The organism is Microcoleus sp. FACHB-1515 (assembly GCF_014696105.1).
GTDB lineage: Bacteria > Cyanobacteriota > Cyanobacteriia > Elainellales > Elainellaceae > JAAUTJ01.
In genome coordinates, this window is the sequence record NZ_JACJPO010000041.1 from 1 (window position 1) to 115,343 (window position 115,343).

The 115,343-nt window shown below is 53.6% G+C and carries 106 protein-coding genes, 3 tRNA genes and 1 pseudogene (1 of these 110 running past the window's edge); 69 read left to right on the forward strand and 41 right to left on the reverse strand.

Annotated elements, in window-relative coordinates:
• Positions 1-111 (reverse strand): annotated as a pseudogene (locus tag H6F67_RS14150) (photosystem II D2 protein (photosystem q(a) protein)); the annotation flags it as partial.
• Positions 112-355: 244 nt separating this feature from the next.
• On the opposite strand from H6F67_RS14150, the gene H6F67_RS14155 reads away from it, so the two are divergent.
• The 5 genes from H6F67_RS14155 (at position 356) to H6F67_RS14175 (ending at position 2,910) form a co-directional block, all read left to right on the forward strand.
• Positions 356-625, forward strand: coding sequence for a hypothetical protein (locus H6F67_RS14155; RefSeq protein WP_190767270.1), 270 nt, complete (start codon positions 356-358; stop codon positions 623-625).
• Positions 626-629: 4 nt separating this feature from the next.
• Positions 630-1,301, forward strand: a complete 672-nt coding sequence (locus H6F67_RS14160) for an energy-coupling factor ABC transporter ATP-binding protein (RefSeq protein WP_190767271.1) — start codon at positions 630-632, stop codon at positions 1,299-1,301.
• 74 nt (positions 1,302-1,375) lie between these two features.
• Positions 1,376-1,939, forward strand: coding sequence for an NYN domain-containing protein (locus H6F67_RS14165; protein ID WP_190767272.1), 564 nt, complete (start codon positions 1,376-1,378; stop codon positions 1,937-1,939).
• Positions 1,940-2,005: 66 nt separating this feature from the next.
• Positions 2,006-2,077 (forward strand) — tRNA-Asn (locus tag H6F67_RS14170).
• A gap of 68 nt (positions 2,078-2,145) precedes the next feature.
• Complete coding sequence (locus H6F67_RS14175) at positions 2,146-2,910, forward strand: proteasome-type protease (protein ID WP_190767273.1); 765 nt, start codon at positions 2,146-2,148, stop codon at positions 2,908-2,910.
• Between the two features lie 12 nt (positions 2,911-2,922).
• Here H6F67_RS14175 and H6F67_RS14180 read toward each other — a convergent pair whose 3' ends face one another.
• Positions 2,923-5,199: a glycosyltransferase gene (locus H6F67_RS14180; protein WP_199304422.1), complete on the reverse strand. Its 2,277-nt coding sequence runs from the start codon at positions 5,197-5,199 to the stop codon at positions 2,923-2,925.
• A gap of 304 nt (positions 5,200-5,503) precedes the next feature.
• Here H6F67_RS14180 and H6F67_RS14185 point away from each other — a divergent pair, with 304 nt between their 5' ends.
• From H6F67_RS14185 to H6F67_RS14195, 3 genes are all read left to right on the forward strand, one after another.
• Positions 5,504-6,205: a DUF4079 domain-containing protein gene (locus H6F67_RS14185; protein WP_190767274.1), complete on the forward strand. Its 702-nt coding sequence runs from the start codon at positions 5,504-5,506 to the stop codon at positions 6,203-6,205.
• The gene (locus H6F67_RS14190; RefSeq protein ID WP_190767275.1) at positions 6,202-7,803 is read left to right on the forward strand and encodes a glycosyltransferase family 39 protein; all 1,602 of its coding nucleotides are present in this window, start codon (positions 6,202-6,204) and stop codon (positions 7,801-7,803) included. The genes H6F67_RS14185 and H6F67_RS14190 overlap by 4 nt, the downstream gene beginning before the upstream one ends.
• 589 nt (positions 7,804-8,392) lie before the next feature.
• Positions 8,393-12,223 (forward strand): Ig-like domain-containing protein, encoded by a 3,831-nt coding sequence (locus H6F67_RS14195; RefSeq protein ID WP_190767276.1) that lies wholly within the window; start codon positions 8,393-8,395, stop codon positions 12,221-12,223.
• A gap of 135 nt (positions 12,224-12,358) precedes the next feature.
• On the opposite strand, the gene argF is transcribed toward H6F67_RS14195, so the two are convergent.
• The 3 genes from argF to H6F67_RS14210 form a co-directional block, all read right to left on the reverse strand.
• Entirely contained in the window at positions 12,359-13,285 is a 927-nt protein-coding gene (gene argF, locus H6F67_RS14200; protein WP_190767376.1) for an ornithine carbamoyltransferase, read from the reverse strand.
• A gap of 58 nt (positions 13,286-13,343) precedes the next feature.
• Entirely contained in the window at positions 13,344-14,381 is a 1,038-nt protein-coding gene (locus tag H6F67_RS14205) for an ABC transporter substrate-binding protein (RefSeq protein ID WP_190767277.1), read from the reverse strand.
• Between the two features lie 144 nt (positions 14,382-14,525).
• Entirely contained in the window at positions 14,526-14,912 is a 387-nt protein-coding gene (locus H6F67_RS14210; RefSeq protein ID WP_190767278.1) for a YkvA family protein, read from the reverse strand.
• Here H6F67_RS14210 and H6F67_RS14215 point away from each other — a divergent pair.
• Positions 14,911-15,060 (forward strand): hypothetical protein, encoded by a 150-nt coding sequence (locus tag H6F67_RS14215; protein ID WP_190767279.1) that lies wholly within the window; start codon positions 14,911-14,913, stop codon positions 15,058-15,060. The genes H6F67_RS14210 and H6F67_RS14215 overlap by 2 nt on opposite strands.
• Here H6F67_RS14215 and H6F67_RS14220 read toward each other — a convergent pair.
• Both H6F67_RS14220 and H6F67_RS14225 read right to left on the reverse strand, forming a co-directional pair.
• Entirely contained in the window at positions 15,047-16,201 is a 1,155-nt protein-coding gene (locus tag H6F67_RS14220) for a PotD/PotF family extracellular solute-binding protein (RefSeq protein WP_199304424.1), read from the reverse strand. The two genes, H6F67_RS14215 and H6F67_RS14220, sit on opposite strands and share 14 nt — an antisense overlap.
• A gap of 49 nt (positions 16,202-16,250) precedes the next feature.
• On the reverse strand, positions 16,251-17,372 hold the full coding sequence (locus H6F67_RS14225; protein WP_190767280.1) for an ABC transporter ATP-binding protein: 1,122 nt from the start codon (positions 17,370-17,372) through the stop codon (positions 16,251-16,253).
• A gap of 372 nt (positions 17,373-17,744) precedes the next feature.
• On the opposite strand from H6F67_RS14225, the gene mrdA reads away from it, so the two are divergent.
• Positions 17,745-19,559, forward strand: a complete 1,815-nt coding sequence (gene mrdA / locus H6F67_RS14230) for a penicillin-binding protein 2 (RefSeq protein ID WP_190767281.1) — start codon at positions 17,745-17,747, stop codon at positions 19,557-19,559.
• Here mrdA and H6F67_RS14235 read toward each other — a convergent pair.
• Positions 19,556-20,386, reverse strand: a complete 831-nt coding sequence (locus tag H6F67_RS14235) for a DNA adenine methylase (RefSeq protein ID WP_190767282.1) — start codon at positions 20,384-20,386, stop codon at positions 19,556-19,558. The two genes, mrdA and H6F67_RS14235, sit on opposite strands and share 4 nt — an antisense overlap.
• A gap of 114 nt (positions 20,387-20,500) precedes the next feature.
• On the opposite strand from H6F67_RS14235, the gene H6F67_RS14240 reads away from it, so the two are divergent.
• The 7 genes from H6F67_RS14240 to H6F67_RS14270 all read left to right on the forward strand — a co-directional run bounded on the left by H6F67_RS14240 (position 20,501) and on the right by H6F67_RS14270 (position 26,175).
• On the forward strand, positions 20,501-20,701 hold the full coding sequence (locus tag H6F67_RS14240) for a DUF751 family protein (protein ID WP_190767283.1): 201 nt from the start codon (positions 20,501-20,503) through the stop codon (positions 20,699-20,701).
• 30 nt (positions 20,702-20,731) lie between these two features.
• Positions 20,732-21,133 carry a 30S ribosome-binding factor RbfA gene (gene rbfA, locus H6F67_RS14245; RefSeq protein WP_190767284.1) on the forward strand — a complete coding sequence of 134 codons (402 nt, stop codon included), beginning with the start codon at positions 20,732-20,734 and terminating at the stop codon, positions 21,131-21,133.
• Positions 21,134-21,136: 3 nt separating this feature from the next.
• Positions 21,137-22,744 (forward strand): glycoside hydrolase family 3 N-terminal domain-containing protein, encoded by a 1,608-nt coding sequence (locus H6F67_RS14250; protein ID WP_277874594.1) that lies wholly within the window; start codon positions 21,137-21,139, stop codon positions 22,742-22,744.
• A 66-nt stretch (positions 22,745-22,810) separates the two neighbouring features.
• Positions 22,811-23,023: a hypothetical protein gene (locus H6F67_RS14255; protein ID WP_190767285.1), complete on the forward strand. Its 213-nt coding sequence runs from the start codon at positions 22,811-22,813 to the stop codon at positions 23,021-23,023.
• A gap of 237 nt (positions 23,024-23,260) precedes the next feature.
• Positions 23,261-24,001: a Uma2 family endonuclease gene (locus H6F67_RS14260; protein WP_396797968.1), complete on the forward strand. Its 741-nt coding sequence runs from the start codon at positions 23,261-23,263 to the stop codon at positions 23,999-24,001.
• Between the two features lie 125 nt (positions 24,002-24,126).
• Positions 24,127-25,575, forward strand: coding sequence for a glutamate--tRNA ligase (gene gltX / locus H6F67_RS14265; protein ID WP_190767286.1), 1,449 nt, complete (start codon positions 24,127-24,129; stop codon positions 25,573-25,575).
• Between the two features lie 81 nt (positions 25,576-25,656).
• Positions 25,657-26,175, forward strand: a complete 519-nt coding sequence (locus H6F67_RS14270) for a hypothetical protein (RefSeq protein ID WP_190767287.1) — start codon at positions 25,657-25,659, stop codon at positions 26,173-26,175.
• A 40-nt stretch (positions 26,176-26,215) separates the two neighbouring features.
• Here the strand turns inward: H6F67_RS14270 and H6F67_RS14275 are convergent, their stop codons facing one another.
• Positions 26,216-27,334 carry a hypothetical protein gene (locus H6F67_RS14275; RefSeq protein WP_190767288.1) on the reverse strand — a complete coding sequence of 373 codons (1,119 nt, stop codon included), beginning with the start codon at positions 27,332-27,334 and terminating at the stop codon, positions 26,216-26,218.
• Positions 27,335-27,453: 119 nt separating this feature from the next.
• Between H6F67_RS14275 and H6F67_RS14280 the strand changes: the two genes are divergently transcribed.
• Positions 27,454-28,137, forward strand: coding sequence for a CPBP family intramembrane glutamic endopeptidase (locus H6F67_RS14280; protein WP_190767289.1), 684 nt, complete (start codon positions 27,454-27,456; stop codon positions 28,135-28,137).
• 66 nt (positions 28,138-28,203) lie between these two features.
• On the opposite strand, the gene H6F67_RS14285 is transcribed toward H6F67_RS14280, so the two are convergent.
• Positions 28,204-28,785: a glyoxalase-like domain protein gene (locus H6F67_RS14285; protein ID WP_190767290.1), complete on the reverse strand. Its 582-nt coding sequence runs from the start codon at positions 28,783-28,785 to the stop codon at positions 28,204-28,206.
• 219 nt (positions 28,786-29,004) lie between these two features.
• On the opposite strand from H6F67_RS14285, the gene H6F67_RS14290 reads away from it, so the two are divergent.
• The 3 genes from H6F67_RS14290 to H6F67_RS14300 all read left to right on the forward strand — a co-directional run bounded on the left by H6F67_RS14290 (position 29,005) and on the right by H6F67_RS14300 (position 31,318).
• Positions 29,005-29,700, forward strand: coding sequence for a response regulator transcription factor (locus H6F67_RS14290; protein ID WP_190767291.1), 696 nt, complete (start codon positions 29,005-29,007; stop codon positions 29,698-29,700).
• 107 nt (positions 29,701-29,807) lie between these two features.
• Positions 29,808-30,329, forward strand: coding sequence for a hypothetical protein (locus H6F67_RS14295; RefSeq protein ID WP_190767292.1), 522 nt, complete (start codon positions 29,808-29,810; stop codon positions 30,327-30,329).
• Between the two features lie 233 nt (positions 30,330-30,562).
• Positions 30,563-31,318, forward strand: coding sequence for a DUF3153 domain-containing protein (locus H6F67_RS14300; RefSeq protein ID WP_190767293.1), 756 nt, complete (start codon positions 30,563-30,565; stop codon positions 31,316-31,318).
• Between the two features lie 176 nt (positions 31,319-31,494).
• Here the strand turns inward: H6F67_RS14300 and H6F67_RS14305 are convergent, their stop codons facing one another.
• Positions 31,495-31,809, reverse strand: coding sequence for a hypothetical protein (locus H6F67_RS14305; RefSeq protein ID WP_190767294.1), 315 nt, complete (start codon positions 31,807-31,809; stop codon positions 31,495-31,497).
• Between the two features lie 395 nt (positions 31,810-32,204).
• On the opposite strand from H6F67_RS14305, the gene H6F67_RS14310 reads away from it, so the two are divergent.
• From H6F67_RS14310 to wecB, 4 genes are all read left to right on the forward strand, one after another.
• A complete protein-coding gene (locus H6F67_RS14310; RefSeq protein WP_190767295.1) occupies positions 32,205-33,785 on the forward strand; it encodes a Gldg family protein in 1,581 nt (526 codons plus the stop codon).
• Positions 33,786-33,796: 11 nt separating this feature from the next.
• On the forward strand, positions 33,797-34,576 hold the full coding sequence (locus tag H6F67_RS14315) for a DUF4340 domain-containing protein (RefSeq protein ID WP_190767296.1): 780 nt from the start codon (positions 33,797-33,799) through the stop codon (positions 34,574-34,576).
• On the forward strand, positions 34,573-35,451 hold the full coding sequence (gene purU, locus H6F67_RS14320; protein WP_190767297.1) for a formyltetrahydrofolate deformylase: 879 nt from the start codon (positions 34,573-34,575) through the stop codon (positions 35,449-35,451). The genes H6F67_RS14315 and purU overlap by 4 nt, the downstream gene beginning before the upstream one ends.
• Before the next feature lie 76 nt (positions 35,452-35,527).
• Positions 35,528-36,640: a non-hydrolyzing UDP-N-acetylglucosamine 2-epimerase gene (gene wecB, locus H6F67_RS14325; RefSeq protein ID WP_190767298.1), complete on the forward strand. Its 1,113-nt coding sequence runs from the start codon at positions 35,528-35,530 to the stop codon at positions 36,638-36,640.
• A 3-nt stretch (positions 36,641-36,643) separates the two neighbouring features.
• Here the strand turns inward: wecB and H6F67_RS14330 are convergent, their stop codons facing one another.
• Positions 36,644-36,928: a hypothetical protein gene (locus tag H6F67_RS14330; RefSeq protein ID WP_313926829.1), complete on the reverse strand. Its 285-nt coding sequence runs from the start codon at positions 36,926-36,928 to the stop codon at positions 36,644-36,646.
• A gap of 216 nt (positions 36,929-37,144) precedes the next feature.
• Here H6F67_RS14330 and H6F67_RS14335 point away from each other — a divergent pair, with 216 nt between their 5' ends.
• From H6F67_RS14335 to H6F67_RS14345, 3 genes are all read left to right on the forward strand, one after another.
• On the forward strand, positions 37,145-38,410 hold the full coding sequence (locus H6F67_RS14335) for a pentapeptide repeat-containing protein (protein ID WP_190767299.1): 1,266 nt from the start codon (positions 37,145-37,147) through the stop codon (positions 38,408-38,410).
• 128 nt (positions 38,411-38,538) lie between these two features.
• Positions 38,539-39,501, forward strand: coding sequence for a glycosyltransferase family 2 protein (locus H6F67_RS14340; RefSeq protein ID WP_190767300.1), 963 nt, complete (start codon positions 38,539-38,541; stop codon positions 39,499-39,501).
• Between the two features lie 36 nt (positions 39,502-39,537).
• A complete protein-coding gene (locus tag H6F67_RS14345; RefSeq protein WP_190767301.1) occupies positions 39,538-40,173 on the forward strand; it encodes a hypothetical protein in 636 nt (211 codons plus the stop codon).
• Here H6F67_RS14345 and H6F67_RS14350 read toward each other — a convergent pair.
• Complete coding sequence (locus H6F67_RS14350) at positions 40,079-41,068, reverse strand: Gfo/Idh/MocA family protein (protein WP_242020642.1); 990 nt, start codon at positions 41,066-41,068, stop codon at positions 40,079-40,081. The two genes, H6F67_RS14345 and H6F67_RS14350, sit on opposite strands and share 95 nt — an antisense overlap.
• A 240-nt stretch (positions 41,069-41,308) precedes the next feature.
• Between H6F67_RS14350 and H6F67_RS14355 the strand changes: the two genes are divergently transcribed.
• The 6 genes from H6F67_RS14355 (at position 41,309) to corA (ending at position 44,927) form a co-directional block, all read left to right on the forward strand.
• Positions 41,309-41,608, forward strand: coding sequence for a ferredoxin (locus tag H6F67_RS14355; RefSeq protein WP_190767302.1), 300 nt, complete (start codon positions 41,309-41,311; stop codon positions 41,606-41,608).
• 296 nt (positions 41,609-41,904) lie between these two features.
• Entirely contained in the window at positions 41,905-42,837 is a 933-nt protein-coding gene (locus H6F67_RS14360) for an ion channel (RefSeq protein WP_190767303.1), read from the forward strand.
• Between the two features lie 202 nt (positions 42,838-43,039).
• Positions 43,040-43,249 carry a hypothetical protein gene (locus H6F67_RS14365; protein ID WP_190767304.1) on the forward strand — a complete coding sequence of 70 codons (210 nt, stop codon included), beginning with the start codon at positions 43,040-43,042 and terminating at the stop codon, positions 43,247-43,249.
• A gap of 133 nt (positions 43,250-43,382) precedes the next feature.
• A tRNA-Ser gene (locus H6F67_RS14370) sits at positions 43,383-43,467 on the forward strand.
• A 97-nt stretch (positions 43,468-43,564) separates the two neighbouring features.
• Positions 43,565-43,649 (forward strand) — tRNA-Ser (locus tag H6F67_RS14375).
• A gap of 63 nt (positions 43,650-43,712) precedes the next feature.
• Complete coding sequence (gene corA, locus H6F67_RS14380) at positions 43,713-44,927, forward strand: magnesium/cobalt transporter CorA (RefSeq protein ID WP_190767305.1); 1,215 nt, start codon at positions 43,713-43,715, stop codon at positions 44,925-44,927.
• Positions 44,928-44,985: 58 nt separating this feature from the next.
• Here the strand turns inward: corA and H6F67_RS14385 are convergent, their stop codons facing one another.
• The 4 genes from H6F67_RS14385 to H6F67_RS28360 all read right to left on the reverse strand — a co-directional run bounded on the left by H6F67_RS14385 (position 44,986) and on the right by H6F67_RS28360 (position 48,892).
• Complete coding sequence (locus H6F67_RS14385) at positions 44,986-45,810, reverse strand: AIM24 family protein (RefSeq protein ID WP_190767306.1); 825 nt, start codon at positions 45,808-45,810, stop codon at positions 44,986-44,988.
• A 79-nt stretch (positions 45,811-45,889) separates the two neighbouring features.
• Positions 45,890-46,438: a universal stress protein gene (locus tag H6F67_RS14390; RefSeq protein ID WP_190767307.1), complete on the reverse strand. Its 549-nt coding sequence runs from the start codon at positions 46,436-46,438 to the stop codon at positions 45,890-45,892.
• A 127-nt stretch (positions 46,439-46,565) separates the two neighbouring features.
• A complete protein-coding gene (locus H6F67_RS14395; protein ID WP_190767308.1) occupies positions 46,566-47,267 on the reverse strand; it encodes a Crp/Fnr family transcriptional regulator in 702 nt (233 codons plus the stop codon).
• Positions 47,268-47,935: 668 nt separating this feature from the next.
• Positions 47,936-48,892: a RodZ family helix-turn-helix domain-containing protein gene (locus H6F67_RS28360; protein WP_190767309.1), complete on the reverse strand. Its 957-nt coding sequence runs from the start codon at positions 48,890-48,892 to the stop codon at positions 47,936-47,938.
• On the opposite strand from H6F67_RS28360, the gene H6F67_RS14405 reads away from it, so the two are divergent.
• Positions 48,875-49,021, forward strand: a complete 147-nt coding sequence (locus tag H6F67_RS14405; protein WP_190767310.1) for a hypothetical protein — start codon at positions 48,875-48,877, stop codon at positions 49,019-49,021. The genes H6F67_RS28360 and H6F67_RS14405 overlap by 18 nt on opposite strands.
• Positions 49,022-49,077: 56 nt before the next feature.
• Here the strand turns inward: H6F67_RS14405 and H6F67_RS14410 are convergent, their stop codons facing one another.
• From H6F67_RS14410 to H6F67_RS14425, 4 genes are all read right to left on the reverse strand, one after another.
• Positions 49,078-49,425 (reverse strand): DOPA 4,5-dioxygenase family protein, encoded by a 348-nt coding sequence (locus H6F67_RS14410; RefSeq protein ID WP_190767311.1) that lies wholly within the window; start codon positions 49,423-49,425, stop codon positions 49,078-49,080.
• Positions 49,426-49,442: 17 nt separating this feature from the next.
• On the reverse strand, positions 49,443-50,168 hold the full coding sequence (locus H6F67_RS14415; protein WP_313926830.1) for a SprT family zinc-dependent metalloprotease: 726 nt from the start codon (positions 50,166-50,168) through the stop codon (positions 49,443-49,445).
• Between the two features lie 81 nt (positions 50,169-50,249).
• Positions 50,250-52,670, reverse strand: a complete 2,421-nt coding sequence (locus H6F67_RS14420) for a sucrose synthase (RefSeq protein WP_190767312.1) — start codon at positions 52,668-52,670, stop codon at positions 50,250-50,252.
• 169 nt (positions 52,671-52,839) lie between these two features.
• Positions 52,840-53,094: a hypothetical protein gene (locus H6F67_RS14425; RefSeq protein WP_190767313.1), complete on the reverse strand. Its 255-nt coding sequence runs from the start codon at positions 53,092-53,094 to the stop codon at positions 52,840-52,842.
• A gap of 99 nt (positions 53,095-53,193) precedes the next feature.
• Here H6F67_RS14425 and H6F67_RS14430 point away from each other — a divergent pair, with 99 nt between their 5' ends.
• From H6F67_RS14430 to H6F67_RS14440, 3 genes are all read left to right on the forward strand, one after another.
• Positions 53,194-53,934 (forward strand): hypothetical protein, encoded by a 741-nt coding sequence (locus tag H6F67_RS14430; protein WP_190767314.1) that lies wholly within the window; start codon positions 53,194-53,196, stop codon positions 53,932-53,934.
• A gap of 75 nt (positions 53,935-54,009) precedes the next feature.
• Complete coding sequence (thyX, locus tag H6F67_RS14435; protein ID WP_190767315.1) at positions 54,010-54,732, forward strand: FAD-dependent thymidylate synthase; 723 nt, start codon at positions 54,010-54,012, stop codon at positions 54,730-54,732.
• A 171-nt stretch (positions 54,733-54,903) separates the two neighbouring features.
• Entirely contained in the window at positions 54,904-55,767 is an 864-nt protein-coding gene (locus H6F67_RS14440) for a hypothetical protein (RefSeq protein WP_190767316.1), read from the forward strand.
• Here H6F67_RS14440 and glp read toward each other — a convergent pair.
• Positions 55,764-56,999: a gephyrin-like molybdotransferase Glp gene (gene glp, locus H6F67_RS14445; protein ID WP_190767317.1), complete on the reverse strand. Its 1,236-nt coding sequence runs from the start codon at positions 56,997-56,999 to the stop codon at positions 55,764-55,766. The two genes, H6F67_RS14440 and glp, sit on opposite strands and share 4 nt — an antisense overlap.
• 160 nt (positions 57,000-57,159) lie before the next feature.
• Here glp and H6F67_RS14450 point away from each other — a divergent pair, with 160 nt between their 5' ends.
• The 11 genes from H6F67_RS14450 (at position 57,160) to urtE (ending at position 66,943) form a co-directional block, all read left to right on the forward strand.
• Complete coding sequence (locus H6F67_RS14450; protein ID WP_190767318.1) at positions 57,160-57,474, forward strand: hypothetical protein; 315 nt, start codon at positions 57,160-57,162, stop codon at positions 57,472-57,474.
• 48 nt (positions 57,475-57,522) lie between these two features.
• Positions 57,523-58,068 (forward strand): RDD family protein, encoded by a 546-nt coding sequence (locus H6F67_RS14455; protein ID WP_190767319.1) that lies wholly within the window; start codon positions 57,523-57,525, stop codon positions 58,066-58,068.
• Between the two features lie 36 nt (positions 58,069-58,104).
• Positions 58,105-58,293 (forward strand): 50S ribosomal protein L33, encoded by a 189-nt coding sequence (gene rpmG / locus H6F67_RS14460; RefSeq protein ID WP_190767320.1) that lies wholly within the window; start codon positions 58,105-58,107, stop codon positions 58,291-58,293.
• A gap of 23 nt (positions 58,294-58,316) precedes the next feature.
• On the forward strand, positions 58,317-58,532 hold the full coding sequence (rpsR, locus tag H6F67_RS14465) for a 30S ribosomal protein S18 (protein WP_190767321.1): 216 nt from the start codon (positions 58,317-58,319) through the stop codon (positions 58,530-58,532).
• 86 nt (positions 58,533-58,618) lie between these two features.
• Entirely contained in the window at positions 58,619-60,673 is a 2,055-nt protein-coding gene (locus H6F67_RS14470; RefSeq protein WP_190767322.1) for a ribonuclease catalytic domain-containing protein, read from the forward strand.
• A 198-nt stretch (positions 60,674-60,871) separates the two neighbouring features.
• Positions 60,872-61,495, forward strand: a complete 624-nt coding sequence (gene ureG / locus H6F67_RS14475) for an urease accessory protein UreG (protein ID WP_190767323.1) — start codon at positions 60,872-60,874, stop codon at positions 61,493-61,495.
• Between the two features lie 128 nt (positions 61,496-61,623).
• The gene (gene urtA, locus H6F67_RS14480) at positions 61,624-62,949 is read left to right on the forward strand and encodes an urea ABC transporter substrate-binding protein (protein ID WP_190767324.1); all 1,326 of its coding nucleotides are present in this window, start codon (positions 61,624-61,626) and stop codon (positions 62,947-62,949) included.
• A 119-nt stretch (positions 62,950-63,068) separates the two neighbouring features.
• Positions 63,069-64,223 carry an urea ABC transporter permease subunit UrtB gene (urtB, locus tag H6F67_RS14485; protein WP_396798017.1) on the forward strand — a complete coding sequence of 385 codons (1,155 nt, stop codon included), beginning with the start codon at positions 63,069-63,071 and terminating at the stop codon, positions 64,221-64,223.
• Positions 64,224-64,226: 3 nt separating this feature from the next.
• Entirely contained in the window at positions 64,227-65,393 is a 1,167-nt protein-coding gene (gene urtC / locus H6F67_RS14490; RefSeq protein WP_190767325.1) for an urea ABC transporter permease subunit UrtC, read from the forward strand.
• Complete coding sequence (gene urtD, locus H6F67_RS14495) at positions 65,371-66,156, forward strand: urea ABC transporter ATP-binding protein UrtD (RefSeq protein ID WP_190767326.1); 786 nt, start codon at positions 65,371-65,373, stop codon at positions 66,154-66,156. Before urtC ends, urtD begins: the two co-directional genes overlap by 23 nt.
• Before the next feature lie 88 nt (positions 66,157-66,244).
• Positions 66,245-66,943, forward strand: a complete 699-nt coding sequence (gene urtE, locus H6F67_RS14500; RefSeq protein ID WP_190767384.1) for an urea ABC transporter ATP-binding subunit UrtE — start codon at positions 66,245-66,247, stop codon at positions 66,941-66,943.
• Here the strand turns inward: urtE and H6F67_RS14505 are convergent.
• Positions 66,940-68,112, reverse strand: coding sequence for a bifunctional sterol desaturase/short chain dehydrogenase (locus tag H6F67_RS14505; protein WP_190767327.1), 1,173 nt, complete (start codon positions 68,110-68,112; stop codon positions 66,940-66,942). The two genes, urtE and H6F67_RS14505, sit on opposite strands and share 4 nt — an antisense overlap.
• Before the next feature lie 199 nt (positions 68,113-68,311).
• Between H6F67_RS14505 and H6F67_RS14510 the strand changes: the two genes are divergently transcribed.
• The 4 genes from H6F67_RS14510 to pth all read left to right on the forward strand — a co-directional run bounded on the left by H6F67_RS14510 (position 68,312) and on the right by pth (position 71,801).
• The gene (locus tag H6F67_RS14510; RefSeq protein ID WP_190767328.1) at positions 68,312-69,799 is read left to right on the forward strand and encodes a S10 family peptidase; all 1,488 of its coding nucleotides are present in this window, start codon (positions 68,312-68,314) and stop codon (positions 69,797-69,799) included.
• A gap of 35 nt (positions 69,800-69,834) precedes the next feature.
• Positions 69,835-70,755, forward strand: coding sequence for a hypothetical protein (locus H6F67_RS14515; protein ID WP_190767329.1), 921 nt, complete (start codon positions 69,835-69,837; stop codon positions 70,753-70,755).
• A 117-nt stretch (positions 70,756-70,872) separates the two neighbouring features.
• A complete protein-coding gene (locus tag H6F67_RS14520; protein ID WP_190767330.1) occupies positions 70,873-71,184 on the forward strand; it encodes a TatA/E family twin arginine-targeting protein translocase in 312 nt (103 codons plus the stop codon).
• A gap of 2 nt (positions 71,185-71,186) precedes the next feature.
• The gene (pth, locus tag H6F67_RS14525) at positions 71,187-71,801 is read left to right on the forward strand and encodes an aminoacyl-tRNA hydrolase (RefSeq protein ID WP_190767331.1); all 615 of its coding nucleotides are present in this window, start codon (positions 71,187-71,189) and stop codon (positions 71,799-71,801) included.
• A 223-nt stretch (positions 71,802-72,024) separates the two neighbouring features.
• Here pth and H6F67_RS14530 read toward each other — a convergent pair whose 3' ends face one another.
• Positions 72,025-73,959 carry a primary-amine oxidase gene (locus tag H6F67_RS14530; RefSeq protein WP_190767332.1) on the reverse strand — a complete coding sequence of 645 codons (1,935 nt, stop codon included), beginning with the start codon at positions 73,957-73,959 and terminating at the stop codon, positions 72,025-72,027.
• Between the two features lie 216 nt (positions 73,960-74,175).
• Here H6F67_RS14530 and H6F67_RS14535 point away from each other — a divergent pair, with 216 nt between their 5' ends.
• Positions 74,176-75,357, forward strand: coding sequence for a low temperature requirement protein A (locus H6F67_RS14535; protein WP_190767333.1), 1,182 nt, complete (start codon positions 74,176-74,178; stop codon positions 75,355-75,357).
• A 95-nt stretch (positions 75,358-75,452) separates the two neighbouring features.
• Here H6F67_RS14535 and H6F67_RS14540 read toward each other — a convergent pair whose 3' ends face one another.
• Positions 75,453-75,761, reverse strand: coding sequence for a hypothetical protein (locus tag H6F67_RS14540; RefSeq protein WP_190767334.1), 309 nt, complete (start codon positions 75,759-75,761; stop codon positions 75,453-75,455).
• Between the two features lie 536 nt (positions 75,762-76,297).
• Here H6F67_RS14540 and H6F67_RS14545 point away from each other — a divergent pair.
• A complete protein-coding gene (locus tag H6F67_RS14545; RefSeq protein WP_190767335.1) occupies positions 76,298-77,188 on the forward strand; it encodes a hypothetical protein in 891 nt (296 codons plus the stop codon).
• Positions 77,189-77,464: 276 nt separating this feature from the next.
• On the opposite strand, the gene sir is transcribed toward H6F67_RS14545, so the two are convergent.
• Positions 77,465-79,381: a sulfite reductase, ferredoxin dependent gene (gene sir, locus H6F67_RS14550; RefSeq protein WP_190767336.1), complete on the reverse strand. Its 1,917-nt coding sequence runs from the start codon at positions 79,379-79,381 to the stop codon at positions 77,465-77,467.
• A 240-nt stretch (positions 79,382-79,621) separates the two neighbouring features.
• Between sir and H6F67_RS14555 the strand changes: the two genes are divergently transcribed.
• The 5 genes from H6F67_RS14555 to H6F67_RS14575 all read left to right on the forward strand — a co-directional run bounded on the left by H6F67_RS14555 (position 79,622) and on the right by H6F67_RS14575 (position 84,375).
• A complete protein-coding gene (locus H6F67_RS14555) occupies positions 79,622-80,188 on the forward strand; it encodes a L,D-transpeptidase (RefSeq protein WP_190767337.1) in 567 nt (188 codons plus the stop codon).
• A 205-nt stretch (positions 80,189-80,393) separates the two neighbouring features.
• Positions 80,394-81,506: a hypothetical protein gene (locus H6F67_RS14560; protein WP_190767338.1), complete on the forward strand. Its 1,113-nt coding sequence runs from the start codon at positions 80,394-80,396 to the stop codon at positions 81,504-81,506.
• A 130-nt stretch (positions 81,507-81,636) separates the two neighbouring features.
• Positions 81,637-82,362 (forward strand): triose-phosphate isomerase, encoded by a 726-nt coding sequence (gene tpiA / locus H6F67_RS14565; RefSeq protein ID WP_190767339.1) that lies wholly within the window; start codon positions 81,637-81,639, stop codon positions 82,360-82,362.
• Positions 82,363-82,487: 125 nt separating this feature from the next.
• Positions 82,488-83,795: an aminopeptidase P N-terminal domain-containing protein gene (locus H6F67_RS14570; protein WP_190767340.1), complete on the forward strand. Its 1,308-nt coding sequence runs from the start codon at positions 82,488-82,490 to the stop codon at positions 83,793-83,795.
• Positions 83,796-83,817: 22 nt separating this feature from the next.
• Positions 83,818-84,375 (forward strand): Uma2 family endonuclease, encoded by a 558-nt coding sequence (locus tag H6F67_RS14575; protein ID WP_190767341.1) that lies wholly within the window; start codon positions 83,818-83,820, stop codon positions 84,373-84,375.
• Positions 84,376-84,399: 24 nt separating this feature from the next.
• Here H6F67_RS14575 and H6F67_RS14580 read toward each other — a convergent pair whose 3' ends face one another.
• Positions 84,400-86,232: an ABC transporter ATP-binding protein gene (locus H6F67_RS14580; protein ID WP_190767342.1), complete on the reverse strand. Its 1,833-nt coding sequence runs from the start codon at positions 86,230-86,232 to the stop codon at positions 84,400-84,402.
• 263 nt (positions 86,233-86,495) lie between these two features.
• On the opposite strand from H6F67_RS14580, the gene H6F67_RS14585 reads away from it, so the two are divergent.
• Positions 86,496-87,380 carry a YsnF/AvaK domain-containing protein gene (locus H6F67_RS14585; protein ID WP_190767343.1) on the forward strand — a complete coding sequence of 295 codons (885 nt, stop codon included), beginning with the start codon at positions 86,496-86,498 and terminating at the stop codon, positions 87,378-87,380.
• Between the two features lie 182 nt (positions 87,381-87,562).
• Positions 87,563-91,480 (forward strand): PAS domain S-box protein, encoded by a 3,918-nt coding sequence (locus H6F67_RS14590; RefSeq protein WP_190767344.1) that lies wholly within the window; start codon positions 87,563-87,565, stop codon positions 91,478-91,480.
• 39 nt (positions 91,481-91,519) lie between these two features.
• Here the strand turns inward: H6F67_RS14590 and H6F67_RS14595 are convergent, their stop codons facing one another.
• Both H6F67_RS14595 and H6F67_RS14600 read right to left on the reverse strand, forming a co-directional pair.
• Positions 91,520-91,801: a hypothetical protein gene (locus tag H6F67_RS14595; protein ID WP_190767345.1), complete on the reverse strand. Its 282-nt coding sequence runs from the start codon at positions 91,799-91,801 to the stop codon at positions 91,520-91,522.
• A gap of 272 nt (positions 91,802-92,073) precedes the next feature.
• A complete protein-coding gene (locus H6F67_RS14600; RefSeq protein ID WP_190767346.1) occupies positions 92,074-92,844 on the reverse strand; it encodes a DUF1028 domain-containing protein in 771 nt (256 codons plus the stop codon).
• 186 nt (positions 92,845-93,030) lie between these two features.
• On the opposite strand from H6F67_RS14600, the gene asnB reads away from it, so the two are divergent.
• Positions 93,031-95,061, forward strand: a complete 2,031-nt coding sequence (gene asnB, locus H6F67_RS14605; RefSeq protein ID WP_190767347.1) for an asparagine synthase (glutamine-hydrolyzing) — start codon at positions 93,031-93,033, stop codon at positions 95,059-95,061.
• Between the two features lie 69 nt (positions 95,062-95,130).
• On the opposite strand, the gene H6F67_RS14610 is transcribed toward asnB, so the two are convergent.
• Both H6F67_RS14610 and H6F67_RS14615 read right to left on the reverse strand, forming a co-directional pair.
• Positions 95,131-96,042 carry a M14 family zinc carboxypeptidase gene (locus H6F67_RS14610; protein ID WP_190767348.1) on the reverse strand — a complete coding sequence of 304 codons (912 nt, stop codon included), beginning with the start codon at positions 96,040-96,042 and terminating at the stop codon, positions 95,131-95,133.
• Positions 96,043-96,149: 107 nt separating this feature from the next.
• Complete coding sequence (locus H6F67_RS14615) at positions 96,150-96,317, reverse strand: hypothetical protein (RefSeq protein WP_190767349.1); 168 nt, start codon at positions 96,315-96,317, stop codon at positions 96,150-96,152.
• 83 nt (positions 96,318-96,400) lie between these two features.
• On the opposite strand from H6F67_RS14615, the gene H6F67_RS14620 reads away from it, so the two are divergent.
• The gene (locus tag H6F67_RS14620) at positions 96,401-97,798 is read left to right on the forward strand and encodes a hypothetical protein (RefSeq protein ID WP_313926831.1); all 1,398 of its coding nucleotides are present in this window, start codon (positions 96,401-96,403) and stop codon (positions 97,796-97,798) included.
• 14 nt (positions 97,799-97,812) lie between these two features.
• Here H6F67_RS14620 and H6F67_RS14625 read toward each other — a convergent pair whose 3' ends face one another.
• Positions 97,813-98,478 carry a DUF305 domain-containing protein gene (locus H6F67_RS14625; protein ID WP_190767350.1) on the reverse strand — a complete coding sequence of 222 codons (666 nt, stop codon included), beginning with the start codon at positions 98,476-98,478 and terminating at the stop codon, positions 97,813-97,815.
• A 173-nt stretch (positions 98,479-98,651) separates the two neighbouring features.
• On the opposite strand from H6F67_RS14625, the gene H6F67_RS14630 reads away from it, so the two are divergent.
• Entirely contained in the window at positions 98,652-99,233 is a 582-nt protein-coding gene (locus H6F67_RS14630) for a transglutaminase family protein (RefSeq protein WP_190767351.1), read from the forward strand.
• Here the strand turns inward: H6F67_RS14630 and dcd are convergent.
• The 5 genes from dcd to H6F67_RS14655 all read right to left on the reverse strand — a co-directional run bounded on the left by dcd (position 99,230) and on the right by H6F67_RS14655 (position 102,766).
• Positions 99,230-99,814 (reverse strand): dCTP deaminase, encoded by a 585-nt coding sequence (gene dcd / locus H6F67_RS14635; RefSeq protein WP_190767352.1) that lies wholly within the window; start codon positions 99,812-99,814, stop codon positions 99,230-99,232. The two genes, H6F67_RS14630 and dcd, sit on opposite strands and share 4 nt — an antisense overlap.
• 121 nt (positions 99,815-99,935) lie before the next feature.
• The gene (locus H6F67_RS14640) at positions 99,936-101,045 is read right to left on the reverse strand and encodes a 5-(carboxyamino)imidazole ribonucleotide synthase (protein ID WP_199304429.1); all 1,110 of its coding nucleotides are present in this window, start codon (positions 101,043-101,045) and stop codon (positions 99,936-99,938) included.
• On the reverse strand, positions 101,045-101,530 hold the full coding sequence (locus tag H6F67_RS14645) for a pentapeptide repeat-containing protein (protein WP_190767353.1): 486 nt from the start codon (positions 101,528-101,530) through the stop codon (positions 101,045-101,047). Before H6F67_RS14645 ends, H6F67_RS14640 begins: the two co-directional genes overlap by 1 nt.
• 122 nt (positions 101,531-101,652) lie before the next feature.
• Positions 101,653-102,270 (reverse strand): hypothetical protein, encoded by a 618-nt coding sequence (locus tag H6F67_RS14650; RefSeq protein WP_190767354.1) that lies wholly within the window; start codon positions 102,268-102,270, stop codon positions 101,653-101,655.
• A gap of 169 nt (positions 102,271-102,439) precedes the next feature.
• A complete protein-coding gene (locus tag H6F67_RS14655) occupies positions 102,440-102,766 on the reverse strand; it encodes a hypothetical protein (RefSeq protein ID WP_190767355.1) in 327 nt (108 codons plus the stop codon).
• 204 nt (positions 102,767-102,970) lie between these two features.
• Here H6F67_RS14655 and H6F67_RS14660 point away from each other — a divergent pair, with 204 nt between their 5' ends.
• Positions 102,971-103,897 (forward strand): LysR family transcriptional regulator, encoded by a 927-nt coding sequence (locus H6F67_RS14660; protein WP_313926832.1) that lies wholly within the window; start codon positions 102,971-102,973, stop codon positions 103,895-103,897.
• A 10-nt stretch (positions 103,898-103,907) separates the two neighbouring features.
• Here H6F67_RS14660 and guaD read toward each other — a convergent pair whose 3' ends face one another.
• The 3 genes from guaD to H6F67_RS14675 all read right to left on the reverse strand — a co-directional run bounded on the left by guaD (position 103,908) and on the right by H6F67_RS14675 (position 108,277).
• Positions 103,908-105,236: a guanine deaminase gene (gene guaD, locus H6F67_RS14665; protein ID WP_190767356.1), complete on the reverse strand. Its 1,329-nt coding sequence runs from the start codon at positions 105,234-105,236 to the stop codon at positions 103,908-103,910.
• A gap of 64 nt (positions 105,237-105,300) precedes the next feature.
• On the reverse strand, positions 105,301-105,627 hold the full coding sequence (locus H6F67_RS14670) for a carbon dioxide-concentrating mechanism protein CcmK (RefSeq protein WP_190767357.1): 327 nt from the start codon (positions 105,625-105,627) through the stop codon (positions 105,301-105,303).
• Positions 105,628-105,859: 232 nt separating this feature from the next.
• The gene (locus H6F67_RS14675) at positions 105,860-108,277 is read right to left on the reverse strand and encodes a GH116 family glycosyl hydrolase (protein WP_190767358.1); all 2,418 of its coding nucleotides are present in this window, start codon (positions 108,275-108,277) and stop codon (positions 105,860-105,862) included.
• A gap of 405 nt (positions 108,278-108,682) precedes the next feature.
• Here H6F67_RS14675 and H6F67_RS14680 point away from each other — a divergent pair, with 405 nt between their 5' ends.
• The 3 genes from H6F67_RS14680 (at position 108,683) to purF (ending at position 115,115) form a co-directional block, all read left to right on the forward strand.
• Positions 108,683-111,085, forward strand: a complete 2,403-nt coding sequence (locus H6F67_RS14680) for a DUF4347 domain-containing protein (RefSeq protein WP_190767359.1) — start codon at positions 108,683-108,685, stop codon at positions 111,083-111,085.
• 87 nt (positions 111,086-111,172) lie between these two features.
• Positions 111,173-113,476 (forward strand): phosphoribosylformylglycinamidine synthase subunit PurL, encoded by a 2,304-nt coding sequence (purL, locus tag H6F67_RS14685; protein WP_190767360.1) that lies wholly within the window; start codon positions 111,173-111,175, stop codon positions 113,474-113,476.
• A gap of 136 nt (positions 113,477-113,612) precedes the next feature.
• Positions 113,613-115,115, forward strand: coding sequence for an amidophosphoribosyltransferase (gene purF, locus H6F67_RS14690; protein ID WP_190767361.1), 1,503 nt, complete (start codon positions 113,613-113,615; stop codon positions 115,113-115,115).
• A gap of 52 nt (positions 115,116-115,167) precedes the next feature.
• On the opposite strand, the gene H6F67_RS14695 is transcribed toward purF, so the two are convergent.
• A protein-coding gene (locus H6F67_RS14695; protein WP_190767362.1) for a S1C family serine protease crosses the window boundary here: on the reverse strand, positions 115,168-115,343 show its final stretch. The gene runs 865 nt beyond the window's last position; only the last 176 of its 1,041 coding nucleotides appear in the window; its start codon lies off the right edge, out of view — the gene reads right to left on this strand; it ends in the stop codon at positions 115,168-115,170.

A 115,343-nucleotide genomic window follows, 5' to 3' on the forward strand; every position in this document is an offset into this window, starting at 1 on the left:
CAGCAAAAGGCCGCTCCAGCCGATGAAGACGAATCTGTCGCGCTTGAGCCAGTCGTCGAGGGCGTCGAACCACCCGCGACCCGCTGCCGCGCGTCCCATTGCTATGGTCATTTTTGATTCTCCAAAAGAGATAGGGATGGGATAAGGACAACGCTTAGCGATCGACCACAAAACGGTGCAACCGCAAGCGAGGTTTACGTTTCTTTACTTCGTCTCATTATAGACAAACCTTTTCTAATTTTTCCAGCCTCAAAAATTAAAGGAAACGTTAAATTCGATCGCTCAGCCGCCTGATCCCACGCTTCGGCTGACATCTGAGATACTGGAAGGGTGGAATTCGGTCTCGATAAGTTTTATGTTCATCATTGATCTGGCGCTCAAAAACACGCCTTCTTCGCTCTCCGTCCAGCGCAAAACGCTTGAAGACGCCAAAGCCGTGTATCAGCAAGTCTTAGACGCGATTCGCGACGGCAATCCGACTGTGCTGGAAATCACCTGCGAACAGCAGCCGGAAAAAACGATCGGCATTTTGGTCAGCGAAATTTCCGCCGTGCAGATGTCCGAAAAGTCATCGACTGGAGCCGCATCCGGCAGACCTCCAGGTTTCTTTGCGATCGCTCAGTAGCCGCATGACGAATGCGATCGCCGTCGAAGATCTAACGTTTCAGTGGGCAAACGGTTCGACCGTGCTGGAATCTTGCTCGCTGAGTGTTCCGCGCGGCGAATTTTGGATGCTCTTGGGCAGCAACGGCAGCGGCAAATCCACGCTGCTGCGGCTGCTCACGGGCATTTTGCAGCCGCACTCTGGGCGGATTGGCGTGTTGCCTCCGGTTGGCTTTGTGTTTCAAAATCCGGATCACCAGCTTGTCATGCCGACTGTCGGCGCGGACGTAGCGTTTGGACTGGTCGAGGAAAATTTGCCGTTTCCCGAAGTGCGATCGCGTGTCCACGAAGCACTTGCAGCCGTCAACCTGTCTCATCTCCAGCGGCGTCCGATTTATGCGCTCAGCGGTGGTCAAAAGCAGCGAATCGCGATCGCGGGCGCGATCGCGCGTCACTGTGAGGTGCTGCTGCTCGATGAGCCGACTGCCCTGCTTGATCCGGACAGTCAGCGCGAACTGGTAACGCAGGTGCAGCGCTTGGTGAAAAGTCGCGGTCTGACGGCTTTGTGGGTGACGCACCGTTTGAATGAACTGGATTATTGTGATGGCGCATTTTTGCTGGAGCACGGGCGGGTGGTCGATCGCGGCGACCCCGATCGCCTGAAGCGACGATTGATGCAGCAAGACAGAGCCGAATAATTTAACAAATATTCAAGATTTGTTGGCATCATAGAAATAGTCTTGATGCAAATTTCTGATGCCAACCTGAAGCCATGCCATCTGCCCACCCGCAAGCTCTGTTTCTCGTTGACGGCTATAACGTGATTGGCGCGTGGCCGGATTTGCAGCGGTTGCGCGACACAGAAGGCTTGGAATCAGCGCGGCGCGGTTTAGTTGAAGCTTTAGTGGGCTACAGCGCGTTTCACGACTACGACACCCGCATTGTGTTTGACGCGCAGTTTCAGGGCAATCCAGGATGCCGTGAAATCGTGACGCAAAATCTGTCGGTTTGCTACACCGACTATCGCCAAACTGCCGATACTTACATTGAGCGATCATGCGCCCTCTTCCGGCAAGATCTCCGCAAATTTGAGCAGCGCTTAATCGTTGCCACCTCCGATCGCGCCCAGCAGCTTACGGTCGTCGGCTACGGAGCAGAGTGGATTTCTGCTCAGCAGTTGCGGCATGAAGTGGAAACTTCTGTCCACCGCGTCCGCAGCAAGCAGAAACAAAAGCGCAAATCGCAGTCTCGGTTTTTGGCCAATGCGATCGACCCGATCGCCCAGCAGCGCCTCGCTCAAATGCGTTTCGGCATCCGCAGCGACGAATCTCGCTAATTTTCAAAAAGATCGATCGAACCGCTTGTCAAATCGAGTTGATTTTGGTTATTATTGGATTCGCGTTCCTCAGTAGCTCAGTGGTAGAGCGGTCGGCTGTTAACCGATTGGTCGCAAGTTCGAATCTTGCCTGGGGAGTTCAATTAAACCGATAAAAGGCGGCACGGCATCCTCTAAGATTTGAGAGGAGTTTTGGCGCGATCGACATGACCTACTGCCTCGGCATCATCACCCGCGACGGCTTAGTGATGGCCGCTGACTCGCGCACGAATGCAGGCGTAGACAACATCTCGACCTATCAAAAGCTGTTTGACTTTTCGCGGTCAGGCGATCGCGTCCTGCTGCTCTGCACGGCAGGAAATTTGTCAGTGACGCAGGCGGTTCTCAACCTGCTCGATCGCGATTTGCACGTTGCCCAGGAAAACTTACACAGCCTTCCTTCGCTCAACGAAGTTGCCCGCTACATCGGCAGCAAAATTCGGCAGGTGCAAGAGCAAGACCGATCGTGGCTAGAGCGCGATCGCATCGACTTCAAGTGCAGCTTGCTGTTGGGCGGACAGATTCAAGGCGAACCGCCGCAACTGTATTTGATCTACAGTCAGGGCAATTTCATTCAGGCGACGCCGGAAACGCCGTTTTTGCAAATTGGCGAAACCAAATACGGCAAGCCGATTCTCGATCGCACCATTCGCCCGGATACGCCCTTGGGCGATGCTGCCAAATGCGCTTTGATGTCGATCGACTCCACGATGAAGTCTAATATCTCCGTTGGCCCTCCAATTAATCTGGTGGCCTACAAAGCCAACAGCTTTATCATTCAGCATCAGTTGCGGCTCCGGATGGGCGATCCCTATCTGATGAAAATTCGTCAGCACTGGGAAATTTCGCTGCGTCAAGCGTTTGAATCAATGCCGGATATTGCTTGGGATGCACCTGCGGTTGAAGCAGTAGCGATCGATGCTGATTTGTGAATCGATTGAGGATCAAACTTTTGCAACCGTCATGGCGCTGACATCGGCCTGGCGATCGAACAGCACTTTTGGCTTGAGCAACGCGCGAAACAGCAACAGCAGCGATTGCAGTTCGCCCGGAGTGTGGCGACGCTTCCATTGTCCCGGACGGCAAAACAGCATTTCGACCAGTTGGCGCTGTTCGGCAAGTGAAAGCGGCTCGAAAAAGATGCGGACGGTAGGGAATTCGTCGCGGTATCCGGTGCGGATGGCTTGCCCGTGCAAAATCAAGTTAGATTCGAGGATTTCGAGCGTCAGCGGCAGTCGAGCACTTTCCGCCAAATCAGGAAAGCCTGCTTGCGTCAAAGCAACTTCAAGGCCGACTTCTGAAATCATCGTGGTTACGCCCCAGAATGAGCGATCGCCCTCGATCGTCAGGCGTACCGTTCGCCGCAGATCAAACCATTCGTGCGGATGCGGGCGCGGCACATCCAGCAAAATCAGCAGCGCAATTCCGATCATCAGCAGGTTGTAAGCGCTCCAGATCCAGCCCAAACCGATGCCTTTGACTTGCAGCGCGACTTCGGGAGCGACGGTTTGCTGCCATGCGCCTTTGATCATGCACATCCCCAAGTTCACCCAGAGGCTAACGGCAGTCGCAACGAACAGAATCAGCAGCGGCCAAGCCAAACTCCAGTTAAAGGAAAATCGATCGCTCGCCGTGCCTTTCGGCGTAACGCTGAAGCCTTTTGAGAAGGGATTGAGCATCACCTGCACGACCGTTAGCGCGAGGGGAAAGCAGAGAACGAGGGTGTAAATACCGCTAAGGAGGGCAGAGCGCGATCGATAGTTCAGCCAGGAAAATACGGTCAACTGAACCAGGTAGTAAGGCAAAAAGTAGTAAAGCAGTTCGTGGCTGGTCGATCGGAGGGGAATCACGCCCAAAAACGAATAGGCCAGCGGCATCAGCAAAAAGCCGACCTGTGAAATGCTCGTAAACCAGTGCAGCAAGCCCTCGAAGTGCGCCAAACGCTGAAGCGGCTTTAGTCCGGGAATCGTGAGCGGATTGGACTTGATGAAAAAGGCTTGCAGCGTTCCTCTTGCCCAGCGGAGTCGCTGAAGCGCATGAGCGGCAATGTTTTCTGCTGCAAGTCCGGCACTCAGTTTTTCATCGAGATACAGCAAACGATAGCCCTGCGCGGAAAGCCGAATTCCCGTGAAATAATCTTCGCTGAGCGAATCGGTGACAAATCCGCCTGTGGCTTCGAGGGCACTGCGCCGAACAACAAACGAAGTTCCTGAACAGATGACGCTTCCGGCTCCGTCGCGAATTGGCTGAATTTGTCGATAGAACACTTCTTCTTCCGGCGTCAAAACGTCTTCTAAGCCTAAATTGCGAGCGATCGGATCAGAATTATAAAAACTCTGTGGTGTTTGCACCAAGGCAACCGTCGAGTCTTGAAAAAATCCGATCGTGCGCGTCAAAAAATTTTTTGTTGGCACGAAATCAGCATCAAAAACAACAATCAGTTCACCATTGGTTCGCTCGATCGCATAGTTCAAATTGCCCGCTTTTGCATGGCGGTTATCCGGTCTTGTGCGATATTCACAGCCTAATTCTTGCGCTAATGCTTCGACTTCTGGGCGGCGCGTGTCATCCAGCAAATAAACGGTTTTGTGGTTATATTCGATCGCCTGACAGCCGATGATCGTTCGCCGCAAAATAAATGTCGGTTCGTTATAAGTCGGAATAAAAATATCAACGCTTGGCGCATATTTTTGGCAGATGACATCTTCAGATAAAACATCAGCTTGCTCGCGTCGATCGCGGACTCGCAACATCAAAAATAGCTGAAGCGTTCCGCTGACCAGCATCAGCATTTCCAGTCCAAATAAACCCAAGCTGAATACACCATTTAGCGGCGTACTCGTGTTCAGCGTCGCGATCGATCGCCACAAAACATAGCGAACGGTGAGAATCAGCAAAATGCCAATTACGATCGTGCGCGACCACACTTTCGGCTGCGGAGACACTTTTGTAATCGCAAGTACTACGACCATTAGTGCGACTGCCCAAAAAAGCAGATAGCCACCTGTTACCATTGGCACTTCTAACCACAAGGGCGGGTCTTGTTGAATTGCGTTAAGCTGCTGAAAAATCTTGGTAATTGTGCCCTGTCCCGTAAACCAAGCCGTCACGATCGCGCCTGCTCCCAGCACGACGCTCAGCATAATCAAAGTGGTCAGTTGCAGCCGAAACAGCGGCTTGAGTGGTGGAGCGGTAGACTTAAGCTTTTTTGTCGTTGACATAGTTCACCTGGCAAAGGGCACTGACAAAAGGGTGCAGCAAAATTGGCGATCGACTCAAATTTTGAAAGAATTATTACAGGAGTCGGAGTTAGCGATCGTCTTAGCAGAAAATTCTAAACATTCAATCTAAAGACGAATTTCACTACAATTTGTCTGATAGGAAACAAATTTGTCCGATAGGAAACACTCTGCAACAATCCGAAACCGATACAGTATTCTTGCCTTTCAAACTGGAACAGGACGTTTACCCAAGTTCTAATTAACCTTGTTCGTAAAATATTGCTGACTCGAAAAGGTCTCAAAAATGGAAGCGAAAGATCTAGTGACGATTTTGCATCCGGCGATCGCGGTTGTGTTCGTCTTTCCGCTGCTGGGAATCGTCACGCACTACGCTTGGCAAACGCGCCAGCGACGCCTGAGCGACAAGAGCAAAATTCCGGCTGTGGTTGGCAAAGAACACTTGCAGTTTGGCAGATGGCTGACCGGAGCAGTGGTGGGACTCGCCCTGCTCGGTTTGGCACAGGCGATCGGCAAAAAAATGGTAACGGCTCAAACCTGGAACCAAGATTCGATGCGCGTTGGCTTTGTGGTGACGATGTTTGCCTTGTCGATCGCTTCCCTCGTGATGCTCTATCTGGCTCGCACCAAGCTGTGGCGAGCGGTTTTTGCCACGCTGACGAGCATGGGCTTGATTTTGCTGGGCTGCCAGCCGGAAGTATTTCGGCGCGGCTTTGAGTGGCAAGTGTCGCACTACTACTACGGCATCACGGCCTCCGTGCTGATGATTGTGGCCTTGGCGATCGTGCCAGAGATTTATCGATCGAAAACTTGGCGACGCATTCACATTGCTTTGAACGTTGCCGCCCTGCTGCTGTTTGTGGGACAAGGCTTCACAGGCGCACGCGATCTGCTTGAAATCCCGCTAAGCTGGCAAGAGCAACACCTCTACCAGTGCGATTTCACAAATCTCACCTGTCCCCCTCCTGCCCCGCCACCCCAATCATGAAGCGGCTTAGCTGGGCACTAGCGATCGTCATTTTGTTCGGGGCAATTCTGCGTCTGACCAATCTGGACGGCAAACTCTACTGGCACGACGAAGCCTACACCTCGCTGAGAATTTCTGGCTACACGCAAGCTGAGGTCTACCAGCAGATTTTCACAGGCGAAGTGTTGCCGATCGCCGCGCTCGATCGCTACCAGCATCCGAATTCTGAAAAAACCTGGATCGACACCTTCAAAACCTTGGCGATCGACGATCCCCAGCATCCGCCGCTCTACTACGTGATGGTGCGCGGGTGGGTGGATCTGTGGGGGCGCAGCACCTCGTCGATTGTCCGCAGTTTCTCGGCGCTAACAAGTCTACTTGTTCTGCCTGCGATGTACTGGCTGGCGCACGAACTATTTGTTCAAATTGAAGCGGGACGGCAGTATTTAGGATCGGCCAAGCGATCGCACGCTGATCCCAAAGTTCGCCAAACGGCCTGCTGGTTTACAGTCGCCCTCGTTGCCGTTTCACCTTATCACCTGCTCTATGCCCAAGAAGCTCGCGAATATGCGCTTTGGGCGCTGCTGACTGCCATATCAAGCGCCTTACTGCTGCGATCGCTCCGCCTGCGATCTCGTTCAAGCTGGATTGCCTACAGCATTTCGCTGATTTTGGGACTCTACACCTACCTGCTGATGATTCTGGTGGCGATCGGTCACGGCATTTATGTCTTACTGCGCGAACGTCGGCTTAGCCGCAGCCTGATTGCCTTTGGAAGCGCGATCGTCCTCTCAGTGCTGGCCTTTGCGCCCTGGCTGTGGCTTGTTGTTTCCACCTGGTCAAGCACGGGCGCAACCTGGACGGCAACAGGAAGCGATCGCCTGATTCTGCTGAAGCTTTGGGGCTTGAGTCTCGATCGCGCCTTTGTCTTGACGCCGAGCGATTTTGGCTTTGACAGTGCGACCGTCTATTTCAGCTTGCCAGTCGTGCTGCTGCTGAGTGCGATCGCGCTGTATGTCGTCTGCCGCCAAACTGCCTTCGCCACTTGGGGCTTCATTGTCACATTGTTTGCTGCAACCTTTTTGCCGCTGGCGCTGCCCGATTTTCTAATAGGTGGACAGCGATCGGCAGCCAGTCGCTATCTTGTGCCGTGCTATCTTGCCTTGCAGCTTGCGATCGCCTTCCTGCTTGCCCGCTGGTCGCGCCACAACTGGGGACGAGCGATCGCCGCGCTCGTTTTATCCGTGAGTGCGATCGCCTGCGTTCAAGCGACCTTTGCGGACACTGCTTGGAACAAGGTGATCAGCTACAACAATCGCCCTTTAGCGGCCATCATCAGTCAGGAGCCGCGCCCCTTGCTGGTCACAAGTTCCTTTGCAGTCAATTTTGGCAATCTCTTTGCGCTCAGTGATTTGCTCGATCGCGACGTGCATCTGCAACTGATTTTCGACCTCACCAACAGCAAATCTGCTCCGATTCCGACGATCGATCGCAATTTCGATTCAGTATTTTTGCTCAATCTCAATGAGCAACAGCGACAGGCAATTGAACAGCAGCGTCAAACCAGCAGTCAGCAACGATTTCAGGATTTTCACTTATCTTTGTGGCAGTTGCGCTAATGTTGCTGGAACTTTTGCGATCGCCACACGTCTTCCGAACAGAGGTACTTGTTACCTCACAGTGAGGGGCTTGGGGGGCTAAGCCCCTCGACTGCTTTCTGGGAATATCGCTGCATTCCATCTGGCAGTTCGATGAGAAGATATCATCGGCGGAATTTTTGAGTTGACGCTTCACACCGTTGCAATCTAGCGTCTCAAAAAGGCGTTTAACGCTTTGTCCCACCCGCGTCTTTTTGATCAAGTTGAGCGATCGTAGGCACACTGAAAACAGACAGATAAAGTTTGTGTAAAGCTCGGTGGATTTGCTGAGAAAACCTGCATCTTTAGACAAACTGTTATTGGGTAGTTGCGATCGGGAATAGTGATCATAGCGTTCCTGAATTTGGCTTGGGCAACTGTCTCGGTGATTCCAGTGAAGTTGCCTGCTTCAGTTTCATTCAGGTCAGCTAGAGTGGCGGGCAATTTTGCTCTGCATCACTCTTAGGCTGGGTGTATCAACCGAAACCTGCATCTGCCTGAGCAGGTGAGTTTTTGCTGTAATCCTGATTGCAAAAAGCCATCTACGTCATCGATAAGGATAGGAACTTTTATGACTGTCGCTGTTGCGGACATCACCAGCCTGAAACATTGCTCGGCTGATAATTTTCGATCGAACGGCTATCAAGACGACTTCCATCCGTCGCCAGTTTGCCAGTCGCGCTTGCTAGTCGTGATTGATGCGAAGATTGACCAGTTTGAAATGCTGGCAGCGGGAACAATTCACGATGCAGAAGTTCTCATTTTGCGCTCCGATCGCGACGGCATCGAACAAATTACCGAAACGCTCCAGCGATACCCAGAAATTTCAAGCTTGCACTTGGTCGCACATGGCGCTCCGGGCTGTGTCGATCTTGGCAATATGCAACTGAGTCTAGCAACGATCGATGCCTATGCTGCTCAACTGCAAGCTTGGTTCGCTAGCACCTTGCCGCTTGCCCCACGATCGATCCAGATTTATGCCTGCAATGTTGCGGCCAATGATGCCGGAGCCGCCTTCATGCAGCGTCTTCACGAGTTGACCGGAGCCACGATCGCTGCTTCTACTCAAACCGTTGGGCAGGCCGAAAAAGGCGGAACCTGGCGGCTCAATGCGTTTACGCCGATTAATCGCGCCAATGCTTGGAATTCCCCATTCCGGGCAGAGACACTGGCGGCTTATTCGGCAACGCTGGGTTTGCGATCGATCGGCAGTGTCGATACTTGGGTAGCGCTGGGGATCACGGTCGTCGATGGCTATGCATACCTAACGGATGAGGCTGAAGGGATCAAGGTCTTCAACATCAGCAATCCCGCTAGCCCACAGTTGACTGATACCGAGACGCTGCCAAGTGGACAGGAGAATGACGATAACGGCGCTTTTGGCATCGTCGTGGTAGGGAACTTGGCGTATGTTGCACATGGCTTAGAAGGCTTGCGGATTTTTGAAATTACCGAAGTCAATTCTGGAAAGCAGCTTACGCCGATCGGCAACAGCAGCACCGCTGTTGAAACAACAGCGCTCAGTCAAGCATACAGCGTGGCGGTTGCAGGCAATTATGCTTATGTGGCCGCTCATCAGTCTGGCCTGCAAGTTTTTGACATCCGCGATCCGACCAATCCTCAACGGGTCACTACTTTAGACACAACTAGCGCGTTTGGCGTGGCGGTTGCAGGCAACTATGCTTACATTGCCGATGGCACAAACGGCCTGCAAATTGTGAACATCAGCAATCCGCTCGCCCCCACGATCGCAGGCCGCCTCGCTGATCCTGGGTTTGCAACTGGCGTAGCGATCGCAGGCGGTTTTGCCTATGTAACCTCACGCGATCTGCCTCCCGAAGGCGACGGAACAGCAGATGGACTGTACATCATCAACATCAGCAATCCGGAAAGTCCATCGCTGGTAAGCAGATTCAACACAGCGGGTGCATCGATTGGCGTTGCGGTGCAAGGGGACTATGCGTATATTGCCGATGGCAATGCGGGCGTCGAAGTTGTAAACATTCGCGATCGACAAAATCCTCAATCGATCGGCAACTTCAACACACCTGGTATTGCCTATAGCATTGCCGTTCAGGGCAATCAAGTTTTTGTTGCCGATGCCCGTGAAGGAATTCGGATTCTCGGCACCGACGTAACCAACATCAGCGCGACGACTCCAGATGGTGCGTACAACGCTGGAGACACGATCGACATTACCGTCACCTTTGATCAAGCTGTTCGTGTAACAGGTCAACCACAGCTCCGACTGGAAACGGGTACAGTCGATCGCGTTGCCACCTATCTCAGCGGCAACAACAGCAGCACGCTGACCTTCCGCTACACCGTTCAAGTAGGCGACAACAGCCTTGACCTTGACATCGCTTCGAGTGCTGCCCTCGAACTGAATGGCGGCGCGATCGAATACACAACGAGCGGCAATGCGATCGTGGCACTGCCACTTCCGGGCGCACTCGGTTCACTCGCTGCGAACCGAGCGATCGTGGTTGACACGATTGCACCCGATGCGCCGATTGATGAGCCGCTTTTAGCGGCTGAAAGCGACACGGGTGCGTTCAATACGGATCGCCTCACGAATGACCGGACTTTAACCTTTACGGGCACAGGAACAGTTGGCGATCGCGTTGAACTCTATTCCGACACGGACAGCAATTTAGTTGGGGCAGCAACCATTGATGCAAGCGGCAACTGGTCGGTAACAACTTCTGCACTAACTGAAGGCGTTCGCCGCATCTGGTCAACCTTTCGCGACCGGGCAGGCAATCAAAGCACTCGATCGCCCGAAGTCGAAGTGACACTCGACCTGACCACCCCGACTCCTCCTGCTGCCCCAGATTTGATTGCCGACAGCGACACAGGGCGATCGTCAACCGACAACATCACAAACGATGCGACGCCGACGTTTACGGGCACGGGCGGCGCGATCGGCGACACGGTCAAGCTTTACACTGCCGACAGCAGCGGCAATCGTATCGAAATTGGCAGCAGCACAGTAAGCAGCAGTGGCTGGACAGTCACCGCTTCATCGACGCTGACTGAGCGAATCCATCCTATTACGGCCACTTTCATCGATCGAGCGGGTAACGAAAGCAATCTGTCGAACGTCTTCAACTTGGATCTTCGTACAACTGCGCCTGTTGCACCCAGCGTTGCACCGAGCCTGTCAGTGCTCAGCGATCGCGGTATTTCCGATGTGGATGGCATCACCACCGACACCACGCCCACCTTCAGCGGCACGGGTACAGCTAGCAGCACGGTTCAAGTGCTGGCAGATGCTACGGTTCTAGGGCAGGCGATCGTCAACAGTCAAGGCCGCTGGATCTTTACGCCCACAGCGCCTTTGGCTGACGGCAGCTACAGCATTTCTTTTCAGACGCTCGATGTTGCGGGAAATGCCAGTGCCGCTTCGCCCGCAACAGCAATTGTGATTGACACACAAGCGGCGATCGGCACATTCGCCCGTGTCACGCCGAAACTGCGAGACAGCGCTGTAAACGCGATCGAGCTGGAGTTTGACGAAGCGGTCAGCGACTTTGATCTATCCGATCTGGTGCTGACGCGCGATGGTCAAGCTTTGTCTCTAGATGGTGCGAGCCTCAGCACCACAAATCGCAAAACCTGGACGATCGATAATCTGTCTGACGTTACACAGGCGCAAGGCAGCTATCGGCTGAGTCTCAAGCTGGAGCAAAGCAGCGATGTGGCCGGAAATCTGCTGGCTGCAACGCCGATCGAAACTTGGACAACCGCCTACCTCAGCAGAGCGCTTCCTCCAATCAAGTTTGGCAGCGGCAAACCTGGCAAGCAAATTGATGGGCGCGGCTTGGTGGTTGGAGGCCGCGATCGAGATGTGCTGCGCGGGTTTGGTGGGCGCAACGCGCTTTGGGGACGAAACGGCAGCGATGTTCTCATTGGTAGCAGCGGCACCGATATTCTGCGGGGCGGTCGCCGCAACGATCGCCTGCTTGGTCGAGGTGACAACGACACCTTGCGCGGCAATCAAGCCAACGATCTGCTGCTTGGCGGCGACGGCAATGACTTCCTGATTGGCGGACGCGGCAACGATGTCTTAGTCGGTGGTCTTGGTCGAGACACTTTGGTCGGCAATGCAGGTCGAGATACGTTTGTTTACACCAGTTTGCAAGAAGCGGGCGATCGCATTCTCGACTTAAACAGCGAAGACTTAATCGACCTGCGCGGCATCTTCAAGGCAACCGAGTTTGGGGGCAGAACTGATCTCAGCCGCTTCTCAGAGTTTGTTGAACTCAAGCAGGTCGGCACAAAGGTCGAAGTCCGCATCGATCGCGACGGCAACGGCAGCGGCACAGCCTTCACCACGCTGGTGACGATCGACAATGCCACCCTCAGTTCGATCACGACAGGCAACTTCGTCATCGGCTAGACATCGATCGCCCTCTAGCCGTGTAATATCCATTGAATTGACGGTTAGGCAGATCCTTGGATAGGGGCGGTTTGCGAACCGCCCTCACAGCCCATTCATCTCACCAATCTTCCGTTTCGATCAGTATAAGGTGCGCTAGGCTGAGTCCGCTCCAAGAATGCAGGCGAGCAGCGCTTTTTGCGCGTGCAAACGGTTTTCGGCTTCGTCCCAAACGCGAGACTGTGAGCCTTCGAGGACGGCTTCGGTAATTTCTTCACCGCGATGGGCAGGCAAACAGTGCAGCACGATCGCATCAGGATCAGCGATCGTCAACAGTTCGTCGTTAATTTGATAGGGCTGGAAAATCGGAATGCGCGTGGCAGCCAACTCTTCTTGACCCATGCTTGCCCACACATCGGTGTAGAGGACGTGGGCGTTTTTGGCGGCGGCTTGCGGATCAGTGGTGATGACGACTTCTGACTGGTCAGCCGCGATTTGGCGGGCGCGATCGACCACTTCGGCATTCGGCTGATATTCGCTCGGGGAGGCAATCCGGACATTCATGCCGACCAGCGCACAGCCCAGCAGCAGCGAATGCGCCATGTTATTGCCATCTCCCACATAGGTCAACGTCAATCCCGCTAGGTTGCCGAACTGCTCTTGGATGGTCATCAGGTCGGCCAGCACTTGACAGGGATGCTCCAAATCCGTGAGGGCGTTGATGACCGGAATTTTGGCGTAGTGGGCAAAGGTTTCTAGCTCTTGCTGCTCAAAGGTGCGGATCGCCACGATGTCAAGATAGCGATCGAGGACGCGAGCGGTATCGATCGTCGGCTCGCCCCGTCCCACCTGGGTAATGCTGGCGTTGAGATCGAGCACTTGGCCGCCAAGCTGATACATCGCGACCGAGAAGCTAACTCTGGTGCGGGTGGAAGCTTTTTGAAACAGCAAGCCCAGCACTTTTGCACAGCGCAAATTAACGCGCCTTGCTTTCATTTCGCGAGCGAGATGCAGCAAACCTAGCACTTCGTCGCGGTTGAGATCGGCCATGCTCAGCAAATCTCGATCTTTTAACGATGCAATACTCATCGGCAGTGATTCACCCGCAAAACGTTTTTAACCCTAGCAGATCGATCGCACCTTAGCTGGCGATCGCCTTGACAAATTTCGGCTCTAGCAGGCGATCCAGATCCGGTGCTTGTTGAATTTTGCCTTGCGACTGCAAGAACTGCGTCAGGTCGGCCATCGGCTTGAGCAAATAAAGGTCGCTATTGGGATCGCTGAGCATTTCTACATTTTCAGCCAAGTTCGGCAGCTTGATGCTTTTGAGCTGTTCATCAAGTTCGCTGGCGGTTAAGCCTAGCTGTTTTGCGGCGATTTCTAGCCCTTCAGCCCGATTGGAGTTGAGAAATTCCAGCGCTTTGAGATTGCCGCGAATAAAAGCTTCGATCGCTTGAGGATTTTGCTCGATAAATGCTTCATCAAACAAAATCAAATCGCTCAGCGCGGTTGGATATTTCAGCTTGGAACTGTCGTAGATAATTCGCCCGTCTTTTTGTTCGCTGTTGGCCGTAAATAAAAACGGTGCATAGGAAACGGCGATGTCTACCTGTCCAGCTTGGTAGGCAGAAGCGGCAGCATCCGGTGCAAGATTTACCAGCGTCACATCTTGTTCGGTTAAGCCTGCTTCTGTCATTGCTTGCAGCAAGAAAAAGTGGCTAACTGCGCCTTGTTCAACGGCGATTTTTTGGCCTTTGAAAGCGGCAATATCGGTAATTTTGTTGCGAGCTAAAATGCCATCCCCGCCACTGGAGAGATCGACGACATAAACGACACGAAAAGCTTTATCCGTTGCGGCTAACGTCAGCGTTTCCGAAGGAACAAGCGTAATTGCATCGGTGCGCCCAGCTCGAAAAGCAGCGTTCGCCTCGACGTTCGAGCCAAACACCTGCATTTTCAGATCCAAGCCTGCTTCTTTGTAGAAACCTTTTTCCTGCGCGATGTAGAGCGGCGTGTAGCCAATCCAGGTGACGATCGCGAGCGACGCTTCTGTACTAGTTGGCTCCGACGCACCATTGCTGCTGGAGGTCGAGGAATTGCACGAATGCAGGGCAAGGCTGCCGATCGCCCCGGACAGCAAGAAAAGAATTTGTCGTCGCTGCCACTGCTTCCCGTTCATGCGTTATCCTTTCAACCTTGGGTAATTTGATGATGACACCAAGCAAGATAGGTTTTGTATTGAATTGAACAAGAATTTGTAAAAAAAAGGAAAGCCGCGATCGCAACTTCCCCAATCGATTTGCGAAATCGAAATCTGACCCATTTACTCGATCGGAATTTCCCCGACTGGTTCGGCGGATTTAGTCACCTCCTCAGCCTCTTTGCCAAACCAAACTTCGAGCTGTTGCTTGGCGTTGCGCTTGACTTCTGGCGTGATGCACATCGCCACCGTCGTCAGGGCAGCAGCGAGTGCGCCTAAATCATCTGCATATCCGGCGATCGGCGTCAGATCCGGAATTGCGTCAGTCGGCAAAACAAAATAGGCCAAAGCGGAATAAATCACCGTCTTTGCCCAAAGCGGCGTTTCTGGTCGCTGAGCAGCGTAGTAAAGCATCAGCGCTTTTTCTACGACTTCGCGGCCTGCTTGCGCGGCGAACCGACGCAGCTTTTCCCAAAAATTTTGATCGGTGTAATTGTCTGGACTTGCCATGCTTGCTTGTACCCATGCACATTACGGCCAATCTAGCGCGTGGATTGGGCGATCGGGTGTACCTTGTGACGAATTAAATCTAGGGAAGGTAAAAGGCGATCGACTGCACGGTCGATCGCTTCACAAACCAGAAATTAAGCGCTGGTGAGCTGTGTCCAGTACTTGTCAAGCGTCTCGGAGACTTCTGGCGGCACAGGTGCAATGCCTTCGCACTTCGCTAGCAGTTCTTCGGGTGGAAACAAGCTGGGATTGTTGCGTAAATCCGCATCGATCTTGTCAAAGGCGGCACGGATTGGCGTAGCGATCTTAAGCTGGTTGACGACGCGAGCGGCGCTTTCGGGCGAATACATAAAGTTCATCCAGGCATAAGCGGCTTCGGGGTTGGGTGCGCCTTTGGGAATCACCATTGTGTCTGTCCACAGCGAGGAACCGCTGGCCGGAATGACATACTTGACGTCGGGATTCGCGGTCATCACGTCGATCGCATCAACCGAATAGCCCATCGACAAAATCAAATCTCCGGTCACAAGCTGATCGCGCCAGCCGTCAGAGGTGAACGAGGCGATCGCAGGCTTTAGCTCCATCAGTTTGTCGTAAGCCGCTCGAATTTGCGCGGAATCGGTCGAATTGTAAGAGTGTCCGAGCGACTTGAGAACCGCGCCCATGACTTCGCGCACGTCATTGAGCAGCGTCAGGCGCTGGTTGAGCGTGTCCTTGTTGTCCCACAGGTAATCCCAGTCAGTCGGGGCTTCCGTGAGCTTGGTGGAATTGTAAACTAAACCTGTGGTGCCCCAGGCAAACGGCAAGCTGTGCGTATTGTTGGGGTCGTAAACGGGATTTTGCCACTTGTCGAGCAGATTGTTTTCAACGCCCTCGATTCTCGATTTATCTAGTTCATTCAGCAAGTCGAGTTCGACCATTTGCTGCACCATGTAGTCCGACGGGTAAATGATGCTGTAGGCTTTGCCGCCTCCCGCTTGCAGCTTGGCGAGCATCGTCTCATTTGAGTCGTAGATGTCAGCAACCACCTGAATGCCCGTTGCCTTGGTGAACTCATCAATCACCTGGTCGTCAATGTAGGTTGACCAGGAATAAACATGCAGCGTGCTGCCATCGGCTGCCTCTCCGGTTGGAGACGACTGGGCAGCATTGGGATCGCTGATGCCGCGAGCGCAGTTCGACAGCATTGCGCCAGACACGGCAGCGGCAGATGCCTGCAAAAAGCGGCGACGAGTCAGGGCAACTCGTCGAGCAGACGATCGAGCAGTGCGAAAATTCATCGGAGGCATAGTGTTTCTCCAGCGACAGCAAAAAGGAGTGACGGGGGTTGGCAAAGGGCTAGGTGGCGATCGCCAAACAGTCGATCGGATTCCAGTGAATGAAAATCGGTGTGTTCGTTTCCGGCACGGTTTCAAGCTTGGGCTGCATCACGGTGACGCTTTCGCCCGAATCGAGATTCACCACATAGTGGACATGCGTGCCCATGTACATGACGTGCTTGAGGCGGCCTGCAAAACAGTTGGTGGTCAAGTCCGGCGCATTCAGGCTGACGTGAATTTTTTCCGGGCGAACGCTGACAACGACCTGCTGGCCGGGTGAAGCATTGGCACCGAGCGGCTTGGCAAAAATGCCCAATCCGGTTTCGGTCGTGACCTGAAGCAGCGATCGATCGATCGAATCGACCTGCCCCTGAAACAAATTCGTGTCGCCAATGAAGTCCGCCACAAATGCCGTTTGCGGATATTCATAAATCTGGTTGGGTGAGCCGATCTGCTCGATGTTGCCATCGTGCATCACGGCAATGCGATCGCTCAAGCTGAGGGCTTCTTCTTGATCGTGCGTCACCATCACAAACGTCACGCCAAGTTCGCGATGCAGATTGGATAGCTCGACCTGCATTTCTTTTCGCAGCTTCAAGTCCAAAGCGCCCAGCGGCTCGTCGAGCAAAACGACGGTCGGGCGATTGACCAAGGCTCGCGCCAACGCGACGCGCTGCTGCTGGCCGCCGGATAGCTGAGCCGGATAGCGCTTGGCAAAATTTTCCATCTTCACCAGCCGCAAAGCGTCGCGCACTCGATCTTGCACTTGCGCTTTGGTTTGGCCTTTGATGCGTAGCCCGAATGCGATGTTGTCCCAAACGGTCATGTGGCCGAACAGCGCGTAGCTTTGAAAGACCGTGTTGACCGGACGGCGATAGGCGGGAACATGCGTCATCGATCGCCCCCGAATAATTACTTCGCCTGCGGTTGGCTCATCAAATCCGGCAATCAAGCGCAACGTTGTGGTTTTACCGCAGCCGGATGGTCCCAAAATGCTGAAAAATTCGCCCTGACCGATGTTGAGATCGATGCCTCGAACTGCGGGTTCACCATTGAAAACCTTAAAAACCTTGCACAGTTCAACATCAAAGTGGGTGTCGGTTTCAGTCGCGAGGCGGGGTTGTGTCACAGTTTGGGACATGTTGGCGTCCTATCGGTTCCCATGTAATGAAAGTGCAAGTGCGCGAAGACGAACCTCGATCAAGCCAGCGGCTTTACTTTATTCTTCCTTAATCTTTGGCGAGTTGGACAAAACCAACGGTTGCCTTGGATACGAAACGCAGTCAATTTTTGTTCCACAGCATAGCGTATGGTGGCGATCGATTCTGTAAGTGAGTATAGGGATTTTTCGCAGAACTCGGCTGAATCGCAGTTGAAGGCGCACAAATTTAGCTGGCGTTGACAACTCGCGATAAACTAGGGAGATTGACAAACTGCGTGCGATCGCGCAAACTCACCTCGCATCTTGTTTTTTGTTTAGGCTTGGCAAACCGCCGATCGATCGCGTACCTCTATGACGATCACTCAACCCACCCCGACCACTCAAGAACCGCCCGCCCGCACAGTCGGACGGCAGTTGCAGTCGCTCACGGTGATGGTCACGATTACCGCCATCTTGCTCGGTGGCATTGGCAGCAGGCTGGCTTATCTGCAACTCGCACAGGGCGATCGCAATCGCCAACTGGCCGACACCAACCGCATTCGTTTGATTCCCCAGCAGCCAGAGCGCGGCAGAATTCTCGATCGCCAAGGCCGGGTTTTAGCCGGAAGCCGCTTGTCGTATGCCGTTTTCTTGTGGCCGATCGCCAACTCGCAAACCGAGTGGAATCCAATCGTCGATCGAATCGCCGAGATTCTCAAAGTGCCACCCGCAGATATTCACGCTCGGCTCGATCGATCGGGCTACACTTCACCCTACTTGGTGCGGATCGCACGTGGCATTAGTCCGGCTGAAGCAACGGCACTCGCGGAACTCAGCGATGAACTGAGCGGCGTGCAGGTTCAAGCCGAAGCCGTGCGTAACTATCCCTATGGCGATTTGGCCGCGCATGTTTTGGGCTACACAGGCGAAGTCACCGCAGCAGACCTGCAACAGCGCAGCGCAGACGGCTACCGCTTTGGGGATGTGATCGGGCAAATGGGCATTGAAGCGGCATTTGAGCCACAGTTGCGGGGAGTGTGGGGCGGGCAACAGGTGGAAGTCGATGGCGGCGGGCGCGTGCTGCAAGTGCTGGGCGAACGACCCGCGCAAGCTGGACAAGATGTGCGTCTAACGCTGGATTTGGACGTGCAGCGATCGGCAGAAGTCGCGCTGGGCAATCGTCGGGGCGCGATCGTGGCGATCGATCCGCGCAACGGTGCGGTGTTGGCAATGGTCAGCCGTCCCACCTTTGACCCCAACTTCTTCTCGACGCACCTCACCGATACGCAGCGGCAGCAGCTTCAAAATCAATCGCTGCCGTTTGTCAATCGCGCCCTACAAGCCTATTCGCCTGCTAGCCCGTTCAAAATTGTGACCACGACGGCGGCGATCGAGTCCGGCAGTTTCGCACCCGACTCCGTCTTAGCAACACGGCCTTATGTCGCAGTCGGCGGCAATCAGTTTTGGGATTGGAATCGCAAGGGATTTGGCTCGCTCGGATTTGTCAGCGCACTGGCGTTGAACAGCGACACCTTTTTCTATCAAGCGGCGATGCAAATGGGCGATCGCCCATTGATCCAATGGTCGCGCCGCTTCGGATTCGGTCAAAAAACCGGAATCGAACTGGCACAGGAAGAATCACCCGGACTCGTTCCCGATCCGGACTGGAAGCGATCGCAACTGCGCCAAGATTGGCAGATAGGCGACACGCTGAATTTGTCGATCGGGCAGGGCAGCCTAAAAGCGAGTCCGCTTCAGGTGGCCGTCATGTTTTCAGCCGTTGCGAACGGCGGCGATCGCGTTCAGCCGCATCTGCTGATGGACAACGAAGCGGCCAATCAGTGGCGCGAACCGCTCAACATCAGCTCCAGCACAATTGAGGTGTTGCAGCAGGGCTTGCAGCAGGTCGCAACCAGCGACACCGATCCGGCGATCGCAACCGACAATCTACCGGAGATTGCAGCGCAAGGCGGCACAGCGATCGATTCGCCTCACGAAAATCACACCTGGTATGGTGCGTATGCTCCGGCTGAAAATCCAGAAATTGTCGTTGTGGCGGTTGGCGAAAATTCCGGTGGCGAAAGCGACTCGATCGCAGCTCCAATGGTGAAACAAGTCCTCGAAAGCTATTTCAACACCGAACCTGCTGCCGGAGAAGCGATCGAAGTGGTGCAGCCGACTAACTAATAAGAAGTAATTAGCACTTCGGTAATTTTTCCACGCCGCTGAGCGTTAGAGTTGATGGCTCTGGAGGCGGCGATCGTGTGAATTTGAAATCCAGCGTATAGATCGCGAATAAATTCGCAGTCAGAGTTAGAAAGCATCACCTTCACACCGCGATTTGCGAGAGCAGCAAACGTGTCCCGAAGCTGAATTTGCGATTGTTCGGTAAAGGCAAAACGACTATAAGCGGTGAACCGACTGGTTTGACTGATCGGATAGTAAGGCGGGTCAAAATAAACAAAATCTTGGGCGGTGGCGCTATTCAAAACGGCTTCAAACGATTCCACCTGCAACTGTGCAGATTGCAACGCCACTGAAGCCGATCGCAGCACGTCTGGATAGCAGATGCGGGGATTTTTGTAGCGACCGATCGGCACATTAAATTCGCCTTTAGAATTTTCGCGATATAGCCCGTTAAAACAGGTGCGATTTAGATAGATGAAACGAGCAGCTTGCTCGATCGCAGTGTTGCCCGCTGTCGATCGAATTTGATAGTAATGCTCTTTGCTGTGTTGCTGCTGATAGTGCGTCAGCAAATCGATGACGGCTTCGACATCTGACTGAATGCAGCGATAAACATTCACCAAAGCCGGATTGACATCGGTTAAAACAGCGCGGCTCGGTTTGAGGGCAAAAAAGACGGCTCCGCCGCCTAAAAATGCTTCGTAATATGTCGAAAATTCAGTCGGAAAATGCTGCTGATACTGCGCGAGAAGCTGACCTTTGCCGCCTGCCCACTTGAGAAACGGACGTGGCGAATCGATCGATGCAGTCGTGGCAGAAATTGGCATAAGAGGCGATCGCAACTCGTACAGTAACAACTCGTACAATAAGAATGAAAGCTCGCTTCGTACTACTGTACTGCTTTGCGAGCAAATCCGTTCAGATTCATATTTTCACTCGCCATGCAAGACTTTTTGGAGAATGTTTCGCGCTATCCGCGCTATTTGGTGAGCATCACTTTAGGCGTTTTGCTAACCGCATTGAGTCCGCTGGTTCCGCTGTTTCGCCGTCCTTCGACTGCGATCGCCACAATCTGCCTTTTGATTGCCGGATTGATGGCGATCGGCTTTACGCTCCGCGCTATGCTGGGATTTAGTGCCTGATGGCGCGATCGTTTTGGAGGTTGAACGGAGATGGCGACCAGTCGAAGAGTTGAGCGCGTCGCAGAACTGATTAAGCGCGAAGTCAGTCAGCTTTTGCTTTCTGGCATCAAGGACGATCGCGTCGGCGTCGGCATGGTCAGCGTCACGGATGTCGATGTGTCCGGCGACCTTCAGCACGCCAAAATCTTTGTCAGCGTTTATGGCGACGATGAAGCGCGAACCGCAGCAATGGCCGGATTGAAATCGGCTACCGGATTTGTCCGCAGCGAAATCGGCCAGCGCGTCCGCCTGCGTCGCACTCCAGAAATTGTGTTTGTCGAAGATCGATCGATCGAGCGCGGAACGCAGGTGCTTTCGCTCCTCAACCGCCTCAGCCAAGAGCGCGAAGCATCCGGCAAAGATGACTTCGATTCGATCGCCGCAGAGGAATAGATCTTGGTCGCAACTCGAACCGTTTCGCTGCTCGATCCTGCTAGCCTGACGCTGGCTGAACAAATCGCGCAGATGCTGATCGTCCGCGCTTCCGGTCACCTGTTCGACCAGCAAATTCGCTATCCGATCTGGGAACCGCCCGCCTCCAAACTTCAGCACTGGGTTCAAGATTTGAACGTCGGTGGCGTGATTTTGCTCGGTGGCAGTGCGGCAGAAATTGCGCTGCGATCGCAACAGCTTCAAGACTGGGCAACCATCCCGCTCTTAATCTGCGCGGACATTGAAGAAGGCGTCGGCCAGCGATTTTCAGGCGCAACTTGGTTCCCGCCACCGCTGAGTTTGGCGGCGATCGACGATCGCACCCAAGCCCTCAAACTCGCTCAGCAAATGGGCGCAATTACGGCACAAGAAGCTTTGGCGATCGGGCTGAACTGGATTCTCGCCCCGGTCGTCGATGTCAACAACAATCCCGACAATCCGGTAATCAATGTGCGGGCGTTCGGTGAAACAGTCGATGCGGTGAGCGAACTGGCGATCGCCTTCCTGCAAGGAATGCAGCAGCATCCGGTTCTCACCTGCGCCAAACATTTTCCTGGTCACGGCGATACCGCTGTAGATTCACATCTGACCTTGCCGACTTTACCGCACACGATCGATCGGCTTGAGCAAATCGAACTGCCGCCGTTCGTCGCCGCAATTCGATCGAACGTGGATGCCGTGATGAGCGCTCACCTGCAAATCCCCGCGATCGATCCTCAGTATCCGGCTACGTTGTCGCGATCGATTCTCACCGATTTACTGCGGCGACAGCTTGGCTTTGACGGGTTGATTGTTACGGATGCCTTGGTGATGGGCGCGATCGCCAACGAATACGGAGCCAATGAAGTGCCCGTTTTGGCGATCGAAGCGGGAGCCGACATCTTAATGATGCCGCTCGATCCGGAAGGCGCAATTCAAGCAGTTTGTGCAGCAGTTGAATCCGGTCGAATTTCACCAGAGCGAATTGCCGAATCGATCGATCGGATTTGGCAGGCCAAACAAAAAGTTTGTGCGCCTCAACTTTCCGACACTTCTCCCCACGCTTGGGAAACTCTGCCGCCTCCACCAATTCAGCTTGAGCAGTTGGCAACGCCGGACGCGATCGCCACCGCTGCCACAATTTTGCAAGCTTCACAGCGCGTTCATCGTCCTGATGCAATCACACCGGGCGGACGCAATTTAATCGTTGTGGATGACGCGATCGAGTGCGATTTTTTGGGAAGTCACACGCCTGCGATCGCCCTTCCCGCCCAGCACGGCTACACCTATCAGCTTGTCGATTCGCACACTCTGGCGCGACCATCCGACGACGAACCGCCCACACTTTTGCAACTGTTTATTCGCGGCAATCCGTTTCGCGGCAGTGCAGGCTTAACGCAAACCGCTCAAAGTTGGGTTGAGGCGCTGCTGGCGATCGATCGCCTCCAAGCCCTCGTCATCTACGGCAGTCCCTACCTGCTAGAGCATTTGCCCCGCCTGCCCGATCGTGTCCCTTATGTGTTCACGTATGGACAAATGCCGCAGGCGCAGGCGATCGCGCTTGAGGCTTTGTTTGAAGCGAAGAACAGCTAGAAATGCCAATACCGACGATCGATCGCTGATACGATCGACCCTGTGTATGGCAGAGGGCAGTAATTGATGTCTGGTGAAGTTCGGAGAACAATTCGATTTGATGCTGATGTCTATGCGCTGATTGAAGCAGAAATGGCATCAAATGGAGTATCCATGACTGGCTTAGTGAACAAAGCTGTTCGCAACTACTTCAACACCGCTCAAGAGACCGACGAACGATTACGGGCACTTGAAGAGAGACTCAGGGTAGTCGAACAACAATTAGGTATATCGACTTAAAACATTTTTCAAGTCGCTCACGAGATCAAGCAAGCGACGTAAATCCTCTTCCATCACCTCAGGGCGATTCGGATCTAGGGAAATGGCAGTCTCTAGAACGAGCGAAACATCGATTAAAATTCTGGGCTGCATGACTTCATATGGCCTCGCGGGATGTCATTCAGAATAGCGCAACCCTCAAGCGATCGCAAGCGGTTCGCCAAAATTCAGGTAATCACCAGACGGCGATCGCTCCCTATGATCGAAAGAAAGATTTTGAACTTGGAGCCAGCGTTTACGATGCAGCAGCTTCCTTCCTCGCTTTTGGCAACTCCCCCGCTAGGGAATGGCGATCGCCTCGATCGACACGAATTCGAGCGGCGGTATGACAAAATGCCGCATCTCAAAAAAGCTGAATTGATCGAGGGAGTTGTTTTTCTTTCAACCGCTTTGCGCTTCAAACGTCACGGTCAGCCACACGGCTTCATCATGGGATGGCTAGGAACTTATCAAGCATTTACGATGGGTGTTGAAGTGGGCAATAATTCAACCGTGCGTTTGGATTTGAAGAATGAACCTCAGCCCGATGCCGTGTTGAGAATTCGCGAAGAATCAGGTGGTCAATCAGTTTTAAGTGACGATGATTACATTGAAGGTGCGCCCGAATTAATTGTCGAGGTTGCTGCTAGCAGCGTGGCGATCGATCTGCACGACAAAAAGCGAGCCTATCTCCGTAACGGAGTGAAAGAATATCTGGTTTGGCGCGTTTTAGATCAACAGTTTGACTGGTTTTATTTGCAAGATTGCAAATATGTTTTATTGACGGCTGAAGCCGATCGAATCATTCGCAGTCGATCGTTTCCGGGCTTATGGCTAGCTGTTGATGATTTGCTCGCGGGAAAGATGCAGCAGGTTCTCGCTGTTCTTCAACAGGGACTCGCAACGGCTGAACATAATGAATTTGTTCAGCCGTTGGCGATCGAGCCAGAAAAAATCTAAGCTCGATCGGGAATACCGAGACGAGTTTGCGATCGCCCATTCTGTGCAGCCCGTCCAACTTCGGTAAGATGAAAAGAGCTTGCGTTTGGCAGGTGGTTTTGTTGTTTTTGTAAGGAAGAATTTCTGTGACCGTTCGCGTTCGCATCGCCCCCAGCCCGACTGGAAAGCTGCATATTGGCACGGCTCGGACTGCCGTTTTCAACTGGCTGTATGCTCGTCACAAAGGCGGCCAGTTCATTTTGCGCGTGGAAGATACGGATCTGGAGCGATCGCGCCCCGAATTTACGCAAAACATTCTCGACGGCTTGCAGTGGCTCGGCTTGCAGTGGGACGAAGGACCTGTTTTTCAGACCGATCGCATGGATCTGTATCGGCAAAAAATCCAGGAATTGCTCGACAAAGGCTTAGCCTACCGCGCCTACGACACGCCCGCAGAACTTGACGCGATGCGCGAAGCGCAAAAAGCCCGCAACGAAGCGCCCCGCTACGACAATCGCCACCGCGACCTGACGCCCGAACAGCAAGCCCAGTTTGAAGCAGAAGGCCGCAAGCCCGTGATTCGCTTCAAAATCGAGAACGATCGCGAAATCTCCTGGAATGACCTCGTGCGCGGCACGGTGACGTGGAAAGGTCGCGATTTGGGCGGCGACATGGTGATCGCTCGTGCCGCTGAGGGCGAAGCGTTCGGCCAGCCGCTCTATAATTTTGTCGTCGTCGTGGACGATATCGACATGCAAATCAGCCACGTGATTCGCGGCGAAGACCACATCGGCAACACACCCAAGCAGATTTTGCTCTATGAAGCCTTGGGCGCAACCGTGCCGACGTTCGGACACACGCCGCTGATCTTGAATCAGGCGGGTGCAAAGCTGTCGAAGCGCGATGGCGTCACCTCGATCTCGGATTTTCAGCAGATGGGCTACACGGCAGAAGCGATCGCCAACTACATGACGCTGCTCGGCTGGTCACCGCCCGAAGGCATGAACGAAATTTTCTCGCTGGATGAAGCCGCGCAGAAATTTGACTTCGATCGCGTCAACAAAGCCGGAGCCAAATTCGACTGGGACAAACTCAACTGGATCAACAGCCAGTATTTGCACCACATGCCGATCGATCGCTTGACCGATCTGCTGATTCCCGATTGGCAAGAGGCCGGATATGAATTTGATCCGAGCGATCGCGCTTGGCTAGAGCAGTTGACGGCTGTGCTGGCTCCGAGCTTGACGCGCCTGAATGATGCGGTCGAAATGAGCCGCTATCTGTTCGTTCAAGAGGTCGGCTTGACCGAGGCGGCAGTCGCTCAGCTTCAGCAGCCCGGAGCAGTGGCCGCGATGCAGGGCATTCTTGCCGCCATTCCTGCCGATGCGACGTTGAGCGAAGCGGACGCGCAAGGCATTATTCAAACGGTGACGAAAGCTGAGAATCTGAAGAAGGGCGTCGTGATGCGATCGCTCCGTGCCGCTTTGACAGGCGACGTGAACGGTCCCGACCTGATGCAGTCCTGGCTATTGCTCAATCAGCATCGCTGGGATCGATCGCGCCTAGAGCAAGCCTTGCAGCAAATTTCTGTTTGAGCGATCGCTGTTGGAACCGGATCGGCTGATGCTCAGTCATCAGTCGATAGAATTTGCATGATGTTGTGAGATAGATGCGCGATGGCAACTCGGAGTCAGACTGTTTTAAAGCGCGGGCTTGGTGCGATCCCGTTCCGCAAGCTCGCGATCGCGCTGTTGTCGATCGCGTTCACGAGCGCACCCGCCGCCGCCCAAACCACCAAGCAGTTTTCCATTTTTGAAAATCTAACGCTCAGCCCGAATTTCTCACCCAATCCGGCTACGGTGCGCGGCATCAGCGGCGGAGCGCGTCCCGCTGCGGAAATTGCCGGACGTGCAGATACTGCGACGGGACCCTGCGTCGGCTTCGTGGACGAGCAGCCCGACCACACAATGCAGCTAACGCAGTTTTTCAACTACCTCAGCCTGCAAGTCCAAAGCCCTGAAGATACCACGCTGGTGATTCGCGGTCCTGGCGGAAGCTGGTGCAACGATGACTACGAAAACGCCAATCCGGGCATCGCCGGACAGTGGCTTTCCGGCACGTATCAAATCTGGATTGGGTCGTATGAGCGCGATCGCTACACGCCCTACGTGATTCGCGTCACCGATCGGCGCTAGTCGATCGCGCCTAAAAAATTTCGCTGAAGGGACGCTTGCTTCAAGAGAGCCAGCCTGATTTTTTCAGCCAAGTTTCGATTAGTTTTTGGACGATCGCGATCGCCACTGGCAGCAGCGAAGCCGGAACTGCGATCGAAAAACGGCGGAAGTTTTTCGCGTCATACGGCCAAACTGGAAACTCATTCGTCAGTTCATAAAAAGTCCGCAGTTCTTTAATTTTGTCGGCTCCTTGCTTGAGAACTTCTGCATCTCCAGCCAGATTCTCGTGAATTTGTGAATAGTCGGCCTGAAACTGTCGTGCAATTTGATTTAAAAGCTCCTCTTTCGCTTTTTGCATTCCGCTATGTGCCGCCCAAAGCGGACCAAAAAAGCAGATTCCCGCCAGCAAAATTTGCAGCGGAATCACGAGAGAAACATACCAATATTGCTGCCAATTTCCCCGAATAATAAACTGATATTGAATCAGGCCGACGAGTAGACCAAGAACTCCAGCAAGATAAGCGGTTTTTAACGCATAGTTACTCAGCGATCGCAAACCACCACAGCGATCGGGATGCAGCGGATTCACGTTTAATTCTTTGGTCTCAAAGACGCGATGCAAAATCCAAATGTTGGCGATTAGATTTAGAACCAATAAGCTTCCTAAATAGACCACAACAAACGTTGCTACCGTTGCAGCCAAAGTCGGCAAAATGCCAGAACCCGTCCAGCTTTCTTTCAGCCCAAAGCGCGTTTTGAACACAAAAATGCTGAAGAAAATTGCGCTGGCGATCGCCGCAAGTCTCCGCCACTTTTGCCGATAGGCCACTTGTGAAATGCGATTGATTTCTGAAATTTCAATTTCGATCGCGTCAGATTTTTCTAGGTCGATAATCACTTTATCGATCGCCTGAAAGCTCCACAAATAATATCCAATCACAACCGGATTAATAAATAGAATCAGCACCCAAGGAACGGGATCTTCAAATAAACCCGTAAACTCTGTTGGTGGAGACGGCAAGGTGCGACTAATCCAAGCGATGAAAATCGCTGAACTCGCTGTGATTGCGATCGACAGCAGGGCAAGCGATACGGGAGAAATACGAACTTTTTCGAGCAAAAAGCGAGCCACCGGATCAGCGCGATAGAAGCGGTGCGGCTCTAGCGAGGGATGGGTCATTGTCCTGATTCAAATCAATGCTGAAGCTGCCGCAGATGGACAGCGATCGTCACGAAATCTACGAGAGCCAATGTTAGGTTGAAGTATAACTTGCATCAGAAGCCGCCACAATATTCCGTATGAAAGCGCAATCTTTTGGGTTTGGTTTGCTAGCAGTGAGTTTGATTACGGGTGCGGCGAGCCTTGGAATCGTTGCGAAACTGTTTATTCCCGGTGTAGCTGGACAAATTCTGCTGGCTTTTACGCGGATTGGAATGCTGGTTTTGCCGCTGATTTGGGTGCGGTGGATCGATCGCAACGAATACAAAGTTTCACCTCCAACGCGATCGGAACTGCAAACGGGAATCGGATTAGGATTGCTGATGTTTGCTGTGATTCTGATTGCTTACGGATCGATCGGACAACATTTGATTGAAGCCAATCAAATTCGCAGTAAAGCGGAACAAATTGGCATTCGCACACCCAGCATTTATCTGATTGGGGCGTTTTATTTTACCGTTATCAATTCTTTAATTGAAGAATATGTTTGGCGCTGGTTTGTCTATCAAAAATGTGAAATTTTGAATCGCGAGCGGGCTGTTTGGATCGCGGCATTTTGCTTCACGCTGCATCACAGCATTGCACTAATGGCCTACACGCAAAGCGGGCTGGTGACGCTGCTTGGCTCGATCGCAGTGTTTGCCGCTGGTGCAATTTGGTCAAAGTGCTATTTGGCTTATCGATCGCTTTGGTCGGGCTACCTCAGTCATCTGCTGGCAGATTTGGCGATTGCGATCGTTGGCTGGCATCTTTTGTTTGCTTAAAGCGACAAAAATAGCGAGGCTGCAAACCAATTGCCCTCGCTATTTTTGCAAATGTTTCGATCGCGTTTAGTTAGCGACTTCGGACATTTCGATCGTGCGTCCGTCGTAGTCTTTCACCAAAAAGTTCAGCGGTTTCTCGCGGCGGATTTTGTAGCGAACCCCGTAGCTTTGTGCCCGCAGTAAGACAAGTTCAAGGCAGTCATGATCAAAGCAAACATGACGCTGGCGGTTTTTTTCGCCTAGGCTTGCCCCGGAAATAACGTGAAGCTGGGTATTTTTCTTGAGTTGATACCAGAGGCCATCGGGACTGTTCATCGTGGTTGTGGCCGATCGCCCCATGCTGGCCGTCGAAGCATAAAACGGATCGATGCCTGCCGTCCCCAAGGTTTGCTCGTAGTTGTAGTAATAGTGCAAGGGCACATCCGCGACGGGCAAATTCAGCATTCCCTCGTAGAAGTCTCGCGCCACTTCCAAGTCAGACACCATCATCGTGTGAACTTTCGGGGCACTGGTGAGAAACATCCACATGGCTCCGGCATAAGCAGCCAGCAGCATGACCATAATGCCCTGCGTGGACAGGAGGCCATCGAGCGGCAGACCCCACAGCGCCCCAAGCGGAATTGCGATCGACGGATGAACTAGAACCATGAAAGCAGCGATAGATTGGGTGAATATGTGCCTAAAATCTCGCACGATTCGATCGAACCGCGCAGAATGCTTCTAGTGTAGCAAGACCGCCCTGGGGAGAACGGAGGCGGGGGCAATCGCACTGAAAGATTTGATGAAGAATTGAGGGAGCGATCGAATTTGTGAAGTTACGGCTACAATTCGCTAGATTGAGAAAAAACGACACCGTTCAAAACCAGCATGACATCTCAGCTATTGCTCGTTGATGACGAACCCGGACTGCGACAGGCCGTGCAAGCCTACCTCGAAGACAGCGGCTTTGCGGTCGAAACGGCCAGCAACGCCAAAGAAGGCTGGGATCGCTTGCAGCAAATTTCGCCGGATCTGGTAATTTCGGACATTATGATGCCGCAGGTAGACGGCTATCAGTTTCTCAAGCAGATGCGCGAAGATCCGCGCTTTGAGACGATGCCCGTTGTTTTCCTGACGGCCAGAGGAATGACGAGCGATCGCATCCAGGGCTACACAGCCGGAGTCGATGCCTACATCTCCAAGCCGTTTGACCCGGATGAACTCGTCGCCGTTGTCACCAACATTCTTGCTCGTCGTGCCGCCGCCAACAAAGCCGCCAGCGACAGCGAAGCACCGGACATTACCGAGATGGCGCGGCAGATTGCCGAAATTCGAGCGATGCTGTCTCAGCGTGGGGGCGGCATTGTCCAAACGCCTGCACCCGTCAAGCTGGACTTTACGCCCCGCGAACAAAGCGTCTTGGAACTGGTGGCGGAAGGCTTGATGAACAAGGAAATCGCTCGCCGTCTTGAAACGAGTGTGCGGAACGTCGAGAAATACGTGAGCCGTCTGTTTTCCAAAACGGGAACCAATAGCCGCACGGAACTAGTGCGCTATGCGCTAGAGCATGGCTTGACGAAGTAAAGCCCCCTAAATCCCCCATGAATGGGGAACTTTGAGGATGGTTGGTGGGGCGATCGAATCCCAAACTGCCTCGATAAAATTTGAACACTTCATTTTGATCATTTGGCGTGAATACTGAGAATTTGGAAGCGGCGCGATCGCACTATCAAATTGGAAAAAAAGCGTTTGAGCGCGGCGATTATCGTCAGTCCGTTCAGGCGTTAGAGAAGGCTGTGAGTCTGACAGAGCGCAACACGCGATCGGGCGGCGAAATGCAAATCTGGCTGATTACGGCCTACCAAGCTGCCGACCAGCAGCAAGAGGCGATCGCCCTGTGCGAACAGCTAAAGCGCCATCCCGATCTGCAAACGCGCCAGCAGGCCAAGCGACTGCTTTACATTCTGCAAGCGCCGCGCCTGAAAACGCGCCCCGAATGGCTCACGGAAATTCCCGATTTGGGCGCGATCGACGAAGCCGCCCAAGACAACAAAGGCGCATTTCAAGCCACGTCCAAACCGAAGCGATCGCGCCCCCAACCCGAACCGGAACCGATCGATCTCAGCCAGGTCAACACCAAAGACAATCAGTTTATTTGGGTGGCGCTGATTGCGATCGCGCTGACGATCAGCGGCTTGTTTTGGTTCGGTTGATTGAGATCTCGCGCCTGTAGCATGACCCGCCCAGAAATCAATTTCGAGCTAACAGCGCAAGTCAGTTTCAACTGACTGGGAAATCGATCGCGCCAGGGTTGTAACCCGTTTGAATGGGTTTTCGCTTTAAGACCGGAAATTGATTTCAGGGCAGTGGTGCGACGGGTGCAAGATCTCAGTTAAAAAAGCCGACACCCCGCTAAGATCAAATCGATCGATCGCAGGTGCAAGCAATGGGATCACGATTGCGAATTGCAGTTCTCGCGCTGATTGCGAGCTTTTTCCTTTCGGGCTGCGTCAACTACGACGTGGGCGTGAATTTTTCCAGTCAAACAAGCGGCGAAATTGTGCAGCAAATTCGGCTGGGTGAGCAGTTGACCAGCTTTAGCGATGCGGTTGCTCAGGCTTGGCTGCAAAGCATTCAGAAGCGATCGCGCTCACTCGGAGGTCGCACCCGCCGCATCAATCCGCAAGAACTGCTCGTCAAAATTCCGTTCAGCAACGGAGCCGAACTTGCCGAGAAGTTTAATGCTTTCTTTCAGCCCGTGCCGCAGTCTGACGAAGACAAAACGGGAATTCCCGAACTGCGATCGCAACTTCACCTATCGCAAAATAACTTTCTGCTGATCGAGCGCGATCGCCTCCGCCTCGACGTAGATCTGCGCCCCTTAAGCGTGATTTCTGCCAATGGCAACGTTTTAATTAGTCCGGGCGAACTGCTGACCTTGCAGTTTCGGCTGAATACCCCTTGGGGCGCGAAACAGGTAGAGGCGATTGGTGCGGAAGCGCAGCAGCAAGGGAAACAGCTTGTCTGGAAGCTGAAGTCCGGCGCGGAAAATCATCTGGAAGCGGTGTTTTGGGTTCCAAGTTCGCTGGGAATCGGGACGGTGGCGATCGCCTTGCTTGTCCTTGCTGGCTTTTTGCTTCACGCCCAACTGTTTCCTTCAGTCGGGCTGGAGGATTCCGATCGATCGAGTTCGACGGTCTAGGCCGTGTTTTAACACCACACGATCCTCCCCAACCCTCCTTGCTAAGGAGGGAGTCATCCTCAAAGTCCGGGTTCTCAAGGGGACAGGGGGATCTCAGTCGAGCAATCTAACCACCAGGAGGTTTTCAAACACACCCTAGGAGGCAGAAAGCAGCGCTTCACCTTCTGCGTTGCGCTTTACTTCAGCGAATTGCCCACCTGACTGAGCAGATTGCCAAGCTCCAGGATTTTGGGCGAAACATCATCAGCGGTGCGGCTGGCAGCTTCTCGCGATGCGTCACCGCCTGCGGCAAGGAGAATGTCCGCAATCGCACCTCGATCGCCCATGCTGATCGCATGCTTAAGCTGTTCGAGATCACCGACGAGGCGATGGCCTTGAAAGTGCTGTTGCCACTTTTCGATGATGCCAAGCGCGTCGTTGGCTGAAACGGTGGTTAGATCTTGCTCCAACGTTGAAATGGTGAGGTCAAGATCGCTCTGTAAGTCGGGCATGGTTTTCTAAATGAGAATGAGATCGAATGTTCCACTCTTGATCGTGCGAAATTCGATCGCCGCGATCGTCTACCTCAAGAAAGACCGCTCGATCGTCGCCAACTCACTCAGCTAAAAGACCCTAGATCGCAGAGCAGTTTGGAGAATGTGAGAGGCGATCGCGTGAACACTTTGGCCTGAAGGTCTGTCAAAATCGCTATCTTAGTTGGGCAGTTGCATCGCAAAATCTAACATTGACTGACTGATTCGTGCGGCGCATGATTAGAAGCGGAAAATGAAAGGCATCCGGTAATCTGGTATTTCGTGAGCCAATGACCTTATGACCCGCTCAGCTTGCAGCTAAAATTCGCTTCGCCTGCGCCAACCTCCCCCTCAACCCCAACCCCTTCGCTCCTATGAAACTCGTCGCAACTCACTGGAAATACCTCAAATACCTCATTTGGTTTGGGCTGGCGCTGATTGTAGCGGGCATTACGGCGGGCTTGGTGTCCGGAAGTTGGGGCATCGCACCGATCGCTCTGATGATTGCGGGCGGCGTCATCGTCTTGGCGTGGCTGGCAATGTCAGGACAGGCGATCGGCAGCTTTTTGGGACAGCGATCGACGCAGGCTGGAACGAACGCATTCATCGCCACGATCGCGATGCTGGTGATTCTGGGACTGGTGAATTTCCTGGGCGTCCGCTATGACAAGCGGGTGGACTTCACCGAGAATCAGCTTTTTACGCTGTCGCCGCAGTCGATCGAAATTGTCGATCGGCTTCAGCAGCCCGTGAAGCTGTGGATTTTTGAAGCGGGAACGCCAAACGCGCAAGACCGCGAACTGCTGGAAAATTTTCGCCGTCAAAACGAGCAGTTTTCCTACGAATATGTTGACCCGCAGGCACAGCCCGGACTGGCGCAGCGCTTTGGGGTGCAGTCGTTTGGCGAGGTGTATCTGGAATCGGGCGATCGCCGCAAATTTGTCACCACCGTCAATCCGCAGCAGCGACTTTCTGAGCGCAGCTTGACGACCGCTTTGGCACAGTTAAATCTCGATCGCCAGCCGAAAGTCTACTTCCTGCAAGGACACGGCGAAAAAACGCTCGACGGGTCAGGGCAGGAAAGCGCGTCTCAGGCGATCGCGCAACTGGGTGACGAAAACTTTGTGGCAGAACCGCTGAACCTGGCAACCAGCCCGAAAGTTCCCGATGATGCCAACGTCCTCGTGATTGCGGGACCCAAGCGTGAACTGCTGGCTGCTGAAGTTCGCGCCCTGCAAGACTATTTGAAGCGCAAAAGCGGGCTGATGCTGATGCTCGATCCGCTGACCGAAACGGGACTGAACGATTTGCTGGAAAGTTGGGGTGTCGAGTTAAGCAATCTCGTCGTGCTTGATCCAAATGGCGCGGTGGTGGCGGGCAGTCCGACGGTGGCGATCGTCACGCAGTACGGCGATCACCCGATTACGCGCGAGTTTGGCAACGGCATTTCGCTGTTTCCGATCGCCCAACCGCTGCAAATTACCGACACCGAAAACGAAGCAGAAGCGCCGCTGCTGTTCACGAGCGAACAAACGCAGGCGCAAGCGGTTGAAGAAGGCGGTCAAATTCAGTTTGACCCGAACGCGCCGCCCCAAGGCCCAATGGTAATCGGTGCGGCTTTGAGTCGGCCAATTTCTGATAATTCAACAGCCGATGAGAATTCCGCCGATGCCGATCGGCCACCTGCTGAAGCTCGCGTTGTCGTGATCGGCAACTCCAGCTTTATGGCCGATGGCCTGTCTGACCAGCAGCTAAATGGCGATCTATTTCTCAACAGCGTCAACTGGCTCAGTCAAGAAGGCGATCTCACCTTGTCGATTCGTCCCCGAACCGCGATCGATCGCCGGATCACGCTCAACGCTCAGCAGCAGGCGGTTCTCGGCATCGGTTCGGTTTTGGTGCTGCCGCTGATCGGCTTTGGGCTGGCGGCGATCGCGTGGCTGCGGCGGCGTTAGGAGGCGATCGAATGAAACTACACCCGATGACTTGGACTTTAGTTGCAGTCGCCGCACTGCTGGGCGGATTCGTCTATTTCAGCGAAGTCCGCAACGCAGACCAACCGGAGGCCAGCGAAACGCAAGCCGCCTCGCTGTTTGGCTTTGAGGAAAAACAGGTGCAGCGCTTCCGCGTCCAAACGCGCCTGCACAATTTGCTGTTCGAGCGCGATTCCACTGGCAAATGGCAAATGCGCGAGCCAGACCAAACGCCCGCCAGCGATGCCTCCGTTGCCTATCTGCTAAATCTGCTGGCAACGCAAGAGCGCGATCGCGTCCTCACCATCAACCGTGCCAACCAAAAGGACTACGGACTCGACCAGCCGATCGCCACAATTTTTGTCACGCTCGACAACGGCCAAGCTCACAAGCTGGTGATCGGCGGCTACGACTTCAACCGCAGCAACCTTTACGCGCTGGCCGATCCAGCGACCGGAAATCCAAGCGAGTTGCAGGTGGTGACGGTTTCGCCGGATTTTGACAGCGCGGTGAATCGATCGATCCCTGAATGGAAGCAATCGTCACCCTCCCCAACGCCTTCTCCCACCGACCCTCCGACTGAATCTCCGTCTCCAGCAACTTCTCCAACGGCATCACCCTCTCCGACAACTTCTCCAACCCGATCGCCTGCCGCTTCTCCGATGGCTAGCCCTTCTCCGACGAGTTCGCCTTCGCCTACCGCTTCTCCAACTCGATCGCCCGATCGATCGCCTGCGCCGACTGCCTCGCCGTCTCCCACTGCCACGCCATGACCAGCCCGACTGCCACGCTGCTGATTTCCTGTCCCGATCAAAAAGGACTGGTCGCCAAGCTTGCCAACTTCATCTACTCAAACGGCGGCAACATCATCCACGCCGACCAGCACACCGACTTTACGGCGGGCTTGTTTTTGTCCCGAATCGAGTGGCAGCTTGACGGCTTCAATTTGCCGCAAGACGTGATCGCGCCTGCGTTCAACGCGATCGCCCAACCGCTGGGAGCTAGCTGGCAAATTCACTTTAGCGGCCCGCAAAGCGGATCCGGAACGGATCGCCTGCCGCGAATTGCGATTTGGGTCAGCCGTCAGGATCACTGTTTGTTTGATTTGCTATGGCGAGCGCGATCGGGTGAATTTCAAGCGGAAATTGGCGTGATCATGAGCAATCATCCGCAGATGGAAGCGATCGCCCAGCAGTTCGGCATCGACTATCACCACATTCCGATCGCGCCTGAAACCAAAGCCGAACAAGAAGCCAAACAGCTTGAACTGCTGCAAAAATACCGCATCGATCTCGTCGTTTTGGCGAAATACATGCAGATTCTCAGCCCCAGTTTCATCGAGCAGTTTCCCAGCGTCATCAACATTCACCATTCATTTTTGCCCGCCTTTGCCGGAGCAAATCCCTATCAGCGGGCGCACGATCGCGGCGTGAAAATCATCGGCGCAACCGCCCACTACGTCACCCAAGACCTCGACGAAGGCCCAATTATCGAACAGGACGTGGTGCGCGTCAGCCATCGCGATGCCGTAGCCGACCTGATTCGCAAAGGCAAAGACCTAGAGCGCATCGTCCTCGCCAGAGCCGTCCGCCTGCACCTGCAACATCGCGTCTTGGTCTACGGCAATCGCACCGTCGTTTTCGCGTAGGCTGTTTTCACGTAGTATGAGTGTCGGGTGTTGGTCAACTCCTAACCCGTAACCCCTAACCCTTAATCTGTGATCAATGCCTGACCCGATTCGCGTCTGCATCATCCTTGGCACTCGACCGGAAGCGATCAAACTCGCTCCGGTGATTCGGCAATTTCGGCAGTCGCCCCAGTTTGAAACGCAAGTCGTTTTGACCGGACAGCATCGCGAAATGGTGACGCAGGTGATGCAGCTATTTGAACTGGAAAGCGATCGCGACCTCGCCATCATGCAGCCGCGCCAAACGCTCACCGACATTACCTGTCGCAGCCTTCAGGGACTCGAAGCGCTATTTGCCGAACTTCAGCCGCAAATGGTTCTCGTGCAGGGCGACACGACAACCGCTTTTGCTGCCGCGCTTGCCGCCTTTTACCAAAAAATTCCGGTTGGTCATGTGGAGGCGGGACTGCGAACTGATGACCTGTACAATCCCTATCCCGAAGAAGCCAATCGCCGCTTGATTTCGCAGATCACGCAGCTTCACTTTGCGCCGACTCCGGTTGCGGTTGAGCATCTAAAGCGATCGAGCGTCGTCGGCCAAATTCACCAAACCGGAAATACGGTCATCGATGCGCTGTTGACTGTGGCCGCACAAAATCCGCAGTGTGAGATTCCCGGACTGAATTGGGATCAGCATCGCGTCTTGCTGGCAACCGTGCATCGTCGCGAAAACTGGGGCGAACCCTTGGACGAGATTGCCGCTGGATTTCTGCAAGTGCTGGAGCAATTCCCCGATACCGCTTTGCTGTTGCCGCTGCACCGCAATCCGATCGTCCGCGACCCGTTGCAGGCCAAATTGGGCGATCATCCCCGCGTTTTTCTCACCGAACCGCTCGACTACAGCGAACTGGTCGGCGCAATTCAGCGGAGCTACCTGCTGCTGACGGATTCCGGCGGTTTGCAGGAAGAAGCACCCAGCTTGGGTAAGCCCGTTTTGGTGCTGCGCGAAACGACCGAGCGCCCGGAAGCCGTGACAGCGGGAACCGCCAAGCTGATTGGCACACAGGCGAAAGAGATTTTTGCCAATGCCAGCGAACTGCTGAGCGATCGCACTGCTTACGACCAGATGGCAACCGCAATCAATCCGTTTGGTGACGGCAAGGCGGCAGAGCGAATCGTGGCGATCGTGCAGGACTACTTCAATTTGTAAGCGCTATTCGGGCGGCAGTTCCGGCGGTTCCGGCGGGTCGCGATCGAGCAGATTATGCTTAGCATCTCGCAGTTGATGCCACAGATCTTTAATTTGGTTGTAAGCTTCCTGCGGCGAAATTTTTCCGCCCGATTCCAGCCCGCACAGCAGCGCCACGCGGCTGGCAAACTCTTGGAGATTGGCATCAAACACCAAATTTTCCGGTGTGAATTCTCCCCGGTAGCGGCTGCGAGGAGTCAAAAATTCAGACTTGAGAATTTCGTTGCGGTCAGCCTGTGAATCTGGCACGGCGTTAGCACCTGTTGCGATCGCGACTGAAATGACACGCAAGTAGCCGCCTATAACTTCAGTAAGCTAGCTTATTTTGCACCATCCAGTACCCATCTAATGATTGAAATTGCAGCAGGATGAAGCACGGTGCGATCGAAATGCGTGTAGTCTTTCGCATTTCGATCGAACAAATGCCGCTATTGTGGATAGAGCAATGCCGATCGCCTGCTGCCGATGACTCCAGATTCTCAGCCGCCCACGCCCGACTCAACGCAGCCCAAAATTCTCAGCAGCCTGAATGGAGAAGTCGCCTCCGAAGCGGCTCGCTCGAATCCGGCTACCTGGCAAGCGGCTGAAAGCGCGATCGCCCCTCGCACTCCCGCTCCCCTCGCCAAACGGCAGCAACCGCCCCAATCGCTGCTCGTGCTGTTGACGATCGCAATCATGCTGGCGGGCTGGTGGCTAAATCTAAGCTGGGTGGCTTTGGCGGGGGCGATCGTTGCCCTGCTGATTGCGGGTCGAATTGTCTGGACAGCGCTGCGGCCTGTGCTGGCGGAAATTGTTTCAGACCAGCAAGTCACCGTTACGGTCAGCATCGTTGGCGTAATCGTCGCGATCTACAGCGTGCTTCGCTTCACCGGAATTACCCGACGCATCGCAGACTGGTACGGCAGCTTCAACTGGGACGCTTTGGGCGCTTCGGCGGAACTGTTGGGCGCGGTCGGCCAGATTGCGATCGCCGTGCTTGCCGTTTACGTGGCGTGGCGGCAGTACATCATTTCTCGCGATCTCACCATTCAGCAAAACCTGATCACCCAGCAGCAAACGATCGACTCCTACTTCCAGGGCATTTCGGAACTGGTGCTGGACGAAGAAGGCTTGCTCGAAGATGTGCCGCAGGAGCGAGCGATCGCGGAAGGCCGCACAGCCGCGATTTTGAGCAGCGTCGATGGCACAGGCAAAGCAAAGATTCTGCGATTCCTGTCGCGATCGCGCCTCTTGACTCCGCTCAGACGCGATCGCCGCTTGGGACGCGCCATCCTCGACGGGACGGGCGGCTATGCGGAAGACCGCGAATATGGAGTGCGCGTGATCGATTTGGGCGTGATGCTGGCCGTTTCCAACCTGGCCGGAACCGACTTGCGCTGGACGGATCTGAGCGATGCCAATTTGATTCGCGCCAATTTGAGCCGCTGCGATCTCGTCAAAACCAATCTGGCTCGCACGATTTTGTATGAAGCCGATCTATCCGGCTCGGACATGATGGGCACACGCTTGTTCTATGGCCCAGTTGAAACTGCTTCGCCCCGCAGCCGCACCGACCTCCCCGACTACAAAACCGGAGCCTTTACGGGAGCCGTGATTGAAAATGCGGATTTCTCCAACGTCGTCCGCCTCAGTGAAGAACAGCGGCAATATTGCTGCGCTTGGGGCGGCTCGGCCACGCGATCGACCATTCCCGGCGGCTGCGAAGGCATTCCGAATCGGCTGGGAAGGTAGGGTGTCGAGACGCGAGGTCTTGGGGTTGAGACGCGAGATCTCGCGTCTGTACGGGGGGGCAGTTTGCTTCTGCTCCTGCCTTTCTCTGCCTTCTGCTATTGTGGCATCAAGCTTTTTTGGAGGTGGACATGGATGAAAATCATCCGGTGCTGTCGATCGTTGTGCCGATGCATAACGAGCAGGACAACCTCGACTATTTGTTTGAGCGATTGAAAGATGTCCTCGATCGCCTCAATCTCAGCTACGAAATTATCTGCATCGACGATGGCAGCCGCGATCGCACTTTGCCGCTTCTGGTGAAGCATCACTATCTCGATTCGCGCATCAAAATCATCAGCTTTTCGCGCAATTTTGGCAAAGAAATCGCTTTGACAGCGGGAATCGACTACGCCAATGGGGATGCCGTCATTCCGATCGATGCTGACCTGCAAGACCCGCCAGAACTGATCGAAGCGCTGATCGGCAAGTGGCGCGAAGGCTATGACGTGGTGTATGCCACAAGGCGATCGCGTTTGGGAGAAAGCTGGCTCAAACGCTTCACGGCGGGCAGTTTCTACCGCGTCATCGACAAAATTGGCAGCATCACGATTCCTCGCGATACCGGAGATTTTCGCCTGCTCGATCGCCGCGTCGTAGACGTACTCAAGCAACTGCCGGAACGGACGCGCTTTATGAAAGGCTTGTTTGCCTGGGTCGGTTTTCGTCAAACTTCGATTCTGTTCGATCGCCAAGAGCGCTATCAAGGCCGCAGCAGTTGGAACTATTGGCGCTTGTGGAATTTTGCCGTTGATGGCATCACTTCTTTTAGCTTGCTGCCGCTGAAAGTGTGGAGCTATGTCGGCATTTTGTTTTCTTTGCTGGCCTTTGTTTATGGCACATTTTTGATTATTCGCACTTTAATTTTGGGTGCGGATGTGCCGGGTTTTGCTTCAATTATGGTCGCTGTTTTGTTTTTGGGTGGGGTGCAATTAATTACGCTGGGAATTTTAGGTGAATATCTCGGTCGAGTCTATGAAGAAGTGAAAGGAAGACCGCTGTATTTGGTGCGCGATCGCTATGGACTTGACACTCATTCACCGACTCAGCGCTAATCGATCGATACCAGTTCATCTCTAACCAAACCTTCTATGCACCCTCAACTCATCCCTTCCGTTTCCAAAGGTTTGTGCGTTGCCTTGTTTGCCAGTGGAATTTTATTTGCACCCAGCGCGCTCGCTTGTGGTGAAACTCCTTCAGTTCAAGCTACCGCCTATCCGACTATTGACCAAATTCATTTAGGAATGTCAGGAGCAGAGGCGCTTCAACGATTAGGAACGCCCGAAAGTGTCGAGCGAGGTGGAAATCGCTGCGGCTTTAGCTTTGTTATCTTGTTCTATCCTCAATTTCTTGTCGCGATTCAAGTTCCAAGAGAGGCGATTGGTTTGGACGCGATCGATTCTGCTGCACAAGGCGTTGTCATTGATCTTTTGATTAGCCGTCCAGATTTTTCAACGGAAGAAGGTGTATCGATCGGTGCAGGCAGAAGTGAGGTGATTGATATCTATGGCAATCCACAAGAAGCGCAACAAACTCAAGGTGACGTGCTGTTCTTTCCGCGATCCGGCTACTGGCTGATATTGCACTTTAGAGACGATCGAGTTGCTGAAATCAGGTATCTTCTTAATTCATCTATACCCGTCTTAAATCGATCGCTTCGCCCGTTTCTGCCGATCGCATTGCTGCTTCTGCCACCTTCAACGCATACAAACTCGAACTTGGACTGACATATAAAGGTGCGCCTGCTGTCAGGTGATCGAGGACGTTAGCGGTATCTTTGGCGAACAGGCCGCGACGAGTGCCCATGTCCAGCGATCGCTCCCCTTCTGCCGAAATCAAAGTGCCTTTGTCGGTGTCGAGAACCAGAGCGCCGCGATCGCCTTGGATGACGAGCGATCGTTCTGCCTGCCACAAGGCTTCACCTTTGCCGTAGACCACTTCGGCCACCAGTCCGCTGCTAAAGCGCAACAGTGCCGTACAGAGACAGGAGGTGTAGCGATCGGAACTGCCCGAAAAGCGAGCTTGGCAGGCCACCGAATCGATCGTGCCGAATACAGCCGTCAGCCGATGAATGCGCGAAAGCGCTCCGATGAACGGAAAGCCAAACAGGGCAGGCTGATATGTCCACTTGTTGGGCGCGGGGTGCTGCGGATTGATGCTGGCATAGCGGACGTAGAACGGGTTGCCAATTTGCGGCAGTTCGCGCACCAGCGTTTGATGAATGCCGCTGAGCAGTTCAATATGCTCCACGTGCAAGAGCTTTTGCTGAGTTTGCGCCAGTTCAATCAGGTCGGCGGCGGCAGTGGCATTCAGGGCGAGCGGATATTCAACCACCGTGTGTTTTTCGGCAGTCAGGGCGGCACGAGCGATCGCCTCATGGTCGCGATTCACAGTGGCAATCACCACGAGATCGACATCTGAGGCGATCAAGTCCGTCCAGCTTGCATAGGCTTGGGCGTTGTAGCTGTCGGCAAAAGCGATCGCAGCTTCGATCGAATGGCCGCAAACGGCGATGAGTTCAGCGCGATCGTCACTGGAAAAAGCGTCGGCGCGAAGTTTGGCAGCATAGCCTGTTCCAACCAGGCCAACTCGAACAGGCATGAGCAATTTGAGAAAAGTCATCCGCATTATCGCAGGAGAATGGAACGCGATCGCGCCATAGCACAAGAATCCGTGCGGATATAAGTAATTTAAGATAAAAACAATTTTTTACATTACGAATCCCATTCACAGCAGGGGATGCGGTGAAATAGTTTTCCCGTAGTATCTAGAAAGGAGAACGCTGAACCGCAATCAATGCGCTGATTCCAGGGCAGGTTGCGAAAGTGATTCATACTGCCGTTGACACATTGAGAGGACGACATGCCTAGCTTTAAAGTAACGCTAATCAATGAAGCTGAAGGGTTAAACACCACGATTGATGTACCCGATGACGAGTACATTCTCGATGCGGCGGAAGAGCAAGGTCTTGATTTGCCCTACTCTTGCCGTGCGGGTGCTTGCTCGACCTGCGCTGGAAAAATTACTGCTGGAACCGTTGACCAGTCTGACCAATCCTTCCTGGATGATGACCAAATCGAAGCAGGCTATGTGCTGACCTGTGTGGCATACCCGACTTCGGATTGCACGATCATGACGCACCAAGAAGAAGAACTGTACTAAATTTTGACTAATTGCGATCGATCGTGACTCACGGTTTTTCACAAACCCGTTTGAAGCGTTCATCCTGCATTTGGTCTTCGTGTGGTTGCCCCTCACCCTTATTTGAATTGAACTTCAAAGCAGAAGCGATCGCTTCTGCTTTTGTTTTTTGGCGATCGAACAAGCTGTATCAAGATCGAATTCTATTGATGATTTTGATAGGAAAAGATGCGGGTACAGCGCGATCGCTCTACCCAAACTTTTTCTTTCGCGGGGCAATGATAGGCTAGCTTTTGTCTTGATAAGCGATTTTGCTGATGGCTGCTCCTCGTTCGTCTTCGCGCAATCTGCCCGATCGATCGCCTCCGCCGTCTCGTCCACGCCTGGTCAATCCCAGCGGCAGCAAATCTGGAATTGTTCGCGTGGGCGCAAAGCTGGCGCGGTGGCGCGATCCGTACCATCTGCTGCTCACCATGTCTTGGGTGCAGTATTTCATCTTGACGTTTATTTCGTTTGTGGCGGCGAATGCGCTGTTTGCGTTTTTGTATCTGCTGGGCGGTGACGGCATTGCGAATGCTCAGCCCGGTTCGTTTCCCGATGCGTTTTTCTTCAGTGTGCAGACGATGGCCTCGATCGGATATGGGGCAATGTATCCAACGACGACCTGGGCAAACGTGGTGGTGACGATCGAGGCGCTCACAGGTTTACTCGGCTTGGCAATGGCAACTGGATTGATGTTTGCCCGCTTTGCCCGTCCGACTGCTCGCGTGTTGTTCAGCAAAACTGCGGTGATTACCGTGCAAGATGACCTGCCGACGCTGATGCTGCGAGCCGCGAATCAACGGCACAATCAGGTGATCGAGGCGCAGACGCGGATGACGCTAGTGCGAAATGTAACCACGCCCGAAGGCGAATTTATGCGGCGCTTTTACGACATGAAGCTGGTGCGATCGCAAACGCCTGTGTTTGTCTTGACCTGGACGATTATGCACCCGATCGATTCAGACAGTCCGCTGTATGGCATGACGGCAGAAGATTTGGCGGAAGTCGAAGCGGAAGTGGTCGTGACGCTGACCGGACTCGATGAAACTTTTGCCCAAACAATTCACGCTCGCTATTCCTACATCGCCAGTGAAATTCTGTGGAATATGCGCTTTGAGGACATTCTCTCGCGCCTGCCAGATGGTCGTCGCGCAGTGGACTATCGCCGCTTTCACGAAGTTGCACCTGCACGCGAAGCCAAATTGTGAATCGGGTGATCGCAGCTCCAATTCGCTTGTCTACTCTCTTGAGATAGAGAAACAGAAATTATCGATCGATTTGAAAGTCAAGAATTGGATCGAATTATTGAGGATTGTGTAACTCTTGTGTCTTGTTATGTTTTTGACTGATTGAACACGCAGCACTTGGGTATTCTGTAAAAAATAAAGAAAAGCTTAAGGACAACGCCACATGACTCCTCTGCTGCTACACCAACTGTGGACATTGGTTGAAACCACTCAGGCTCAACTGCTGCTGAGCCTGGACGACAACAGCCTTGTCCAGTTTTTGATCGGTCAGCTTCGCGGCCAGCGATCGATCAACCATCAAGAGAGCGACACGGTCACTACCTATCTCTATTCTCGTCTGACCTTGATTCGCGACTTGGCGCAGGAGCGCTAAGCGCTTTGTGCGATCGCTCATCACCCAAAGCGAAAGCGGGCTGCTTCACCATCGATCGCTACTGAAAGATTACGCCGAATTTGCAGCGCTACAAACCGCCATTTCACAGTAAAATGGTCAAAGTGCCTGGCCTGGAGAGGTGGCAGAGCGGTTGAATGCGCTTGACTCGAAATCAAGTTTGGGGCAACTCAACGGGGGTTCGAATCCCCCCCTCTCCGTTTTGAACTGTTTTGTGTGAAGCGATCGCTTGACCCGTGCGATCGATTTTACTTTGCGATCGCTCAAAGGTTTGCGATAGCATAAGAGGCGCACCTTGGAGAGGTGGCAGAGTGGTCGAATGCGCTCGACTTGAAATCGAGTGTTGTGAAAGCAACCGTGGGTTCGAATCCCACCCTCTCCGTTCTCGGCAAATCGCGATCGTCTCTTGTATCCTCAAAGAGATTCCTTCCGAACAAAACCGTTTATGACGCCGCGTCCCGATTCGACGAGCAATTCGCCTCAGCGTTTTGCGATCGCTTCTCGCCTGCCCAAACGCCGCCGCGTGTCGCCCGTCATCGTGAACGACGAAAGCGAAGATTCTTACGTCGATTATTCCTATAGTGCACCGGGAACGCTGCCCGGATCGCTAACGATCGAAGCGGACGCACCACCCCCGACGATCGTGCTGATTGACTACAACGAAACGGACGCGACGCGACTGGAACTGGCGACGCCGGAAGAATGCGAGCCGTATCTCGATTCGGATTCGGTCTCTTGGGTGGATGTGCAGGGGTTGGGCAGCGAAGATGTGTTGCAGCGGTTGGGCAAAGTGTTTGATCTGCATCCGCTGGCGCTAGAAGATGTCGTCAATGTGCCGCAGCGTCCGAAAGTAGAAGAATACGACAACCAAATCGTGATCATTACGCGGATGGTGATGCCCAGAGCAGGCGGCGAAATCTGCACCAAAGAGCAAGTCAGCTTCATTCTGGGAAAACACTATTTGCTGACTGTGCAGGAAGAACCGGAACACGACACGTTTCGATCGGTGCGCGATCGCATCCGGCTCGATCGCGGCCTGTTGCGAAAGCGGGGAGCGGATTATCTGGCGTATGCGCTGCTGGATACGATCGTTGATGGGTTTTTTCCGGTGCTTGAAGCGTATGGCGAACGCATTGAAGATCTTGAGGAAGAAGTTGTGGTGAATCCTACTCGTCGCACATTAGAAAAAATTCATTTCCTCAAGCGCGAGTTGCTGTCACTACGTCGATTAATTTGGCCGCTGCGCGATGCAATCAATGTGCTGATTCGCGATGAAAATGAATTGATCAGTCAGGATGTGCGCGTCTATCTGCGCGATTGTGCTGACCATGCGACGCAGGTGCTTGACATGGTAGAAACCTATCGCGAACTAGCTTCAAGCCTGATGGACATCTACGTTTCATCTGTTGGCAACCGCATGAATGAAGTGATGAAATTGCTAACGGTAATCTCCAGCATTTTCATTCCCTTAACGTTCGTGGCGGGAATTTATGGAATGAATTTCAACACCGATCGATCGCCCTTCAATATGCCAGAACTGAACTGGTACTATGGCTATCCGCTGTGTTTAGGATTGATGGCCGCGATCGCCGGAGGACTCGTTTATTTCTTTTGGAAGCGCGGCTGGTTCGAGAATTTTTCTTCAATCAAAGAAGAGTAGGGGCATGACAGGTCACGCCCCCTTCGTTTTGTTGAGATCGCGGTAGGGCAGTTTGAGTTTAGCGAGTTGAGGGTAACGTGGGCAGGGAAGCAAAGGCAGTCATGCGATCGTACAGCGGTTGCGTTGGCGCGATCCAAACTCGCCCGGTTCCCTGGAAGGTTTGCAGCAGTCCTTCGCCGCTGGTGACGGCTCCCAGCAGCGAGCTAGAAGCCCGCTCGACCGTAAATCTGACGCCTTCAGTCCGCAGGAGGGCAAACGAGCCATCGACCTGAAGCGTTTCGTTTTCCAGCGTCAGCGGCAAGATTTCCTTTTGGGGAACGGGAATGCGAAAAACAACGATGCCCGATCCGCTAACTTTAGTTTGGTAGCGGCCTTCTCCACCTGCGACTCTGGCCGAAAAGCTTTCAACCTTGTGTGCATCGACTTTAACGGCATCTTCACAGCAGCAGAACAAGCCTTGATCGGCGTACAGCGTTTGGTTGTTCAACTGCATCAGCCAGTAGTGGCCGAAGGTGGGTTCGAGATAGATTTCGCCCGTGCCTCGGTAGAGCGGTTTGAAGATCGTTTCTCCCGTCCGGGCAGCAGCGATCGCTCCTTTCACCAAGCCGCCCATGCCACCACCCGCGCCCGTCGAGCTTTCCATGCTGATGTGGCCCTTGAGGAATTGCAGCACGCCGGGTTCCGTCCGCACGGCATCGTTGTTCAGGCGAATCCGGAGCTGGCGCAGATGCACTCCGGCGCGATTGAGCGTGTAAAGCTGTTCGGCAACGGCAACGCTGTCGCTGCCCGACAGCGGCTTGTATTCCAACAGCTCAAACGTGGTTCCGCCACGCGAAACCGTTTGCGTGACTTGAAAAGGCAGGTTCGATTCGGGTGCATTCATGATTGGCGCAGCGAAATGACTGGATAAAGAGACAGAGTATTGAATTCACTGAAGCCGACTCTTTTTCCAGACCTTCGCGCTACTCGCCCAAAGGCGGCGAAGCCATCGCGCCTACTGCGACGGGTGTGCGGCGATCGCTCACTGCATTCGTCGAGGGCGACTGAATTACCAGAACGGCGCAGGGCGCATGATGCAAAACGTAATTGCTGACGCTGCCCAGCAGCGCTTCGGCCAGTCCGCGTCTGCCGCGCCGTCCGACCACGACCAAATCGGCTCGCCAATCTTCTGCCGCTTGACACAAGCCTTGTCCGGCATCGGTGAGGCGCGATTCAAACTCGACGGGCACATTTTTGGCGCGAGCCAGTTCGCAGTAGCGGCGCAGCAGATCGCGCATTTCGCGGCTTTGCTGGTCAATGTGGTGCTGATTGTGCTGAGCAACCGTGACGAACTGCGGCGACAGGCCAAGCTCGCTGGAATAGTGCGGCATTCCTGCCAGCATGTCACAACTCATGCTGTGAAATAATTTCAGAATTGCTCCGTCGCGCTCGGCAATTTCCAATGCCTGATCAAACACAAGCTGGCTGAGCGAAGACGCATCGATCGCGGCCAAAACGCGCTTAAAACACATAGGATCTACTCCACTGGGTCGAGGGCAGGAGGGAACTTACCCCAAAATTACCGCAATTGCCTCAATGTGCGATCGCAACTGTGATACACGCCAATCTTTCTTAATGAAGCTTAACGCTTCGTTGCAGCTAAACGAGGATGCGCTCCAAAGCGTCGAGGTCGGGAATGAACAACGTTTCGCGATCGCGCACGATCAATCCTTTGCGCTCTAGCTTGCTCAACACGCGCGTTACCGTTTCTCGCGCCAATCCGCTGAGGCTGCTGAGTTCTCGATGAGGCAAATTTGGAATTTCGACGCCTTTATCACGCCGCTGCCCTTGGCCTTCTGCCAGAAAGATTAGAATATCCGCCACTCGCGACACGCTGTCTGACTCGCGCAATCTGAGCCGTCGATTCACCTGTCGCAAGCGTCGCGCCATCAATTGCGCCAGACGAATTCCGGCTTGCGCCTCGGTATTGAGCAGATGCACAAAATCTTGAGCGGGCATACTGCCGATCACAGTCGGCGAGAGCGTGATTACGTCAGTCGATCGCGGTACTTCATCCAGCGGAGCCATTTCGCCAAACAGTTCATTCCTGCCCAGAATGTTCAGCGTAACTTCCTTGCCATCAATGTTGTATGTGCGAATTTTTACCCAGCCGCTGAGAATGAAATAGACCGCGCTGCCCCAATCATTTTCCAGCAAAATCACCTGATTGGCAGGATGGGAGCGCGTTACTACCTGCGCGGTTGCCTTATCCACCACAGCTTCCGGCAATCCTTCAAAAAAAGGCGCAGAGCGAATCAGAGCAGAATTTCGAGATTCACGGGGGCTAAATCGGTCTTCCATGAGCGGCATGAGGTAATCACACTCAAAACAGTAAACGATACCAGGAAACTTAAGGCAAACCGCAATTTACCTGTGCGAAGGAAGACCAGCAAGCAAAACACAATAAAGCAAAAGCCTAGCGCTATCTTAGCTCACAGCTTGCCTTGAGTAGAGTTATATATTACAGCGATCGCGTCCCTGATCGATCGTTCTAATTTGAGTGGAAGGAAAGCAAGCCACATTGCCACTGACAGATATGCCCTTTGAGAGTTTTAGGTGAAACCCTTCAGTCGGGGCTAGAGGCGTGTGGGGGGATGGCTCTAAGGTATGTTTTGAGACTGACGATCCTCCCCAGCCCTCCTTGGTAAGGAGGGAGCCGAACCACTCAAAGTCCCGCTTGATAAGGGGACAGGGGGATCGCTTCCTGCGGATAGCGCTGCGCGGCTAGCGTTGCTGATCCATACCGGATCGCATCCGCTCTACTGCTTCTAGAGCTTCTGAAGACACGCCCTAGCCTTCACTGGTTGGGGGATCGGAAGCAAATTAAACCGCGATCGATTCACCTGCATCCCAAAAATCCCAAAGGAATTCAGATGGGATGATGAATCGATCGCGGCCAAAATTTTGATTGAACTCCAAAAATTTTATTGCCAAACGTTTTTTACAGTCCTGCTTCTACAGTTCTGCTTTTACAAGCCTGCGCTTTCCGGCGTCACCATTTGCGGCTGCGCGATCGCCTGCGCGACTGCCCCCCGCTGCACACCGCTAAACCGCACGCCCGGCTTCGTTTGCTGCTCTGGGGCGGGCGGTTCCGGCTCAATTTTCTCTAGCAGTCCCGGCGAAACTGGATGCTGCGTAATCCAAGCCAAACTGCCGACCGCCCCCGCCATTAACGCTGCATAGCCAACATACAGGTGAGCAGGCTGAAGACAACCTTGAGCCGACGAAGGAGCAATCCGCGATCGCGCCCAAGATGGCACAACGGATTTTGCCGCATCCAAGCTCGGCAGCGTATCCGCCAGTTCACAGCCATCAAGTCCTAAGGTATCCCCAACACGACGGATAAAGCCGCGCACAAAAATATCTTCGGGCAAATGCTCTACCTGTCCCGCTTCTAGCGCCTTCAGCTGATGAATCGGCACCCAGGTTTGACTGTGAACCTGCTCGATCGAAAGTCCTTTCGCGTATCGGGCTTCGCGCAGCGTTTCGCCAAGCTGCTGCATTGCAAGCTGCCGCTGCTGCTCAAACGGTGTAATGGGCGGCGGAGCAGGGCGCGTCGTCACTGGCGGCTCAACCAGCGGTGTGATCGGTTCTGGCTCGATCGAAGCTGCCGTATTCAGCAGCGTTGATTCGGTTGCAGGTTCTTCCGATCGCTTTTCGCGCTTTTCGCGCTTTGCAGTCACAGGTTCTACTTTTGGCGCATGACGCAGCATTTGGCGCATTGCCAGCCGAATCGCTTCTCGACCTGCCGCCTTCAGCAACGCCTGCATTCCCTCGCTGCTGCCAGTTTGGTTTTGCACTCCGGCCATTGCCTGACGAAACGCATCGCTGCGGTGAAGCTCTGCTTCGATCTGAAAAAATAAAACGCGCAAACTCTCTTGGGTGGAGCGTGCGCTGTTCAGGTCTGAATGGGTCGTTGCTGTCACGATGGTATTTCTCCGTACTTGCGCCAACTGCTGGTTGTCAAAGACAGCCCGATCGATCAGAAAGCTGGCTGTCGCTATGTCTTGGTATTTCGGCAGTGGCGATCGCTTTCCGGAAACTTTCAGCCTTAAAACAGCAAAAAACGCGAAATTTTAAGCTTTGCTGCAATTCTTGCAGCAAAGCGGTCTTAAACTGACGAGCTTGGACGCAACACCTCAATATTCAAGTTCAGTTTGTCGCCTAGCCACAGCGCATGAGCGGTATGGTCAGCAACGTCGTCTCCCGTGTTGGCATGAACCAGAATATCCAGGTTCGATCGATGCAGCATCAGCCAAGGCACAACTGCGCCGAACTGCTCAACGGCAAACGAAACTTGATACATCGGCTGCGGATGAGGACCAATCGGTCGATCGTGCCAGCGTCCTAGCGCCACATCAAATTCAGCCGCCAGCGCTTCGCGAATTCGGGCAGCGATGTCGCGACTGTCGGCATCGTAGTAAACATGGGCGTGAAAGCTCGTGATGGTTGATTGCATCTTTTTTGATTGCATGGCTATAGCGCTTCAAGATCGAGTGGTTTTGGATTCAAGATTTTGTGGCAGCGTCGCCAGTGCGGAAGCAACTGATTCATGTAGGCTTTGAATCGATCGTTGTGATAGCGCTCTAAAAGATGAACAAGTTCATGCACTAAAACATATTCCACGCATTCGATCGGATACTTGGCAAGCTCTAGATTTAGCCAAATTCGTCGCTGGTGAATGTTGCAGCTTCCCCAGCGAGTTTTCATCTTTTTGATGCCCCAATCAGCAACCTGTTGATTCACTTTTGGTTGCCACAGATCCAACAAATCTGGAATTTCTGCTTTCAGTCGATCGCGATACCACTGATTTAACAGCGCGGCTCGTTTTTCAGCGGAAGTTCCAGGCTGAACGCAAAGCTGAAGCGTGTTGTCATTCCAAATAATTTTGGGGCGACCGGGGCGATCGAGCACTTCTAAACGATAGCGCTTGCCGAAAACAGCATGACTTTCACCCGTCACCAGTTCGTGCTGCAAAAAACGTGGATTTGCCCGAAACGCCGCCTGATGTTTTTTGATCCAGTTCAAGCGAGAAGTGACGATCGAACAAAGCTGATCATCGGTCATCTGCCAGGGAACAGCGACGCGGACATGACCATCCGGCGGGCGAACCGACAAATTCAGATTTTTAATCGACTTCCGCACAATTTGGACGGGGATTCCGCCGATCTCGATTTGAGTTGTGAGGTGGCTGATGCTCACGCTAATTTTTCGATCGTCTTCTCCAGTGTAGAGAAAAGGGGCGATCGGCGTGTGAATCGATCGCCCCTTTCTTCACTGAAACTAACGCTGCATGTGATGTTCCATCAGTTCTTGTGCCCTCGGTTTATAGAGCAGGTGAAACAGCATTTCGACATACCGCAGCATATCTTCACGATTTTCCTTGGATGAATAGTTCCAGAAGCCGTAAATCTTCGCGAGCGACAGCAATTTCGAGGTGTGAATGCGCCAGGTGTAGGTGCTGTAGACGCGATCGATTCCGCGCTGCGATACTTGCTTCCAATAATCAGGATTTTGGTCACACTTGGAAATAAATTCCAAAATGATTTCCGCCATCTCTTCTTGATTGGTCGGGTTGATGTAGAAGCCGTTGTATTTGTCTTGAATAATTTCCAACGGACCACCAAATCGCGTACCAAATGTTGGCAGACCCGAAATCATTGCTTCCAAAATCGTCAAGCCGAATGCTTCAAACAAAGCAGGCTGAACGAAAATGCCTTCATGATCGGCAATGACGCGATAAATTTCACCTGAATCGCTTTTGGGCAAGCGTACACCCAACCAGCGAATTTTGCCGTTCAAATTGTACTGCTCAATAATCTGATAGAGCTTTTCAATTTCACTGATTTCTTCGTGGTCGGTTGAGTCTTCAGTTCGCAGTTTTCCTGCCACCAAAATCAAATTGCAGCGCTCTTGTAAAGCTTGGCTCTTACCAAAGGCTTCGGCTAGACCTGTAAGGTTTTTGATGCGATCGAGCCGCGCCATTGAGAACAGCGGGCGCTTACTGGGATCGTCCAGTTTGCCATAAACAGAACTGGGATCATCCAGTGTGAAAAGCAGTTCTTCCAAACGGGCGCGATCGTCAGGAATGCGGTCTTCAGTGCGGCTGTAGGGGAAATAGGTCACTTCGTTCACGCCCGGCGGCACAACGTTGAATTTTGGGCTGAACAAATCGATGCCCGAAGTGACATGATAAAGCTCTGGCATCGTGAAGCGACGATACGATTCATACTGCCCGACGCTATCTGGCGTTCCGACAATTTCCTGATAGGTGCTGCTGATGATGAAATTTGCAGCATTCATCGCAATCAAGTCTGCCGTAAATTGCAGCGAGAAGTGGTATTTGTCTTCGAGATCTTGCCAGTAAAGGTTACTGAATAGATATTTCGACTTTTCCAAAGCGTGCGCGATGTTGCACTGCGTTACTTTTAGCTTGCGAGCGAGCAAAAACGCAACGAGATTGCCATCGGAATAGTTGCCGATGATCAGATCGGGACGACCTTCAAACTCGGCCAACAGTTCGCGCTCGGCATCGATCGCGTAAGTTTCCAAATACGGCCAAATCTCGAATCGGGAGATCCAGTTTTGCGTTAAAGTCGGGTTGAATTCACGGAACGGAACGCGCAAAATCCAGCCGTTTTGTGTGCTGTAAATCTTCTCAAGTCGCTGGTTGCAAAGCGTCCCGTCGCTGTTTGCAATCAGGCGCGTCAGCACAATCACTTTCGGATGCACTTTCAGCACATCCAAACCTGCCAAGGTGATTTCGCGCTGAAGCTCCTGCTCCAAGCTTTTTACCTGATCGAGAATGTAGACGACTTGTCCGCCTGTGTCAGGCCGACCGAGAACACCTTCTTGCCCAAACCAGCCGTGCGGCGACACCATGACGACGCGAAAGATCATCGGAATGCGCGACAGAAAGGCTTCGAGCGCTTGATGATCGGGTGAGTCAATGAGCTGGTCGAGCATTCCCAGCGTTTCGCGGATGCGATCGGCAGTGTTGCCCCAGCCCGGTTCAAAGCCCATGCTTTGTAAATCAAAGCGGAACTTGTCGTAGGGTTCCTCAGCCGGACGATCGCTCACAAACGCGATCGCTCGCTTAATTTGCTCAGACAACTGCTGCTGCGATTGAATCCGTTCGTTGATTAGAAGCTGGGTGCCGTTGTATTTATGTAGGCTCAAGAATTGAAACAGAGTTCCAAGCCATTCTGTCGGATCTTGAAACAGTTTGCTTGACAGAAAACGGTTGAGAAATTCAACACCCTTGCCGATATTTTTTGGGTCGCGAATTGCAGGAGAATAATCATAAAACGGCTGGAAATCAAGTTCCAAAACATCGCCTTCGTTGGGATGGAAGCGGTTAACGAGGCGATCGCGCAAATCCAACAATTCTTGCGAAGTGAGCGGTGCCACGCTGAGGTCATCGCCAATTCGATAAACTTCCTCACGAGCAATTTGAGGCCGTACAATCACACATAAACTTTCCGGCTCCAAAATGATTTCTTGCACGTAGGCAATCAGCTTGCCAAGGTAGGAATCGTGCGCGTAGTTGTCGGGCTTGCCGTGAGAAGCACAATAATCGTCAAACGCCGCCAGAATGTCGTTTCGCAGCAGATATTTCTGGTCGCGCTGGCGCAGTTCGCGGGTGAACTGGCGCAAATCTTTGGTTTCATCATGCTTCAACACAGCCTGGATGAGTTCAGACATTTCGATTTCCTAAGAGGGGCAGTGTAAATTGGGAGGTCGTCGCCAAACCTTCGATCGTAGATCAGCGACTTGATTTCGCAGCATTCAATTTGCCGCCGCGATCGATTCGGCAAGCTAAACCGCTCAGATCTCGCTCCTTCAGACAATCGAGACAAACATGAGAGCGCGTTTAGGCCGCGATGCGGCGAGTGTTTAACTGTCTGAGGTTGGCGAACTGTGTAGCGGTCGCCCATCCGCTCAGCGAACCGAGCGGCGTGGCAAAGGAAACTGGCAACGCATCGTTCAGCAGCGATCGATTCGTTGCCGCAAGCAATCTGCCACTACAGTTCCACAAACCCGTTTGGAATTGCGTAAAGCCACTGACCAGGATATTGAATTTTTCATGAAGTTTCCAGCGCGATCGCGGGAAACAACCGCTCCCCATTACAAATCATTTCAATTCACGCGATCCCCACTGCAATTCCACTGTCGATCGCGCTTTCGCTCTACCATAGCTATTGCCTTGATGCGCTATCGTTCGGCTATGGCACACGCTTCTTTTTCCTGGCAAAAATTTACCAGTTCCTTGCCTGCGATCGATCGACGAATGCTGCGACGGCTCGATCGATTTCGCGGACCGGGCGGCTGGCTGATGGCGCTCACCCTCATCGCCGCGCTGTGGTTGTGGAATTGGCCGCTGGTGCTGGCAACGCTGATCGGACTCGTCAGCATGGTGCTGGCCTATGGCGTGCAGCAGTATCGCTGGCAAGATTGGCAGAGCGAGGTTTGGCAGAAGCTTTGGAGTCGATCGAATCGTCAGTTGACGATCAGTGTGCTGCTCGGTGGAATTGCCACGATCGCCACCTACATTGCCGCAATGGTTTGGCTGGCGGCAGACAACGGCTGGCTGGCAGCGGGAACCATTTTGCAAGGATTGGGAACGCTGGCCGCTGTGCTGCTGCTGCTGCGGCAAACTTGGGGGCAATCCGAGGGGCAGCCGACAGATGAAGTGCAGATGCTTTCGCGGTTGAGTACCGCAGATGCGCTCGATCGCCTAATCGCCATTCGTCAAGTGACGCTCTGGGCAAAAGCTGAGAGTCCAACGCTGCAAGCGCAGGTGGCCGATTGTTTCCAGCTGCTGCTGCAACGCGAAAGCGAACCGATTTTGCAAACGGCGTTGATGGACGGACTGCAAGCCTTGATGCCCGATCGCCTCGGCACAGGTGAATCGTCGCCTGTTGCCATCCCGATTGCTTTGCAGGTGGATGTGAAAGAATCGGCGTAAAAAAATTTGAGAATTTGTGCGATCGCGCTCCAAGCCGACTATCCTAGAAACCCTGTTGCGTTCAGGCTTACTTTGATGGATCGCTTTACTGTTGCCGTTATCTCGCAAACTCCCAATCCGCAGCAGACGATTTACGCTGCAATGCACCAAGATTATGCCGAAGGATTCGTGGCGGACGATCGCGACGCTTTTCCGTCCGAAGAGCGCTCAGGCGAAATCATCGTCAAGCAACTGCTGGCGGGAAATCGCGGGCATTATGGCCCCCTGGAGCATCCGCAAATCGTTCTCAATTGCGGCTGGTTTCCCCACAGCACGATGCAGCAGATTCGGACGCATCGTGTCGGAATCTCGTTTGATGTTCAGTCCGGACGATATACCGGACAGCGAATCTTGGACGTGGTTTCGGGCAAACGAGAGGTTGAGGAAGTATTTTATCTGCGTCCGATCGGCGCGTATAGCGATCGCCAAGGCAAACGCTATGACTACACCGAAGCGCAGCGGCAAGAAGATATTGAATGGTGTCTAAAAGCTTGTCATCGCTATCACGAACGCATCGAGCAAGGCTTTTCCGAAGAACACGCTCGCGGCTTGATTCCCTTTGATGTGCGCCAGCATTGGGTGATGTCGGCAAATGTGCGATCGATCCTTCATCTGGTCGATCTGCGCTGGAAGGCCGATGCTCAGCTTGAAGCGCAAAAGCTGTGTGAACTGATTTGGCCGCACATCGAAGCGTGGGTTCCCGCGATCGCTCAGTGGTATGAAGCCAATCGTCTCAAAAAAGCACGGCTGGCTCCGTAATCTAAGGTAGGCGAGATTGCCGTTGAGTCGCTTATGCTCAGGAGGAAGTCAGCAGCGAACCTATCTTGGGACTGATGAAGCTTCCAGCTAGCATGGAACTGTTTGAGGGATCGATCGGTCGTTGCAGAAAAGATGCGGTCTCAAGCCCAACCGCCGTGCCAATCACCTGCTATGAATCATGAATTTTTTCGCCGCTCGGCTGCACTTGCCCTTGTTGCGGCTTCGCTGCTTGCTCCAGCTCAAATGACCGCAGCGCAAACGGCTTCGGCTGAATCAGACGCCGTCTTGATGGCTCAAAGTGATCCGAATCGCGGCCACTTCAGTTTGGCAATTATGCAGGCACAGCCGAGCTATCCCAACTTGATTGCTCGCGTCTCGCTGTTGACCAAGCGTCCCGACGCTTTTTTGCAAGAGCGCTTCATCGGCGATTTTCGCTATCGGATGAATCAGCAAGCGCAGTTTATTCGCGGTCTCAATCCGGGCGATCGCGTGGTCATTCGTTTGTTTACGCCGCAAAATCAACTAATCGGCTACACCGAAGCTGAACTTTTGCCGAATTTTGCCAGCATCAATCTTGTCCTGCCCACGCCTGCCGATTCGTCGCGCACGATTCGCACGGTTTACGGCAGCGACACAGACCAAAACGGCGCGATCGATGCGGGCAGCGTGATCTACGACTACTTCACGCGAGTCACGGGCGACCAGCTTGCCACCAGTCGCGCTACGTTCTTGAGCGAGCATTCGCAGCCGAGCAGTTTTCAGATGCGAAATTTGCCCGCCCCCACCGCGCAAGCTCGCTATCCCGATTCGTTCGCGACTGGAAATTTCTCGCTGGCAGGCCGCACGATCGCCGTTTTTGATTCGAATCTTGCGCCCGCGCTCGTTGCTGTTCCCGGTGCGATGGTGCAGCCAACCACGCTCAGCAACGGCACGTCAGTTTATGAAGCCAGTCGGCTGATTTTGGCTTATCGATCGATCGGCGTGTCGCAAGGTCGGCTGACCGAAACGATCGACGCACCGCCGGAAGGCAATTAGGAGCGAGCGCGACCAACCAGCATGATCAGGACGCGATCGCCCGCTGCAATTTGGGTTTGGCCGATAGGGACGATCGCCAGTCCGTTTGTCGCCGCTAGATTAATCAGATTGCCGGAACTGTGCGAACCGCCTGCAAGCTGAAATTGATATTCTCCCTCAACAAGACAAACTTGTCCCCACAGGTACGATTCGCGCTTGCCATCCGATCGCAACGCCTGCATGGTGCGTCCCTGCACAAAGACGGGTCGCCAGCCTTCCGGCAATCCTGACAGCTTCCGCAAAGCAGGCTCAACAAATCGCCAAAAGCTCACCAGAGCAGAAACCGGATTTCCCGGCAGTCCGAAATAGAGGACGGAGCGATTGGCAAAAGTCGCAACCGTCAGCGGCTTTCCAGGCTTCACGGCCACCGATCGCACGTGCAGCTTCGCCCCCAGTTCGTCTAGGATGCGATCGACATAATCGTAATCGCCAACCGAAACGCCACCAGAGGAAATCACCAGATCCGCTTGAGAAATCGCCTGTTCGATCGCGGCTTTGAGCGCTTCGGGGCGATCGGGCACGATGCCAAGATCGATCGGTTCGGCTCCTGCTGCGGCAACGAGCGCGGCCAGTGCGTACTGATTGGAATCGACAATTTGTCCGGGGGCAAGCGGCTGATTCGGCTGAACGAGTTCATCGCCTGTCGAAAAGATGGCAACACGAGGACGACGATAAACGGTGATTTCGGTGCATTGTGCGGCAGCGAGGACGGCGATCGCCTGTGCCCCAATTTGCAATCCGGCTGGCAACAGCGGCGCTCCGGCCTGATAAAATTCCGCTTTCGATCGCACAAACGCTTTCGGTTTTGGCGCTTCAAGAATCGTGACGCGATCGCCTTGTCGCTGGGTGACTTCTTGAATCACGATCGTATCCGCTCCATCTGGCAGCATTCCTCCGGTGAAAATGCGGGCGGCTTGTCCGGGTGCGATCGATTTTTGGGGCGCATAGCCTGCCGGAATTTCTTCAACGATTTGCAGGGCGATCGGATTTTCTGTGCTGGCCTGCTGCACATCCGCAAAGCGCACCGCATAGCCATCCATCGCGGAATTATCCCAGTGCGGAAAATCCAGCTTACTCATCACGGGCGCGGCGAGAATTCGCCCTGCAACTTTTTCGAGCGGCAGCACTTCCACGTCCGTTAGCGGCAGGGTGCGATCGAGAATTAAAGCTTCAGCTTCAGCGGCAGACAGCATCGGTATTCCTAGCTAAAAGGATGGGCGTACAGATAGCGTACCTCCGTTAGAATCTTGTTAAGCGTATGCTTGCTTGCGGAGATGATAAATGAACCCTGATGAGGCCAAAAATCTTTTTCGAGAGGCAAGTGAGATATGTCGATCTGCAACAGAGCAAACGATGAACGTCACGCTTCAATATGACGAGTCCAGCCTTTTGTGTGTGGACGAGCTAATCGATCGAAATTGGCCGGACGGCGTTACCGGAAATATGGATCAGCTTGTTCTAATTTGGGGCAGCTTCATTGGTGAATGCCTGCGGACAATTTTGAACGGCGAGTGGGTCATGACCGATGCAGGTTGGGGCGTTCGCTGTAATGATATTGTTGCTCACCCCTTCAACAAGGTTGAGAAGCGATTCCGCAACGGGACTGGTGATTCTATTAGTTTTTTCTACCAAGCCTTAGTCGGCACACTAAATCCGTCTGAACAGTAGCGACCTTGAGCAAGACGAGTTTTTCTATGACAGCCACCACTTCAAACCATGCGTGATGACCAGCTAGTGAGGGATGACCAGCCGATCGAATATCGCCGTGTTCCGCTGTGGCGGCGGGGCTGTGCGCTGCTGATTGATTTTGTGGCAGTCGGCTTTGTCAGTTTGCTCGTCAGCAGTGGCGCAGTGGCGATCGTCTTCATCTTCGTGCTGGGCTGGCTGGGAATGCGGGTGGCCTTGGTCGATCGCAATCACGGTCAAAGTTTGGGACGGTGGGCACTCGATATGCGCGTTCTGGATTTGGAGCGGGGCGGCACACCAGATCTGGTGACGCTGGCAAAGCGCGAAGGCGGTTTGGGGCTGGCGCTGGGCTTATTTTTGGTGGGATTTCTCAGTTTGGGGACGGGCGGGCTTTGGGCGATTTTGCTGGTTGCACCGATCGCCATTGACCTGATTCCCGCTTGGCTCAATCCGGAAAATCAGCAGGCGTTGCATGACCAGTTGACGGATACGCACATTGCTGAATCGCGGCGCGGCTATTCGATCGACATCAAATTAAGAAAATGGATTGTCGAAGCCCGCGCCCGTATGAAATAATGAACGTTTGTGGCTTTTCAAATTTGAGCTTGACTTATGGCTAAGGGCGTTCGTCTGATTATCACGCTGGAATGTACCGAGTGTCGCACCAATCCCGACAAGCGATCGAACGGTGTATCTCGCTACACGACCGAAAAAAATCGCCGGAACACAACGGCACGACTCGAACTTAAAAAGTTCTGCACCCACTGCAACCGTCACACCGTCCACAAAGAAATCAAGTAATCTTTCAACTTCACTGAAATCCCATGAGCTACTATCGCCGTCGCGTTTCGCCTATTAATCCGAAAGATTCGATCGACTACAAAGATGTCGATTTGCTGCGGAAATACATCACCGAGCGCGGCAAAATTCTTCCCCGCCGCATCACAGGCTTGACCTCCAAGCAGCAACACGCCCTCACCACCGCGATCAAACGTGCCCGGATTCTTGCTTTGCTGCCGTTTGTCAACGCAGAAGGCTAATTCGGAATTCGGTGTCGGAAATTCGGTTTTGCCCGACTTCCGACTTTCGACTTTCGATTTCCGACTCTCGACCCCCGACACCCAAAATGGAAAAAGGCACGCTCGTCGAATTTCGGCTGCAAGGCGATAGCGCCGCGGAAGGATCGATCGCGGATCGCATCCGGCAGCGACGACTGGCCGTACTCGATCGACCCGAAGGCAAAAAGCACTGGGTCGCGATCGACGGGCGCAATCAGCCGCACATTCTGCATCCGCGCCAAATTACCTATCAGGTGACGGGCGAAACTTATCAGCCTGCGGACATTGCCAAGTTTGTCCAAGAAATTGAGCCGTATCTCGATCCGTCGAGTCTGGAAGTGGCGTGGGAACTGCTGAGCGAAGACGGGGAAACCACCGATCCGGCTGGACTGGCGCAGATTTTGTTTTCCGATACGAGTCCGCCTTTGTGCTATGCGGCGTACTGCCTGCTCTCAGAAGACAAGCTGTATTTCAAGCAGAAGGGCGATCGCTACGAGCCGCGATCGAAAGCGCAAATTGCCGAAATTCAGCATCAGCAATCGGTCGCAGCGGCAAAACAAGAAGAGTGGCAGCAGTATTTGCAGCGAATCGAACAGGCACTGGCGGGGAAATCGATAGAATGGCAGGAGGGCGATCGTCCGCGTTTGGAGGCGATCGAGCGTTTTGCGACTTTTGCCGAAGAAGCAACGCACCGCGCTCCGGCACTGGAAACGCTGGCCGCGCTCAAACGTCCTGAAACGCCCGAAGCTGCATTTCAACTTTTGGTGGATCTCTCGCTGTGGAGTCCCCACGAAAATCTTCATCTGCGGCGCAGTCAACTTCCCACTACTTTCCCCAGTCGGGTGATCGACATGGCTCACCGCTGCCTGCAAACTCCGCCGCCCGATCCGGACACGAATCGGCTGGATCTGACGCATCTCAAGGTCTATACGATCGACGATGAAAGCACCAAAGAAATCGACGACGGCTTAAGCCTGGAAACTTTACCCGACGGAATTCATCGGCTGTGGATTCACATTGCCGATCCGACACGCTATGTTCTCCCCGGAGACGAACTGGATCTTGAAGCCCGCCGCCGCTGCACAACGGTTTATCTGCCGACCGGAATGATTCCGATGTTTCCGCCGGAGTTGGCAACGGGGCCAATGAGCTTGGTGCAGGGACGGCTTTGTACTGCCCTCAGCTTTGGCGTGATTCTCGATGAGTCGGGCGCGATCGCAGACTTTGAAATTCACCCCAGCTTGATCAAGCCAACCTACCGCTTGACCTACGAAGATGTCGATGAAATGCTCGATTTGGGCGTGGAGGCGGAAGCGGAACTCGAAACGATCGCTCAGTTCGCCAAGCTGCGGCATCAGTGGCGACATCAACAGGGCGCAATCAGTATTCACATGCCGGAATCGTCGATTAAGGTGCAGGACGACGAAATTACGATCGAAGTGCTGGACGATTCGATCGCGCGTCGCTTGGTCGCGGAAATGATGATTCTGGCGGGGGAAACTGCGGGACGCTACGGCCAAGAACACAGCCTGCCGCTGCCCTATCGCGGACAAGCGCAGCCGGAACTGCCGCCGGAAGAAGAATTGATGCTGCTGCCGTCTGGTCCCGTTCGCGCCAGTGCAATTCGCCGCTGTATGCCGCGCAGCGAAATGAATATCGCGCCTGTCCGTCACGCTAGCCTCGGACTGGATACCTATACGCAGGTAACATCGCCGATTCGTCGCTACACCGATTTGCTGACGCACTTCCAAATTAAGGCGCATCTGCGCGGTGAAGACTTGCCGTTTGACGGCGAAACGCTGAAAGAACTTGTGCAGGCAGTTAGCTCGACCGCTTATGAATCTGTGCTGGTAGAGCGGCAGACGAATCGCTATTGGGGCTTGGAATATCTGCGGCGCAACTCGGATGAAGTTTGGAACGGGCTGCTGCTGCGCTGGCTGCGCGAACATGAAAACTTGGGACTCGTCCTGCTGGAAGATTTGGCGATCGAACTGGCAATGCGCTTTACGCGATCGATCAACGTGGGCGATCGACTGGAACTGAAAGTTACTTTCGTTGATCCCCGGCAAGATGTCGTGCAGTTCAGCGAATGTAAGCCAGAAATTCAGCCTGCGGCGTCCTGAGCAGGCAAACTTTGCTTTAAAACCTCACGATCCTCTCCACCCCATAACAAGGAGGGAGCCGAACCGCTCAAAGTTCCCCTTACTAAGGGGATTTAGGGGGATCGCCCAACCACCCTGCCATCACGAAAGGCTGTTAAAACACGCCCTAGCGTTCCGAATGTAGTACACTCAACGCCAAATTGGATGTAAGGAGGAAGAATGCAACCTTTTCGCGTTGGCATTGCGGGACCTGTGGGGTCGGGAAAAACAGCTTTGGTTGATGCGCTGTGTAAAGTAATGCGCGATCGCTTCAGCATTGGCGTCGTCACCAATGACATTTACACGCAGGAAGACGCCCAGTTTTTAGTTCGCAGTCAAGCCTTGGAGCGCGATCGCATCATTGGCGTCGAAACAGGCGGCTGTCCACACACGGCCATTCGCGAAGATGCCTCAATTAATCTGGTGGCGATCGAGCAGCTTGAGCAGCAATTTTCGCTAGATTTGGTGTTTGTCGAGAGCGGCGGCGACAATTTGGCGGCAACCTTCAGCCCGGAACTCGTGGACTTGACGATCTACGTGATCGATGTGGCGGCAGGTGACAAAATTCCGCGCAAAGGTGGGCCGGGAATTACGCGATCGGATTTGCTGGTGATTAACAAAATTGACCTTGCCCCTCTAGTCGGTGCAAGTTTAGACGTGATGGATCGCGATGCGCGGAAAATGCGGGGTGAGCGCCCCTTTGTCTTCACAAATCTTAAAGCGCAGGATGGACTGGACGCGATCGTCGATTTTATCCGACTGCACATGGGTGAAACTACTGGAAATCCTGCTGTGGTGGGATGACGGGAAACCTTAAAACAATCTGATTTGGTAGTACACGATACGATCGCAGATCTGAGCCGCTCGTAATATCACTGCTATTCAAACCACTTCACCGATGATTCAGCTTCGATCGAAGCTGCGAAAGACTCATGACTAGCCAATTTGGGCGACGCAAATTTTTGGTTTACGGTTCGGCGGCACTGGGTACCAGCTTACTGATGAAGGCTTGTGCGGCTCCTCCGGCAGAAGAAGCAGCGGAATCGCCCGCAGCAGGTTCATCTCCAGCCGCCACGACTGCCGCCGCCAGCGGTGACACGATCAAAGTTGGCATCCTTCACTCGCTCAGCGGCACGATGGCGATCTCGGAAAAGAGCGTGGTCGATGCTGAGCAGCTTGCAATCAAGGAAATCAATGCCGCTGGTGGGGTTCTCGGCAAGCAGATCCAGGCCGTTGTGGAAGACGGCAACTCAGACTGGCCGACCTTTGCCGAAAAAGCGGCAAAGCTGATCGACGAAGACCAAGTTTCTGTGGTCTTTGGCTGCTGGACTTCGGCTAGCCGTAAAGCGGTTCTGCCCGTGTTTGAATCGAAGCAGCACATGCTTTGGTATCCGGTTCAGTACGAAGGCCAAGAATGTTCACAAAATATTTTCTACACGGGAGCCGCACCCAACCAGCAGATTGAACCCTCGGTCGATTGGCTGCTGGAAAATAAAGGCAAAGATTTCTTCCTGGTCGGCTCGGACTACGTGTTTCCCCGCACCGCGAACACAATCATCAAGGCGCAGCTTGAGGCCAAAGGTGGCCGCACGGTCGGAGAAGACTATCTGCCGCTGGGCAATACCGAGGTGACGCCGATCATCGCCAAGATTCGGCAGGCGTTGCCAAACGGCGGCGTGATCTACAACACGCTGAACGGCGACAGCAACGTGGCCTTCTTCAAGCAAATGCAGGGCGCAGGCTTGACCGTTGACAAATATCCGGTCATGTCCGTGAGCATTGCCGAGGAAGAAGTGCAGGCGATCGGCAAGGAATATTTGCTCGGTCAGTTTGCCGCCTGGAACTATTTCATGACGGTGGAAACTCCGGCCAACACCCAGTTTGTCGAAGCGTTCAAGGCCGAATATGGCGACAGCCGCGTCACCAACGACCCAATGGAAGCGGCCTACATCGCCGTTTATCTGTGGAAGCAGGCGGTTGAAAAAGCGGGATCGACCGACATTCCTGCGGTTCGCACGGCGGCCTATGGTCAAACCCTGGATGCGCCGGAAGGCAAAGTGACGATGAACCCCAACCATCACCTGTCAAAAGTGGTGCGAATCGGGGAAGTGCGCGACGACGGCTTGTTCAACATCACCTTTGAAACCGATGCCGCCGTTGCTCCGGTTCCCTGGAATCAGTTTGTCCCTGAAACGAAAGGCTTTAGCTGCGACTGGACGAAGACGGGCGTAGACGATCCGGGCAAATTTAGGCTCTAGCCCCCTAAATCCCCCATTCATGGGGGACTTTGAGGTTGGTTGGTAGTTTCGGAAAGCACACAGGAGATAGCGATCGCGAATTTGCTATCTCCTTGCCAATTTTTGGGAAGAGAATCGTGATTACCATCCTGGACGGTTTATTTAACGGCATTAGCATCGGCTCAATTTTGCTGCTGGCGGCATTGGGACTGGCGATCGTCTTTGGCTTGATGGGCGTGATCAACATGGCGCACGGCGAACTAATGATGCTGGGAGCCTACACGACCTATCTAGTGCAAAATGGCTTTCGCGCCTTGGGCGACGGCTGGTTTGAAGCCTACATTTTGGCGGCGCTGCCGATGGCCTTTCTGGTTGCTGCGCTGGCCGGAATTGTGCTAGAGCGCGGCGTGATTCGCTATCTCTATGGGCGACCGCTGGAAACGCTGCTGGCAACTTGGGGCGTCAGCTTGATTTTGCAGCAGTTCGTTCGCAGCGTGAACTGGGTGATTGTGATCGGCTTGGTGCTGTTTTGCCTCTTGTTTTTCGGCGGCATGTGGCTGTTGCGCCGTCGGGCAGATTTTGAGCGCATCCGCCCGATCGCTCTGGCGATTTTGCTGCCGCTCTCACTGGCGATCGCCGGAATCGTCGGCAATTCGATCGGTCAGGCTCGCGGGCTGGCCGTGACGCAACCCTGGTTTGGAGCGCAAAACGTCGATGTGACGGCTCCGGCTTGGCTGCGCGGTGGCATTCCGATCGGAGCCTATCAGCTTTCCTCAGTGCGAATTTTCATTTTGCTGCTGACCGCTTTGTGCGTGGCGGGCGTCTACTTCTTTTTGCAAAAAACGCCTTGGGGCTTGCGGATTCGATCGGTGACGCAAAACCGTAGCATGAGCGCTTGCCTTGGCATTCCCACGCAAAAAGTAGACGCGCTGACGTTTGCCCTCGGCTCAGGACTAGCCGGAATCGCCGGATGTGCCGTCAGCCTGCTGGGATCGGTGGGTCCCAATACCGGACAAAACTACATCGTGAATACGTTCATGGTCGTGGTCGTTGGTGGCGTTGGCAAGCTGGTCGGCACGATCGTCGGGGCGATGGCGATCGGCATTGCGGAATATTTGATTGGGTCGGCCACCCTCGCGCTCGTCTTCGCGCCGTTGAAGCCTTTGGCCGATTTCTTCACCACCTTTGGCACGACCAGCATGGCAAAAGTGCTGGTGTTTGCTTTGATCGTTGCATTTCTCCAGTTCCGACCGGGCGGCTTGTTCCCCCAGAAAGGACGTACTGTGGATGCTTAACTTATGACTGTTCAACCTGCGATCGGCTCTCGTGCCGTCAACTGGACAAAATACAAGCCGCTGCTTGTGGAAGCCGCGATCGTGCTGGCGATCGTCCTCTTTCTGATTTTCGTGATTCCGCTGGTGATTTCGGGCTTTCGGCTGAATTTGCTGGGGCGATTTTTGGCGCTGGCGATCGTCGCTTTGGGCATTGATTTGATCTGGGGCTATACGGGACTGTTGAGCTTGGGGCACGGCGTATTCTTTGCGCTGGGCGGCTACGCGCTGGCGATGCACCTGAAGCTGCAATTTCCCCCGGATGCCACCAGCCAGCTACCCGAATTTATGTCGCTGTATGGCGTCACGGAACTGCCCTGGTTTTGGAAGCCGTTTTTCTCGTTTCCGTTTACGGCTGTGGCACTGCTGGCAATTCCGGCGATCGCAGCCGGACTGCTGGGCTACTTGGTTTTTCGCAACCGAATTCGCGGCGTTTACTTCTCGATCTTGACGCAGGCGATGACGATTATCTTCTTCAATCTGTTCAACGGCCAGCAGAAATTAATTAACGGCACGAACGGCCTGACCGACTTCAAGATGTTCTTTGGCGGCATGGTCGGCAGTGCGCGATCGCAATACTTCTTCTACATCTACACCGTTCTGTTTCTGGCGGTGGCCTATGTCGTCTGTCGCTGGCTAACGAGTGGACGGTTTGGCCGCTTGCTGATGGCAATTCGCGATGACGAAAGCCGCGTCCGCTTTACGGGATACGACCCAACCGGATTCAAAGTTCTCGTGTTTGCCGTGTCGGGCGCACTGGCGGGACTCGCCGGAGCCTTGTTCACGCTGCAAACCGGAATCATTTCCCCGAAAGCGATGGATATTGCCTTCTCGATCGAAATGGTGATCTGGGTGGCAGTCGGCGGACGCGCTTCTCTTGTGGGAGCCGTGCTAGGTGCGCTGGCCGTCAACCTGGCAAAAAGCCGACTGAGCGAGCAATTTCCGGATATTTGGCTGTTTTTCCAGGGCGCTTTGTTTCTGATTGTGGTGCTGGTGCTGCCGAACGGCATTGTCGGCTTGGTGCGATCGCAAGGCCGCGAACTGTGGCGATCGATTCGAGGTCGCCGCCGTGTAACGACTTATCCCGGACTTGAAGATCCAGAGGTGGAATATGAGCAAAATTCTAGAGATTGAAGATGTCACAGTCAGCTTCGACGGCTTCAAAGCGCTGAACCATCTCACCTTCAGCGTCGAAACAGGCGAATTGCGCGTGATCATTGGCCCCAACGGAGCCGGAAAAACCACGTTCCTCGACGTGATTACAGGAAAGGTGAAGCCGACCGAGGGCAAAGTGCGATTTCAAGGCCGCGATTTGCGATCGCTCCCGGAACACAAACGCGCTCGACTCGGCATCGGTCGCAAATTCCAAACGCCGAGAGTTTACCTGAATCTGACGCCACGTGAAAATTTGGAACTGGCAGGCAATCGCACCAAAGACGTTTTTCCGACGCTGTTTCGTCCGACGCCTTCTGACGAAAAGCGATCGGTGAAAAGCCTGCTGGAGACGATCGATCTGACCATCAAAGCCGACATTCCTGCCGCCCTCTTGTCGCACGGCGAAAAGCAACGCCTCGAAATCGGAATGCTCGTTGCCCAATCGCCGGATCTGCTGCTGGTCGATGAACCTGTCGCCGGACTGACCGACGAAGAAACCGAAAAGGTCGGAGATCTGTTGCTGGCACTCGCTGAAAGTCACACGATCGTCGTGATCGAACACGACATGGAGTTCGTTCGCCAGATTGCCAACAAAGTCACCGTCCTGCATCAGGGATCGGTGCTGTGTGAAGGCTCGATGGACGAGGTGCAGTCTGATCCCCGCGTCATCGAAGTTTATTTGGGAACGCCAGAAGAAGACCACGATCCGACACCTACCAGCGTTCATGAGCCTGTGATCTGAAGCGATCGCAGCCAGCAACAGAATCTAGCCCTGAAGAAAAATGACTCAAACCCAAGCCGCCCCTCTCGAAGCGCGATCGACCCAGCCGATGCTGCAAGTATCCGGGCTGAACGTCTTCTACGGTGAAAGCCACATCTTACGCAACGTCGATCTGACCGTGCCGCAAGGCCAAATGGTCTGTCTGATTGGGCGCAACGGCGTCGGCAAAACCACGCTGCTCAAAACGATCATGGGTCTGCTCAACCCCCGCAGCGGCAGCATCGTCTTTGCCGGACAGTCGGTTTTGGGTCGATCGCCCGATCGCCGCGCCCGCATGGGAATCGGCTATGTCCCCCAAGGTCGCGAAGTGATCCCGCGCCTGACCGTGAAGGAAAATTTGCTGCTCGGACTCGAAGCCCGCACTCAAAGGACGCGATCGCAAGACATCCCGGAGGAAATCTTCGATCTGTTCCCTGTCCTCAAATCAATGCTGTGGCGGATGGGCGGCGATCTTTCCGGCGGACAGCAGCAGCAGTTGGCGATCGCCCGTGCCCTGATGGGTCAGCCTCAACTTCTCGTCTTAGACGAACCGACTGAAGGCATTCAGCCCTCGATTATTCTGGACATCGAGGCCGCTGTGCGCCGCATCGTCGCCACAACCGGAATTTCCGTGCTGCTAGTCGAGCAGCATTTGCACTTTGTCCGGCAGGCCGATCGCTACTACGCGATGCAAAAAGGCGGCATTGTGGCATCCGGTTCCACCAGCGAACTCAGCAACGAAGTGATTCAAAGGTTCTTGGCAGTCTAGCGGGAAAACAGGCGGAAGTAGAGCGATCGCAGCACTTCCTTAACCGGAAAGAAAATATAAGTGAGCGGATTAATCGTCACAATAATGTCGCGAAAATCTCGTTTGGCTAAAGCGACGATCGCCCAAGCCACCCAGTCGGCTGACATCACACCGACCGGATTCAAATTACTTTTGAACGGACCTAAAATCAGCTTGCGAATGGTGAAAGGTGCATCGAGTCGGCGTAGCGTGATCAAATCACCGAGCGTTCGTTTTGACAATTCATAGAGCGGACTCAAAGCTGGACTCACTTCTGCTTCCGAGGTGTTAATCCACAGTTCTTTGAGGGCGCGATCGCTCGACTTTTGCACGGTACTTAGAAACAGTTCAGCGAATCGCCAAGCGGAAAAAGTATTAATCTCAAACGATCGCGCAATCGCTTCGGGTGTGCGATCGCCATGAACATTAATGCCGTGATTGATAATCAAAATATCGACTTTTTGGAGGCGATCGCGCAGTTTGGTTTCGGCTCCCGATTGCCAAACGATCACTTCAGCCGGAACGTCGAATTGGGCATCGGTTGCCGTTGTAATGGCGATCAGCTTTGCGCCTTGTTTTGCCAATTCAGACATGAGCGATCGCCCCATTGTGCCGGATGCGCCCGTGATGGCGATCGTTTTGCCTTTCAGCGATAAACTGGTTCCCAGCATTTTGTCTAGAAAAGTGTAGTGTCCGCAGAAATAAGCGTTTCCCTGGTCGAAATGATGCCGCCAATGATAGGTGCGATTGACTGTCCAAACTGAAGGAATTTCAGTTAAGTCTCCGGGCTTGTGCGTCAAATCTGTTTCTAACAAAAAGCCTTGCGATCGCGCAATTGCCGTTGCCAGAAATCCGGCGGAATATAAGCAGCCGAACCACAATCCAGGTTGAGCAAATGCAAACGCGATCGCGCCTGTGAGTAACAGCATAGCAGTGGCTTCCGGCGTGTCGTTGTGCCACTGCGCTTTGCGATAGGCTTCTAAACTGACAATGGATAGATCGCGGCGATAGGCTTTGTGATGCAGCGTATGCGCCGCTTGTAAGGGCGACCAATAATGTCCGGCAACGTGATAAAGATCGCGGATTAACTCAGCGATTACGGTTGCTAAAACTGCCAGTAAGATTTGAATAAGAATTTGCTTAGAATCCATCTTTTAAACTGAATGCACCGAGGTTTTATCTAGAGCATTGAAATCGATCGCAATTTCTTCAATGCAATGCTTTACTTTTTGTAACCATCTGATAGTGTAATCGCTCCAGTCGGCAAAAGGAAGTCTTCACAGCAAGTTCAACCGCAAAGCGCCACTGTTAGGATGAACGGAACTGGCGATCGCAACTGATTTTCTCAACATGACCGACTCGAACTCGACTTTTACCCCGCGCAAATCCAGCACGACAGAGCATGTTCTGACGCTGCCGAACCAGCAACTTCGCTATCGAGCGATCGCCAGTTGGCAAACGCTGTATGAGCGCGAAAAGCCTGCTGCCGAAATGTTTCACGTCGCATATCTGGCCGAGTCGAGCGAGGTGCGTCCCCTGACGGTTGTGGTGAATGGCGGCCCCGGTGCGGCTTCAGCCTATCTGCACATGGGCGCGATCGGCCCCCAGCGCATTCAGTTTGGCGAACAAGGTCGCCTGCCCAAGCCACCCGTGCGCCTGACGGACAATGCGGAAAGCTGGCTGAGCTTCAGCGATTTGGTGTTCATCGATCCGATCGGGACGGGCTTTAGCCGCAGCGTTCCGACCGAAAAAGCTGCTGAGAAATCCGGCGAGAAACCTGAAGGCGACACGGACGAACCAAAGGAAATTAAATTTTGGGAAGTGGAGCGCGATTTGAATTCGATCGGAGAATTCATCCAGCGATTTCTGTCGCAGCACAAGCGCTGGCTGTCTCCGATTTTCATTGCGGGTGAAAGCTACGGCGGCTTTCGCGTCGCTCGGCTAGCTCGCAAACTGCAACAGGAATTTGGCGTTGGACTGTCCGGCTCAATCTTGATTTCGCCCGCCCTGGAATTTAGCCTGCTGGCAGGCAGCGACTACAACGTCACGACTTGGGCGACGCTGTTGCCTTCGCTGGCGGCCTCAGCCGCACATCACGATCGCGCAACTTGGGCAGGCCAACCGGGAGACTTGCAGGCGCACCTCCAAGCCGCTGAACAGTTCGCCCACAAAACGCTGATTCCCCTGCTGGCGATCGGTGCGGCGTATCCCGAAGCCGATCGCCAGTTAGCTTACGAGCAGCTAGCGGGCTTAATTGGTTTGCCGTTGAGCGTGGTCAAACAGCAAGGCGGACGCATCAGCTTTGAGACATTTGCCAGAGAACTCTTGCGCGATCGCCAGCGAATTGTTGGCCTTTACGATGCGTCGATTATCGGAATCGATCCGTTTCCCGATCGACCTTTGTATGAAGGCAGCGATCCGACTTTGGACGGACTCGATCGCTTATTTACCGGAGCAATTAACAGTCATCTGCGCGATACGTTGGGCGTGGAAACCGATTTGACCTACCATCTTTTGAATTTTGAAGTGTTCAAAGCCTGGAAGTTTGATATTAAAGGCGACTTCAAACAAGGCTTCGTTGGAGCGATCGATGATCTGCGCGTCGGCATGACCTTAAATCCCTTCATGCAGGTCTACATCACGCACGGATTTTTTGATTTGGTCACACCTTATTTTTCCTCCAACTATTTAGCAAATCTAATGAAGCTCGATCCGGAAATTCGATCGAATCTCACTTTGAAACATTACCAAGGTGGTCACATGTTTTACGCTTGGGATGCATCGCGTCAAGAATGGTTTGGCGAAATGCAAAAGTTTTATCAAGGGGCGATCACCTAAGTTTGATTTCGTCATTTCACTGAGGAACAAAAATCATGCGCCTTTTCAATCGATCGCTTTTATTCGCATCGGTTTTGAGTGTATGGACAGTTTGGGATGGCGGAGCAGTTGCTCAAACGCCCACCGCTTCGGAGCAAGATTTGCAGCGCGAATTGCTTTTGCGAATGGTTGGAACGGATTCTGAAGTTGTGCTGGGGCGGTTGCCGTCTGATCTGCCGATCGATTTGCCGCTTCCAGATCAGGCTCGGATTATCGGCAGTATTGTTTCGACTGAAAGTCAAGAAAATTTTTCACTCTATGATTATCTAATTTATTTAGATGTGCCGCGATCGCCTCAGCAAGCAAGAGATTTTTATCAAGAACAACTCAGCCGCGCTGGATGGAGAGAAGGCGAAGACTTCACTAGTCCGGGATTTGTCTCGACGGAAATTGACGGATTTCCTTTCGGCATTCCTTCTACTTTCTGCAAAGACGATCAACTCATTCTTGTCTCGGTTAGAGCTTTGTCAAATAATCAGGCGGCAACAGTGAGTTTGCAACTGAAAAATACAGCGAATGAACCGTATTCCCCTTGCGATCGCCCCGAAGAAGTGACTATGCGAGATCCAGCAGCATCCATTCCGCTGCCAGAGTTGACCGCTCCACCCAACACTCAAGTTCGGGCAGCAGGCGGCGGCGGATCAGAGGACAATTGGAGTTCGACTGCCAACATCGAAAGTTCGCTGACCGATCAAGCACTGGTGGCTCACTATGTTTCGCAGCTTGAGCAGGCAGGTTGGACGCAGCAAGCTAGCGACACCGCCGATGCAAGCGTTTGGAGTTTCTTGACGCTGCGAGATGACGAAGGACAGCCCTGGCAAGCATTTCTTTCGATCGCTCCTGCCAACGAACCCAATACCTACACTGCCTCAATTATCGTCCTTGCGACCAACCCGACGCGCTCTGCTTTCTTCTAGGAGCGTTGGTCGGAACGCGATCGCCCCACTTTCGCAAACGAGCGATCGCCCAATCCTGATTACAATTGGAAAGGACGCTGAGATTGCGATCGCCCTGTCTTGTCGGAGGAAAGTTCTGTGAACGTTTTTGGAATTGGCTTGCCGGAAATGGCGCTGATTATGATCGTCGCGCTGCTTGTCTTTGGGCCAAAGAAGCTGCCCGAAATTGGTCGTAGCATGGGCAAAGCGATCAAAGGCTTCCAAGACGCCTCCAAAGAATTTGAAACCGAGTTCAAGCGCGAAGCCGAACGAATCGAAAAGCCGACCACGACGACGATGCAGGCCAAGCTCGAAGAACCAGAACCAAAAGCGATCGCCTCTGGCGAATCGGCAGAATCAGAAACGCAAGACGCCGAAATCGTCGAAGAACCCTCGCAACAGCCCAGCTAGTCATGACGGAATCTGCGGCGATCGTCATTCCGCAACTGATCGTTGGTTTAGGCAATCCGGGCGCAAAATACGATCGCACTCGCCACAACATCGGCTTTGAGGCGATCGATCGGTTGGCGCGTACCTGGCAAATTTCGCTGAGCGAAAACCGCAAATTTCAAGGACTGTTTGGCGAAGGACACTTCGGAGCACAAAAAATTCGCCTGCTCAAGCCCACAACCTACATGAACCTGTCCGGCCAATCGATCCGCGCCGTCCTCGACTGGTACAAACTCCCACCCGAATCCGTCCTCGTCATCTACGACGACATGGATTTGCCCGTCGGCAGACTGCGCCTGCGACTCTCCGGCTCAGCAGGCGGACAAAACGGCATGAAATCCGCCATTTCCCACCTCGGAACCCAAAACTTTCCCCGCCTCCGCATCGGCATCGGCAGCGCCGGACAAAAAGATGCTGTCGGCCACGTCCTCGGCCACTTCTCCCCCACCGAAGCCAAAATCATCACCGAAGTCCTCAATCTCACCGTCAGCGCGATCGAACTCAGCCTCAAACAAGGCGTTTCCAAAGCGATGAGTTTGTACAACAATCGATCGATCGAGCTTCCGTCAACAGGTTAGGTCAGAAGGCAGGAGGTTCAGAAACGAGGGACGCGGCGGGTAAGCAGATGCGTAGCGCCACATTGACACCCACAGACATGCCCTTGCGTAGGGTGCAGGGAAATGCAATCTCCCTGCCGGGGTTGGAGGTGTGGAGGAGGGGCAGCGCCCCTAGCCTCCACTGGCTCGGAAACCAAAAGCCATCAAAAAGGCAAAAAATCCGTTTGCCTCCCAAAAGTCCAACCTAGTGACAGCGTTTTTCCTGCTTCGGCAGCGGCGGCACATCCAACGCTGGATTCGCATCAAAAAAGCTGACAGGCTTGAGCATAAACCCCGAATAAGCCGTCGGCATCACAGGCCAATCCTCCGGACGCGGAATGTGATGATGCCCAAACGTGTACCAAACCACCAGATCGGTGTTGGCGATCGATCGATCCGCCTGCGTCCACAGAGGCAACCCCTCACCCCCCGGATGCTGATTCGGATAATCCCCCGCCGAATAGCGCTCATTCACAGCATACGGCGTCACCCAAAGATGCTTCGTCATAAACCCCGCCCGCTTCAAAATCGGTGAATCCGGATGCGCGAACGGCAAGACATTTTCGCCCGGAACAATCTTGTAGCCTACTGCCTGACCCAACCGATTCTTCACATTCGGATTCACCACCTTCCAATAGCGAGCCGTCAGCGGATCGATCAGCCGTTGCGCCGCCTGCTCCGTTTCCAGCAGCGTCGGAACCGCATAAAACGCATTGCCATACGGATTTTCTGCCCCCATTGGTTCCGCTTCCGTATTCACTTCATAAACCGAATTTTCGCAGCCGTCCAAATCAAAATCCAGCCGCAAACTGAAGAAATGCTGATGATTAATTGCATTCACTTCCGGTGCAACCACCGTGCCGTATTTCGGCTGATCGGCCAGCGCACCAACCAGCAGAATTCCAGTCAGCTTGACTTCATATTGAATCGTGCCGTCCTGGTAGAAATACCAGAAGAAAGCGTATTCATAATTATCGACAGTCGCGATGAAGGAAAGGGCGAGACGACGCGATCGCCTCACTTCAACAGCATCCCGCCGCCAATCCGTGTGCTTCCACAACATGCCGAAATCTTCTTCATGCAGACAAACCGCATTTTTAATCGTAGAAACTTCGCCGCGACTGTTCGTCAAATGCGCGTCAAAATAGCGAATCTCACCCACACAATCGCAGCCATATTCCAGCGAATTCGCCAGCATTCCCACGCCATGCTCACCCACATCAAACGCATTTTTGCGATAGTGCTGCGGACGCGGATCGCCATACGGCACAACCATTTCAGCGAGCGAAACGCGATAGAGAATCGATCGCAGCCGTCCTTGATCCTCATAGCCAACCTGATAGAGAACCAGTCCTTCTCGCGGCGTAAACCCAATTCGCATTCGCCATTTTTGCCAGCGAATTTCGTGACCATCGATCGAAAAGCTCACTCCTTCCGGCTGCGTAATTTGCAAAGGCTTGATATCCGATCGCAAACTTGGCTGAAACTGCGGTTCATACTCTCCAGTTTCCGGCGGAACCGGAACAATCCCCAAATCTTCAATTTGCACAACCTCCATTTTGTTGAGGTCAACCACTGGAATTAAACCATCGATCGGACGTGCATAAAAATTGCTTTCCGGCGTCGATCGGACATAACACAAACAGCGCGACAATCGCACACCTTCTTCATCTTCGATGCCAAAATGCCCGATCGCCCAAGGATCAACCACGACCGATTCAAGCGTCAAATTACGCTTGGCAATGGCGGCTTGAAAATCCGGATGCGCCTTTACCGCCGCTTCGCATTCGGATAGCTCATCCGCCATAATATTCGGCTGAATATCAGGAACATGCTTCCAATCAATGACTGTTTGCTGAGTGAGCGACACGATCGCTTCAAAGGCTTCCCCGGTTTGATTGTTCAGCAAAATTAAGAAAGCTTGGCGATCGAATTGATCGCCAGATTGAAAGTTCAAAACGAACTCTTTCGGCGGTTCATGCAGCGTCACACAGGGGAAGCGAAACGTTTCACCCACATTCTGAGCCGTCCGAACGATCGCCACTGCCGCCGCCACTTCTTCGGATCCCAACGGCTCCAGCGGATGCTTCACTTCGGGCAGGTTCACCAGCTTCGTCGAAAAATTTTGTGTGACTGTCATACAAAATAAATGGAACAGATAAATTGAAGAGATTTGCTGTGTTCAGCGATCGCGCCTCTTTCTTCACAAGGCGGATTCTTTCACGCTACAGCCAGCAGGCAATTTTCGGCAAATGGGCAAGCGCCCGCTTCCACTTAGCAGTGCGACAATCACTAAATCTTGATTGTTATCATTCACTAAATCTTGATTGTTATCATTCACTGCGGAGTCAAGCCTATGACTAGCTGGCTGCAACCGCCTCGGCTGCGGGTTGGCGAAGAAGCCCCCCGTCATGCGACCTGGCTAGAACTGTTTTATGACTTAGTGTTTGTCGTGGCCGTGTCGCAACTGGCGCACAACCTCAGCGACGACACGTCGATAGTGGGATTTGTCGGATTTGTTGCGCTATTTCTGCCCGTCTGGTGGACGTGGATTGGCGCAACGTTTTACGCCAATCGCTTCGACAGCGATGATATCAGCCGTCGTCTGCTGATGGGCATTCAGATGTTGACGATCGCCGCGCTTGCTGTCAACGTGCATCATGGACTCAGCGATACTTCCGTCGGGTTTGCCCTGTCATATGTGGCGGCTCGCATCGTGCTGATTGGCGAATATCTGCGGGCGGGTCGATCGATTCCCAGTGCTCGCGGCCTGACGACGCACTTCGCGATCGGGTTTTCGATCGCCGCCGCTTTGTGGGTGATTTCCATTTTTGTGCCGATCCCAATTCGGTTTGGCCTGTGGGCGATCGCGCTGCTGATTGATTTTGCCACGCCGATCACCGCAGCCAGATATCAGCGAAATTTGCTGCCGGATTTGGAACATTTGCCGGAGCGATTTGGCCTGTTCACGATCATTGTGCTGGGCGAAGCGATCATCGCCGTTGTGAATGGCGTTTCAGAAATGGAGTGGGACGGCTGGAGCGAAATTACGGCAGCGTTGGGATTTGTCTGCGCGTTTTGCTTGTGGTGGATCTACTTTGAAAATGTTGGCAGTGCGGCACTGCGAGCAGCAGGTGAAACCGGACGCCTTCGCGTCTTTCAAGTGTGGCTCTTCGGCCATTTGCCGCTTGTCATCGGACTGGCAGCGGCGGGAGTCGGCGTTGAGCATTTGATTTTGGCCGAGTCCAATGCACCGCTGTCCACGCTCGATCGCTGGCTGGTGTGCGGCTCACTCGCTTTGTGCTTCTTATCGCTAGCGCTGCTGCACCGTACAGGCGTGATTTTCTTTTGCAAATCGAGAACGCGCCATCGAATTGCGGCGGCGATCGTCCTGCTGGTTCTTGCCATTGCTGCTGTCAACTGGTCGCCAGTCGCGATCGCGCTGACGGTGGCGATCGTCTGCATCAGTCAAGTCGGACTCGATCTCTATCAAGGTCATCCCGCTGGCTGGCAAAAAGACGAATCACCGCTGGCCTAACTTTGTGTTTGAAACTGCCGCCGTTCGCCCTGCACCAACGGCGGCTTTTGTGAGGTTCGATACCGTTTCGGGACGGCACGATCGCACCAATCCGATCAGCGCGAACTCACATCGTCCGACTGAAGCGGAATGCGCTTGGTCAACATCCGCATGAACTCACCGGGATTTGGCGTCGGGATCAACGGTGTCCATTCGGCAGAGTGCGCGATGCTGGCGCAATGCAGCAGATGCACAAATCGATCCACGACGGGACGCGACCCGACTGCCAACACGCGCAGCACTTCCGGGTCATTCACGGGCGGCAAAAACACGGGGCGCGGCGGTTCGGGTTCGATCGGCAAGAACGGTTCCGGTAGCTCAAACGGTTCGATCGCGTCGTAGTCTCTGTAGTTTTCGTAAGTCATTCGATCGTCTCTACTAATGGGCACGTGAGAAACGCAGCGGCGGATCGCACCCATCCGCTGCACCCTGCCTCCATGCACAACGAAGCCGCCTCACTGCGTACAGCAAGACGGCTAGCAGATACAATCGAAGCTAGCCTTCAAGCTGGCGAGATCAGTTTTGAGGGTTAGTTCCTTGGGTGTGTTGGTAGCACTCCCTTGGAACGCTTCGGCGCATCGGAAAAAGCGATAACTGAGGCTACAACGTCTGGAGGATTTTTGCAAGAGGGGGCGATCGGGAACGGAGCAGCTTTGCTGGCCGCGCAGCTTGCAAAACGGTATCGAACTGGGTCAAAGACAATTAAGAAAAGACGAACATTTCGACCTAATCACCTCAAGCAGCATATTGTGCGGAAAGGTTCGGCCTAAACGCCAAACACGGATGTTATGCAGAATGATTCGGCCTAATCACCCGCTACGGGATGTTGTGTGGAAGCTTTCCACCTAATAATTGTTAGCTAGAAACCCAGGCTTTAGTTCTTCAACTTTCTTTATTAAACATGAAACCTGAAATAATAATCTCTGAAGATGAGCAAAAGTTACTTGAAGAATCACCTGAGGAACTTCTTGAAGATATTCGCAATGTTGTTAATACTTACACAAAAAACCGCCAGGATCGACTTCCCAAAATTACATCACTTGTTCAGCGTGAGTTAAAACTTCTTGACTTTGCATTTGCAAATGTCTTGACACTCTGGATAATCTTCCATTCAAGGCAAAATGATGATATTCCTATGCTCTGGTTCAATGACAATAAGTTGACATCACTATGCTTTACAAGCTTGCTCCAAAATATAGCTGATTCAATCAGTATTATTCGGAATTTAAGTGGTGCTGGGAATCATTCACGTTTGGTATTTAGATATTTGGTAGAGACGTTTGATCTCACTATTGCTTGTGCTGGTGATGAAGCTACTCTTATGGATTTTATAAAGTCATTTGATGCTAAAGAAGACACCTTGAAACACTGGCGGAAAAACCTTTCACCTGGACGAATACGAAAGACTCTTAGCAATATTGAGATGAACATGATCGGTGCTGAGCCTGAAATCGTCGCGCATCTACATGAGATGAGAAAAGATACTTATTCATGGCTGTCAAGGGCTGGACATGTCGATTTCATCGCGTACATCGGGGATTCAGTTACAGATAGCTACGTGGAGATGGCGACTGCAACCCTTCGCTCTTTGCTTCAATATTTAGCTTGTTCTCAAACATTTTTTGCTACTCTTCTAATAGGCAAACATCGGTGGTTTTCTGAGCTAGAAAACGATAATTACACTCCTGATGATGTGGAACGACAGCTTCTTGAGAAAAAATGTTTGATAAGAATAAAGCGTTTTGCAGATGACTACACCATATACAGACGTGAACAAGAAGACGTATTTTAAGAGCGTATTGAAGGGCAATCGGCGTGCCTCTCAGCTAACAACGCTGTTGCAGCGGATTGTTGGGTTCTGCTTGTAGGGGAGCAAGGTTGATCTGTAACCGTTGAACAGCAACGTTAGGTTTCCATTGATGAATGCCGAAATTTGCTGAGATATTCTTTTTTGTCATGTTTGATTAAAGTTCAGTTCCGCTACTGTGGCTGAAACTGTCCAAACAACAAAAATCGCTCGACCATCGTAAAGACGATCGAGCGAAACAAAACGAATTCAACTTCAAACCTACTCGATCGTATTCAGATAAGCTTCGATCGCTTTAGACGAAATTTCGCTCATGTGAACGCCTTTTTCTGTGGCGTGTTTCTTGAGGCGATCGTACACCTCATCGCGAATGCCGACCCGATATTTGCCGCGCACTTTGGCGGGTGTGGGCTGATAGGCAGCGGCATAGCGACGCAGGGCATCAAAGCCGACGCGATCGCAAAAATCACCGAAGCTTTCCGGCTCGACGCGCTCTTGCTTTTCCTGCTTGAAGTAGACAAACAGCGGCTCTAGGGCAGCTTCAAGATTGTCGATGTGCAGATTGTCGAGATACGGCTGAGCGAGGCGGGTTTGGTGCGGGTCGGCTCCCAGCCAGATCTGGTAGCTGCTGGGCGACTGACCGACAAAGCCAAGTTCTGCAAGATACGGACGAGCGCATCCGTTCGGGCATCCGGTCATGCGGGTGACGAAATGTTCTTGCTCCAGTCCGACCTTGTCGAGCAGGGCGCGGATGCGATCGAGAATTCCCGGCATCGCCCGCTCCGATTCGGTGACGGCAAGGCCGCAGGTCGGCAGGGCGGGGCAGGCCATCGAATAGCGGACGAGGGGATCGATCGCCGTTTCCATTTTGATGCCGCAGCGATCGAGAATCGCCTGAATGTCCGGCTGAAGTTCCGGATCGATATCGTAGAAAACCAGGTTGTGATTGGCAGTCAGGCGAATCGGCAGCGCATATTCTTCTTCGATTTCGCGCAGAGCGGTTTTCAGCTTCAGCGTTTCTGTATCGTGGATGCGACCGTTTTCGATCGAAATGCCCAGAAACAGTTGACCATCGCCTTGATCGTGCCAGCCCAAGAAATCTTTGTACTTCCAGTCGGGTAAGGGATGGAACGGCTGAAACGATTTGCCCCAAAAGCTTTCGACAACGCTGCGGAATTTTTCGACGCCCCAATCGTTGATCAGATATTTCATGCGGGCGTGGCGGCGGTTGACGCGATCGCCATAGTCGCGCTGCGTGGCAACGATCGCCTTCATCACGTCGTAGATGTCATCTTTTTCGACGTAGCCAATTTCGTCGGCAATTCGCGCAAAGGTTTCTTCTTTGTTGTGCGTCCGTCCCAAGCCGCCGCCTGCGTAGACGTTGAAGCCTTGCAGTTCGCCTTGGTCGTTGGTGATCACGACGAGCGAGACATCTTGCGAGAACAGATCGATCGAGTTGTCGCCCGGAACCGTGATGGCGCACTTGAATTTGCGCGGCATGTAGTACGTGCCGTAGATCGGCTCTTCGCCTTCGTGGAAGACTGTGCCGTTGCCGTTGCGACTCAGCGCGGCTTGAATTTCAGGATTGGGTTCTCCGGTAATTGCCCGTTCGCCGTCCAGCCAAATTTCGTAGTAGGCTCCGGTGCGAGGCATCAACAGATCCGCGATGTTGTCCGCATATTCACGGGCGATCACGTATTCGGGCTTGTCTTTGTACGGTGCGGGCGGAGCCATGACGTTGCGGTTGAGGTCGCCACATGCGCCCAAAGTCGAACCCATGTTGCGAACGATCGTGGCGATCGCTGCCTTCAGATTCTTCTTCAAAATGCCGTGAATTTGAAAGCCCTGACGAGTCGTGACGCGCAAGGTGTGATTGCCAAACGAATCGCTCATCTCGTCCATCGCCAGATAAAGCTGCGGCGGAATGAAGCCGCCTGCGTTGCGCGTCCGCAGCATGAACTGGTAGTCTTTCTCCTGCCCCTTGATGCGGTTGTCGCGGTTGTCTTGCTGGTAGGAGCCGTGAAACTTGAGGATCTGAATGCCTTCTTCGGTGAAGTGCGTGGTGTCTTGCAGAATTTCGGTAGCGACAGGTTCGCGCAAGGCGTGACTACGCTCTTTGATGCCTTCCATTTTGGAAGACTTTTGCACGGGCGAAACGGGAGTGGGAGTGTTGACCATTGCGGCGATAAAGCGAATTCAAAGGCGAGATTACTACAATAATCCGATCGACATTAGGGAGAATTGTCAGTATCGATCTTAGCATCGCATCGATCGACTCGTGAGCAAGCAAATATCACGAAAGATTTCAGATCTTCACAAGTTCAATTGCCAAAGATTTCCAGCTTGCGACTGATGCGACCGCCTGCTGTTTTCGCGTTCGATCGCACTACGTTCCGTTCTTTTCATCGCTTTACGGTTATGAACCGCTCTGCAAAACTGGCTGGATTTGTCGGCGCGATCGGCCTACTCGGATTTTTGCCGTTCATCGTTCTTTCGCAAACGTCATTTTTGCGGCCTCAAGAACCTCAAGCAAATACTCCGGTCATCACGCCAGAGGAGCATACTGAACTCAAACAGCAGATCGCCCAATCGACTGAACTGAATTTGCGTGTCAGCTTGAGTCAGCGCGAAGTCGGACTCTATCGCGGCGATCGCTTGATGAAAACTTATCCGATTGCGATCGGTCAACAGGGCTGGGAAACACCAACCGGAACATTTGAAGTGATGCAGATGATTCAAAACCCCATTTGGATTCACCCCATGACCGATGAACAAATCGGCGCAGACGATCCAAATAACCCACTCGGGGATCACTGGATCGGCTTTTGGACAGACGGCAGAAATTCGATCGGCTTTCACGGCACATCAAACCCAGATTCAGTCGGGGCGGCAACTTCGCACGGCTGTTTGCGTATGTTCAATCCAGATATTGAAGAACTGTTTGCAATCGTTCAACCCGGAATGAAGGTGACGGTGACGCGATAGTTTTCATACAGATGGGAGAGCACACCTCTACCTGCTAAATCGATCGATCTCGCACTCCAGGCAGATAAACGATCGCAGAAATACTTATTACAGTGCATAGATAGTCGCTGTGCAACGACATCAGCGTGAGTCATAAGATTCTAAGTTTATCTTTCGCTTTATTTCTTAATTTTCTAGCTCGTATTCAACGCATGGAGGGAACGAAATGAACACGAATCGTCAATCAAACAAGCGCTGGATGATCGCGATCGGCGCATCCGGAATTGCCGGATTTTTATGCGCTCCGCTGGCGCTTTATCTAGCCGCCAATCCTAATGCAATTAGCGAACAATTCGTCGATCGGGCAGAAGCTCAATCCACAGGCGGGTCGGTGGGCGGTTCGTCCAGTGGCTCAGCGGGTGGAACCACAAGCGGCGCAACGGGCGGAACCACAGGTAGCACAACAAGTGGAACTACAGGTGGAACCACGAGCGGAACCACAACCGGAACCACAGGTGCAACGACAACGGGCGGTTCCGTTGGCGGGCAAACCACAGGCGGCAGCACTACAGGCACCGGAAACACAGGGACAACGAACGGCACAACGACGACAGGCGGCAGTCAACCGTTGCAGCAGCCCAATCAGCCCGTCGGCGGCACAATCAACAGTGCGCCTCCGCTGTTGAACAGCCCCAGCACTACGGGAAATCCCGGAACGCAAACGAATACACCGGGCAGTACAACAGGCACAACTGGCACAACTGGCACAACTGGAAGTACAGGCACCACCAATAATCCAATTTCTCCGGCTGGAACCTCTAACTTCAACAACGGCACCAGCAACAACAGCTCGAACATTGGTACACCTCGCACAGGCGCAACCGGAAGCACAAGCACCCCCAACAACAGCGTCGTCAACGGTCGAGTTGTGAACGGACAAACCACCGGACAAACAGGCACACAGGGCACGCTGTCGAATAACCTTGGCGTTGCAGGCGGTGGCGGAAACGCAGGTCGCGCTGCAACTCCCACTGTTGTCAGTCCTGGAGTTGCTGGCTCGCGCACAACCGCTCAAGCAGCCGGAACAGGTGCAGGCATTGCTCAAGCTCCCGCCACCACTGCCACAGGCACAACCGGAGGCACAGCCGGAACGGGCGTCACTGGAACGACGACAGGCACAACTGGTGGAACAACTGGCGGGACAACTGGTGGTGCAACCGGAACTACCACATTCCCCACACCTGCTAACACCACTGGACAAACAGGCGGCACAACCTTCGACCAGACCACAACCACCACAAGCGTTCAAAACGGGCAGGCGGTTCGGGCACTCTGGTAGCGATCGAGGATCAGGGGTTAAGGCGTTGGAGGTGCTTTACCGAACTTCCCACCCCTGATTCCTCATTCTGAGTTACAGGTTTACTGGTAGGATGCAAGGCGTAGTGTAATCCACCCGACCTTCGCCTGCCGTGCCTAGAACTGTTATTGCCGGGAACTGGAAAATGTATAAAACTCAGGCGGAAACGCTGACGTTTCTGCATGGGTTAATGCCGCTGGTTGAGAAAATTCCAGAAGACCGGGAGCTTGTGATCTGTCCGACATTTACTTCGATCGCTGCGCTGTCAAAATCTTTACACGGCAGTCGCATTCGTGTCGGCGCACAAAATATCCACTGGGAAGCCGCAGGCGCATACACAGGTGAAATTTCCGGCGACATGCTGCTGGAGTTGGGCGTGCGCTACGTCATCGTCGGCCACAGTGAACGCCGCGAATATTTTGGCGAAACAGATGCGAGCGTCAATCTGCGGCTGAAGGCCGCCCAGAAATACGGTATCACCCCAATCCTTTGCGTTGGGGAAAATCGCCAGCAGCGCGTGAATGGCGAAACCGAAGCCATTATCTTTAAGCAGCTTGAGCAGGATTTGCAGGATGTCAATCAGCGCGATCTCGTGATTGCGTATGAACCAATTTGGGCGATCGGCACGGGCGACACCTGCGAATCGATCGAGGCCAATCGCGTCATCGGCTTGATCCGCAGCCGCCTCGACAATCTGGATGTTCCAATTCAGTACGGCGGTTCCGTCAAGCCCAACAACATCGATGAAATTATGGCGCAGCCGGAGATCAACGGCGCACTGGTCGGTGGAGCCAGCCTGGTTCCAGAAGATTTCGCTCGAATTGCGGCGTTTAAGTAGGTTGGCGATCGCGTCTGCTCAAGTTGAAGTTTCAATCAGCGTTGAGCGATTGCACTGATGCAGTCGTCACACTTCCCGTTGCAGTGGCTATAAAGTATGGGAAGACCGCTCGCAATCGATCCGCTATGCAACCAGAATTCGATCGCCGCCGCGCCCAACTGATGGCAAAAATCGGCAAAGGTACGGCCATTTTTCGCAGCGCACCGCAAGCCGTGATGCACAACGATGTCGAATACAACTTTCGGCAAGACAGCGACTTTTTTTACCTGACTGGATTTAATGAGCCGGAAGCCGTTGCCGTGCTTGCCCCGCATCACGAAGAACATCGATTTATTCTCTTCGTGCAGCCAAAAGATCCCGATCGCGAAACCTGGACGGGCTATCGCGTCGGCGTCGAAGCGGCCAAAGAGCAGTTCGGCGCAGATGTCGTCTATTCGATCGCGGAACTGGACGAAAAACTGCCGCAGTATCTGGAAAAATCCGATCGCATCTACTACCGTTTGGGACGCGATCGAACGTTCAACGACAAAGTTCTCAAACACTGGCAGCAGTTAATTCGCACCTATCCCAAACGGGGAACCGGGCCAGTGGCGATCGAAGATCCGGCAACGACGCTGCATCCGCTGCGGCTGATCAAAAGCGATGCGGAAATCGAATTGATGCGAAAAGCCGCGACCATTTCGGCAGAAGCGCACAATCGCGCTCGCGAGTTTGCTCGTCCGGGCTGCTTCGAGTATCAGGTGCAGGCCGAGATCGAGCATGTGTTTCGGATGCGTGGCGCGATCGGCGTAGCTTATCCGTCGATCGTTGCGTCGGGTGGCAATGCCTGCGTCCTGCACTACACCGAAAATACGCGCCAGATGCAGGACGGCGACTTGCTGCTAATCGATGCAGGTTGCTCTTACAACTATTACAACGGCGACATTACGCGCACGTTTCCGATTAACGGTCAGTTTTCGCCAGAGCAAAAAGCGCTGTATGAAATTGTCCTGGAGGCACAGCTACAGGCGATCGCGCAAGTTCATCCCGGCAATCCCTATAGTCAAATTCACGAAACGGCGGTGCGCGTGATTGTCGAGGGTTTGCTGGATTTGGGGTTGTTGCAGGGCGATCGCGACGAAATCATCAAAGAAGAAAAATACAAGCCGTTCTACATGCACAAAACCGGACACTGGCTCGGCCTGGACGTGCATGATGTCGGCGTCTATCAGCATGGCGAAACGTCGCACACGCTGGAACCCGGACAGGTGACGACCGTAGAACCGGGGATTTACATTGCCCCGACGATCAAGCCTGTGGAAGGCCAGCCCGAAGTTGATCCGCGCTGGCATGGCATCGGCATTCGGATCGAGGACGATGTGCTGGTGACGGCGGCAGGCCACGAGATTCTAACCTCGGACGTGCCAAAGTCTGTTGCTGAACTAGAGCGCTAAGCGTGATTCGAGGAGGCTGCAAATGATTCAAACACCCACGCTGACGATCGAGGAATTTCTCACCAGGCCGGAAACCAAACCTGCCAGCGAATACATCGACGGTCAAATTGTTCAAAAGCCAATGCCGCAGGGAAAACACAGCGCGATTCAAACGGAATTAGCAGCGGCAATTAATGCCGCTCTTAGGCGACAGCAAACGGCTCGCGCTTTCTCAGAGCTTCGCTGTACGTTTGGTGGGCGATCGATCGTCCCTGACATCTCAGTTTTTACCTGGAATCGCATTTTTCGAGACGAAGATGGCAGCGTTGCAAATGCTTTTTCGATCGCACCCGACTGGTCGATCGAAATTCTCTCGCCCGATCAAAGCCAAACCAAAGTGACGAAAAACATTCTGCACTGCTTGAAGCATCAAACTCAAATGGGCTGGCTGATTGATCCCGTTGAGCAGTCAGTTTTTGTTTATCGAAGCGATCGAGCAACGGAGGTTTTCGATCAGCCTGAAGCCCAATTACCCACACCCGAATTTGCCAAAGATTTCAGCCTGACTGTAGAAGCGTTGTTCGGCTGGCTACAAGACTGAAGAATTAGCCTAAAGGCGGCGCGGCTATCGATAGCCTGCGGCTTGCAGCGAGAACAGACGGGCATAGCGTCCTTCGGCTTTGAGCAGTTGTTCGTGCGTGCCCTGTTCGATCGATTCGCCGTTCGCCAAAACCATAATTTGGTCGGCCATGCGGACGGTCGAAAAGCGGTGCGAAATGAGGATCGCCATTTGATTTTGCGTCACGGCGCGGAACTGCTCAAAGATTTGCACTTCCGCTTCGGCATCAACGGCAGAAGTCGGCTCATCGAGAATCAAAATGTCGGCACTCGATCGCATAAACGCCCGTGAAAGCGCGATTTTTTGCCACTGTCCGCCCGACAGTTCGCGGCCTTTTTGGAACCAGCGGCCAAGCTGCGTGTGATAGCCTTCCGGCAGTTCTTCGATGAACGATCGCGCCGTGCCTTTGATCGCGGCATCCTGCCAGCGGTTTTCGTCGTCAATGTGGCGGACATCCCCGATGCCGACATTTTCCCCGACGATGAACTGATAGCGAGCGAAGTTTTGAAAGATCACGCCGATGCGTCGTTGCAGCGTGTCGAGATCCCACTCCTCTAAGTTGCGTCCGTCCAGCAGAATCCGTCCCGAATCTGGACTGTAAAGGCGCGTCAGCAGCTTGATCAGCGTCGTTTTTCCCGATCCGTTTTCGCCCACGATCGCCAGTTTTTCACCCGGACGCAGATGCAGCGACACGTTTTTCAAGGCGGGTCGATCGCTGCCCGGATAGGTGAAGCTGACCGACTCAAACCGCAGGCCATCGCTCGGATCGTGTCCCCATTTGGCGTATCCGGTTGGTTCAGGGACTTCCTGTTCTAGATATTCGTACAGCGTTGAAAGGTAAAGGCTATCTTCATACATGCCGCCGATCGACGTGAGCAAACCGGAAAACGTCGATTGTCCCTGCCGAAACACAACCAGATACATCGTCAAATCGCCCAGCGTAATGCGTCCCGCGATCGCTTCGACCACAATCCAAACATATGCGCCGTAAAAGGCGATCGTGCTGAGCAGACCGAGGCCATAGCTCCAGATTGTGCGGCGGATGGCGAGGTTGCGGTCTTCTGAATAGAGGCGATTGAAAATGTTGCGGTAGCGATCGAGCAGCATCGAGCCAAGCTGATACAGCTTCACTTCCATGACAGAATTTTCGTTGCCCAGCAGCCATTCGAGATACTGCTGCTGCCGCGCTTCTGGCGCTCTCCAGCGAAACAAACGGAACGCTTCGCCCGCAAATTTCGTTTCGGCCACAAATGCGGGAATCGCCGCAATCACCAGAATCAGCACTGCCCAAACGGAAAAATTCAGCAGCAAGCCGCCGAATGTAATCAGCGATAGCGTACTTTGAACGAGGCCAAAGGTGCGAGTCACCAAGCTCAGCGGTCGGCTGGATGCTTCCCGTCTGGCTCTGGTCATTTTGTCGTAGAATTCCGAGTCTTCAAAGAAAGCCAAACTCAGCGTTAAGGCTTTCGCCAAAATCAAAACATTCACCTTGTAGCCCAGCAGCATTCGCAGCATCGACTGACCCAAAGACAAGCCTTGATTTGCGCCGGACTGCAAGGCCACCAGTACCCCTTCGATCGCCAAATATCCCAACGCAGACCAGCGATCGCTCACCGTTCCCGACTGCGCCGCCACAACGACGCCATCGACAATCAGCTTGCCGACATACGCGATCGCCGCAGGCAGCAAGCCGCCGATTAGCGTGAGAACGGCAATCAAAACGGTGAGCAGGCGATCGGTTTCCCACACGAGGGCGATCGCTCGACCGCAATATTGAAAAATTGAAAGAAATTGTTGAAGTTTACGAGGCTGAGAAGCTTGAGCAGAATCGATCGTCATATGTCTACAATAGCGTGCCAATTGATGCCCGGAATGCGATCGAACCTGTCGAAAAAGCTGAGATCAAACGGCGATTGGAAAGTTGAAAAATCAGGCGATCGCTGCAATTGATTTCAGCTTCAAATCAAAATTCTCCGCATCATTTACTTTCTGCGTCTCTTGACAGACCGGATGTAATTTCAAGCTCGTCCTTCTTGAAGAGGTGCAAGTAAAACCGCGACGGTTACTATCGAAGCAAATGTTTGGGAAGGAGCAAGTTAACAATGAGCGAAGAAAACAAAGAAAAAGGCTTTGGATTTACTGACCCGACCGATTCCAATCCCGACCCGATTACGGGTGAACCGGGCGCACATCCGGTTGGAACAGGCATTGGGGCAGCAGGCGCAGGCGCAGCAGGCGCGGCGATCGGCGGCGTGGTCGGTGGCCCGATTGGAGCAGTGGTCGGTGCAGCGATCGGCAGCGTGGTCGGCGGTTTGGTCGGCAAAGGCGCGGCTGAAGCCGTAAACCCCACGCAGGAAGATGAATATTGGCGATCGAACCATACGAGCCGCAGCTACGTCGAGAAAGACCGCACCTATGACGATTACGCTCCAGCCTACAAAGCGGGCTACGAAGGCTTTGGACGCTATGGCGACAGCGAAAAAACTTTTGAAGAAGTTGAGCCAGATCTCAAGCGCGACTACGAAGCCACGCACGCCACAGCGGGAACCGCAATGCCCTGGGAAAAAGCTCGCGAAGCCAGCCGTGATGCTTACATGCGCTTGTATGAAGAGCGGATTGTTGCCAACAAAACTCGCCAAAAAGCAGGTGAAGTGGCGATCGGCAAGCATGTCGAAACTGAAACGGCACATGTCGCAGTTCCCGTTGAGAAAGAGCGCGTTGTGATTGAGCGCGTGCAGCCGACTGAGACGCGCGTTGCGGCTGATGCCGACTTTGGAACCAACCAAGTCGCTCGTGTCGAAGTGTATGAAGAAGCGGCTGATATTCAGAAGGAAGCGTTTGTGCGCGAAGAAGTGCGCGTCCGCAAAGAAGTCGATCGCGAAACGGTCGAAGCCGAAGAAACGATTCGTCGCGAAGAACTCGACATCGACACGCAGGGCAATCCGGTTGTCAACCGCACGATCGACGGACAAACCGATCGCATCTAGCGTCTAGCACTCGTTTACTTCTCAAGGTGGTCTGCACAACAGGCCGCCTTTTTGCGTTTCTATGGTTGATTTGCGATCGCCCTTTAGAATGAGGACAATAGCAGAAATTTACCTGAATCTTCTCGATCGCGCCTGTGGACGAACTCTTAAACCCTGTCGCTTGCCAGCTCGATCGCTCAATCTTGGCTGTTCCAAAAACTGCAATGGTCATGCAGCGGGCGGACGGCTCGATCGAAGCGTGTAACGCTAGTGCCGAGACGATTTTGGGCTGGACGCTAAAGCAAATGCAGGGCTGGAGTTCGATCGATTTTTCCACACAGGCCATTCATCCCAATGGAGCGCCCTTTCCCGGTGAAACGCATCCGGCAATGGAAACGCTGCGGACGGGCTTGCCCTGTCAAAATGTGATGATGGGGCTGTATCGACCAGACGGTGGCTTGGTCTGGCTGCTGATCGATTCGCAACCGCTGTTTCAACGGACAGCCCGGACTCGCCCGGATGCCGTAATCGTCACGTTTGCCGATGTGACTCAGCAGATTCAGGCAAATGCAGCCCAACTCGTCACGATGCAAGGAAACCAGCCGATGCTCGAATCGCTGCGGCAAAATCAGCAGTTCACCGACCATCTGATCAATACGATTCCCGGTGTTTTGCATTTGATTGATGTGATGACGGGGCAAACGCTGTATGTCAGCGAGCAGGCGAGAAATTTGCTCGGCTATGCACCCGAACAAGTAATGGAGCCGGGTTTTATGGCGCGGGTGATGCACCCAGATGATCGCGCTCGTTTACCTCAGCATTTCGATCGCCTTCAGGCTGCGCCGGATAATCTGCTGGTGTCGATCGAATATCGAATGCGGCACGCGAATGGCGAATGGCGGTGGTTTTCCAGCCAAGATCGCGTGTTTACTCGCACGCCAGATGGAAAAGTGCAGCAGGTGTTGGGGATCTCGCAGGATATTAGCGATCGAAAACAATCTGAATTCGATTTGCAGCGCAGTGAAATTACTGCACAACAGCAGCTTGCCGAACTGGAATTTATTTATGCAACTGCACCGATCGGCTTGTGCTTTCTCGACACGAATTTTCGCTTTGTACGCATCAACGATCATCTCGCGGAAATCAACGGTCTGCCTGCGGCTGAGCATATTGGACGGACAATCCGCGAGATCATTCCCGAAATGGCCGACCAGCTTGAACCGCTGTATCGTCAGGTGCTGGAAACGGGCAAACCGATTCTCAATCTGGAAGTGAGCGGCACCAATCGCGCTCAGCCCGGCGTGCTGCGCGACTGGCTGGTGAGCTACTATCCAATGCAGCAAGGCGATCGCGCCATTGGCATCAACGTGATGGTGCAGGAAATTACCGATCGCCGCCGCAATCAAGAAGCGTTGCGTCAGCGCGAACAGCGGCTCAGCATCGCCACTAGCGCGGCAGGACTGGGCATTTTTGATTGGGACATGGTCAATGACATCGTGGTTTGGGAAAACCAGCGGATGTATGAAATTTTCGGTCAGCCGCCGGACGATCTCGCGCCGAGCAAAGCAGAATTTTTCAGCAGAATTATTCACCCGGACGATCGCGCCACCTTCGAGCAGGATATCGCCGCTGGCTTGCAATCTGGCACTGGCTTTCATACGGTCTATCGCATTTGCCGTCCAGATGGAGAATGGCGCTGGATCGAGGCGAACGGCCAGTTTACGCTGGCTCCAGACCAAACGCCCGTCCGAATGCTTGGCGTGGTGCGCGACATTACGCATCGCAAGCAGGCCGAAATCGCGCTGCAAGAAAGCGAACGCCGCTTTCGGGTGCTGGCTGACAGCGCCCCCACTTTAATCTGGGTGAACAACACAGGCGGTGGCTGCGAATATGTTAACCGCCAATATCTAGAGTTTTTTGACAAAACGCTGGCAGAAGTTCAAGGATTTGGCTGGACGCTGAATTTGCATCCAGACGATGAGGAAGCGTATGTGTCGGCTTATCTGGCTGCCCTGCGCGATCGATTGCCGTTTCAAGCGCAAACGCGAGTCAAACGTGCTGACGGGCAATATCGCTGGATCGAATCTTACGCCTTGCCGCGCTTTGATGAATCTGGCGAATTTTTAGGCTATTCCGGCATCAGCTTTGACATTAGCGATCGCAAACAAATCGAAATTGCGCTGCACCAAAGCAACGCCATTCTCAACACGATTAACGAGTCCACCACAACGCTGATCTATGTCAAAGATTGCGACGGGCGAATGCTGCTGGCAAACTCTGCCGCGATCGCGGCGATCGGCAAGCCGGAAGCAGACGTGATCGGCAAAACCGCGCTGGAGTTTTGCCAGCCTCGCGAAGCTGCCGAGCAAATCATGGCAAACGATCGCTTGATAATAGACAGCGGCGAAACCCTTCAGTTTGAGGAAATTCTGGAAATGTCCGATCGCCGCACCGTCTATCTCTCGGTGAAATCGCCGTATCGCGACGAGCAGGGCAATGTGATCGGGCTGATTGGCATTTCGACGGATATTAGCGATCGCAAACAGGCCGAAGCGGATTTACGCAATAGCGAAGCTCGCTACCGAATTTTGGCCGAAGCGATTCCGCAATTTGTGTTTGTGACGACGCCCGACGGTCAAAACGAATATGTCAACCAGCAGTTTTGCCGCTATACCGGACTGGATCAGGAACAACTATTGGGATCGGGCTGGCTGGCGATCGTCCATCCCGACGACCTCGAAACGGCGTACAAGCGCTGGTTCACTGCTGTACAAACGGGCAGCTTCTACGAAGTGGAATATCGCTTTCGCAGCGCCGAGGGGCAATATCGCTGGTTTCTTGGACAGGGCATTCCGCTCAAAGATGACCAAGGCTGCGTTGTCAAGTGGTTTGGAACCTGCACGGACATTCACGAGCAAAAGCAAATTGAAGTGGAGCGATCGCGCCTGCTTGCCCAAGAGCAAGCCGCTCGTGAACAAGCCGAGACCGCCAACCGCATCAAAGACGAATTTCTTGCCATTCTGTCACACGAGCTTCGCACGCCGCTCAACCCGATTTTGGGCTGGTCAAAGCTGCTGCAAACGCGCTCCTTTGCGCCAGACAAGCGCAACGCCGCCCTCGCCACGATCGAGCGCAACGCGCAGCTTCAGGTGCAGCTCATCGACGATTTGCTGGATGTTTCGCGAATAATTCGCGGCAAGCTGACGCTAAATCTCGATTCGGTTTCTTTGACCGAAGTCATTCAGTCGGCGCTCGAAACCGTCCGCCTCGCCGCCGAAGCGAAGGCGATCGCGATCGACACCGATTTCGATCCGCAGGTCGGCACTGTCCTGGGTGATGCTGGCCGACTTCAGCAAATTGTCTGGAACCTACTGTCCAACGCGATTAAGTTCACGCCCAACGGCGGACGAGTGCAAGTGCAATTGGAAGTGGTGGCGATCGAAAAATCCGATTCGGCACACGCTGCACCGACCGCCCGCCTCACCATCTCCGACACTGGCAAAGGCATCTCGCCTAACTTCTTGCCTTATATCTTCGAGGCATTTCGGCAGCAGGACGGCTCGACAACGCGCAAGTTTGGCGGGTTGGGGCTGGGGTTGGCGATCGTGCGGCAGCTAGTGGAACTGCACGGCGGCACGATTACGGCGGAAAGTGCAGGCGAGGGGCAGGGCGCGACCTTTACCGTTGAGTTGCCCCTGATGCCGATCGCGCAGCCGATCGTGCCGCTGCTGGAAAATGCGATCGCAGATTTGCAGGGAATTCGCGTTCTGGCGGTTGATGATGAACTCGATTCGCTCGAAATTCTCACGGTTTTGCTGGAGCAGGAAGGCGCGATTGTAACCGCAGTGGATTCGACAGCGCAGGCGATCGAAGCGTTGCAGCACGATCGATTTGATCTGCTGGTGAGCGATATTGGTATGCCTGAAGCAGATGGCTATGTGTTGATCGCGCAAGTTCGCGCCTTGCAGTCTGAGGCGGCAAAGATTCCGGCGATCGCGCTGACGGCTTATGCCAGCGAGGGCGATCAGCAGCAGATGTTGGCAGCAGGCTATCAGCGACATTTGGCAAAGCCGATCGATCCGGATTTGCTGACCGGGGCGATCGCGCAGTTGGTGGGATGAATTGTCGAGACACTGCACCCGCGATCGCCGCTAGCAGAACTACTCGATCGCCAAATAGCGAATCAGCGTCGAGATCACATCACCCGGAGCAGGCGCAACCTTAAACGGTTCACCCAGCGGCAGCGGTAGCGCCCAGTCGCGCAGGTCGGCATAGCGCAAAATCTCTAGCGTTTGCTGCGTGATCTGGACGGCTTCCGGTGAACCGATCAGGAGATGCTTGATCGGGTGGCGACGGTCATCTCGAAACCGCACCGCAGACGGAATTTGGATCAGCGGTCGGCTGTCACGTCGATCGCGACGCGACAAATTGTCGTTATTCATGAGGTTTTCCTTGAATTTGGGTAGGAAAGCCCTCAGCCCAGCCGCCCCAAAATGTCAAAACAGAACAATCGGGGCGGCCAGGAGGGTAAAATCTCCATAGCCTGCTCAGACTGGGGTAATCAGTTTGACGGGTTAGCGGCTTGAAGTCTGTTCGTACCAGCTTCAAGTCGCGACGGCTAGGCCGTAGGCGTTTTCGGACTTGAACTGCTGCGAATTGCAGCATTAGGGAACGACATTACAGCATTTGCAAAGCGCAGTCAAGAGGCGATCGCTTAAGCACTCGTTTTGACCGCTTCTTGCGGCGATCGCTTCTCGCGAATTGCACTTCTCACTTCGCTCGCAAGCTGATTCGCGACTTCCGTATGCGAATGCCAGTTTTGTGAAGGCATCGTTTGCCGGAAAGACTGATAGTATTCTTTGCGCGATTCTTCAAACAAAAAGCGCAGTTCCGCGATCGGTTCGTTGTGGTGATCCACCCGCAAATCAAGGTGCGGATAAATGTCGTGATGCATCACGTAAAGCGCAGCAGATTGACGACCGCGCTTGTCGCCGCCAGCCGCTTCTCCGGCTTCCAGCGATCGCAACAGTCGCTCACAAAACTCGACGCCTTCATGTTCCTGATAGGCATCCGCCATCGCAACTAAAACTTGTTCGCCCACGAGCATATTGCCCGCCACTGAGAAGCCAGAAAAGGTGAGATGTCCCGCCCAGCCGACGCAGTTTTGTCCTGTCCAAGCAGCGGTGTGGCCGTGATGATCGACGAGGTGAAGCTGGCGATCGTGTCGCTGCGGATCATCTCTGAGCAGCAGGTGAATGATGTCTTCAACTGAAAGCTCGTCGATCGTGCCCTCGTCGATCGATCGCTGTTCCAATAGCTGCAAACCGTGAATTCCCAGCAGCGGATTGGTTTGCCCCTGCGTGGCGATCGCGCCGAATCCGGCTTTCGCGTGGGGAACCATTGCACCCACTGCAAGATGCTTGGTGGAAACAGCAATTCCGGTTTTTTGGGTTTCGGCATCCCAGGCGACGATCGAGAAAGTCATAATCTTTCCTGCAATTTCTTAATATTTCGTACCAATAGCACCAGACGGCGATCGCAAAATGTGTAGCCCTTGACGCTTTGCCATCTTTTTCGGCGCAGCGGCTCAATTGTCTTCCTTGCGACAAATGCAACAGAACCGTAGATCTACGATTCTGGTTTACTATTCCTTAACCATTTCCAAAACTCTATGTGCGGTATTGCTGGCGTCATGAATCACGACCCCTCACGTCCAGTCGATCCTGAAGTGCTGCTGGCGATGGCGGCGATTCAGTCGCACCGGGGGCCAGATGGCTGCGGCATGAAGGTGATGGACGATCGCGGAGTTGGATTTGGTCATGCCCGCCTCGCAATTATCGACCTCAACCCCGAACGCGGACGCCAGCCGTTTCTGTCTGCCGATCGCCAAGTGATGATCGCCCACAACGGCGAATTCTATGACTACCAGCGCATCCGCGCCGACCTCACTTCACGCGGCTACCGCTTCCAAACGAAAAGCGACACCGAACTGCTGATCCACCTGAGCGATCGATTTGGCTTAGAAGGCGCAATGCCGCATCTGCGCGGCGATTTTGCCTTCGCGATGTACGAGCGGTCGAGCGATCGGATGACCTTGGTGCGCGATCGATTTGGCGTCAAGCCGCTGTTCTGGACGATGACGCCGGAAGGCTTGGTGTTCGGGTCGGAAATCAAAGTGCTGTTCGCTCATCCTGCCGTCCAGCGACGCATTTCATCCGAGGGACTGTATCACCAGCTAATGCAGCTCATGGTTCCCGGAACGACGGCATTTGAAGGAATTCACGCGGTTTTGCCCGGACAGATGGTGATCGTCGATCGCCGCGATGGACGCCTTCACGTCCGCACGCAGATGTATTGGGATCTCAACTTTCCTCGACTGGAGGAGCGCGAAACGCTCGAAGACGAATACTACATCGAAGAACTGCGCCGCTACTTCATCAACGCGATTCAACTGAAGTTGGAAGCGGATGTTCCGGTCGCCTGCTATTTGTCCGGCGGGATTGATTCCTGCTCAATTTTGGGGATCGCGGCGGCTTGTCGGCAAGCTCCGATTAAGACTTTTACGATCGGATTTGACGACCAAGATTATGACGAAACGGCGATCGCTCGCGAAATGGCGGAGGCGGTTGGAGCCGATCAGGACGTGATTTCGATTCGCGGCGGCCAGCTTTATGAGCAGTTTGCCCGCACGATTTGGCACACCGAACGCAGCATCTACAACACCTTCACCATCTCAAAGCTTTTACTCAGCGAGCATGTCCACAAAGCCGGATTCCGCGTCGTCCTTACAGGCGAAGGCTCAGACGAACTGTTCGCCGGATATCCGCAACTGCGGCTCGACATGATTCGGCACGGCATGAAAGACGCCACGCCCGAAGAACGCGCCGACCTCGAAGCATGGCTGCAAGCAAGCAACCGCATCTTTCAAGGCAACCTGCTCGCCGCCAATCCGATCGATGATCCCGCCCTCGCGGATGTCGTTGGCTTCACGCCCAGCAGTTTGCAATCTTGGCTGACCGCTGCCGCCTCCGTCCCCCCGCTGCTGCATCCCGACCATCGCGCTAAGACGCAAAACTATTCGCCCGGAAGTGCCGTTGCCGCGACGCTCGATCGCGCCCAACTCGAAGGTCGTCACGCCCTCGATAAGGCGCAATATGTCTGGATCAAAACGCAGTTTGAGTCGCAAGTCCTCGGCTGGGCGGGCGATCGCGTCGATATGGCAAACTCGATGGAAGCCCGTCCCCCCTTCCTCGATCACCATCTGGCCGAATTTGCCGTGACGCTGCCGCCCTTAATGCGCTTTCGCAACCGTCGCGATAAGTACGTTCTGCGTGAAGCGATGCGCGGCGTTCTACCCGAAACGCTCTACAACCGCCAAAAATTCGCATTCATGGCTCCCCCCGCCCACACCGATCGCCTCAAGCAAGCCGCCATGCTCAATCTTGCCAACGAGTATCTGTCGGAAAGTGCGATCGCATCTGCCGGACTGCTCGACGCCCAAGCCGTTGCCCAAATCCTCCAGCAGCACAGCGACAGCAACACGTCGAATAGCGATCGCACCCGCCTCGATGCGATCATCAACCATCTGCTCAGTGTTCAGATGATGCACCAGCAGTTTGTCGCGGCTGATTTACCGAAACTGGGGCGCGATCGAGCGAGGGAATTGGGGTGGAAGGCTGAGCCTGTGTTGGTGAGTGTGTGAGGGTGGGGGGCGATCGTAAGTATTTAGCTATATTTCACATTCCATCTCTTTGATGCTCTACTGTATTCACTAGGCTGCTGCAACGTTTTTAATAACTGACCAAATCCAGCTTCTCATGATGCGAAGTTGAGTGTCTAAAGCAATTTCTTGAAATGAATAGTTTGTGTGTCCTGTCTGCTTAAAGACTCGGTTGCACTGGTCAATCTCAGCAAGGGAAGCTTGGCCTAGAGCAGGGCAAACTGCCAAAGGCATTTCTGAGACTCCAACATATTTTGGCTGAAATCGATGCGTTACAAAAGCAAGTGAATTGTCAGCATAAGAATCACTTAAGCTCGTGCGTTCAGGGATATCTAGCTCAAAAAAACCTGGAGACAGAGCTTTCTTGGAAAGTCCAGTTGGGTCTTGAGAAAGTAACGGAATCCAATTTGGTGTTGTAGCGGTAACCTGATTGGCAACTTTGTTTACCCAGCTCACATTAGAAGCGCTGCTTACATAAAAAAATAATCCTGGACTAATACAATGAGCAGAATGCAAAGAGAAATAGGCATCAACTCGATCGAACTGCTCAATCCACCGCCGAATTGCTACACACTCAGGGTAGGTATCTGTTGTGAAATGTCCCTCTAAATCGCGTTGATGATTAAGATTCAGTAGCTCTTGTAAATTTACAGTTTCAGATAATTGACTGACGTTCCGAAACAGAAAATCTGGATCGGCTACAGGAACAATACGAAATCGAACTGTTGACGGCAAATTACGAACAAGCGTTTGAAGAATTGATAGGGCAGTTAGTGACCCAATCATTTCATCGGCGTGAAGCCCAGCCACAATCACCACTGTACGATTTGCCTGTTCACTTCCTGCTGTGACTCCATAAATCGATCGACCCTCACCCGATATACCAATCTCCTCAACAGAAGCTCTTAAAGTTTTCGTCGCTTGAATTAATGTATCAATTTGTTTTAGATCAATCCAATTCATGATACCAACTCATAAATTCTTCCCTTTTGCGTTATAACAAACACTTTGTAGAAATGCAAAAAAAGAGGGGCACGATCGCCCCCCTCCAAAACGCATTTTCAACTCAATTAACGAGCGACGTTGTAATACGACTGAACGGCCAACAGCACGATCGTCAGCGTTCCGATTACAATTCCGGCGATATAGAGAACCGAGGGCTTTTTGGGCGTTGGGGTTTCGCTGTCGCGCTGCACTCCGGTCGGGACGAGATTTTCAGAATCTTTGGTTTCTGCCATGATATTTTCCTCAAATTGAAATTGCTTTATTGGCTATGATGCGCTGTCGAGTTCGATCGAAACATCTAGCTTGTGAAGTAGGCGTGAATCGAGAAAAGGTTAACTTTAGCCTGAATCCCCAACCCCTGCTGTACCCTAGAAGGGTTGAGCCGGAAAGTGGAATGGTGGATGCGACGATCGCGCAAGCTCACAGCCTGAAGCAAGCGCTGCTCGATTTTGTGATGGATGCCGAAGACGACTTGGCACAAGCCCTTGAAACTTATGCTGCCGATCGCACCCGTGCCCAAAAAAGCACGATTCCCCAAGCTTTGATTGTCGATGCGTTTTTGACGGAGGGGCGCGTCGGTGGGCAAACGCCGATCGATTTGTTTTTGGCAGCGCATCCAGATTTGTCCCAGAGCGATCGCACCTTGGTCGAAAGCTGGAAGCGCAGCTTCACCGGACTGTTTGCCGTTGAGGAGATTTTGCCGGACGGCTTTGAGTGGGTGAACTGGCTCACCAACAAGCACTACATCGTGAAGCCTGCCAGCGACAAAGACGCCAGCGATCTCGCACGGCTGAAGCCCGGAGAAATTGTGTTAACTCGGATTGCACCCGTCGGGAACGAGTGGATGCTGTCGGCTCCCGTCACCTTCCTAGGCAAGTTGGGCAAGCCCAAGCTGGCAGTGGCGATCGGCAACTTCCGCGACGCGCACAAAGCTTCGCTCTACAGCGATGCGCCCGAACTGCTGGAGCAGGCGTGGCAGTCGGTGGTGAAGTATCACGATGCGTTTTTGGAGTTTTTTGGCAGCGATCGAGTCGCGATGTCCGGTTACGAACTGAATAAGAAAATGACGGAGTTCAGCAGTTTGCTTTCAAAGCGGCAACTCGCGGAAGCGGGAATCGATGAGTCAAAATCGATCGCTGACCTGGTGGCCGAAACTGACATGAGCGAGGAAGAACTGGCCGAAGCTGCGAAAGAAGCCGGAGTCGATGCTGCTGTCATGAAGCAAGCCCTCAAAAATCCCCAAGCTGCTGCGAAAATGATGGCTCCGCAAGTGCAACTTCCCGACGCGATCAAAAAGGCGGAATCCGTCACGGTGTTGGCCGATCCGCGCTGGGGACAAATGCTGCTACCGCTGCACGATCGCTTCAAAGCCGTTCTGCAAGCGGACGACTGGCGCAGCGTTGAGGGATCGGAGAAGCTGGTGCGCCACTACCTCACCGATCCCAGCATCAACTATTTTGTTTGGCAGCAGTTAGCTCAGGAATATCCGCAGGCGATCGAGCGCGTTCTGCAAGATTTCCTCAACCGTCCCGACTTTCAGATTGCCGACCTCGCAGCGGTTTTGGCGGAACAGGGCAAAGCGATCGAGCCAGAACTGCCAGAGATCGCCAGCGTCCCGATTCATCTGCACACTTTGTTTGAGGACGCGATCGCAGAAGTCAACAAGTCAAAACCAAAGGCAAAGAAGGCGCAAAAAACCGGATTTGGTCGCTAGTTCACGCGATCGAACTACTGTCTATACCACGCTTGTCGCCACTGCTTCATCTGATCGATTTCGCGCTGCTGGCTGTCGATAATCGATTGCGAAAGCGTTTTGATTTCAGGGCGATCGCTATTTTGCAGAGCTTGATTTGCCATGTCGATCGCCCCTTCGTGATGTGGAATCATCGCGTTAATAAACCGCAAATCAAACTGATCGTCGGCAGCACCGAGATCGACATCCATCATCATGTTCGATCGCATTTCTTCTGACATTGGCATGTCGTGATTCATCTGTTCGTGATACATCACTGGCTCAGCAGGGGCATCGGGATACCACGATTGTCGCCAGGATTTGAGTTCAGAAATTTCGCGTTCTTGCGCGTCAATAATTTGTTGAGCTAGCTGCTTGATTTCCGATCGATTCGATTTTTGCAGTGCTTCTTGCGCCATCACCACTGCGCCTTCATGATGGGGAATCATGCCGTCAATAAAACGCAGATCAAACGTTTCATTTTTCGGTCCCAAATTCATGTTCATCGAATGATCCACGCCGTGCATCGCACCGTGATCCATTTCTGGCGTTGAATTTTGGGCAGTCTCAGCAGTTGGGGAATGAGCGGATTGATGAGAACAAGCGGCCAGCGCCAGTGTTCCCGTCAGAAGAATTGCCAGTAAAGGATTTTTCAGCTTCATGGTTTTTGTCTGCTGTGCTACTTTATTCAATGCTAAATGCTCTAGTAGACTGGAGAGTCAAGCTTGTTGAACTGTACCAGTCGGGAATTCGGAATTGGGGAAGCGATCGTTTCTAGGGTTTGATCGATCGCTGAAATTGAGAGAATTAGGATTATCTTTCACGCGAAAGCAGAATGCAACCTTACCTTGAAGTGAGCAAGATAATTGATTGGCAAAATCCAACGATTTTGGAACTGGCTCGATCGATCGCTAGCCCGCATCAAAATTTATTGGCGATCGCGAAAGCTTGCTTTGAATGGGTGAGAGATGAAATTCGCCACAGCTACGACGATTCGCTGAATCCAGTCACTTGTGCCGCTTCTGACGTGCTGAAGCACAAAACCGGATTTTGCTATGCCAAAAGTCATTTGCTGGCGGCATTGCTCAGAGCGAATCAAATTCCCGCTGGCTTTTGCTATCAGCGGTTGTGGGCGGATGAAACGGGTACAAAGTTTTGCCTGCACGGTTTTAACGCGATCTATTTGAATGAATTTGGCTGGTATCGCGTCGATGCGAGAGGCAATCGCGCCGACCTCCACACGCACTTTTCGCCGCCCCATGAGCAGCTTGCCTACCGCGCCGACCAGCCTGGAGAAGTTGACTTTCCTGAAATTTTTGCTCAACCGCTGGCGATCGTCGTGAACGCTTTGCAAATGCATCAAACTCTAGAAGCGATTTTGCAGAACTTACCCGATCGATCGCCAGCGAATTGCTAAATCCGAGCCAGCGTTACGGCTTGCGGCTGATCTTGATATTTGCCAGCGCGATCGGCGTAGGTGATTTGGCAGGGTTCGCCTTCCAGGAAAAGTAGCTGCACGACGCCTTCGTTAGCATAGATGCGGCAGTCGGCGCTCGATGCGTTGCTGAATTCCAGGGTGATGTAGCCTTCCCAACTCGATTCGATCGGCGTGATGTTGGCGATGATGCCACAGCGAGCCAGCGTCGATTTGCCTAAGCAAATGGCGGTGACGTTGCTGGGCATGGCGACGCGCTCGCGGCTGACACCGAGTCCGTAGGCGTTGGCGGGAATGACGAAATATCTGGAGCCGTCTTCGTCAATGTGCAGATCGGCTTTTTCGAGGTTCTTGGGGTTGAAGCGCTTCGGGTCTACGATCGTGCCGGGAATGTGCCGAAACACGCGAAAATCCAGTTCGCTCAAAGACAAATCGTAGCCGTATGAACTGAGGCCGTAGCTAATCACGCGGCGATCGTCAATTTGGCGAATCAGCGATCGCTCAAACGGCACGATCATGCCGCGTTCGGCCTGTTCAATAATCCATCGATCGTTTTTGAGCATAACATCCTCTTAGCTATCTAGCGTCGCGAAAGTTCAGGAGAATACTTTAACCGCTACCCGTAGAAAGATCTAGTCAAAGATCCTCTTTCCATTAAAGCAAACTCGCCAGATGCAGTCTGAGTCAGTCAGGATACCAAATCGCCTCGATCGCCTCCGCCTGCTCGATCGCCTGCGCTCGATCGCCACTGCCGAGCAAAACCGTGACGTGACCGAGTTTGCGACCGGGGCGCGATTCCTTGCCGTACCAGTGGACGAAGGTTTGCGGACGTTCGGCAAGTCGATCGCGCACATCTGCGTAGTTCGATCGCGACGACTCGTAACCGAGCAAATTCACCATCACGGCTCCGGCGGATTTCATCGCAGTTGAACCGAGCGGCAGACCGCAAACCGCTCTTAGCTGCTGCTCAAACTGCGAAGTTTCGCAAGCTTCGATCGAAAAGTGGCCGGAATTGTGCGTGCGCGGCGCGACTTCGTTGACCAAAACCTGATGATCGGAAGTCAGAAATAGCTCGATGCCAAAAATTCCGACCGCTTGCAGGGACGTGACGAACTGACGGGCGATCGCTTCTACGGCTTGCTGAATTTCGATCGACAAATCATTCGTCACCAAAACGCGCCGACACACTTGATCGTGCTGCTGCGTTTCGACAACCGGATAGGTGACGATTTCGCCTTGTTGCGATCGCGCCACCATCACGGCCAACTCGCGCTCAAACGGCACAAATTCTTCCAGAAGCGGCTGCTTGAGATTTGGGAATGCGGCGTCGGGCGATCGCAAAATAAACGTTCCCTGTCCGTCGTAGCCGTGTCGTCTCGCTTTGAGAACCACCGGAAAGCCAAATTGACTCAGTGCGGCTGAATCAGTCAATTCGATCGCCGCAAATCTGGGAACGGGTGAGCCAATAGTTTGAAAAAACTGTCGCTGATCGTATTTGTCGAGGAGCGGTTCAAGAACGCTTAGCTGGGGAAAGAATTGAACGCCTGTTTGCGCGATCGATCGCAGCCCTTCCAAATCAACAAATTCGTTTTCAAACGTGATCACGTCACAGCGATCGCTGAGTGCTGCCGTTGCTTGGGCATCGTCGATCGCCGCCAAAATCACGTCGTCCGCGATGCCGACAGCCGGATCGTCGGGCTTAGGCGTTTGCACGATCAGTTGGAGGTGGAGCGATCGCGCTGCCGTCGCCATCATCCAGGCCAATTGTCCGCCACCAATCACACCGACGCGCATCAGCGACAGCCCAACGATTCGCGAGTGTCTACTTGCGTTTTGGCGTTTGTGCCGTCTGCTCTGGCACAGAGTTCTTTCACCTGAGCGCTATCGAGAATTGCCTCAGTGAAGTCGGCTCCGGTGATGTTGGTGTCCACGAAGGTCGATCGCAGCAAAATCGCTTCGGTGAAGTTGGCATCGCTGAGATCGGAACCGTCAAACTTGGCTTGGTCGGCCAGCGCGTTCGTGAAATCTGCACCGTGTAGATCGGCCAGCGTCAAAACGGAGGCGCTAAAAACCGCGCCGCGCACATCGGCATCGCGAAAGTTTGCTCCTTCCAGATTGGCGTTGGAAAATTCTGAGCCTTGCAGTTCTTGCCCGGAAAAATCGTGGCCTTTGAGTTCCGCATTGCTAAACGACATTGGCATTGTCCAGTCTGCCAAGGCAGGCAAACTCCAGCAGGTGATGCACAGCAGCAAAATCGTAGCCAACCAGCGAATGATCATGACAAGATGCGGGCGTGTTTTTTCTATCTTGACAGGATCAGGGCATTTCGTTGACCCGATCGGCTCGATCGCCCTTCGATTCGCTTGAAAAAAATTGCTTTTTCTGACTCGACAAAACGGCTCTAATGCCCGAATTTAATACATTCTAGAAGCTTTCCCCCCCCCTCAAAATTTTGGGATTGGGAGGATTGCGGATGCTGGAGAAGCATCTGCTGAAGCTGCCGATAGCGAGCTTGAAGCATGATGAATTGTGCGCCAAGATCGATAAATTTCGATCGATCACACTGCGGTTTCTGGCTGCTCGGTTTAAAGCCTGAATGGGTCAAATCGGGTTTGGCAGAGTGGCGATCGATTTCTCTAAGCAAAATCGCGAGCACTCGACTACTCAGGCTTTTAAGCAGTTGCAAGTCTTGGGCAAGCTGCTTGGCTTCAGGCAGAGCAAGCAGGTGAGGATCAGCCAGGACATCTGCAATCCGCTGAAACAAAAGAGAGGTTGGGTCTTGAGCAAGCGGCGATTTGGCGCTTGCTAGCAGTTCTTGGTTGAGTAGATTAAGTTCTTGGTTGGCGATGGCTAATTCTTGCTCAAATGCTTGCAGTTCAAGGTCTTTGGCGGCAAGCTCTGCGGAAAGCATGGCAATTTGTTCGCACAGCAGAGCGTTCTCGTCTTGCAGCCGGATGCTCGCCTGAAGGTTTGGGCTGGATGCAGCTTGGCTCAATCTGTCTCGTGGCTCGCTTGCCATGATTTTGGCCTTGATTTTTAGTTCTTTTCGGCACAGTTTGGCACATCTTAGATTCGCTCGCCTCTATCTCCAGTCGATCGATCACAGCCCCTAAAAAATGTTGCCCCCGCTGGATCATTCCAGCGAAGGCAAAGGCTGCTTTTGGCGCGGCGATCGGTTGAGCAATCCCCTAGCGCATTACTTGATACTGGCTGCGGCGAATTCTCGGCATTTTCGGCTGATCGAACTCGGTGTGGCCGTAGTGACGCTGTTCAAGCCAGGTGAGCACGTCAGATTCGCTCAGGTGGTGAACCGATCGACCCGATGTCGGATCATAACCGTTCCACCAGGTTTGGCCGCTGGCATCGATCGACTGCCACAAGCGCGGTTCGGTTGAGCCTTTCAGGTCAGCAACCACCGCCTGCCAAAATTCCTGAATTTTCTGCTTTAGGCTTTTTCTTGGCGGCGTAATCAGTTCGAGTTCCTGATATTCCTTCCAATTCATTGAAGATTTCATATGCGTTTCCTCAGCCAATTTGTCATTTTTAATACATTTTTATTCTATTTTCTCTGTTAAAGAAAAACCAGCTTAAACTTGAATCGCTGACATGAGGAACATCGATAGATCAATCGATCGGAATCTGCCTGAAGCGAGAGACAAATTTTGTGTCAGTCAGAGCAAAACGGTTGACAATAGACTTTTATTGCTATCAAGAGAACTGTGAGCCGCGCTAGCGACAGCCTGCGAACCAATCGCCAACTGAAGCTTTCTCAACTCCGCATTTTGGTGGCGGTGGCAAATGCGGGCAACTTCAGCGAAGCCGCCCTCAATCTGCAAATGTCGCAGTCTGCCGTCAGTCACGCGATCGCCACGCTGGAAGATCAGCTTGGCGTGATTTTGCTGTCGCGCGGACGGTATGGAGCGCGGTTGACTCCCACTGGCGATCGCATCGTCACCCATGCTCGCGAAATCGTGCAGCGGATCGAGTCAATTCAGTATGAGGCCGATCTTGCGAAAGGACTCGAAGGCGGACAGGTACGAATCTGCACGTTTCGCAGCGTGGCGGCGCGGTTGATGCCGCAGGTGATCGCTCGGTTTCATCAGCGGTTTCCCTCGATCGCGGTCAGCCTCAGCGAACGCGAAGACTATCCGCATGTCGAGCAGGCGTTGCGCGAAGGTCAGGCGGACATCGGCTTCACGTATCTGCCTGCGAGTGAGGAATTCACCACCTGGGAACTGCTGCGCGATGAGTTTGTTGCTCTGCTGCCGCCGAACTTTCGGCCTGCCAAACCGCAGCTAAGCTGGGCGGAACTGGCTGCCCAATCGTTCATTTTGCCGCCGGACGACGTGATGATGATGAGCGTCCGGCAGCACTGCCTCGCACATGGCTATCCGCTGAAGGTGGCGTATGAAATGGATACGGATGCCACGATCGTCAGCCTTGTCGCTCAAGGGTTGGGCGCAACCATTTTGCCGCGCTTGGCGGCGGCTCCAATTCCCGCCAACCTACAGGTTTTTAGCTTGCCAAAACCGCTATTTCGCGTGATTGGCATCGCAGTTTTAGCGGATGCGCTGCATGTTCCGGCTGTGTTTGCGTTTTTGGATGTGCTGAAGGAAGAAGCCCGATCGCTCTCGAAATCGCTCTGATTACAGTCGCTCAGGCTTGGCCGTAAGCCAATTCACCCAGAATGTAGGTGGCGTGAACGGCGCGATCGTCTCCCATGATCATCAGGCTAAAGATTCGGTCAGCCAGTTCTTCGATCGAATCTGGCAAAGTTTCAGGGTTTCGTAAGGCCATGATGGGAGTCGATCGCAAATTCAGCACCACAAAATCCGCTTCTTTTCCTACATCAAAATTGCCGATCTTATCTTCTAATCGCAGCGCTTTTGCCCCGCCCAATGTTATCAGAAATAATGCTTGAAATGGCGACAATTTCTGTCGTCGAAGCTGCACAACTTTATAAGCTTCATTCAGCGTTTGCAGCATCGAGAAACTTGTGCCGCCGCCGACATCGGTTCCCATGCCAACTTTGACCGGAGAATGAATGGATTTTGCTCGTTCCAGGTTGAATAAACCGCTTCCCAAAAATAAATTGGAAGTGGGGCAAAAGGCGATCGCGCTCTCTGCTTCTGACAAGCGCTGAAATTCCGTTTCGGTTAAGTGAATGCCGTGCGCGAAGATCGAGCGATTGGTGACGAGATGAGCGCGATCGTAAGCATCTAAATATCCATCAGCCTGCGGAAACAGTTCTTTTACCCAGGCGATTTCATTGACATCTTCGGAAAGATGAGTGTGCAGATAAACATCGGGATATTCTGACAGCAATTTTCCGGCAAGCTGCAATTGTTCATCGGTTGAAGTTGGCGCAAATCTTGGAGTAACGGCATAGCGCAGTCGATTTTTGTGATGCCATTTTTCGATCAGTTGCTTGCTTTCTTGATAAGACGATTCGGCGGTGTCTGTGAGGAAGTCGGGCGCGTTGCGATCCATCATCACTTTGCCTGCAATCATGCACAGATTGAGGCGATCGGCTTCTTCAAAAAAAGCATCGACCGATTCTGGAAATACCGCTGCAAACACCAAAGCTGTTGTTGTTCCATTCCGCAAAAGCTCTTGCAAAAATATTGAGGCAACTTTTTTTGCATAGGCTTTGTCTTGAAATTTGCGCTCGGTTGGAAAAGTGAATTTGTTCAACCATTCCAAAAGCTGTTTGCCGTAGGCGGCGATCATTTCGGTTTGCGGAAAGTGGATATGCGTGTCGATAAACCCTGGCAGGATCAGCAGGCCAGTGTAGTCGGTTGTTGGAATATTTGGGTATTTCGATCGCAACTTCTCATAATTTCCCAACTCCTTAACTTTGCCCGCTTCAATGACTAACAACCCATCTGCAAAATAGCGGACGCTTTGCGCTTCGTCGGTAAAAAATGGATCGTCCGTGAAGTCGAGAAATGCAGCGCGGAATGCTTTGGCTGAGGAAGACGGCATAAGTTGGCAGTTCGATCGATCGCTCACAATTTTAAGCAGATCTGGCGCGATCGATTCTGTTCATTCAGGGCGAAAGTGGTGGGGGAAATTGGATTAGGTCGATCGCGGTTCCGTGTCCGATCGGCAAGGCGACTTCGAGGTTTTCGTTGGGGCGGGCGATGATGTGATGAGATAGGATTTCGCCGCCGTTAACCGTCGTGATGGCGTTGAGTCCCGCTGCGATCGCAGTTTGGACTTCGGCAACGTTGCCGCGAATGATTACAGTGATGCGCCCCAGGTCGGTGTTTTCGTAGCCGACGAGGGTGACTTGGGCAGCTTTGCACATGGCGTCGCCTGCTTCGATCGCGGCGGGAATGCCTGCGGTTTCAATCATGCCAATTGCGATCGCCATACTGTCTGTCTCCAATAGCTTTTCGGACGGTTGATTACTTGCTATTTTCGATCCGCCGACCCTTGGAGACAGGGGTTTCACCCCTTCTCCAAACCTCTAACCCCACCAAAGGGTTCCACCCTCTGGACTCCCAAAGGTCATATCTGTAGGCTGCAATGTGGCGCTACGCATCGGTATGCCGACCGCGACCCTCGTGTTGCCCGCTCCCCTTTCATTCCTCATCCTTAATCCTTCATCCCTTCACAAGCAAAATTCCCCAAATTGCCATCGCCCTTAGATAGTGGCTCGCCCGAAACGTTCCGGCTGCGGTGATCGCTTCGGGGGTGCGGAACTGGAGGCCGTTTTCGTAGATTTGGTGGACGACGGCTGAGGTGAGGCGCATGGCTTCCTCATGCATGTCCATCTGGTGGAGGAAGGCAGCAAGACCGAAGTTGATGCCTGTCCAGACTTCGAGCGGGTGGGTGTCGTTGGGGTTGAGCGGGGTTCCGTCGGGGCGGAGGCCGTTGGCTGCGCCGAATTTGCCGTCGTGGAAGTTGAGGAAGCAGGCTTCGTAAATGGTTTTGAGGCTCGATCGCGCCTGTTCTGGAGGCACAATGTCCCCTAGTCCCAGCAGTCGCGCATAAAATTGGCCGCAAAGCTGGTCGGCCATGACGACATCGGAACCGCTGCCCGTGTCGAGTCGGTAGTATTGACCGTTCCACAAGGTTGCGTAGACAAGTTGAGATTGGGCGAGCCAAGCTTGGTAGGTGGCGATCGCTTCCCGCAAATATTCAAGCGATGCTTTGTACTGAGACGGAACTGCGGAAAAATTCGCCAGCAGAATTTTTCCGATCGCGATCGCCGCTTCCAGCGCTGCCAGCCACAAGCCGCCGCAGTAGGCGCTCACGCCTTGCAGTCGCCAGTCGTCAAAGGTTTGGTCGGGTGCGCCGGAATTCTCTGGGATGCCGTCGTTGTCGTAGTCAAAGGTTTTGAGATAGGCAAGCGTTCGGGCGATCGCTTCCCAGCATTCCGCCAAAAATTCGATGTCCGTTCCGCCCGTCAACACAAAATCGCGATACACCTGCAAAACAAAATCGCTGCCCAAGTCTTTCCACTGGTTGCAGTCCTGGTAGCTGGTGTAGTTGGTTTGCTCCCAGGGATGTTCGTTCGGTGCGCCCAAGTCGTGCGGCGTGGCGTCTTTTGCTTTTCGCAGCGCGTGCGGACTTTCCATTTTCTGCACGAAGTAGTAGCCAATGACGCGAGTGCGATCGTCCGACTGCGGAATGGCGCGGGCAAACGATCGCAATACGGCTTTGTCGAGTTCCGGCCACAGCATCAGCAGCGCAAACGACCCATACAGCCGCACATCCAGGCTTTCATACCAGCGGTAGTCAATGCACTCTAGCACGGCAAACTGCCCGAACCGATCGCGATCGCTGGCCGCACTCCACAAGGTTCCGCCCTGCGTCAGGTCATAAAGCTCGTTGAACAAGGCCATCTTGAACCAGTCGGGCAAGTCAGCGCGATCGCAAATTGGCTGCTGCCAATCGCAAATCTGCTGCCGCCAGTTTTGATAGTGGTCGAGTCCAGCTTGCGCGATCGCCCAGGCATTTTTGCCGCTGCGTCCAAAAAAATCGGTGTAGCGCCGGAAATACTCAACGCCTGCGGCAAATTCAGTGACGGGAAAATCCCACGCCAGCACAAACGGAATCGATCGCACTTCACCCGGAGTTAAGGTGATGCGGACGGCGATCGCCGCTCCAATCTGTTCTCCTTGCGCCGCCGCCGTTTCATCGGCATGGTTCGCCAGCGCTCCATCTTGCGCGAAAGTTTGCCACAAATCGCTGCCGTCCCCTGCCGGATTCCAGCGCGTGTGATAGAAAAGCTCGGCATTTGCAGCTTGAGCGGCGATCGCCCACTGTCCATCGCCTTCCGCCGCAGTTTCAAAGCTGCCATCGAGAACGCAGCCAATGCGATCGCCCGCTTTCAACAATCGATTCAAGTTCCCCGCACTTTCGCGGATGCGCGGCTGATATTCATAAACCGGACTGCCATCATCCCGCATCTTCACGTCGGGCGACTTGAGCGTGTTGGTGAACCAGCCAACCATGTTTTGCCAGGAAAGCAAGATGCTCAGCGTGATCGGGCGATCGCTTGGATTTTCAATTGTCCAGTTGAAGAGGGCGATCGGATAGCTTGCCTCTTGATAGTTGTGCGCCCAAATTGGCGAAAACTGCTCGCAAATTAAATTCGCCGCCAATCCATTTTTATAGACAAACCAGCTACGCGGATACAAAGCGTGATAGCTGCCGCTGTCGGCTGTCCCGACTGCCGAATCCCACTGCCACGCGCCCAAACTGCCATCTGTCGCAGGCTCCGTACACAAGGCAAATGCTCGCCCCGTTTCACCTTCCACCTGCTCAAACACGCTGAACTGGCAGGCAGGCATCGACTCGAACCAGTGTTCGCCGCCGTCGATGTGCCACAGATTAAAGTCGCCTCGGTGCGATCGCCCAACACAGCCCGCCCCAAAGCCGCCCAAGGGCATTCCGTGCCAGGGGCCATCGTCGAGATTGCTGGCATAGCGAACGGTGTAGGGCTTTTCCCAGCCTTGGCCGATCGATCGCGTCCAGGCAGCAGCAGGAATTTCCGGGCGGGCAGAATTTTTCATCTCCCGATTCTACAGCGTGGCGATCGATTTGCTGCGATGACTGTTTGTCAACGGCAAAAACACTGAGCATTATTTGCGACAAGGGGTTTTACCCCTCAGTTTGGTGCTTTAGTGCTTTGATTAATCGTCAGTAGAGGACGCGATCGAGCAGGTTGAAGTAGTGAAACTACTGAATAGTAATTATACAGGTTGACAAATTTAATTTTTTTCGCAGGCTCAATTTTATGAAGCGTTGATTAAGAACCACCGGAAGAGCGATTTTTTATATGAGGATTTACTGAGCGTTTCACTTTTCTCCCGGAAATTTTTTATGCTTCTTTTCAGTGAAATCCCGCGATCGTTGATGCTTTCGGTTTGTTTCTGATAGTCGATTCACAATTTTTGGTGCGTGGAGGCACTGAAGCTATGTCATCTACACTCGTTTTGATTGACGCCGCGATTGATCAGGTCGCCCTGCTTGCCAGTAGCGTTAGTCGTGATGCAACGATCGTCGTTCTCGATTCGCAACAGGACGGTGTTGCCCAAATCAGCGCAGTTCTCGCTGCCCAAGCGTCGATCGAGGCGGTTCATCTGTTTTCACACGGCGCACCCGGCACGCTTCAGCTTGGCGCCACCACGCTCAACCTTGACTCACTCGCCGCCTACGACCTCGCGCCTTGGCAGCAAGCCCTGCGCCACGCCAACCTGCTCATCTACGGCTGTCGCGTTGCCTCAGGCGCGGTAGGCGATCGCTTCTTGCAGGAATTACATCAGCGCACCAGAGCAAACATTGCCGCAACTGCCACGACAACGGGAAGTGCAGCGCAGGGCGGCGATTGGAATTTGGAATGGCGCATCGGGGCGATCGAACCCGTGCCCATTCTGCATCCGGACGTGATGGCGCAGTACGATTCAACGCTGCAAATTCGCTCCAACCTGCTTTACGGCGTTTCGGAAGGCGAACTCTACGAAATCACCTTAGCCACCGGCAATGTGCGCGTTGTCAGCGATCTAAGCTTCCAAACCTTTGCGATCGCTCGCGATTCGCGCACAGGCAACCTGTACTACATCGAAAATGGCGTTGGCACAGGCAGCGGCACACCGATCGCCTTTTTTAATCCCACTACCGAGGAAAACACGGTAACTCCCAACACAACAGGCGTTTCCGAACAGTTCGTCAAGCTGGCGCAGCAGGCGGGCAGCGGCACGCTCTTTGCAATGACGAGTTCAACCGCCAATCTCTACCAGATCACCCTGAATGGCGACATTCCCAGCGGAGCAGTTGATTTGGGGCAGGTTCGTCTCGCAGATGGCAGCATTTTGCCGTTTGGCGGTGGTGATGTTGCCTTTGACCCCGACAATGCCAATCGACTGTTTGCGATCGTCACTCGACCTGACGACCTGGAAAATCGCTATGAGCTATACACGATCGACGTAACAACCCTGACGGCCACACTGGTTGGAAACGTGCGGGATCAAAACGGCACAACGTTGAGCGATGTTGGATCGGGTTCGCTTGCTTTTGGACAAGATGGCGACCTCTATCTAACTTCCCAGTCCGATGCAAACGGCAACGCCTCGTCAAGTAACCGTTTGTTTCGCGTCAACCAAAATACGGGCGTTGTGATCAGCAGCACTCCGATTCAAGCCAACATTCAATTCAACGATTTCGCCACGCTGCCCATCACCCTCGACCCCGAAATTGAAGATCCCGATGATCCCGACGCGGAGGGGTGCGTTCCCGGTATCAATCGGCGTGGCAACAACCGCAACAACCGCTTGCTGGGTGACAACAACATCAACCGCCTGTTTGGGCGCGACGGAAACGACTTGCTGCGCGGCTTTGACTGTCCTGACCTGCTCAGCGGCGGACGTGGACGCGACCTGATTCGCGGCGGTAACGCGGGTGATCAGCTTCAGGGCAACCAGGACAACGATCGACTCAACGGCGGACGCGGCAACGATCGACTCAACGGCGGCTTGGGCAACGATACAATGCTGGGCGGCAGAGGAACAGATTCACTGCGCGGCGGCAACGGCAACGATCGCATGTTTGGCGGCACAGGCAACGATCGTATGCTGGGCAATCAGGGCGACGACTTCATGGAAGGCGGCGCAGAAGATGATGTCCTAATTGGTCGACTCAATCGCGATACGCTGCGTGGTCAGGGCGGCAACGATCGACTGCGCGGCAACCTGGGCGACGATCGACTCAGCGGCGGCGCGGGCGATGACTTGCTCGATGGCGGACGCGGCGAAGACATCATGGAAGGCGGCAGCGGCGACGATCAGTTGTTTGGCAGGCTGAACAATGATGTGATGAGCGGCGGCGACGGCAACGATTTTCTCAACGGTCAGGCCAACAGCGACGAAGTGCGCGGCGGAGCCGGGCGCGATCGCTTGATCGGCAGAGGCGGCGCAGATCTGCTCGTCGGCGGCGCTCAAGCAGACGTACTCAACGGCGGCCAAGGGTTTGATCGCATGTTTGGCGGCGCAGGCAACGATCGCATCATTGGCGGACGACGTGCCGATCGCATTAGCACAGGACGCGGCAGCGATATTGTGGAATATCGCGCCATCGGAGATGGCGGCGATCGCATCTTCGACTTTTCCACCGCTGTCGATCAAATCGACCTCAGCCGCATCTTTGCAGGCAGCGGCTACGGCAGCAATCGCCCGTTCCGCCAATATGTCAGCATCGAGCAAACCGGACTCGATACGACCATTTCGATCGACACCAATGGCGATCAACGCGGTGGCTTTGAGTCATTCATCACGCTCTCTGGCATTCGTGCCAATACGGTCGTGCGCCGCAATTTCGTGGTGTAGTATCTGTCGGGCGATCGCGTCAATTCTCAGCAAGCGGCAGGCGTTCCGCTACGATGATGAAGTTGAATCGATCGCCCATTCCCATTCATGTCTGCCAACGCTCCTTTTTCCCCGCAAGAAATCGCCGCCGAAGGCATCAAGCCCGACGAATACGAAGAGATTGTGCAGCGGCTCGGACGCCACCCCAACCAAGCTGAATTGGGCATGTTTGGCGTCATGTGGTCGGAACACTGCTGCTACAAGAATTCGCGTCCTTTGCTGAAGCAGTTTCCCACAGAGGGCGATCGCATTCTCGTTGGCCCCGGTGAAAATGCGGGCGTAGTGGACATGGGGGACGGACTGCAACTCGCCTTCAAAATCGAATCGCACAATCACCCTTCTGCCGTCGAACCGTTTCAAGGAGCAGCCACCGGAGTAGGCGGCATTCTGCGTGACATTTTCACAATGGGCGCAAGGCCGATCGCCATCCTCAACTCGCTCCGCTTTGGCAATCTCGACGATGCCCGCACCAAGCGATTGTTTTCCGGCGTCGTTTCAGGCATCAGTCACTATGGCAATTGCGTTGGCGTTCCAACAGTCGGCGGCGAAGTATATTTCGATCGCGCCTACGCCGGAAATCCGCTCGTGAACGCAATGGCGATCGGGCTGATGGAAACACCAGAAATCGTCAAATCGGGCGCATCTGGCATCGGCAATCCGGTTCTTTACGTTGGCTCCACAACCGGACGCGACGGGATGGGCGGCGCAAGTTTTGCCAGCGCAGAATTAAGTGATGCTTCACTGGACGATCGCCCCGCTGTCCAAGTTGGCGATCCGTTCCTGGAAAAATCCTTGATCGAAGCTTGCCTTGAAGCCTTCAAAACCGGAGCAGTCGTTGCCGCTCAGGATATGGGCGCAGCCGGAATTACCTGCTCTACTTCTGAAATGGCGGCAAAAGGCAATGTGGGAATTGAACTCGATCTCGATCGCATTCCCGTTCGCGAAAGCGGCATGGTTCCCTATGAATACTTGCTGTCGGAATCGCAAGAGCGGATGCTGTTTGTGGCCGAAAAAGGACGGGAATCAGAACTGATCGAAATCTTTGAGCGTTGGGGACTTCATGCCGTTGTTGCGGGTGAAGTTATTCCAGAATCGATCGTGAGAATCTTATTTAAGGGTGTAATTGCTGCTGAAATTCCCGCAACTGCACTGGCTGACAACACACCGATTTATCACCGCGAATTGCTTCAAGAACCACCTGAGTATGCTCGTCAGGCTTGGCAGTGGACAGAAGCCGACTTGCCCGACTGTGACCTAACAGGCATTCGATCGAAATCTTGGACAGATGTTCTGTTGACCCTGCTGGATTTGCCCTCGATCGCTTCAAAACGCTGGGTCTACCGACAGTACGATCATCAAGTTCAAAACAACACAATTTTGCTTCCGGGTGGTGCGGATGCCGCGATCGTGCGGTTGCGACCCGTGAATGCAAATCCGGCTGATTCCATCAGAGGCGTTGCGGCAACGGTTGATTGCAACTCGCGCTATGTCTATCTCAATCCGTATGAAGGGGCAAAAGCTGCGGTGGCGGAAGCTGCCCGTAACCTGTCCTGTGTCGGAGCGGAACCGCTAGCCGTAACGGACAACCTCAACTTTGGCAGTCCCGAAAAGGCGATCGGCTATTGGCAGCTAGCCGAAGCTTGTCGTGGATTGGCTGAAGCCTGCCGCGAGTTCGCTACGCCTGTCACAGGCGGAAATGTCTCGCTTTATAACGAAACGCTTGATTCCGCAGGCAATCCGCAGCCGATCTATCCAACTCCGGTGGTCGGCATGGTCGGGCTGGTGGCAGATATTCGGCAGGCCTGCGGTCAAGGCTGGCAGTCTGAATCCGACTTGATCTATCTGCTCGGTCAAAATACAGCGACGCTGGGTGCGTCTGAGTATCTAGCTGCAATACACGACACGATCGCCGGACAGCCCCCGACCGTCAATTTTGAGGCAGAACGGCGTGTTCAGTCTGCCTGTCGAGTTGGCATTCAGCGCGGCTGGGTGCGATCGGCTCACGATTGTGCGGAAGGCGGCTTGGCCGTTGCTCTAGCGGAAGCTTGCATCAGCGGCAATCTGGGAGCCGAAATTCAAATTCCGCTTTCAGGTCGCGCCGATACCGTTTTGTTTGGCGAAGGTGGAGCGCGAATTTTGGTTTCGATCGCTTCCTCCCATCAAGTCGATTGGGAAACCTTCTTGCGCGAGCAGTTGGACCAGAACTGGCAGCAGCTTGGACGGGTGAGCAGTTCGGTTTTGCGCGTTGCCACAGATGATGCAGATTTGTTAATCGACGCTAGCCTAGAGGTAATGCAATGCTGGCAGGTTGCGATCGATCGGCGGATGAGCGCCGAGCCGAATCCGGTTTGATTTTTCTGCGCTGCTTCGAGCCGTTCAAGATAAGATCATTACGAAAGCTTAATCTGTTCTTACAAAACATTAAGTCCCAGGGTCGGTTTGTTGCTGCCCCGCTCACTCATTTCTTCTCTCCTTGATCCCAAGTCGCATGATGCCTAACCACCTCGATCGCTCTGGTGACGCTGTTCGGCCTGCTGGTGACATCGCAAGACCCGACAAACCCGAAGAAGCCTGCGGCGTCTTTGGCATTTATGCTCCGGGCGAAGATGTTGCCAAGCTCACCTATTTTGGACTCTACGCGCTTCAGCATCGCGGTCAGGAATCCGCAGGCATCGCAACGTTTGAGGGAAACACCGTCCACCTGCACAAAAACATGGGCTTGGTGTCGCAAGTGTTTGACGAAACGATTCTCAGTGAGCTTGTCGGCAATCAGGCTGTCGGCCACACGCGCTACTCGACAACCGGATCAAGCCGCGTCGTCAATGCACAGCCTGCGGTCGTTGAAACGCGATTGGGATCGATCGCCCTTGCCCACAACGGCAACCTCGTCAACACAGGCATTCTGCACGAGGAACTGCTGCGATCGAACGTGCAGCTTGTCACCACGACTGATTCTGAGATGATTGCGTATGCCGTCGCTGAAGCCATCAACGCCGGAGAAGACTGGCTCAGCGGTGCAATCACTGCCTTCAAACGCTGCGAAGGTGCATTCAGCCTCGTAATCGGCACGCCCGACGGCATCATGGGAACTCGCGACCCAAACGGCATTCGTCCCTTGGTGATCGGCACGCTGGAAGCAACCGAAACCACGCCGATTCGCTACGTCCTCGCCTCAGAAACCTGTGCGCTTGACATCATTGGCGCGGACTATCTGCGCGACGTGCAGCCCGGAGAACTCGTTTGGATCACCGAAGAAGGCATCGCGTCCTATCACTGGGCAACGCAGGCCAAGCGCAAACTTTGCGTGTTCGAGATGATCTACTTTGCTCGACCCGACAGCGTCATGAACGAGGAAAGCTTGTATAGCTATCGGATGCGGATCGGACGGACGCTGGCGATCGAATCTCCTGCCGATGTTGATTTGGTGATGGGCGTTCCCGATTCCGGAATTCCCGCCGCGATCGGCTTTTCGCAGCAGTCGGGCATTTCCTACGCCGAAGGCTTAATCAAAAATCGCTACGTTGGCCGCACGTTCATTCAGCCCACGCAGCACATGCGCGAAGCGGGAATTCGCATGAAGCTCAATCCGCTCAAAGATGTCCTAGTGGGCAAGCGGATTTTAATTGTGGATGATTCGATCGTGCGCGGAACGACCAGCCGCAAGATCGTCAAAGCCTTGCGCGATGCCGGAGCGACAGAGGTTCACATGCGGATTTCCTCCCCGCCCGTCACGCATCCCTGCTTCTACGGCATCGACACGGACAGCCAAGACCAACTGATTGCGGCGACCAAATCGGTTGAGGAAATTGCCGCTCAAATCGGCGTCGATTCGCTGGCCTACCTCAGTTGGGATGGAATGCTGGAAGCGACCGGAGAAGCCAAAGACACCTTCTGTTCTGCCTGCTTTACGGGAAACTACCCGGTTCCGGTTCCCGAACAGGTGAAGCGATCGAAGCTCCTGCTGGAAAAATCCACGCCCGTCAGCGTCTAGTCAATTTTCAAAAGCTGCCTGTCGCATTCCGGATGGGCAGCTTTTGGGACAATCAGCGCGGATTCGATTCGCTCGGCACGATCGCCAAGCTCAACTTCTCGCTCGATCGCAGCACAGTCAACTCGGTTCGCACACCGACTTTCTCATCGGTCAAGGCTTTGTGCAAATCATCGATGCTGGCGATCGCTTGATTCCCAAAGCCAACGATCACGTCGCGCTCTTGCAGTC

Bases quoted from the DNA above. Each gene is read 5' to 3' on its own strand.
- H6F67_RS14155 (WP_190767270.1), top strand. From the start codon at position 356: ATGTTCATCATTGATCTGGCGCTCAAAAACACGCCTTCTTCGCTCTCC.
- H6F67_RS14160 (WP_190767271.1), top strand. From the start codon at position 630: ATGACGAATGCGATCGCCGTCGAAGATCTAACGTTTCAGTGGGCAAAC.
- H6F67_RS14165 (WP_190767272.1), top strand. From the start codon at position 1,376: ATGCCATCTGCCCACCCGCAAGCTCTGTTTCTCGTTGACGGCTATAAC.
- H6F67_RS14175 (WP_190767273.1), top strand. From the start codon at position 2,146: ATGACCTACTGCCTCGGCATCATCACCCGCGACGGCTTAGTGATGGCC.
- H6F67_RS14180 (WP_199304422.1), bottom strand. From the start codon at position 5,199: ATGTCAACGACAAAAAAGCTTAAGTCTACCGCTCCACCACTCAAGCCG.
- H6F67_RS14185 (WP_190767274.1), top strand. From the start codon at position 5,504: ATGGAAGCGAAAGATCTAGTGACGATTTTGCATCCGGCGATCGCGGTT.
- H6F67_RS14190 (WP_190767275.1), top strand. From the start codon at position 6,202: ATGAAGCGGCTTAGCTGGGCACTAGCGATCGTCATTTTGTTCGGGGCA.
- H6F67_RS14195 (WP_190767276.1), top strand. From the start codon at position 8,393: ATGACTGTCGCTGTTGCGGACATCACCAGCCTGAAACATTGCTCGGCT.
- H6F67_RS14205 (WP_190767277.1), bottom strand. From the start codon at position 14,381: ATGAACGGGAAGCAGTGGCAGCGACGACAAATTCTTTTCTTGCTGTCC.
- H6F67_RS14215 (WP_190767279.1), top strand. From the start codon at position 14,911: ATGCTTGCTTGTACCCATGCACATTACGGCCAATCTAGCGCGTGGATT.
- H6F67_RS14210 (WP_190767278.1), bottom strand. From the start codon at position 14,912: ATGGCAAGTCCAGACAATTACACCGATCAAAATTTTTGGGAAAAGCTG.
- H6F67_RS14220 (WP_199304424.1), bottom strand. From the start codon at position 16,201: ATGCCTCCGATGAATTTTCGCACTGCTCGATCGTCTGCTCGACGAGTT.
- H6F67_RS14225 (WP_190767280.1), bottom strand. From the start codon at position 17,372: ATGTCCCAAACTGTGACACAACCCCGCCTCGCGACTGAAACCGACACC.
- mrdA (WP_190767281.1), top strand. From the start codon at position 17,745: ATGACGATCACTCAACCCACCCCGACCACTCAAGAACCGCCCGCCCGC.
- H6F67_RS14235 (WP_190767282.1), bottom strand. From the start codon at position 20,386: ATGCCAATTTCTGCCACGACTGCATCGATCGATTCGCCACGTCCGTTT.
- H6F67_RS14240 (WP_190767283.1), top strand. From the start codon at position 20,501: ATGCAAGACTTTTTGGAGAATGTTTCGCGCTATCCGCGCTATTTGGTG.
- rbfA (WP_190767284.1), top strand. From the start codon at position 20,732: ATGGCGACCAGTCGAAGAGTTGAGCGCGTCGCAGAACTGATTAAGCGC.
- H6F67_RS14255 (WP_190767285.1), top strand. From the start codon at position 22,811: ATGTCTGGTGAAGTTCGGAGAACAATTCGATTTGATGCTGATGTCTAT.
- H6F67_RS14260 (WP_396797968.1), top strand. From the start codon at position 23,261: ATGATCGAAAGAAAGATTTTGAACTTGGAGCCAGCGTTTACGATGCAG.
- H6F67_RS14270 (WP_190767287.1), top strand. From the start codon at position 25,657: ATGGCAACTCGGAGTCAGACTGTTTTAAAGCGCGGGCTTGGTGCGATC.
- H6F67_RS14275 (WP_190767288.1), bottom strand. From the start codon at position 27,334: ATGACCCATCCCTCGCTAGAGCCGCACCGCTTCTATCGCGCTGATCCG.
- H6F67_RS14280 (WP_190767289.1), top strand. From the start codon at position 27,454: ATGAAAGCGCAATCTTTTGGGTTTGGTTTGCTAGCAGTGAGTTTGATT.
- H6F67_RS14285 (WP_190767290.1), bottom strand. From the start codon at position 28,785: ATGGTTCTAGTTCATCCGTCGATCGCAATTCCGCTTGGGGCGCTGTGG.
- H6F67_RS14290 (WP_190767291.1), top strand. From the start codon at position 29,005: ATGACATCTCAGCTATTGCTCGTTGATGACGAACCCGGACTGCGACAG.
- H6F67_RS14300 (WP_190767293.1), top strand. From the start codon at position 30,563: ATGGGATCACGATTGCGAATTGCAGTTCTCGCGCTGATTGCGAGCTTT.
- H6F67_RS14305 (WP_190767294.1), bottom strand. From the start codon at position 31,809: ATGCCCGACTTACAGAGCGATCTTGACCTCACCATTTCAACGTTGGAG.
- H6F67_RS14310 (WP_190767295.1), top strand. From the start codon at position 32,205: ATGAAACTCGTCGCAACTCACTGGAAATACCTCAAATACCTCATTTGG.
- H6F67_RS14315 (WP_190767296.1), top strand. From the start codon at position 33,797: ATGAAACTACACCCGATGACTTGGACTTTAGTTGCAGTCGCCGCACTG.
- purU (WP_190767297.1), top strand. From the start codon at position 34,573: ATGACCAGCCCGACTGCCACGCTGCTGATTTCCTGTCCCGATCAAAAA.
- wecB (WP_190767298.1), top strand. From the start codon at position 35,528: ATGCCTGACCCGATTCGCGTCTGCATCATCCTTGGCACTCGACCGGAA.
- H6F67_RS14335 (WP_190767299.1), top strand. From the start codon at position 37,145: ATGACTCCAGATTCTCAGCCGCCCACGCCCGACTCAACGCAGCCCAAA.
- H6F67_RS14340 (WP_190767300.1), top strand. From the start codon at position 38,539: ATGGATGAAAATCATCCGGTGCTGTCGATCGTTGTGCCGATGCATAAC.
- H6F67_RS14345 (WP_190767301.1), top strand. From the start codon at position 39,538: ATGCACCCTCAACTCATCCCTTCCGTTTCCAAAGGTTTGTGCGTTGCC.
- H6F67_RS14350 (WP_242020642.1), bottom strand. From the start codon at position 41,068: ATGACTTTTCTCAAATTGCTCATGCCTGTTCGAGTTGGCCTGGTTGGA.
- H6F67_RS14355 (WP_190767302.1), top strand. From the start codon at position 41,309: ATGCCTAGCTTTAAAGTAACGCTAATCAATGAAGCTGAAGGGTTAAAC.
- H6F67_RS14360 (WP_190767303.1), top strand. From the start codon at position 41,905: ATGGCTGCTCCTCGTTCGTCTTCGCGCAATCTGCCCGATCGATCGCCT.
- H6F67_RS14365 (WP_190767304.1), top strand. From the start codon at position 43,040: ATGACTCCTCTGCTGCTACACCAACTGTGGACATTGGTTGAAACCACT.
- corA (WP_190767305.1), top strand. From the start codon at position 43,713: ATGACGCCGCGTCCCGATTCGACGAGCAATTCGCCTCAGCGTTTTGCG.
- H6F67_RS14385 (WP_190767306.1), bottom strand. From the start codon at position 45,810: ATGAATGCACCCGAATCGAACCTGCCTTTTCAAGTCACGCAAACGGTT.
- H6F67_RS14390 (WP_190767307.1), bottom strand. From the start codon at position 46,438: ATGTGTTTTAAGCGCGTTTTGGCCGCGATCGATGCGTCTTCGCTCAGC.
- H6F67_RS14395 (WP_190767308.1), bottom strand. From the start codon at position 47,267: ATGGAAGACCGATTTAGCCCCCGTGAATCTCGAAATTCTGCTCTGATT.
- H6F67_RS14405 (WP_190767310.1), top strand. From the start codon at position 48,875: ATGGGTCGTTGCTGTCACGATGGTATTTCTCCGTACTTGCGCCAACTG.
- H6F67_RS14410 (WP_190767311.1), bottom strand. From the start codon at position 49,425: ATGCAATCAACCATCACGAGCTTTCACGCCCATGTTTACTACGATGCC.
- H6F67_RS14420 (WP_190767312.1), bottom strand. From the start codon at position 52,670: ATGTCTGAACTCATCCAGGCTGTGTTGAAGCATGATGAAACCAAAGAT.
- H6F67_RS14425 (WP_190767313.1), bottom strand. From the start codon at position 53,094: ATGGGGAGCGGTTGTTTCCCGCGATCGCGCTGGAAACTTCATGAAAAA.
- H6F67_RS14430 (WP_190767314.1), top strand. From the start codon at position 53,194: ATGGCACACGCTTCTTTTTCCTGGCAAAAATTTACCAGTTCCTTGCCT.
- thyX (WP_190767315.1), top strand. From the start codon at position 54,010: ATGGATCGCTTTACTGTTGCCGTTATCTCGCAAACTCCCAATCCGCAG.
- H6F67_RS14440 (WP_190767316.1), top strand. From the start codon at position 54,904: ATGAATCATGAATTTTTTCGCCGCTCGGCTGCACTTGCCCTTGTTGCG.
- glp (WP_190767317.1), bottom strand. From the start codon at position 56,999: ATGCTGTCTGCCGCTGAAGCTGAAGCTTTAATTCTCGATCGCACCCTG.
- H6F67_RS14450 (WP_190767318.1), top strand. From the start codon at position 57,160: ATGAACGTCACGCTTCAATATGACGAGTCCAGCCTTTTGTGTGTGGAC.
- H6F67_RS14455 (WP_190767319.1), top strand. From the start codon at position 57,523: ATGCGTGATGACCAGCTAGTGAGGGATGACCAGCCGATCGAATATCGC.
- rpmG (WP_190767320.1), top strand. From the start codon at position 58,105: ATGGCTAAGGGCGTTCGTCTGATTATCACGCTGGAATGTACCGAGTGT.
- rpsR (WP_190767321.1), top strand. From the start codon at position 58,317: ATGAGCTACTATCGCCGTCGCGTTTCGCCTATTAATCCGAAAGATTCG.
- H6F67_RS14470 (WP_190767322.1), top strand. From the start codon at position 58,619: ATGGAAAAAGGCACGCTCGTCGAATTTCGGCTGCAAGGCGATAGCGCC.
- ureG (WP_190767323.1), top strand. From the start codon at position 60,872: ATGCAACCTTTTCGCGTTGGCATTGCGGGACCTGTGGGGTCGGGAAAA.
- urtA (WP_190767324.1), top strand. From the start codon at position 61,624: ATGACTAGCCAATTTGGGCGACGCAAATTTTTGGTTTACGGTTCGGCG.
- urtC (WP_190767325.1), top strand. From the start codon at position 64,227: ATGACTGTTCAACCTGCGATCGGCTCTCGTGCCGTCAACTGGACAAAA.
- urtD (WP_190767326.1), top strand. From the start codon at position 65,371: ATGAGCAAAATTCTAGAGATTGAAGATGTCACAGTCAGCTTCGACGGC.
- urtE (WP_190767384.1), top strand. From the start codon at position 66,245: ATGCTGCAAGTATCCGGGCTGAACGTCTTCTACGGTGAAAGCCACATC.
- H6F67_RS14505 (WP_190767327.1), bottom strand. From the start codon at position 68,112: ATGGATTCTAAGCAAATTCTTATTCAAATCTTACTGGCAGTTTTAGCA.
- H6F67_RS14510 (WP_190767328.1), top strand. From the start codon at position 68,312: ATGACCGACTCGAACTCGACTTTTACCCCGCGCAAATCCAGCACGACA.
- H6F67_RS14515 (WP_190767329.1), top strand. From the start codon at position 69,835: ATGCGCCTTTTCAATCGATCGCTTTTATTCGCATCGGTTTTGAGTGTA.
- pth (WP_190767331.1), top strand. From the start codon at position 71,187: ATGACGGAATCTGCGGCGATCGTCATTCCGCAACTGATCGTTGGTTTA.
- H6F67_RS14530 (WP_190767332.1), bottom strand. From the start codon at position 73,959: ATGACAGTCACACAAAATTTTTCGACGAAGCTGGTGAACCTGCCCGAA.
- H6F67_RS14535 (WP_190767333.1), top strand. From the start codon at position 74,176: ATGACTAGCTGGCTGCAACCGCCTCGGCTGCGGGTTGGCGAAGAAGCC.
- H6F67_RS14540 (WP_190767334.1), bottom strand. From the start codon at position 75,761: ATGACTTACGAAAACTACAGAGACTACGACGCGATCGAACCGTTTGAG.
- H6F67_RS14545 (WP_190767335.1), top strand. From the start codon at position 76,298: ATGAAACCTGAAATAATAATCTCTGAAGATGAGCAAAAGTTACTTGAA.
- sir (WP_190767336.1), bottom strand. From the start codon at position 79,381: ATGGTCAACACTCCCACTCCCGTTTCGCCCGTGCAAAAGTCTTCCAAA.
- H6F67_RS14555 (WP_190767337.1), top strand. From the start codon at position 79,622: ATGAACCGCTCTGCAAAACTGGCTGGATTTGTCGGCGCGATCGGCCTA.
- H6F67_RS14560 (WP_190767338.1), top strand. From the start codon at position 80,394: ATGAACACGAATCGTCAATCAAACAAGCGCTGGATGATCGCGATCGGC.
- H6F67_RS14570 (WP_190767340.1), top strand. From the start codon at position 82,488: ATGCAACCAGAATTCGATCGCCGCCGCGCCCAACTGATGGCAAAAATC.
- H6F67_RS14575 (WP_190767341.1), top strand. From the start codon at position 83,818: ATGATTCAAACACCCACGCTGACGATCGAGGAATTTCTCACCAGGCCG.
- H6F67_RS14580 (WP_190767342.1), bottom strand. From the start codon at position 86,232: ATGACGATCGATTCTGCTCAAGCTTCTCAGCCTCGTAAACTTCAACAA.
- H6F67_RS14585 (WP_190767343.1), top strand. From the start codon at position 86,496: ATGAGCGAAGAAAACAAAGAAAAAGGCTTTGGATTTACTGACCCGACC.
- H6F67_RS14595 (WP_190767345.1), bottom strand. From the start codon at position 91,801: ATGAATAACGACAATTTGTCGCGTCGCGATCGACGTGACAGCCGACCG.
- H6F67_RS14600 (WP_190767346.1), bottom strand. From the start codon at position 92,844: ATGACTTTCTCGATCGTCGCCTGGGATGCCGAAACCCAAAAAACCGGA.
- asnB (WP_190767347.1), top strand. From the start codon at position 93,031: ATGTGCGGTATTGCTGGCGTCATGAATCACGACCCCTCACGTCCAGTC.
- H6F67_RS14610 (WP_190767348.1), bottom strand. From the start codon at position 96,042: ATGAATTGGATTGATCTAAAACAAATTGATACATTAATTCAAGCGACG.
- H6F67_RS14615 (WP_190767349.1), bottom strand. From the start codon at position 96,317: ATGGCAGAAACCAAAGATTCTGAAAATCTCGTCCCGACCGGAGTGCAG.
- H6F67_RS14625 (WP_190767350.1), bottom strand. From the start codon at position 98,478: ATGAAGCTGAAAAATCCTTTACTGGCAATTCTTCTGACGGGAACACTG.
- H6F67_RS14630 (WP_190767351.1), top strand. From the start codon at position 98,652: ATGCAACCTTACCTTGAAGTGAGCAAGATAATTGATTGGCAAAATCCA.
- dcd (WP_190767352.1), bottom strand. From the start codon at position 99,814: ATGCTCAAAAACGATCGATGGATTATTGAACAGGCCGAACGCGGCATG.
- H6F67_RS14640 (WP_199304429.1), bottom strand. From the start codon at position 101,045: ATGCGCGTCGGTGTGATTGGTGGCGGACAATTGGCCTGGATGATGGCG.
- H6F67_RS14645 (WP_190767353.1), bottom strand. From the start codon at position 101,530: ATGATCATTCGCTGGTTGGCTACGATTTTGCTGCTGTGCATCACCTGC.
- H6F67_RS14650 (WP_190767354.1), bottom strand. From the start codon at position 102,270: ATGGCAAGCGAGCCACGAGACAGATTGAGCCAAGCTGCATCCAGCCCA.
- H6F67_RS14655 (WP_190767355.1), bottom strand. From the start codon at position 102,766: ATGAAATCTTCAATGAATTGGAAGGAATATCAGGAACTCGAACTGATT.
- guaD (WP_190767356.1), bottom strand. From the start codon at position 105,236: ATGCCGTCTTCCTCAGCCAAAGCATTCCGCGCTGCATTTCTCGACTTC.
- H6F67_RS14670 (WP_190767357.1), bottom strand. From the start codon at position 105,627: ATGGCGATCGCAATTGGCATGATTGAAACCGCAGGCATTCCCGCCGCG.
- H6F67_RS14675 (WP_190767358.1), bottom strand. From the start codon at position 108,277: ATGAAAAATTCTGCCCGCCCGGAAATTCCTGCTGCTGCCTGGACGCGA.
- H6F67_RS14680 (WP_190767359.1), top strand. From the start codon at position 108,683: ATGTCATCTACACTCGTTTTGATTGACGCCGCGATTGATCAGGTCGCC.
- purL (WP_190767360.1), top strand. From the start codon at position 111,173: ATGTCTGCCAACGCTCCTTTTTCCCCGCAAGAAATCGCCGCCGAAGGC.
- purF (WP_190767361.1), top strand. From the start codon at position 113,613: ATGATGCCTAACCACCTCGATCGCTCTGGTGACGCTGTTCGGCCTGCT.